The organism is Owenweeksia hongkongensis DSM 17368, assembly GCF_000236705.1.
Classification (GTDB): domain Bacteria; phylum Bacteroidota; class Bacteroidia; order Flavobacteriales; family Schleiferiaceae; genus Owenweeksia; species Owenweeksia hongkongensis.
Genome location: NC_016599.1, coordinates 1,730,144 through 1,845,486, shown reverse-complemented (window position 1 = coordinate 1,845,486; position 115,343 = coordinate 1,730,144). Strand labels below are relative to the sequence as shown.

98 protein-coding genes and 1 pseudogene (2 of these 99 running past the window's edge) are annotated in these 115,343 nt (G+C 40.1%); 54 read left to right on the top strand and 45 right to left on the bottom strand.

Annotated elements, in window-relative coordinates; all coding sequences use genetic code 11:
* From OWEHO_RS08365 to proC, 7 genes are all read right to left on the bottom strand, one after another.
* Positions 1–646, bottom strand: partial view of a TonB-dependent receptor gene (locus OWEHO_RS08365; protein WP_014202043.1) — the 5' end (the start) only. It extends 1,700 nt beyond the left edge of the window; the window shows 646 of its 2,346 coding nt (coding positions 1–646); the start codon lies at positions 644–646; its stop codon lies off the left edge, out of view.
* Between the two features lie 111 nt (positions 647–757).
* Positions 758–1,288: a hypothetical protein gene (locus OWEHO_RS08360; RefSeq protein ID WP_041627512.1), complete on the bottom strand. Its 531-nt coding sequence runs from the start codon at positions 1,286–1,288 to the stop codon at positions 758–760.
* A 127-nt stretch (positions 1,289–1,415) separates the two neighbouring features.
* On the bottom strand, positions 1,416–1,733 hold the full coding sequence (locus tag OWEHO_RS08355; protein ID WP_014202041.1) for a hypothetical protein: 318 nt from the start codon (positions 1,731–1,733) through the stop codon (positions 1,416–1,418).
* A gap of 92 nt (positions 1,734–1,825) precedes the next feature.
* The gene (locus tag OWEHO_RS08350; protein WP_014202040.1) at positions 1,826–3,163 is read right to left on the bottom strand and encodes a hypothetical protein; all 1,338 of its coding nucleotides are present in this window, start codon (positions 3,161–3,163) and stop codon (positions 1,826–1,828) included.
* Positions 3,164–3,345: 182 nt separating this feature from the next.
* Positions 3,346–4,545, bottom strand: coding sequence for a glutamate-5-semialdehyde dehydrogenase (locus OWEHO_RS08345; protein ID WP_014202039.1), 1,200 nt, complete (start codon positions 4,543–4,545; stop codon positions 3,346–3,348).
* A 286-nt stretch (positions 4,546–4,831) separates the two neighbouring features.
* The gene (gene proB / locus OWEHO_RS08340; RefSeq protein WP_014202037.1) at positions 4,832–5,617 is read right to left on the bottom strand and encodes a glutamate 5-kinase; all 786 of its coding nucleotides are present in this window, start codon (positions 5,615–5,617) and stop codon (positions 4,832–4,834) included.
* 3 nt (positions 5,618–5,620) lie between these two features.
* The gene (proC, locus tag OWEHO_RS08335) at positions 5,621–6,430 is read right to left on the bottom strand and encodes a pyrroline-5-carboxylate reductase (protein ID WP_014202036.1); all 810 of its coding nucleotides are present in this window, start codon (positions 6,428–6,430) and stop codon (positions 5,621–5,623) included.
* Positions 6,431–6,842: 412 nt separating this feature from the next.
* Here proC and OWEHO_RS08330 point away from each other — a divergent pair, with 412 nt between their 5' ends.
* Complete coding sequence (locus OWEHO_RS08330) at positions 6,843–10,700, top strand: CARDB domain-containing protein (RefSeq protein WP_014202035.1); 3,858 nt, start codon at positions 6,843–6,845, stop codon at positions 10,698–10,700.
* A gap of 24 nt (positions 10,701–10,724) precedes the next feature.
* Here OWEHO_RS08330 and OWEHO_RS08325 read toward each other — a convergent pair whose 3' ends face one another.
* The 7 genes from OWEHO_RS08325 to OWEHO_RS08290 form a co-directional block, all read right to left on the bottom strand.
* Positions 10,725–11,474 carry an SDR family NAD(P)-dependent oxidoreductase gene (locus OWEHO_RS08325; protein WP_014202034.1) on the bottom strand — a complete coding sequence of 250 codons (750 nt, stop codon included), beginning with the start codon at positions 11,472–11,474 and terminating at the stop codon, positions 10,725–10,727.
* Between the two features lie 142 nt (positions 11,475–11,616).
* A complete protein-coding gene (locus tag OWEHO_RS08315) occupies positions 11,617–12,312 on the bottom strand; it encodes a carboxypeptidase-like regulatory domain-containing protein (RefSeq protein ID WP_014202033.1) in 696 nt (231 codons plus the stop codon).
* A 410-nt stretch (positions 12,313–12,722) separates the two neighbouring features.
* Positions 12,723–13,733, bottom strand: a complete 1,011-nt coding sequence (gene fbp / locus OWEHO_RS08310; RefSeq protein WP_014202032.1) for a class 1 fructose-bisphosphatase — start codon at positions 13,731–13,733, stop codon at positions 12,723–12,725.
* Positions 13,734–13,911: 178 nt separating this feature from the next.
* Positions 13,912–14,553 carry an O-methyltransferase gene (locus OWEHO_RS08305; RefSeq protein ID WP_014202031.1) on the bottom strand — a complete coding sequence of 214 codons (642 nt, stop codon included), beginning with the start codon at positions 14,551–14,553 and terminating at the stop codon, positions 13,912–13,914.
* Between the two features lie 41 nt (positions 14,554–14,594).
* Complete coding sequence (locus OWEHO_RS08300; RefSeq protein WP_014202030.1) at positions 14,595–15,080, bottom strand: SRPBCC family protein; 486 nt, start codon at positions 15,078–15,080, stop codon at positions 14,595–14,597.
* A 30-nt stretch (positions 15,081–15,110) separates the two neighbouring features.
* Entirely contained in the window at positions 15,111–16,343 is a 1,233-nt protein-coding gene (locus OWEHO_RS08295; protein ID WP_014202029.1) for a M16 family metallopeptidase, read from the bottom strand.
* A gap of 65 nt (positions 16,344–16,408) precedes the next feature.
* A complete protein-coding gene (locus OWEHO_RS08290; RefSeq protein WP_014202028.1) occupies positions 16,409–17,965 on the bottom strand; it encodes a hypothetical protein in 1,557 nt (518 codons plus the stop codon).
* Positions 17,966–18,204: 239 nt separating this feature from the next.
* Here OWEHO_RS08290 and katG point away from each other — a divergent pair, with 239 nt between their 5' ends.
* On the top strand, positions 18,205–20,430 hold the full coding sequence (gene katG / locus OWEHO_RS08285) for a catalase/peroxidase HPI (RefSeq protein ID WP_014202027.1): 2,226 nt from the start codon (positions 18,205–18,207) through the stop codon (positions 20,428–20,430).
* 82 nt (positions 20,431–20,512) lie between these two features.
* Here the strand turns inward: katG and OWEHO_RS08280 are convergent, their stop codons facing one another.
* The 3 genes from OWEHO_RS08280 to OWEHO_RS08270 form a co-directional block, all read right to left on the bottom strand.
* Complete coding sequence (locus OWEHO_RS08280; RefSeq protein WP_014202026.1) at positions 20,513–21,172, bottom strand: DUF6702 family protein; 660 nt, start codon at positions 21,170–21,172, stop codon at positions 20,513–20,515.
* Between the two features lie 12 nt (positions 21,173–21,184).
* Positions 21,185–22,156 (bottom strand): YHYH protein, encoded by a 972-nt coding sequence (locus tag OWEHO_RS08275; RefSeq protein ID WP_014202025.1) that lies wholly within the window; start codon positions 22,154–22,156, stop codon positions 21,185–21,187.
* A gap of 100 nt (positions 22,157–22,256) precedes the next feature.
* Positions 22,257–23,243: a phosphotransferase gene (locus OWEHO_RS08270; RefSeq protein ID WP_014202024.1), complete on the bottom strand. Its 987-nt coding sequence runs from the start codon at positions 23,241–23,243 to the stop codon at positions 22,257–22,259.
* Positions 23,244–23,379: 136 nt separating this feature from the next.
* Here OWEHO_RS08270 and OWEHO_RS08265 point away from each other — a divergent pair, with 136 nt between their 5' ends.
* Positions 23,380–23,775, top strand: coding sequence for a DUF1160 domain-containing protein (locus OWEHO_RS08265; protein ID WP_143764549.1), 396 nt, complete (start codon positions 23,380–23,382; stop codon positions 23,773–23,775).
* Positions 23,776–23,811: 36 nt separating this feature from the next.
* Here the strand turns inward: OWEHO_RS08265 and OWEHO_RS17845 are convergent, their stop codons facing one another.
* The 8 genes from OWEHO_RS17845 to OWEHO_RS08230 all read right to left on the bottom strand — a co-directional run bounded on the left by OWEHO_RS17845 (position 23,812) and on the right by OWEHO_RS08230 (position 32,219).
* The gene (locus tag OWEHO_RS17845) at positions 23,812–24,489 is read right to left on the bottom strand and encodes an outer membrane beta-barrel protein (RefSeq protein WP_014202022.1); all 678 of its coding nucleotides are present in this window, start codon (positions 24,487–24,489) and stop codon (positions 23,812–23,814) included.
* Between the two features lie 303 nt (positions 24,490–24,792).
* Positions 24,793–25,554 carry a hypothetical protein gene (locus OWEHO_RS17840; RefSeq protein ID WP_014202021.1) on the bottom strand — a complete coding sequence of 254 codons (762 nt, stop codon included), beginning with the start codon at positions 25,552–25,554 and terminating at the stop codon, positions 24,793–24,795.
* 327 nt (positions 25,555–25,881) lie between these two features.
* Positions 25,882–26,799: a hypothetical protein gene (locus OWEHO_RS08250; RefSeq protein ID WP_014202020.1), complete on the bottom strand. Its 918-nt coding sequence runs from the start codon at positions 26,797–26,799 to the stop codon at positions 25,882–25,884.
* A gap of 523 nt (positions 26,800–27,322) precedes the next feature.
* Positions 27,323–28,603, bottom strand: a complete 1,281-nt coding sequence (locus OWEHO_RS08245; protein ID WP_014202019.1) for a sulfatase-like hydrolase/transferase — start codon at positions 28,601–28,603, stop codon at positions 27,323–27,325.
* Positions 28,604–28,620: 17 nt separating this feature from the next.
* The gene (locus tag OWEHO_RS08240) at positions 28,621–29,622 is read right to left on the bottom strand and encodes an alpha/beta fold hydrolase (RefSeq protein ID WP_014202018.1); all 1,002 of its coding nucleotides are present in this window, start codon (positions 29,620–29,622) and stop codon (positions 28,621–28,623) included.
* A 296-nt stretch (positions 29,623–29,918) separates the two neighbouring features.
* The gene (locus OWEHO_RS18785) at positions 29,919–30,137 is read right to left on the bottom strand and encodes a tyrosine-type recombinase/integrase (RefSeq protein ID WP_083827984.1); all 219 of its coding nucleotides are present in this window, start codon (positions 30,135–30,137) and stop codon (positions 29,919–29,921) included.
* A gap of 82 nt (positions 30,138–30,219) precedes the next feature.
* Positions 30,220–31,521, bottom strand: a complete 1,302-nt coding sequence (locus OWEHO_RS08235) for a 3-deoxy-D-manno-octulosonic acid transferase (RefSeq protein WP_014202017.1) — start codon at positions 31,519–31,521, stop codon at positions 30,220–30,222.
* Positions 31,461–32,219 (bottom strand): hypothetical protein, encoded by a 759-nt coding sequence (locus OWEHO_RS08230; RefSeq protein ID WP_014202016.1) that lies wholly within the window; start codon positions 32,217–32,219, stop codon positions 31,461–31,463. Before OWEHO_RS08230 ends, OWEHO_RS08235 begins: the two co-directional genes overlap by 61 nt.
* Before the next feature lie 165 nt (positions 32,220–32,384).
* On the opposite strand from OWEHO_RS08230, the gene OWEHO_RS08225 reads away from it, so the two are divergent.
* From OWEHO_RS08225 to OWEHO_RS08190, 8 genes are all read left to right on the top strand, one after another.
* Positions 32,385–33,512, top strand: a complete 1,128-nt coding sequence (locus tag OWEHO_RS08225) for a DegT/DnrJ/EryC1/StrS family aminotransferase (protein ID WP_041628077.1) — start codon at positions 32,385–32,387, stop codon at positions 33,510–33,512.
* A 57-nt stretch (positions 33,513–33,569) separates the two neighbouring features.
* Complete coding sequence (locus OWEHO_RS08220) at positions 33,570–34,889, top strand: UDP-glucose dehydrogenase family protein (RefSeq protein WP_014202014.1); 1,320 nt, start codon at positions 33,570–33,572, stop codon at positions 34,887–34,889.
* Position 34,890: 1 nt separating this feature from the next.
* The gene (locus OWEHO_RS08215) at positions 34,891–35,898 is read left to right on the top strand and encodes a UDP-glucuronic acid decarboxylase family protein (RefSeq protein ID WP_014202013.1); all 1,008 of its coding nucleotides are present in this window, start codon (positions 34,891–34,893) and stop codon (positions 35,896–35,898) included.
* Positions 35,891–36,931, top strand: coding sequence for a UDP-glucose 4-epimerase GalE (gene galE, locus OWEHO_RS08210; RefSeq protein ID WP_014202012.1), 1,041 nt, complete (start codon positions 35,891–35,893; stop codon positions 36,929–36,931). Before OWEHO_RS08215 ends, galE begins: the two co-directional genes overlap by 8 nt.
* A gap of 64 nt (positions 36,932–36,995) precedes the next feature.
* On the top strand, positions 36,996–38,054 hold the full coding sequence (rfbB, locus tag OWEHO_RS08205) for a dTDP-glucose 4,6-dehydratase (RefSeq protein WP_014202011.1): 1,059 nt from the start codon (positions 36,996–36,998) through the stop codon (positions 38,052–38,054).
* A gap of 93 nt (positions 38,055–38,147) precedes the next feature.
* Complete coding sequence (gene lysA, locus OWEHO_RS08200; RefSeq protein WP_014202010.1) at positions 38,148–39,380, top strand: diaminopimelate decarboxylase; 1,233 nt, start codon at positions 38,148–38,150, stop codon at positions 39,378–39,380.
* Between the two features lie 52 nt (positions 39,381–39,432).
* A complete protein-coding gene (locus OWEHO_RS08195; RefSeq protein ID WP_014202009.1) occupies positions 39,433–39,885 on the top strand; it encodes a GNAT family N-acetyltransferase in 453 nt (150 codons plus the stop codon).
* A gap of 144 nt (positions 39,886–40,029) precedes the next feature.
* Positions 40,030–40,644: a hypothetical protein gene (locus OWEHO_RS08190; protein WP_014202008.1), complete on the top strand. Its 615-nt coding sequence runs from the start codon at positions 40,030–40,032 to the stop codon at positions 40,642–40,644.
* 97 nt (positions 40,645–40,741) lie between these two features.
* Here the strand turns inward: OWEHO_RS08190 and OWEHO_RS08185 are convergent, their stop codons facing one another.
* A complete protein-coding gene (locus tag OWEHO_RS08185; protein ID WP_014202007.1) occupies positions 40,742–43,831 on the bottom strand; it encodes a WD40/YVTN/BNR-like repeat-containing protein in 3,090 nt (1,029 codons plus the stop codon).
* 37 nt (positions 43,832–43,868) lie between these two features.
* Positions 43,869–44,630 carry a LolA-like protein gene (locus OWEHO_RS08180; protein ID WP_014202006.1) on the bottom strand — a complete coding sequence of 254 codons (762 nt, stop codon included), beginning with the start codon at positions 44,628–44,630 and terminating at the stop codon, positions 43,869–43,871.
* A 243-nt stretch (positions 44,631–44,873) separates the two neighbouring features.
* Between OWEHO_RS08180 and OWEHO_RS18490 the strand changes: the two genes are divergently transcribed.
* On the top strand, positions 44,874–45,041 hold the full coding sequence (locus OWEHO_RS18490; RefSeq protein WP_014202005.1) for a hypothetical protein: 168 nt from the start codon (positions 44,874–44,876) through the stop codon (positions 45,039–45,041).
* A gap of 7 nt (positions 45,042–45,048) precedes the next feature.
* Here the strand turns inward: OWEHO_RS18490 and OWEHO_RS08175 are convergent, their stop codons facing one another.
* Together OWEHO_RS08175 and OWEHO_RS08170 are read right to left on the bottom strand one after the other, a co-directional pair.
* Entirely contained in the window at positions 45,049–45,429 is a 381-nt protein-coding gene (locus tag OWEHO_RS08175; RefSeq protein WP_014202004.1) for a response regulator, read from the bottom strand.
* Positions 45,429–48,092: a PAS domain-containing protein gene (locus tag OWEHO_RS08170; protein ID WP_014202003.1), complete on the bottom strand. Its 2,664-nt coding sequence runs from the start codon at positions 48,090–48,092 to the stop codon at positions 45,429–45,431. The genes OWEHO_RS08175 and OWEHO_RS08170 overlap by 1 nt, the downstream gene beginning before the upstream one ends.
* A gap of 210 nt (positions 48,093–48,302) precedes the next feature.
* Between OWEHO_RS08170 and OWEHO_RS08165 the strand changes: the two genes are divergently transcribed.
* The 3 genes from OWEHO_RS08165 (at position 48,303) to OWEHO_RS08155 (ending at position 52,466) form a co-directional block, all read left to right on the top strand.
* Positions 48,303–49,553 carry an aspartate kinase gene (locus OWEHO_RS08165; RefSeq protein WP_041627508.1) on the top strand — a complete coding sequence of 417 codons (1,251 nt, stop codon included), beginning with the start codon at positions 48,303–48,305 and terminating at the stop codon, positions 49,551–49,553.
* A gap of 31 nt (positions 49,554–49,584) precedes the next feature.
* Positions 49,585–51,318 carry a lysophospholipid acyltransferase family protein gene (locus OWEHO_RS08160; RefSeq protein ID WP_014202001.1) on the top strand — a complete coding sequence of 578 codons (1,734 nt, stop codon included), beginning with the start codon at positions 49,585–49,587 and terminating at the stop codon, positions 51,316–51,318.
* Positions 51,319–51,566: 248 nt separating this feature from the next.
* Positions 51,567–52,466, top strand: a complete 900-nt coding sequence (locus OWEHO_RS08155; protein WP_014202000.1) for a DMT family transporter — start codon at positions 51,567–51,569, stop codon at positions 52,464–52,466.
* Between the two features lie 223 nt (positions 52,467–52,689).
* Here OWEHO_RS08155 and OWEHO_RS08150 read toward each other — a convergent pair whose 3' ends face one another.
* Together OWEHO_RS08150 and OWEHO_RS08145 are read right to left on the bottom strand one after the other, a co-directional pair.
* Complete coding sequence (locus OWEHO_RS08150; protein ID WP_014201999.1) at positions 52,690–54,759, bottom strand: insulinase family protein; 2,070 nt, start codon at positions 54,757–54,759, stop codon at positions 52,690–52,692.
* A gap of 28 nt (positions 54,760–54,787) precedes the next feature.
* Positions 54,788–56,101: a M16 family metallopeptidase gene (locus tag OWEHO_RS08145; RefSeq protein WP_014201998.1), complete on the bottom strand. Its 1,314-nt coding sequence runs from the start codon at positions 56,099–56,101 to the stop codon at positions 54,788–54,790.
* Positions 56,102–56,388: 287 nt separating this feature from the next.
* On the opposite strand from OWEHO_RS08145, the gene rplU reads away from it, so the two are divergent.
* The 8 genes from rplU (at position 56,389) to OWEHO_RS08105 (ending at position 62,396) form a co-directional block, all read left to right on the top strand.
* A complete protein-coding gene (gene rplU / locus OWEHO_RS08140) occupies positions 56,389–56,883 on the top strand; it encodes a 50S ribosomal protein L21 (protein WP_014201997.1) in 495 nt (164 codons plus the stop codon).
* Between the two features lie 27 nt (positions 56,884–56,910).
* Positions 56,911–57,168, top strand: a complete 258-nt coding sequence (gene rpmA, locus OWEHO_RS08135; RefSeq protein WP_014201996.1) for a 50S ribosomal protein L27 — start codon at positions 56,911–56,913, stop codon at positions 57,166–57,168.
* 94 nt (positions 57,169–57,262) lie between these two features.
* Entirely contained in the window at positions 57,263–58,534 is a 1,272-nt protein-coding gene (serS, locus tag OWEHO_RS08130) for a serine--tRNA ligase (protein WP_014201995.1), read from the top strand.
* On the top strand, positions 58,522–59,079 hold the full coding sequence (locus OWEHO_RS08125) for a hypothetical protein (protein ID WP_014201994.1): 558 nt from the start codon (positions 58,522–58,524) through the stop codon (positions 59,077–59,079). Before serS ends, OWEHO_RS08125 begins: the two co-directional genes overlap by 13 nt.
* Positions 59,080–59,141: 62 nt before the next feature.
* Positions 59,142–61,004 (top strand): tetratricopeptide repeat protein, encoded by a 1,863-nt coding sequence (locus OWEHO_RS08120; RefSeq protein ID WP_014201993.1) that lies wholly within the window; start codon positions 59,142–59,144, stop codon positions 61,002–61,004.
* Between the two features lie 80 nt (positions 61,005–61,084).
* A complete protein-coding gene (locus tag OWEHO_RS08115; protein WP_014201992.1) occupies positions 61,085–61,402 on the top strand; it encodes a DUF4286 family protein in 318 nt (105 codons plus the stop codon).
* Between the two features lie 37 nt (positions 61,403–61,439).
* A complete protein-coding gene (locus OWEHO_RS08110) occupies positions 61,440–61,880 on the top strand; it encodes a regulatory protein RecX (RefSeq protein ID WP_014201991.1) in 441 nt (146 codons plus the stop codon).
* Between the two features lie 39 nt (positions 61,881–61,919).
* Entirely contained in the window at positions 61,920–62,396 is a 477-nt protein-coding gene (locus OWEHO_RS08105; protein ID WP_014201990.1) for a hypothetical protein, read from the top strand.
* Here OWEHO_RS08105 and OWEHO_RS08100 read toward each other — a convergent pair.
* From OWEHO_RS08100 to OWEHO_RS08085, 4 genes are read right to left on the bottom strand one after another with little or no spacing between them, the layout of a single operon-like run.
* Positions 62,393–62,764, bottom strand: a complete 372-nt coding sequence (locus OWEHO_RS08100; RefSeq protein WP_014201989.1) for a T9SS C-terminal target domain-containing protein — start codon at positions 62,762–62,764, stop codon at positions 62,393–62,395. The genes OWEHO_RS08105 and OWEHO_RS08100 overlap by 4 nt on opposite strands.
* Before the next feature lie 2 nt (positions 62,765–62,766).
* On the bottom strand, positions 62,767–63,717 hold the full coding sequence (locus tag OWEHO_RS08095) for a type IX secretion system membrane protein PorP/SprF (protein WP_014201988.1): 951 nt from the start codon (positions 63,715–63,717) through the stop codon (positions 62,767–62,769).
* Entirely contained in the window at positions 63,698–64,714 is a 1,017-nt protein-coding gene (locus OWEHO_RS08090) for a threonine aldolase family protein (protein ID WP_014201987.1), read from the bottom strand. Before OWEHO_RS08090 ends, OWEHO_RS08095 begins: the two co-directional genes overlap by 20 nt.
* Positions 64,707–65,084, bottom strand: coding sequence for a hypothetical protein (locus tag OWEHO_RS08085; protein WP_014201986.1), 378 nt, complete (start codon positions 65,082–65,084; stop codon positions 64,707–64,709). The genes OWEHO_RS08090 and OWEHO_RS08085 overlap by 8 nt, the downstream gene beginning before the upstream one ends.
* 162 nt (positions 65,085–65,246) lie before the next feature.
* On the opposite strand from OWEHO_RS08085, the gene OWEHO_RS08080 reads away from it, so the two are divergent.
* From OWEHO_RS08080 to OWEHO_RS08065, 3 genes are all read left to right on the top strand, one after another.
* Positions 65,247–65,822, top strand: a complete 576-nt coding sequence (locus OWEHO_RS08080) for a hypothetical protein (protein WP_014201985.1) — start codon at positions 65,247–65,249, stop codon at positions 65,820–65,822.
* Positions 65,823–66,356: 534 nt separating this feature from the next.
* On the top strand, positions 66,357–72,476 hold the full coding sequence (locus OWEHO_RS08075; protein ID WP_014201984.1) for a T9SS type A sorting domain-containing protein: 6,120 nt from the start codon (positions 66,357–66,359) through the stop codon (positions 72,474–72,476).
* Between the two features lie 115 nt (positions 72,477–72,591).
* Positions 72,592–73,823 (top strand): IS3 family transposase gene (locus OWEHO_RS08065; RefSeq protein WP_143764547.1). Its coding sequence is split into 2 segments (ribosomal slippage): positions 72,592–72,964 and positions 72,964–73,823, totalling 1,233 coding nucleotides; the frame shifts between segments, so codons are not numbered across the junction.
* A gap of 200 nt (positions 73,824–74,023) precedes the next feature.
* Here the strand turns inward: OWEHO_RS08065 and OWEHO_RS08060 are convergent.
* The 3 genes from OWEHO_RS08060 to OWEHO_RS08050 all read right to left on the bottom strand — a co-directional run bounded on the left by OWEHO_RS08060 (position 74,024) and on the right by OWEHO_RS08050 (position 77,435).
* The gene (locus OWEHO_RS08060; RefSeq protein ID WP_014201981.1) at positions 74,024–74,641 is read right to left on the bottom strand and encodes a hypothetical protein; all 618 of its coding nucleotides are present in this window, start codon (positions 74,639–74,641) and stop codon (positions 74,024–74,026) included.
* A 106-nt stretch (positions 74,642–74,747) separates the two neighbouring features.
* Complete coding sequence (lnt, locus tag OWEHO_RS08055) at positions 74,748–76,364, bottom strand: apolipoprotein N-acyltransferase (protein ID WP_014201980.1); 1,617 nt, start codon at positions 76,362–76,364, stop codon at positions 74,748–74,750.
* Positions 76,365–77,435 (bottom strand): putative type IX sorting system protein PorV2, encoded by a 1,071-nt coding sequence (locus OWEHO_RS08050; RefSeq protein WP_014201979.1) that lies wholly within the window; start codon positions 77,433–77,435, stop codon positions 76,365–76,367.
* Positions 77,436–77,538: 103 nt separating this feature from the next.
* Between OWEHO_RS08050 and pssA the strand changes: the two genes are divergently transcribed.
* From pssA to OWEHO_RS08025, 5 genes are all read left to right on the top strand, one after another.
* Positions 77,539–78,243: a CDP-diacylglycerol--serine O-phosphatidyltransferase gene (pssA, locus tag OWEHO_RS08045; RefSeq protein WP_014201978.1), complete on the top strand. Its 705-nt coding sequence runs from the start codon at positions 77,539–77,541 to the stop codon at positions 78,241–78,243.
* Positions 78,244–78,534: 291 nt separating this feature from the next.
* Positions 78,535–79,029, top strand: a complete 495-nt coding sequence (locus OWEHO_RS08040) for a hypothetical protein (protein ID WP_143764546.1) — start codon at positions 78,535–78,537, stop codon at positions 79,027–79,029.
* A 99-nt stretch (positions 79,030–79,128) separates the two neighbouring features.
* Positions 79,129–79,731: an acyl carrier protein phosphodiesterase gene (locus OWEHO_RS18810; RefSeq protein ID WP_014201976.1), complete on the top strand. Its 603-nt coding sequence runs from the start codon at positions 79,129–79,131 to the stop codon at positions 79,729–79,731.
* Between the two features lie 96 nt (positions 79,732–79,827).
* Complete coding sequence (locus OWEHO_RS08030) at positions 79,828–81,369, top strand: bifunctional GNAT family N-acetyltransferase/carbon-nitrogen hydrolase family protein (RefSeq protein WP_014201975.1); 1,542 nt, start codon at positions 79,828–79,830, stop codon at positions 81,367–81,369.
* A 318-nt stretch (positions 81,370–81,687) separates the two neighbouring features.
* Entirely contained in the window at positions 81,688–82,992 is a 1,305-nt protein-coding gene (locus tag OWEHO_RS08025) for a M23 family metallopeptidase (RefSeq protein WP_014201974.1), read from the top strand.
* Positions 82,993–83,256: 264 nt separating this feature from the next.
* Here the strand turns inward: OWEHO_RS08025 and OWEHO_RS18375 are convergent, their stop codons facing one another.
* Positions 83,257–83,436, bottom strand: a complete 180-nt coding sequence (locus OWEHO_RS18375; RefSeq protein ID WP_014201973.1) for a hypothetical protein — start codon at positions 83,434–83,436, stop codon at positions 83,257–83,259.
* Between the two features lie 67 nt (positions 83,437–83,503).
* On the opposite strand from OWEHO_RS18375, the gene OWEHO_RS08020 reads away from it, so the two are divergent.
* The 13 genes and pseudogenes from OWEHO_RS08020 to OWEHO_RS07960 all read left to right on the top strand — a co-directional run bounded on the left by OWEHO_RS08020 (position 83,504) and on the right by OWEHO_RS07960 (position 100,689).
* Positions 83,504–83,851 carry an SdpI family protein gene (locus tag OWEHO_RS08020; protein WP_014201972.1) on the top strand — a complete coding sequence of 116 codons (348 nt, stop codon included), beginning with the start codon at positions 83,504–83,506 and terminating at the stop codon, positions 83,849–83,851.
* A gap of 46 nt (positions 83,852–83,897) precedes the next feature.
* A complete protein-coding gene (gene fumC, locus OWEHO_RS08015; protein ID WP_014201971.1) occupies positions 83,898–85,295 on the top strand; it encodes a class II fumarate hydratase in 1,398 nt (465 codons plus the stop codon).
* A 364-nt stretch (positions 85,296–85,659) separates the two neighbouring features.
* Complete coding sequence (locus OWEHO_RS08010; RefSeq protein ID WP_014201970.1) at positions 85,660–87,309, top strand: amidohydrolase; 1,650 nt, start codon at positions 85,660–85,662, stop codon at positions 87,307–87,309.
* Between the two features lie 40 nt (positions 87,310–87,349).
* A pseudogene (locus tag OWEHO_RS08005) lies at positions 87,350–89,137 on the top strand (AMP-dependent synthetase/ligase).
* Positions 89,138–89,273: 136 nt separating this feature from the next.
* A complete protein-coding gene (locus tag OWEHO_RS08000) occupies positions 89,274–89,720 on the top strand; it encodes a MarR family winged helix-turn-helix transcriptional regulator (RefSeq protein WP_014201969.1) in 447 nt (148 codons plus the stop codon).
* Entirely contained in the window at positions 89,717–92,122 is a 2,406-nt protein-coding gene (locus OWEHO_RS07995) for a 3-hydroxyacyl-CoA dehydrogenase/enoyl-CoA hydratase family protein (RefSeq protein WP_014201968.1), read from the top strand. Before OWEHO_RS08000 ends, OWEHO_RS07995 begins: the two co-directional genes overlap by 4 nt.
* Before the next feature lie 127 nt (positions 92,123–92,249).
* Entirely contained in the window at positions 92,250–93,428 is a 1,179-nt protein-coding gene (locus OWEHO_RS07990; protein ID WP_014201967.1) for an acetyl-CoA C-acyltransferase, read from the top strand.
* Between the two features lie 192 nt (positions 93,429–93,620).
* Positions 93,621–94,898 (top strand): PKD domain-containing protein, encoded by a 1,278-nt coding sequence (locus OWEHO_RS07985; protein ID WP_014201966.1) that lies wholly within the window; start codon positions 93,621–93,623, stop codon positions 94,896–94,898.
* A gap of 93 nt (positions 94,899–94,991) precedes the next feature.
* Positions 94,992–95,561: an RNA polymerase sigma factor gene (locus tag OWEHO_RS07980; protein WP_014201965.1), complete on the top strand. Its 570-nt coding sequence runs from the start codon at positions 94,992–94,994 to the stop codon at positions 95,559–95,561.
* The gene (locus tag OWEHO_RS07975) at positions 95,561–97,219 is read left to right on the top strand and encodes a hypothetical protein (protein WP_014201964.1); all 1,659 of its coding nucleotides are present in this window, start codon (positions 95,561–95,563) and stop codon (positions 97,217–97,219) included. The genes OWEHO_RS07980 and OWEHO_RS07975 overlap by 1 nt, the downstream gene beginning before the upstream one ends.
* Before the next feature lie 145 nt (positions 97,220–97,364).
* The gene (locus OWEHO_RS07970) at positions 97,365–99,173 is read left to right on the top strand and encodes an acyl-CoA dehydrogenase family protein (protein WP_014201963.1); all 1,809 of its coding nucleotides are present in this window, start codon (positions 97,365–97,367) and stop codon (positions 99,171–99,173) included.
* Between the two features lie 153 nt (positions 99,174–99,326).
* The gene (locus OWEHO_RS07965; RefSeq protein WP_014201962.1) at positions 99,327–100,313 is read left to right on the top strand and encodes a c-type cytochrome; all 987 of its coding nucleotides are present in this window, start codon (positions 99,327–99,329) and stop codon (positions 100,311–100,313) included.
* Positions 100,314–100,434: 121 nt separating this feature from the next.
* Positions 100,435–100,689: a DUF6952 family protein gene (locus OWEHO_RS07960; protein ID WP_014201961.1), complete on the top strand. Its 255-nt coding sequence runs from the start codon at positions 100,435–100,437 to the stop codon at positions 100,687–100,689.
* A 26-nt stretch (positions 100,690–100,715) separates the two neighbouring features.
* On the opposite strand, the gene OWEHO_RS07955 is transcribed toward OWEHO_RS07960, so the two are convergent.
* Positions 100,716–101,630 carry an AraC family transcriptional regulator gene (locus tag OWEHO_RS07955; protein WP_014201960.1) on the bottom strand — a complete coding sequence of 305 codons (915 nt, stop codon included), beginning with the start codon at positions 101,628–101,630 and terminating at the stop codon, positions 100,716–100,718.
* A gap of 172 nt (positions 101,631–101,802) precedes the next feature.
* Between OWEHO_RS07955 and OWEHO_RS07950 the strand changes: the two genes are divergently transcribed.
* The 9 genes from OWEHO_RS07950 to OWEHO_RS07910 all read left to right on the top strand — a co-directional run bounded on the left by OWEHO_RS07950 (position 101,803) and on the right by OWEHO_RS07910 (position 110,307).
* Positions 101,803–103,329, top strand: a complete 1,527-nt coding sequence (locus OWEHO_RS07950) for an aldehyde dehydrogenase family protein (RefSeq protein WP_014201959.1) — start codon at positions 101,803–101,805, stop codon at positions 103,327–103,329.
* Positions 103,330–103,432: 103 nt separating this feature from the next.
* Entirely contained in the window at positions 103,433–103,810 is a 378-nt protein-coding gene (locus OWEHO_RS07945; protein ID WP_014201958.1) for a DUF779 domain-containing protein, read from the top strand.
* 95 nt (positions 103,811–103,905) lie between these two features.
* The gene (gene acs, locus OWEHO_RS07940; protein WP_014201957.1) at positions 103,906–105,804 is read left to right on the top strand and encodes an acetate--CoA ligase; all 1,899 of its coding nucleotides are present in this window, start codon (positions 103,906–103,908) and stop codon (positions 105,802–105,804) included.
* An 89-nt stretch (positions 105,805–105,893) separates the two neighbouring features.
* Positions 105,894–107,063, top strand: coding sequence for an alpha/beta hydrolase-fold protein (locus OWEHO_RS07935; protein WP_014201956.1), 1,170 nt, complete (start codon positions 105,894–105,896; stop codon positions 107,061–107,063).
* A 3-nt stretch (positions 107,064–107,066) separates the two neighbouring features.
* Positions 107,067–107,573, top strand: a complete 507-nt coding sequence (locus OWEHO_RS07930; protein WP_014201955.1) for a cupin domain-containing protein — start codon at positions 107,067–107,069, stop codon at positions 107,571–107,573.
* A 52-nt stretch (positions 107,574–107,625) separates the two neighbouring features.
* Positions 107,626–107,958, top strand: coding sequence for a hypothetical protein (locus OWEHO_RS07925; RefSeq protein ID WP_014201954.1), 333 nt, complete (start codon positions 107,626–107,628; stop codon positions 107,956–107,958).
* Positions 107,951–109,081 carry a S41 family peptidase gene (locus OWEHO_RS07920; protein ID WP_014201953.1) on the top strand — a complete coding sequence of 377 codons (1,131 nt, stop codon included), beginning with the start codon at positions 107,951–107,953 and terminating at the stop codon, positions 109,079–109,081. The genes OWEHO_RS07925 and OWEHO_RS07920 overlap by 8 nt, the downstream gene beginning before the upstream one ends.
* A gap of 2 nt (positions 109,082–109,083) precedes the next feature.
* Positions 109,084–109,656, top strand: coding sequence for a GNAT family N-acetyltransferase (locus tag OWEHO_RS07915; protein WP_014201952.1), 573 nt, complete (start codon positions 109,084–109,086; stop codon positions 109,654–109,656).
* A 222-nt stretch (positions 109,657–109,878) separates the two neighbouring features.
* Positions 109,879–110,307, top strand: a complete 429-nt coding sequence (locus OWEHO_RS07910) for a heme-binding domain-containing protein (protein WP_014201951.1) — start codon at positions 109,879–109,881, stop codon at positions 110,305–110,307.
* Here the strand turns inward: OWEHO_RS07910 and OWEHO_RS07905 are convergent, their stop codons facing one another.
* The 5 genes from OWEHO_RS07905 to OWEHO_RS07885 form a co-directional block, all read right to left on the bottom strand.
* Positions 110,308–111,798, bottom strand: coding sequence for a sensor histidine kinase (locus OWEHO_RS07905; RefSeq protein ID WP_014201950.1), 1,491 nt, complete (start codon positions 111,796–111,798; stop codon positions 110,308–110,310).
* Between the two features lie 101 nt (positions 111,799–111,899).
* On the bottom strand, positions 111,900–112,268 hold the full coding sequence (locus OWEHO_RS07900) for a response regulator (protein ID WP_014201949.1): 369 nt from the start codon (positions 112,266–112,268) through the stop codon (positions 111,900–111,902).
* Positions 112,265–113,119, bottom strand: coding sequence for a hypothetical protein (locus OWEHO_RS07895; RefSeq protein ID WP_014201948.1), 855 nt, complete (start codon positions 113,117–113,119; stop codon positions 112,265–112,267). The genes OWEHO_RS07900 and OWEHO_RS07895 overlap by 4 nt, the downstream gene beginning before the upstream one ends.
* Positions 113,120–113,136: 17 nt before the next feature.
* The gene (locus OWEHO_RS07890) at positions 113,137–113,721 is read right to left on the bottom strand and encodes a carboxymuconolactone decarboxylase family protein (RefSeq protein WP_014201947.1); all 585 of its coding nucleotides are present in this window, start codon (positions 113,719–113,721) and stop codon (positions 113,137–113,139) included.
* A 114-nt stretch (positions 113,722–113,835) separates the two neighbouring features.
* A complete protein-coding gene (locus OWEHO_RS07885; RefSeq protein ID WP_014201946.1) occupies positions 113,836–114,246 on the bottom strand; it encodes an acyl-CoA thioesterase in 411 nt (136 codons plus the stop codon).
* A 140-nt stretch (positions 114,247–114,386) separates the two neighbouring features.
* Here OWEHO_RS07885 and OWEHO_RS07880 point away from each other — a divergent pair, with 140 nt between their 5' ends.
* Positions 114,387–115,343, top strand: the 5' portion of a protein-coding gene (locus tag OWEHO_RS07880; protein WP_014201945.1) for a DUF1015 domain-containing protein. It continues 270 nt past the right edge of the window; the window shows 957 of its 1,227 coding nt (coding positions 1–957); the start codon lies at positions 114,387–114,389; its stop codon lies off the right edge, out of view.

Below are 115,343 nucleotides of genomic sequence, written 5' to 3'. Positions count from 1 at the left end.
GGCCCTTGGTAACTTCTACATCACCTATGGATCCAAAATCGATGTCGTCCATCACAGTGATTCCTTCTGCATCTGTAACCGGAATTCCGTTGAGGTAAACTTTAGAACCTTGTGAGTCAAAGTTATTGTTGGCGCCTTTAAATCCCACGCCATTTCCATATCCACGGATGTTGAACTGCTGCCCTGAAGCAACCGCTCTGCGCGACATATACACGCCAGGAACATTGGCATTGATGGCGTCATCCAAGAATATGCCCTGACCACGGTTTATCTCCTTTTTATCAAGCTTTACGATAGAAGCAGGCTGGTTGATCAACTCCTTGTTAGAGTTGGAAGTTGCCGTAATTTCTACTTCGTCCAACTTGTTTTTAGAAGGAGTAAGGTTGATGCGAACCGACTTGCTGCAGTCTGCAATTTGCATTTCGGCAGTTTCGTAACCTATAAAGCTAATGGTGATTTTATCACTACATGCCAAAGAGAATTCTCCATTGGTATTAGTCGCAACCCCTTTATTATTTACGGTAATGATAGAGGCGCCCACAAGAGGATTGTTAGTGTTGGCATCATATACAACACCGCTCAGTTGTTGCTGAGCCATTACTGCAAAAGGCAGCATCAGCACCAGCGAAAATATAATTCGTTTCATTCTGTGTTTTAAATTTTTTTTATTGTGAAATAGGGGAACAGGCATGCTATTCGCGCTTAGGCGAAAGGCCGCAATGTTCTTAAGGACAGACTTATAAAGTCTGATTGATATTTAAGCCAATCCTTGCGGAGGTGGAGAGTCGGGCGAAGAGGCCCAGCATTTTTCAATAAAAAAATAAAACGAAGAGCCCTGTAGATGGGCTTGTGAAACATGGCTTAGTGTGAATTCAGCGTTTGTCGAAAGGTAAAAAGTGCTCAGAGCAGAGACGGCTTGTTGACTTTGTTTTTTGGCAGGAGATTGGTTCCAATGACTATTGGTGAGTTTGCTGAGCTGTGCAAAAAGTGAGGTTTCCTGATCATCTGTAATACACATCAAAAATAGACTGTCAGTAGTGCTTTCCTGGTGTACCACATCATACATGTGATTTTCAAAACGAAACTCATGATCGTTGTGCCAATGTATATTGGGATTGGATTTTGAAAATCGAAAGCGTACCATTTCCTCTTTGGGTACACCCTGTTTTATTTGAGATTTTATCTCCCTGCGTATTTGCGATCGCTGGATATGAAATAGGAGCTGACTACCCGAAAACTGAAAGATCAGGATAAGCGTGAGAAATATGGCTCCTATAATGCTTTTCACAAAAGTGATTTGTCCTTACCGGACATTGCGATTTGATACTTTAAAATTGAAGAAAAAAGAGGGGCTGGCGAAAATGTTAGCAGCAATCCAAATGGCCAGAACCTTACAGAACTAGCTAGGTGAGTGGCTAAGAGTAAACTCTAAGCTGCTGGAAAAGAATGTACAGCTTACTTGTTTCTGCAAGAGAAAGGCTAATTTGTCTATCTGATTTGGAAGTGCCTTCGTAGAAGAGTTTTGATAAATGCTCCTTAAGATTGATTCTTCCAAAGCCAGAAAAGGAAATTTCGAAATCACTGTCTGAAGAAGCTTCTTCAATAAGAATGGTGCTTTCTAACGTTTCAAGGTCAAATACTTTTTTACGCTCATTGGAGCCGCTATTGATAAATAGGGCAGTGCCGATGAGCACAAAAATAGAAATCAGTATTTGTGAAAATCTGCTTTTCAAAGGGCAGTAATTAATTTCCTTGATGAGGGAGCGAATGTAAAATAAAATCAGGCAGAGACTTTTATTTTAACAAAGTTTATCGGCTGCCCACTCTAAATTCCAACTTGTAATTGCATCACCACCATACCTTTTCGGGCAGTGGTTTTAGCATCTCCAAGAGCATCCGTTTCAAATACGGGTCGGCTTTGATATTCTAGAGAAAGCTTTGCATTATTTCCGGCAATCAGCCAATTTGCACCAAGTTCGTACATCAGCATTGGGTCGTCAAGTGCATCAAAAGTAGAATGTTGTAGCGCACCAAATAACTGGATTGTTCCAAGATCTTTTAATAGGTCTTTCCTAAAAAGGTAGCCCGCTTGCGCGTAAATAGTGTTTCCTGTACCATTCATAGGGAAGGCATTTCCGGCTCCGTTTACCACCGTGGAATTACTGTTTCCGGTGGCGGGATTCATCACTCCAGTGTTTCGGAGATAATTTTTTCCATAATCAGAAAACGTGTAAGCGGCATATGTAGTTACCGCGTTTTGCTTGGTTTTGTCAAGTGGCTTTTCAAAGAAGAAATCAGTTGAAAGAATTGACAGATTGCTGCGCAAAGTGTCTTGAAGATCATCTGACAGATTCCACATGGCTTGAGGTTGTTGTACAAATCCTACCCCCAGGTTTACTATAGTTTTTTTGCCATAATAGCTGCCAGCGTTATAGGGTGTAGTGTTGTCTTCCTGATCCATAAATTGGTACATAAAGTAACCATGTATCTGCGCTTTTGGCGGCTCTGAAGAGTACATAGAGCTAGTGCTTATTCCTCCTGGTTGACCCGTAGAAACAGGAATAGCCATAGGGTCACTCAAGGCTAAGCGGTAATCCAATTTGCCAATTTTACCTTTTGCATAAATGCTGAGCTTTCGTACAAACTGATCGGAAATATCGGCAGTGTATTGCTGATAAAGAGGAGCGTCTAAAGTAAGAATGCTACCTATGGCAGGAGAGGAATAGCGGCTGGCACCTGTCCAGGCAGTAAGGCCGGCACCTATCGAAACTGCGTTTTTGTAAACTTTAAACTCTCCTAGTGCATCATGAAAAAAGATGCCTTGCTTTCGCGGTCCGCTTGAGCTTAAATTGTTTTGCCCAAATTGAGTGTAGAAAAATATTCGATCAGTAAGCTGTCCGTACACCTGCATTCTCACTCTTCGCAGTCCCATGTCAAAGCTTGTAGGTTCGTCAAAACCATAAAGCGTGGTACCTGGATTATTGTCTGTGTATCGCCCCCAAATTTGTGCAAGAAAAGTAGCCTTTACATATTGCTCACCATCTTCACTAAAGTTGTACCTGAGTTCTTTGGGAAATTTCTTGGTGTTACTTTTTTCGCCTTGAGCGAAAGCAGCACTACTGATAAATAGAAATGATAAAGCAGTAAGAAAGGTAATTCTCATTTGTTTCTTTTTGGTGAGAGCGTTTCGCAAAAATCCTAAATTCTGAAGGAATAGAAAAGGTAAGTAGGAAGTATATATGCTTTTCAAAATTTGGCGCAAAACATTTCGACTTCGCTCAATGTGACCTTGCGAACTGGTTGTCACTTCGAGCGAAGTCGAGAAGCAAGAAATAGGGTTATATCCTATTCTCTTATCTGTCCATCTCCATGAACATAATATTTGTTAGTCACCAATTGCTTAAGGCCTAATGGTCCACGATGATGAAGTTTATCTGTGCTAATAGCCAACTCGGCACCAACGCCCATTGAGCCACCATCAGTAAAACGTGTGCTGGCATTGTGATACACCGCTGCGCTGTCTACCTGTTCCATAAAAGTTTCTGCGGTGCTGGCATCTTTTGTCATAATAGTGCTGGAGTGGCCACCGCTATTTTCGTTGATCAGATCAATGGCTTCATTGGGATTGCTCACTGAACCAACCACACTTTTAAGTGCTAAAAACTCTTCTTTCCAAATTGCCTTATCGGTGATGGTTTGCTCATCATTCAAGATGCCACTCACTTTATCATCTACCAATATTTCTACCTTATTTTCCTTCAGCACTTTTTGAAGTTCTTTCAGGTGACTTTCAAATTCAGGAAGGTTTTCATCCACCAAAATTTTGTCAAGTGCATTGCAGGCGGAAATCTTAGCTGTCTTTGCATTTACAATCACTTTAAGGGCTTGCTGCCAATCTGCATCCTTATGTACATAAAGGAAGTTGTTTCCTCTACCGCTCACCAGAACTGCGCATTTAGCGTGTTGTTTTACAAATTCTATCAATCGTTCGCCACCACGCGGAACAATCAAATCCAGCTTTTGGCTTGGGTTTCTTAAGAATTCCTGAGTTTCCTCACGATTCATCTGAAGCATCTGGATCCAGTCTTTATCAAGGCCATTTTCAGTAAGAGCTTCATGCCAGCATTCTACCAAAACAACATTGCTATGAAAGGCTTCTTTACCACCTTTTAGTAATATTTTGCTATTCGCCTTAAAGGCTAAAACTGCTGCTTCAATGGTAACATCGGGGCGAGACTCATAAATAATCATGATGGTGCCGAAAGGTGCTGTCTTATTGATGATGTTTAGGCCGTTTTCCAATTTTCTCTGTGAGATAACTTCTCCAACGGGATCATCCTGCTGCATCACTTCTTTTACAGCTGTGATCATACCATCAACCTTGGCTTCGTTTACGATCAGTCTGTCGTAAAGAGCCTGGTCGTTTTTGTCAAATGCGTCCAAATCCTTTTGATTGGCAGCTATAATGTCTTCACGTCTTTTGTCAAGAATATTCATCATAGACTGCAACACTTTGTTCTTAAGTTCAGTCTGTAATAATCTCATTTGTATCTTTTTTGATGTGGTCTTTTATTGCCACTGGTTTTATTTAATTTTTTAATGTTCATTTTGGCATTATGCGCAAAGTGCTTATGCTTTCGGTTGCACCTCAGGTGCCCCAAAACGAACTAAAAAGTCTAGGCTTGCAAGAAATGGATAACCTGCTTGTTACTCAGCTTAAGTTCGGCCGAGTGATCTCCTCAATCCTTAGGAGCTTCTCGGTCTCTCTAAAGATGAATTTAAATCAGAACATTTATTGCTTGAATGCCGATCCATCGGAACTTGCATTTTACTATGCTGTAAATCGGGTTCCCACTTCTTTGCCTTGCACTATATCCACAATTACATTTTCGCGTTTACCGTTGGCTATATAGGTAGGAATGTCTTTGGCAGCGGTACTTTTTGCAACACCTAGTTTGCTCTCCATTCCACCACGGCCTTCGCCTTCGCCTTTTTCACTTTCCTGAATGTATTGTTCTACATCTTGGTCAATTTGTACATGACGGATAATTTTTGAATCATCATGATCGGGATGACCGGTAAAAAGCCCATCTGTGTCCGTCAATAGGATGAGCATATCTGCATCAATCAATTCCGCCACCAGGCTGGCCAACTCGTCATTGTCTGAAAACATAGACATGGTAAGCGAAACGGCATCATCTTCATTTGCAATAGGAATTATCCCTTCGCTTAAAAGTGCTTCATAGCAGTTTATCATATTGTCACGGTGCTTACCTGGCGCAAAGTCACGCTTGGTGGCAAGTACTTGTGCACAGCGCATTCCATAATCATGAAAAATACTGTAGTAATGGCGCATCATTCGCGGTTGACCCACAGCAGAAAATACCTGTCTACGTGTGGTAGGATCTTGAATTTCGCTGTCACCCAACACTTCTTTTCCCGCAATAGCGGAACCTGAGGAAACTAAAACTGTAAGTACATCCTCTTCATAAAGCTTAGCAATTTGATGTACCAAACTTTTCAAAATGGGGCCTACAATGCGATTATCCTTGTTGGTCATTACATTGGTACCAACTTTTACCACTACTCTTTTCTTTTTGTCGCAATGTTCTGCCATGTCTTATACTGTTTCTTTTCCAAGTTCAACAGCGCGATTAAAGGCAGCATAAGCAGCTTCTTTAATCATTTCTTTCACGTTGTTATCTTCCATAGAATCCAAGGCTGCACGTGTAGTTCCTCCTTTAGAGGCCACTCTGTCCATCCATGAATTTGGTGAAAGGTTGTTACTATTAAAAAGCTCCACAGCACCTTCAAATGTTTGGCCCACCAATACTTTAGAGTCATGTTCGGAGAAGCCCATTTTAAGAGCTGCCTCAATCATACTTTGCATAAAGTAAAAGATGTAAGCAGGTCCGCTTCCTGAAATACCGGTAGAGGCATCAATATCATTTTCGGTATCCAGGCGTACCGTTTTACCGGTGGTGTTCAGGAGATTTTCAACTGTAAGAAGCTCCAGTCTGGAAACTTCTTCGGAAGCCGTGTAAGATGTAACTCCTTTTCCTACCTGCGCTGGTAGATTAGGCATGGCACGCACCACTTTGGTTACCCCCATGGATTCCTGCATAAACTTGATAGACACCCCTGCCATTATAGAAATGAAAACCTGCTCGGCATTCACCATGGATTTCATTTCGGCAAATAGGTCTTCACTGTGATATGGTTTTACGGCCACAAAAATGATGTCCGCTTTAGGAACGCAGGATTTTAAACTATCAAAAACTTCAAAATTTTTGCTCTTGCGCAGTTCCTTGATTTTTTCTGAATCGGTGTCCAAAATCATCAATTGGTTATTCTGGAGTAATTCCGACTTTGAAATTGCTTCAGCATAGGTTAAGCCCATGTTTCCGGCTCCTATGACTAATACTTTCATAGTATTGTTTTAAGTGAAATATTAATTTGTTTGGCTTAGCACCCATATAACTAATGGTTAATCAGCTATAAAGTTTGTAAGCTGCCATATAAGTTGCAAGCACCATGCGTCTTTGGCATCTTGTGATTTATTCCACCTTAACACACTGGGAAGCAGTGGTTTGTGGGTTTTGTGGGTAAAGATGTGCTATTTTAACAGAATGGAGAAGTCTGCAGAATATGCAGTAAAAAAGGACAAATAGGCGCAATTCGCGCAAATTCGGCAGAGAAAGTACTTATCGGAATGATTTTGGAATTTTCGCTAAAACTTTCAGTGTATAGTGATTGAGTTTGGTAATGTGATGACGTGAAGTCTGCTATTAAAATTTGTAAAATAATATAGTATTTTGCTACTGACTAATTGCAACTAACTCATGAAGAAATTTTTATCACTAATTATCACAGTATTTACATGCTCGTCCCTGTCTGGTCAGGGATTGCCTAATGTTTATGGAATTAACTCTGACGATACCTTGCGGTTATCTTTAGATTGTACTTCTTTAAGAATTAGTGCAGAAATTGGACACTCTAATCCAAGCACAAGTTATGTCTCAATAAAAACAAAATTTTTTATTTCCACTGATGGAATTCTGGATAGTACTGATCAACTTTTAGGAACTAAGAGTATAAGTACCAATGGTCCTGTAATAAATTGGAACCAAACTTTTACAGTGCCAACATTCACTACCCCAGGTTTCTATTATATCCTCCTACAGCATGATTATACGAATACAATTCAAGAATCTAACGAAACTGATAACCTGGGCCGAATCGTACTAATGCTTGAGCAAGTATTAACTCTTCCGCATTTTTGGGATTTTGAGACTTCAGATTCGTTGTGGTCCCTTGGTCAATCGTCTTCTTCAAATCCTCAAATGTGGGCTAGAGGTAGTGGTTATAGTCATCATCTTGAGGGGACGCACTCAGGCAAAAATGCATGGCACACAAGTAAGACGGTTGTTGCAAACTCTATTGGCGTCCAGTATCTTAATACTCCCTACTTTGATCTTTCAGCGGCTTCGGGAAATCTAATCCTAAACTTTTGGTTTAAAAACCACAGCAACTCAAATACAACTGAAATAGAATATAGTACGGATTGCGGAGTTTGGTGGAATTCATTAGCCAATATTCCAGCTGGACGAGATGATGACTGGGATTTTATGAATACTTCTCTATCTAGCCTTTCTAATGCTAATAATGTAAAATTCAGATTTAAGTTTAGTGCCGGTTATTATGATCCGGAAGGTTTAAATATTGATGATTTATATATTGGGCCGGCTAAAGCAGACCTTACACTTGAGCGAGGAAAAATGGATCGGTTCACAGATGTGGCATCTTCTACCTACACGCTTTCATACTACATAAATAATTGTGGTTCAGTTGCAGCTCCTGCTTCAATTTCGTCATTTTACTGGTCTACTGATACCATTCTGGATATGGGGGATACATATCTTCGAAGTGCAACAGAGGCTTTAGTGCCCGGCCTAACTGGTGTGTGGAGAAATGTAACGTTCACCAAGCCTACTAGCAATGCTGGCAAGTATTATGTCCTTTATAAATTAGATACTTCTAATGTAGTAAGTGAAATGAGGGAGTACAACAATGCCGGTTTTTTTGAGGTATATCAGCAGCCGGTACAAAGTATTCCATACAGCAATGATTTTGAATCGCAGAGCACGGGGTGGCGGCATGATGCTAGTTTGGGGACTGATGATTGGGAGCTAGGTGTGCCAAGCGGAAGTGTGTTAAATCAGGCCTTTTCCGGATCTAAAGCTTGGGTTACTAATAAAAATGGCCAAGTATCTCCAAAGAGTAGAATGCATCTTTATACTCCTGTTTATGACCTGACGACTAGCTCAGAGCCAGTGCTGTCATTTGATATGTTTTTGCATGGAGATGCTAATTGTGCTTGTTCTGAAGCCTCTACTAATTTGAGCTATTCAATTGATAGTGGAAAGACTTGGCAAATATTAGATACCGCTAGTCAATCTTTCAGCCGATGGTATTACAGAATGGATTATCAAGATTATGTTGGTACCGATAGGGTATGGGGTGGCAACTACTCGGAGCTGCTTTTTGATCTTACGGAAAGGGCTTTTGTAACGAAGCTCGAATATAACGGAAGGGATACCTATCGTAACACTCATTACTCTATTGATATAAGCCATTTGGCAAAGCACTCAAATATTCAGTTCCGATTTAACTTGGGAACACTTACCGGTGCAAACTCGCTTTACAATTTGGAGGGCGCTCTAATTGACAACTTTGCAATAGAAGAGGCGGATGTGGATTTGAAGGTAGCGCTCGATAAAAATTTGATGATAAGCAGAACGGCAGATTGGATTAAGTTCAATATGCTGATTTTTAATTCAGGAAACTCAAGAGCTAATCCAACTAAAGTGAGATTTCACCTTTCGGCAGATAGTATTTTGGATACCAACGATTTTATTGTTAATACAAAAGACATTCCAGCTATACGCCCCGATAAAGGGTATTACCTTACTGTAAGGGAGTTATTAAATACAGGTTTAGCGAGCTATGAGTATTTGCTTTATGAGCTTGATTCGAATGACTCTCTTGCTGAATACAATGAAAGTAATAATATAGGTGCATGGGCCTTAGGCAAAGGAGGAATTGATAGTTTTCCATATCAAGAAAATTTTAATGATTCTTTGACTGAAGGCTGGCATGAATATTCACTTGATCGGTATAACGTACTCCTTCAGGATCAGTTTCGATTTCGAAACAAGCTATCTCCTGGTGAGCCAGTTTATCAGTCAAAGCGTAAATCTGGGGAGATGTTTACTGATCAGGTAAACAATGTTGTATACATAAATCAAGTTCCATTCTGGCATTTGGAAACCCCAGGATTTGATTTTAGTCATCAACATAAAATCCATTTGTCATTTGATCTTCTTTGCACTGGCGTTATGCATGGTAATGATGCAGATGGTGGAACTTTGGAATACTCTACAAATGGAGGAGGAAACTTCACCTCTTTAACCGATCAGGCAGGTACCGCTCAGAATTGGTTTAATAATCAAAGCATGGATCAAGTAAATAATCAGCCAGGCTGGTCTGAAATGCCTCCCACCAATGGTTCGGCACCCCTTACCAATCGATGGATCGACATTAGTTTTTTACGTGGTGAGAAGAATGTGGTGTTTCGTTTTAAGTACAGAAGCAAATGGCATAATATGGGTCTGGGATTTGTACAAGGAATGCGTTTTGACAATTTTAGTATTACAGCCACCAGTCCTGATTATGTTGCGCTTGACTCCGCGGTCTCAATAAATGCTACTGTGGCACAAACAAATATTCAGGTAAACTACACCTTGAAAAATGAAGGTGACCTTAATGGTGGAAATACTAAATTGAAGTTTTTCTGGTCAGAGGATAGTCTGCTCGATCCTACAGATCTTCAGGTTCAAAATGTCAATGTGACCGCTATTTCTATGGGAGGTAGCCGAAGTGGTAATGTAATTATAAGCATCCCAAGCCCTTTGATTCAAAATGAGTATTACCTTTTCTATGTCTGCGATGCAGATTCTACTTTGGTGGAAAAAGATGAGTCAAATAACCTAGGTTCTTATAAAATCAATTTCCCACCATTCGCTGATTATTATGCTAAGTCTCCACTGGATTCAATCTCTGCGCAAATGTCCAAGCCGGATATTCAGGCTCCTTACTCGATAATAAATACCGGCTTGTTAGACGGTGAAGTGAGCGAAACTCGGTTTTTTTGGTCTACTGATAGCACTTTCGACTCAGGAGATATTTTTGTTCAATCAGTTCAGGAAAATATTATACTAGCAGGAGATACATTTTTAGGTATGCAGCAGGTTTTTTACCCCACTCCAATTTCTCAAAAGGACTATTACCTGTTTTATTTTACCGATGCTTTGGATAGCATTATCGAAGGGAATGAAGCAGATAATATTTCCCGTGTAATGATAAACTTTGACTATGGAGTGGGTATCGAGGAATCAGTATTGTCAGGGTTAGAGGTTTACGCTTTTGGGCATCAACTATTCATCAATTCTACGGCTCGTCTTTTTGGCTGTACACTCAAGCTGTATAGCTTGAATGGTCAAGTTTTGTGGCAGAAGAATGTGAGTTTAAATAAAGGTAACAACAGGGTCGATCTTCCGGAAAACCTTGCTTCAGCCATGTATGTAGTTGCATTGAGTAATGAAGCTGAATCGGTTAAAACAAAAGTGTTACTTGATTAAATTGTTGGGAAAAGGAAAACTATATCAGTGCTTTTTCACCGTTGTCGCATTAGCCTGAGCTGTAGGTAAAATTAAAACATCAGCAAGGTTAACATGAGCTGGGCGAGTAGCCATAAATAAAATCAGGTCAGCCAAATCTTCAGGTTTTAAAGCATCATAACCTTCATAAACCCCTGCGGATTTATCAGCATCACCTTTAAAACGGATTAGTGAAAACTCAGTTTCTACTAATCCTGGAGCGATTTGAGAAACCCTTATGTTGTATTCGTTGAGGTCAATTCGCATTCCATTATTGATAGCGTCAACGGCATATTTGCTGGCGCAATACACATTGCCATTGGGGTAAACCTCGCGGCCAGCAATGGAGCCAATATTAATAATGTGCCCAGTGTTGCGCTCTATCATATTAGGGATAATAGCCTTTGAGACATACAGCAAACCTTTCACATTAATATCAATCATGGCGTCCCAATCGTCAATTGAGCCATTTTGAATGGAAGCCAAACCATGCGCATTTCCGGCATTGTTTACCAAAAGATCGATGTTTCTCCAATCATTAGGCAAAGAATCGATGGCCTTAAAAACAGCGTCTTTCTCACGAACATCAAAACTAAGCGTATACACTTCTGTGAATGCCGCTAATTCGCCTTTCAATTCGTCCAAACGATCTTGCCTGCGGCCGCAAGCAATAATTCGATATCCACTTTTACCTAATAAAATAGCGGTTGCTTTTCCAATACCTGAAGTGGCGCCTGTGATAAATGCTGTTTTCATAAAGCTCAATTTGGCGATGAAATTACAGCATAATGTGGAGAAATTTGATGATGATGGATTAAGAAAAACAATCGCACCCTACAAGGCGAGGAGTGCGATTGCCACCAACATAAACAAAACACCATATATCTTTAGTTTGAGCTTAGTGCTGAAGTATCCATAGCTGTGATTTCCGACTTATGCCATCCGAAAAGTGAACGATATAGGTTGCAGCGGGTAAATGACTCAAGTTTGCTGAAATGTCATTTGGGTTATCAACGCTTATCTCTGACACAGATTGGCCATTCATATTTGTGATTAACACCTCACTTATTTCAGAGTCTGCCTTCAGGTTTAATTCTCCAGTGCTAGGGTTTGGGAAGATTGAGAAGCTTAATGGTATTATTTCTGAATCACTTAGGCCTGTACTTAAAATATTACCACATGATTTCCACCAGCACACTGTTCGAGTTATATCTATCACGGGTTGCTGGCAGGTAATTACACATTCAATCAACTCATAACTCCCTTCAATGAGAAGTATATTAAGCTTAGTTTTTTCTCCACTTTTAACTTTCACCTGTTTAAATACTTCTGTTTCATACCCGGCAAATGAAGCTTCAATGGTGTAGTGTCCAGGGGCGATAGGGTTGATGTTGAATTCTCCATCCAAATCTGAGACACCACCTGCTATTATGTTGCCTTTGATGTCTTTAATCACAACATTTACAAAGGGCAAAGTTTCCATATTTTCCAAATCAGAAACCACTCCTATTAATGCTCCAGCCTTTTCTTGAGCAAAACCTGGTTTTAGGCATAATACAGCCAGGCCGATAATCAGCAATTTAAGCGTCTTCATAATCTCCAAATTTTACGTTACTGAAATGGGAGTGTACTCCCGAGAACTAGCAGGCCTGCTAACAAAAAGTTGAATTCTATCCTTTAATTAAATAGAGACTAAAAAGTAGAAAGGGTTGCTTCAAAAAATGAAATATTATGCAAGCATAAGGAATTAGGAGTCTCTAATATGGGTGGCTAGTCTGAGTACCACGAAGAATGAGCGGTGTATCGAAGACTGTTTGAAGGTATGATGTCACCCTAGCCCTTCACCCTGCAGGGCAAGCTGATACAACCTTCATTCTGTCGGCCACTTAGGATAACAAAAGGGTATAGAAAACTTTAAATAAAGAAAAGGGCAAAAACAAAACGGGCTTGCAGTATAAAACCACAAGCCCGCAACTCATCATATTTTAAAAAGGGCTATGCCTTTTAGTCTCTGTATTGATCCATAAACTCTTCAGCTTTGGCTACCATAGTTTTGCTTCCACAGAAAAATGGTACACGCTCGTGAAGCTCAGTAGGGTCTAAATCCATAATACGGGTGTAACCATCGCTGGCGGCACCTCCCGCTTGCTCCATCAGGTAAGCCATTGGGTTGCATTCGTACAACAAGCGAAGTTTTCCTTTTGGAGCAGTGGTCCCTTTCGGGTAAATATAGACACCGCCTTTAAGTAGGTTTCGGTGAAAATCAGCTACCAAAGAACCAATGTATCTTGAAGTCAATGGACGATTGGTTGCCGGATCTAATTCCTGACACCATTTGATGTATTTTTTTACACCTTCAGGGAAGTGAACATAGTTTCCTTCGTTGATTGAGTAAATCTTTCCATCTTCCGGAATCTGCATCTTAGGGTGCGAAAGGAAGAACGAGCCAATACCCGGATCATAAGTGAAACCATTCACGCCATTACCAGTGGTAAATACTAACATGGTTGAGGTTCCATATGCCAAGTATCCGGCAGCAACCTGCTTATTGCCTGGCTGAAGAAAATCTTCTAATGTTACAGGGGTTCCTGGCTCTGAAATTCTGCGGTAAATGCTGAAAATTGTACCCACAGTTACGTTTACATCAATGTTTGAAGAACCATCTAGTGGATCAATTAGCACAACGTATTTGGCGTCTTTGTGAATATCTTCGTCAAAAGAAACATAGTCTTCCATCTCTTCAGAGGCAATACCACAAATCTCACCACGTGAGCGAAGTGTACTGATAAAAAGGTCATTGGCCAGTACGTCAAGCTTCATTTGCTCTTCGCCCTGTACATTGTCAGAACCAAATTTTCCAAGTATTTCGGCCAGTCCGGCTTTGTTGATTTCCTGGTTTACCATTTTCCCCGCAAGGCGGATAGAGCTCAAAAGTGCGCTCAGTTCACCTTTCGCGTATGGAAAGTCTTTTTGGTTGCCAATAATAAATTCACCGAGAGTGGTATGTCTTTGCATGATTTCTACGAATTATGAAGTGCGCAAAAGTATAGTTTACAAGGAAAAGGAAGGGGGTATTTCGGTAAAAAACAGGTTGAGACGTTGTTTTTTGATGATAATTGAGATTCCGGCTCTATGGCCGGAATGACTTGTTGAAAACATTCCGGGCGTAGGAACGGAGATCCGGAATCTCAAATCACTTCTTCCGAGCTATCATCAATCCATCACGTATGGGGAGTAATACGTTTTCTACTCTGGGGTCGTCTTGCATCTTTTTGTTAAAAACCAAAAGAGCTTCGGTATCGATATCCTGAGCTTTTAGTGGTTCAGTTACTTTGCCACTCCACAACACATTGTCAGCTATAATAAAGCCTCCCGTGCGAGTGTGCTCAATTACCAGGTCAAAATAGTTAGAATAATTTGCCTTGTCTGCATCTATAAAAACCATGTCCCAGGTTTCGTTTAAGCCTGGAATGATTTCCAATGCATCACCAACGTGCATTTTTATTTTACTCCCGTATTCCGATTTGTCGAAGTAAGATTTTGCAAAATCTTCCAACTCTTCATTGATGTCAATCGTGTGAAGAACTCCATCTTCGGTTAAGCCTTCGGCTAAGCAAAGGGCCGAATAACCAGTGTAGGTACCGATTTCCAACATACGTTTTGGTTTCAGCATGTGGCTAAACATACTCAAGGTTCTTCCTTGCAAATGACCGCTAAGCATCCTTGCTCTTAGTATTTTGGCTTGGGTGTCGCGGTTTAGATTTTCCAATATTTCACTTTCTGGTGAAGTGTGGTTTTCGGAATAGGTGTTTATTTTTTCGGGTAAGAAGTCCATAAAGAGGAGGTGTTTGTGGTTTGTTGTTTAGCAAGAATGAATCAGTCAAATTTAGTGCTTATTACTTTTTTCCATTTGCCTGATTCAGCAAAGTCCTTGATGGTTTGATTTCTCTTTTCTAAAAGTTTTGCCATGTACTTTTTTAAGAAAAGTTTATTGGCAATTTGCTCTAAAAACCCTAATGGTGATTCGAATTCGAAAATATCAATCATTATTGTGATTTTGTCTGAAATCGAGAAATGATGCTCATGGCGGAATTTTTTAAAAATCCCTTGTTTCATTTCATCCACAAAGTAATTAGGGTGATTGAACTCAGTTATATGAGAGGTTAAATTTTGATAAACCCCAAAGTGTTTTGCTCTCCAAGTAACAAACTCGTTTAGTTCAATTAAACCACTTGTTCTGCCAGCGATGGCAGTTTCATCGGTTTGTTCTGTCGATATTTTATGTAAATCAATGCTTCGTGAAAGGTCAAATACTATTTCTTTTCTTGCCTTGATTTCTGTTTTCAGTTCAATTCTAGGCAAGGGAGTTTTTGCGTTCGGTAGAAATGTACTTTAGTTTGCTATCGGCTTATAAACTATCGAGCTCATCTGCTCAGGTGCTAAAATTTCATTGGCTACATCCTGCAAATCCTCAGAAGTTATACCTTCAATTTTGGCTCTAATTTCTTCAAAAGTGTCCACTCTATCAAATACCAAAAGTGATTTGCCCAAGGCTAACATTAGCGAGGCATTGTTTTCTTGCCCCATGGCAATTTGCCCTAAAATTTGGCGCTTGGCCTTGGTGAGCTGCATAGTGCCCAACTTTATTTCTCTAAGTTTTTTAAGCTCCTTATCAATCAGCTTTAGTGTTTTGCCAATAGTTCCGGGGTCGGTGCCGGCATATATCCCAAACACACCTGTGTCAGAATATGGATTGTAAAATGACTCAATATTGTAGGTGAAACCATACTTCTCCCGAATGTTGAGGTTCAGGCGTGAGTTCATCCCTGGGCCACCCAAAATATTATTCAATAAGTGAAGTGTTCTGCTTTTCTCATGATTAGCATAATAGCTTCTAGTGCCCAGCACCGCATGTGTTTGAAAGTTTGACTTTTCGACCGATACATGTTTGGTTTGATAGGCTGGTGGAGCAACTCTGGTATGAGTAGAGATTTTGGCAGGAAGGTGCTCTGTAGCTTTGTCTAGCATACGTTTTAGCTTAGCAGAGCTGATATTTCCCACACTGCTAAACACCATGCGGTTGTTTCCGTATTCGCGAGAAATAAAATTCAAAATATCCTTTCGGCTAAAGCTTTTTACCTTTTCGGGTGTACCCAAAATATTCATCCCTAATGGGTGATTAGGAAAAAGCGTTTCCTCAAAATCATCAAAAATTAGCTCAGAAGGGGAGTCCTTATAGCTATTGATTTCATCAATGATCACCTCTTTTTCCTTTTGTATTTCCTTTTCAGGAAAGATGGAATTGAAGTTAATATCAAAGATTAGGTCAATGGCGCGATTGTAATCACTTTCTAAAAAAGAACTGTAAATAACCGTAGTTTCCTTGTCGGTGTAGGCATTGAGTTCACCTCCGGCATCCTCCATTCTGCTTAAGATGTGGTAGGCTTTTCTTTTGGTAGTTCCTTTAAAAAGTACATGCTCTATAAAGTGTGCCAACCCCTCTTCTTCGAGCGACTCATCTCTGGAACCTGCCATCACCATCAATCCACAATGAGCTACTGGTCTATCCATTTGTTTGTGCACCACACGGATGCCATTGCTCAATTCAAAAATTTCAAATTCCATTCACCATTTTTTCAAGGCCGCAAAGATAGGCTTTGTATTGAGGGAATGAACAGGATCGGATAAGGCTAAATCTTAAACTCAAGATTGAAGCGGGAGAACAATTCCTGTGTGGAAAGATTGTTGTTTTTTATTACAATTTCTTCATCACTGATTATCTCGTGATCGAATGGTTTCAGGAGATTAGAGTCAATTTTAAAACCACTGAGCAAAATTTGCCGTGAAGGCAATGATGATGAATAAAGCCAAGTGCGCCTGTCTCCATACAGATTGACGGAAATTATCTTTTTTTCACCTTTCCGGCTATGGTAAACAATAGGGTTGAAGGCATAGCTATCCAGAATATATTCATAACCATTCATGTTAGCATGAACGATGAGGTCTACATCATTTTTCAGCGCTATTTTATTTAAGTGCAGAGCCCGTGTTACCAAGGTTTCATTTTTTACCGAAGGAAAAATATTGCCATCCAGGATGTGGTCAATTTTTCTATCTAAATGGTTATTTTTCAAAATCATGAAAACCACTGTGAGCGCGAGGAGTGGTAGAGTTAACCTATATGCGTTTTTAGATTTTTTAAAGATTATAAAAAGGCTAATGATGAGCAAAATGGGTAACACGATGAAAAGTCGACTTGGTGTAAAGAAAATGTCTGCCTCATCATGTCGTTCCTGAACTTTAGGTATGGCAAATGTGACCATCAGCATGAGGAATGCAACTGCGCTAAAAAGGGCTTCTTTTATCAAAGATTTTCTATAACCTATCACCGCCAGAAGAATGAAGAGGAGTGGATAAACAATTCCCCAACTGGAAAAGAAGGGAAATAGATTTTCAAAGTGATCATAGGTTTTTAGGCTTTCCCAAAATGTATCAAGGCTAAACCCAACATTTGCATGGGGATGCACAATGCGTTCTGAATGTGAGGTGTAAAATTCCTTTGCCAAATAATCCAAAAACAGAATTGGTAGGACAAGTAGAGCTTTTATGTAAAATAATAGCGACTTATAGTGATAGGAGAAAACAAAAAGAAATACCGGAGCAATGAAGAGTGCCGAGCTTTGATTGGCAATAAAGCAAAGGGCAGAAGTAATGTAGAGTAGGGTGACACTACCTTTTTTTTGAGGATAAAACAAAGGGATATATAAAAGTGGAAGAAATAAAAATGCTTGGACGAATCCTCGGGAAAGACTGGTGAGAAAGTTGAATTCTACTGGTAAAAGTACGGGGAGGGCTAAAGTGAGAAAAGCCCAGAAGGGATTTTTTGTTTTAAAAAACAAAAAGGCCAGAATAATAAAAGGTAGTAGCACTATGCAACTTGTAGTCATAGGCATTGCAATGTAGACGGGGATATTCATCCAATACAATGGCACCGCCACAAGTGACTCAAGCATATAATTATAGGGCTGCCCATAAAAGAAAGGCTCAGGAAATATTCCTTGCGAATAATCTAGCAGACCATTCCAAAGCACCGTTTGATCAATGTCTGTGTAAACAAAGCCAAAATTCACAAGCGCTACGATGCGGTCTATAAGTAGGATAGCTAGAAACAAACCGAACAGAGAGCGCTTGTGGAGGTAGCTTTGAGAGTTTAGCACTTCGGTAAATTGCTTTAGTTTTCTGTTCATAGTTTGAGGTACAGCAAGGCCTAAATGGCTCAGGGGATAAAACTAAATGATTTTGCAATGTCCAAAGAAGTATCCATTCTTTTTCTAATTTCTATCAAGGATTAAGCTCTAATAAAACACATTTCTATAATTTCAGGCATAAATATGAATGATCAACATAATAGTTAATTGTTATTTAAATTTTAAATCAATAGCTAAAAATTATATCAACTTTATCCAGTCAAACAATTCAAATAAATATGGGAAATAATTCAGATTCTAATGGCTCACGTAGTTTTGATGTAAATAGTGGAGGCAAGTGTCCGTTTCACGGTGGAGCACCTAAACAGGCGGCTGGCGGTGGCGCTAGAAATCAAGATTGGTGGCCAAACAGATTAAAAGTAAATATGCTTCGACAGCACTCCTCTTTATCTAACCCTATGGGAGAAGATTTTAATTATGCTGAGGAATTTAAGAAGCTTGACTTACAAGCTGTAAAAAAAGATCTAACCGATTTAATGACCGATTCGCAAGACTGGTGGCCCGCTGACTTTGGTCACTATGGAGGTCTGTTTATTCGCTTGGCTTGGCACAGCGCAGGTACGTATCGTATTGGTGATGGTCGCGGTGGCGCGGGTTCTGGTCAGCAGCGCTACGCTCCACTTAATAGTTGGCCAGACAATGCCAGTTTAGATAAAGCACGCAGGCTACTTTGGCCCATCAAGCAGAAATATGGTAACAAAATTTCATGGGCCGATCTTATAGTTCTTTCTGGCAACGTGGCGTTAGAGTCTATGAACTTCAAAACCTTTGGTTTTGCAGGAGGGCGCGAAGATGTGTGGGAACCTGAAGAAGATGTGTATTGGGGCTCGGAAACAGAGTGGCTTAGTGATAAAAGATATTCCGGTGAACGAGATCTGGAAGATCCACTGGCAGCTGTGGTGATGGGGCTGATTTATGTAGATCCTGAAGGCCCTAATGGAAACTGGGATCCGATTTCTGCGGCAAAGGATATTAGGGAAACCTTCAAGCGAATGGCGATGAATGATGAGGAAACAGTGGCACTCATAGCTGGTGGTCACTCTTTTGGAAAGACACATGGCGCGGCTGATCCTGGTGAGTTTGTAGGTCCAGAGCCGGAAGCTGCACCTATCGAGGATCAAGGTTTTGGTTGGAAAAATAGTTTTGAAACAGGAAGTGGAGCGCATGCCATTACTGGAGGGCCAGAGGTTACCTGGACAGAAACACCTACAAAGTGGAGCAATAATTTCTTCAAAAATCTATTTGAATATGAGTGGGATCCGCATAGAAGCCCTGCTGGAGCTAAGCAATGGATAGCACGTGATGCGGAAGAAATAATTCCTGATGCTTTTGACTCTTCCAAAAAGCGCAAGCCAACTATGCTTACCACCGATTTGTCCCTGAGAATGGATCCTGAATATGAGAAAATATCAAGACGCTTTTACGAAAACCCCGATGAGTTTGCGGATGCTTTTGCGCGTGCATGGTACAAATTAACACATCGTGATATGGGGCCGAAAGAGCGCTATCTGGGGCCGGAAGTTCCGCAGGAAGAATTGCTTTGGCAAGACCCAATCCCGACCGTGGATCATGAGCTGGTAAATGACGAGGATGTGGCTAGTTTGAAATCAAAAGTTTTGAATTCCGGATTGTCAGTTTCTGAATTGGTTTCTACAGCCTGGGCTTCGGCTTCCACATTTAGAGGTTCTGATAAACGTGGTGGTGCCAATGGTGCTCGTATTCGTCTGGCCCCTCAAAAAGATTGGAAGGTGAATAAGCCTGAACAGCTTAAAAAAGTATTGAGCACTTTAGAAGGAATTCAAAAAGAATTCAACTCAGGAAGTAAGAAAATTTCATTGGCAGATCTGATTGTTTTGGCTGGATGCGCTGGTGTAGAAAAAGCGGCTAAAAATGCTGGGCATAATGTTGAGGTGCCATTCACACCCGGTCGAATGGATGCTTCTGCCGAGCAAACTGATGTGGAAGCTTTTGAATATTTGGAGCCTTATGCTGATGGTTTCCGCAATTACCGAGGCACTAAGTTTGACGTTTCCACGGAGGATTTACTAATCGATAAAGCACAATTATTAACCTTATCGGCTCCGGAATTAACCGTTTTGGTAGGAGGAATGCGCGTGTTGAATACCAATTATGATGGTTTCAATCATGGTGTGTTTACCAATCGCCCGGAAACATTGAGTAATGATTTCTTTGTGAATCTCTTGGATATGCGCACGCAATGGAAACCGACTTCTGATGAAGCTGAGGTGTTTGAAGGCAGTGATAGAAAATCGGGAGCACCAAAATGGACAGCCACCCGCGCTGATCTTATTTTTGGTTCCAGCTCAGAACTACGTGCCTTAGCGGAAGTATATGGATCATCAGATGCAAAGGACAAGTTTGTAAATGATTTTGTTGCCGCCTGGGATAAGGTGATGAACTTAGATCGCTTTGATTTGGCCTAGAAATAGGGTGAATTATCATTAAAAAAAAGAGGTGGCTCTATGCGGAGTCACCTCTTTTTACATTTATAAAGTGTAGAGTTTATTATAAACAATTACCCTGACGAGTAGCTTCATCAAGCTTGTTGGATTGATAGAGGTAAAACCCAAATAATAAAATAAAGAGTAAACCTAAACCCCAAGTGACATAATTCATAAAGGAAGTTGGGGCAAACCCTATTCCTGCAGTAGAATTGGCAGTATGTTCCACAAGTTGGTTTCCTTTAGCAAGGAGTTTTATAGAGTGTTGATTTTTGTCGTCTAGCACAAACTGCTGCTTTTCTAGCCCACTCTTTATAATCATCAATGCACTTTGATTATAACCAATATGCTCAAAGCTTTTATTGCTCACATCAATAGACTCAATTTCTTCCGGAATTCCTGTAGCCTGAAAGACCACGTTAGTTTCATGGCCCAACTTCACAAAACCTTTTATGAGCTGAACGGTATTTTCTCCATTTACCTGTATAGTTACATTTTTCAAGATGTGACTAAGGACCAAACTTTTAAACTCTTCAGGTGTGCTGAAAGAAGTCTCACCATTGAGTTGTTTTATTTCATACTCAAATGCAGAAAGGGGTGAGCGTACTTGTAAAACCCAGCTGTTGTCACCCTGTTGGGATAGTATTGTTGATGAAACACTGGGTTGATGTGCCCAAGCGCTTTGCATTCCTATCATCAGCAAAAGACCTATTATCCACTTCATAATTTTATTTCTTTAGTTAACGTAAGCGCCAGCAAGGCAGTTGATAAAGTTGTTGCTACCAGGTGCGTCTACATGGTAATGGTAACCTCTCGTATCGTCATAATGTCCACGACATTCGTCTAAGTCTGTTGGTTCTGTTCCGTCCTCATTTAATTGTGAGTAAATGGCGTGTCCATCCATGGCATAACCTATCATAGTAGCATGTCCGTCATTTTGGGCAACCTCCGTACTTACACCAGTAGCCGCATGATAGTGATATCCTTGATGAACATTGATGTGCCCACCAGCATCATCAAAGGGAGCAAGAGTATAGGCTCCCAATATTGCATCTACGGGTGCCGCACCAGAAAATTCAATACCATTAAAAGCAACTCCAATTACGGTAGGTCCGGTAGATCCCATAGGTCCTCCACCCATAGCGAAGTTGGCTGGAGTACTTTGTTTTACGGGGGTCACGGGAATCAACCACGTTTGTGAAAGATTGGAAATATAGGAGGGTAGGCACTCCACACAGTAATTTTCATAAGCTGCACCTACATTTGGGTTTGCGGCATTAATGCAGTCCTGTTCAGTGTCTGTTATATAAATGTCGCCATTGGCATCGTACATCATCCAGGTATTGTCATTGTAAAAGGTGGCCATGTTTTGGATAAAAGCACCATCCACATCATACACCTGTCCATTTTCTAACCAGATACCTCCGGCTTCTGCTCCGTCAGAAATATTAGTCGGACACCACGGACCCATGTCATGGTCGGACGCCATACTGTTGGTTACAATTTGATAGCAATCTGTATTTGTTCCATCAGAAAGGGTGCACGGTACCGTAGTAACCGTGGTGCCGCTTAAAAAAAGACCTTCATCTACATTTATGACCACTCCATCATCATTAGATGCAGTGCCTTGATCGTCATCATCTTTCGAACAACATGATATGAATATTGCGGTGGCTAGTAGTAAGATGCCAGATTTTAATTGTGTCATAATGTTTCCCATATTTAATGGTTAGACACAAGTTTTAACCTAATCCTTCGGTCAACATACTTTTTTGTGAAAAAAATAAAATTAGCGGACGGGGTTGTGCTTAGAGGTTTTGCCTTTCTAAAAACTGAAACGCCTCCCCGTTTTTGGATAAAGCATGGTTATGCAGTTTTTGATGGTTGGGAAGCCAGCCCAGCAAAAAGCGATTGAAATCAGCCCAAGCTACCGGGTATAGTTCTCGCCATTCTTTTTCCAAAGCTGCCTTTTCGGCTTCATTCAAATCTTTAGCTGATGCCTTTAATGTTTCAAAGTAATACTCCAAGAGTGAACCTTCATAAAGCTGACTTTCTTCATCGCTAAAGCAACTGCCCAGGAAATAAGCTAAATCTTTTACCCCAACACCTTTACCTACATATTGAAAATCAACAGCAGCTACTTCTTCATTATTGCTAAAGCAAAAGTTGGCCACCTTGGCATCTCCATGTATTATGGTTTGAAATTTTGCCTCGTTTAGCACAAAGTCCAACGCCTGGGCTTTTTCTTTAAGGGGTGAATCTTCCATAGCTTTCCATTCATCAGGTCTGGTGTTTAAGTGCCAGTAGCTTCCAATAGGCCAAAGGCCATCAGTTGGTGAATTGATAAAATGAGCATGAAATTGCGCCAACCATCTTATAACCGTTTTGGCTTCTTTGTAAGTACAAGATTGTTTCAGGTTTGGATAAAAATGTGAAAGGTCTTCGAGAACTAAAATTTGTACAGAAGTTTGCTTTTCCCTGTAAAGTAGCTGAGGTACTTTTACCGTAGTGGGAAGCGAAGCAGCATACATTTCATACCAATGGTTTTCCACTTGATAGGATTTAACTTTTCGCTCGTGCGAAAGATTAGAAACCCACCCCTGTGGGTGCTTATCTTTTTCTTCAAGGAGGATACATTTCACTACTACCGAAGGCACTTTTGCTCCTTTCAGGTTTAACCTAAAAATTCCACCATAATCGCTCCACAAGCTTTGCATTTTGGCAATGCTCAAAATGTGGCTTACGCTAAGTTCTTTTTGAATGTTAGGGAGAAAGGGCTTCAGCATACTGTCCATAGCCGCAAAGGTAGCGAAGGCGAATTTTTATTTCCCTCGTAAATGGAGATGGGTAATGAAAATGTTGTCTGAAGGGTATATTGAAATCAACAAATCCAATTATATTCGGAGCCTTAAAACTAAAAATACAGAAACGATGAGCTACTTAAATACCACAGAAAAAGGAATATTACTAACGGATTTGATTGACATGGCAAAGAGCGATGGTATGGTCAATTTTTCTGAAATGACTTATCTGGTATGGGTGGCGCAAAAAATGGGAGTAAGCCAATCTGAGTTGGAGCAACTGATGGAGCGCAAGTCATCCGCTTTTGATCATATTTCTCCTAATCATCGCCTGGAGCAGTTTCATAGATTGCTAAACATGATGTTTGTAGACACACAAGTGGAAGCTGAAGAAATTGAAAAATGCCGTGAACTGGCTTATAAAATGAAGCTGGATCAAAACAAGGTGGATCATCTCTTAACAGAAATCGAAAAGAATCCTAAAGTGATGGTAGACCTGGAAACTTTGAAAGCCAAGTTCAGGTAAGGAGGTAAAGTGATTTATAAGCTCGACTCTATAGACTTAAAGTTTATATCCAACCACCAAGTTTATCGAGTATGTGTGGTCTTTTAAGGTTCCATTGCCATAGCCGTATGTAACGTGTTTGCGTGACCACTCGTAATTAGCAATATGAGTGAAGTTGAAATAATAGTCAAAACGTACACCAAATTGAATTTTTTGTAAGCTATATTTTGCTCCAGCACCCAAATGGCATCCGTACATGAGTTTGTCCAATTCACCAGTGTTTTTGCCCGATAAGTTTTCAATTATTTCTCCTTCGTGAGAAGATAGAAAATCTATTCGTGGCCCAAAGCTTAAGAAAGGGGATATTGATTCGGTAACAGGTAACTTTAAGTCCAATGATGTGTTTAAAGATAAATAGTGCAATTGAGCCTTTTTTACGGAAGTATACAAAACATAATCTACTGTGTATTGGCCTCCTTTTTGGATATATCCAATGTTTGTAGATAAATTATAATACTTGTGGTCGAAATAGTCAACTCCAATAAATGCGGATAGTCCTAGAATTGGCTCTGCATAAGCAGACTCATCAACACCAAATACACTCGGTTGGCCAGGTATATCTTCTACCGTCCAGTCAAGCTTTGAAATAGCTGTGCCTACTTGAATATTAATAACCTGACTAATAACTTGATTTGAAGTAAAGCTTATCAAAGCCAGAAGCAGCGCTTTTTTCATTGTGAGAGGTTTGAGAATAGGGAGCAAATATAGGTTTTGAGGTTGTTCGGCTAAGGCAAAAAAAAAGCCATGGCTAATAACTTTTTGCAGCTTATACCCCTGCGGCTACATGACAGCTAAGCATGAGTTTGTGTAATTCACCAGATTTGATGCCAGAGTTATTGGAGATTTGTTTTATCAAGGCTCCATAATTGTACGGTTGTATGCCTACTTATGACCCTAGAAAGGCTAGGTAATTCAACAGTAAAATGTTTTTAAAGAAATTTATCATACCCACTTGTAGGTGAATAGAACTAGACTGTTTTATGGCAAGTATTTAGTCATGCCATCCCCTCTTAAATATTCCTCTGTTGTATAAATAGCATTAACAACGATGTTTTTATTTTCTTTGATTACAAACTCGCTTAAGCACACATGAGATTGATTTTTAGGGTTCCAGTCGTAAGTGTAGCCTAGTTGGCTCCACGGGTAGTTGTCATATAATTCGCAATTGTAATAACGGCTAATTCTATTTTCATTTATCCAAGCTATGTAAGAAGGGTCTGTTTCCTCAGGAAAGCATAAATCACATTGGCTGTCCGTAATTTCATTGTCAGGGCATGGTCTTATGAGGCCTGAGGGATTTAGCCAAAACTCTACAAAATAACTATATATGGAGTTTGGAGGTAATCCTAATAATTGTTTTAGGCGTAAGTCTACATCCTGAGCATTTTTCTTTTTCATCTTTTGGGCTAGCTCAGGCGCTGTAGTTACCCATATAGGGTGTTCTCCGGTATTAAAGTATCCTGAATCCAAGTAAGGTTGGTAATAGGAAATGTTTTGTTTCCAGGTAGCTGCCAAAATATAATCTTCTCCATTTATATCTTTCCAAATGAGCTCAGTGTTTTCGGGGCTAATGGAGACAAAATCCTTATAAACTTTTTTTTGAGAAGGAGCCATGGAGTTTTCTATGGATGCTTGATATAGTGATTTATTGCTGGTGTCGGTTTGAGTCCCGGTTTTTAATGATTGACATCCTCCCGCGATCAGGACTAAGGGTAATAGGAATAGTTTAAGGTTTTTCATGTTATGAATGTTAATGGTTTGATGCAATTAAGATATTATAAAATTTCGCATGAAACATTAACGTATTTCAAAGGACTAGAGCCTAAATTGACCTGAGGCTAGAGACTAATCTAGTGTAAACCCTAATCTATAACTTTTGTAAACGATGTATCTTAACGAACGCGGCTTTTAAACCGAAGGTTAGAGTCTAAGCTGGTGTGCATTTCATGTCGTGAGGAGTGTGCGAGCGAGTCACTGGTTTACTGGCTGTCTATTTGATTGTACTTGGGCTTTACATTGCAAACTATTTATTACCCAATATCTTGTCAAAGAATAGTTTTGTTAGTTTCAGTGGGTCGAAAAAAGTTTTTCGAAATCGTCTAGATTGGCGTCTTCCCATTTAAAGTATTGTAAAGCTGAATTTGGATTGAATTCATTGCTGTGAAGCATGTTTAACAATTCTAATGGATAGTTACTGGATATATTAAATGGAAAATTACTTGACTGTGTATCGAAATTCCTATCGAAGAAATTTTCAGCCCATTCACTATGATGAAGGCTATCATTATATAGTTGAGCAATCAATAACTCTAACTTTTCGTTTTTGATCACTAATTTTTTAGCTTTGAAAAAGGTTGGTTTTCTTGAGTTTTGTCTATGATAAAATTCTAGATTCTTAGACTGTATGAGTTTTGATGATGCGTCTCCAAAGATATCTGCCAATTCAACATTCTCTGAATCGGTCGCAATTTCCAGTTCCGCTCCTTTAGAGCTAGAGACTGCTAACGTCCAGTTGTCCATGGTTGCACAGTGAGTTACTACGTATAACTCACGAAATGAATAAACAGTCTGTGTTAGCTTAATAATAAGTTGCTGCCAAATGTCTGACCAATTTTTGATTCTAACCGCCAATGGGGCTTCACCTTTAAAAAGGTAACTGCCTTTATCCTTAAAGGCAATAAGTAGTTTGCTGATTTCAAAAGCTCCATTAAAAGGGTTGTCACCCTTTTCTTTACCAATATAAGGTTTTGTTATTCCATCACTGAAGACCCAATTAGCGGGGTCGAGCTTAATGTTATATTCAATCTCTACTGTTTCAGTATCTACAATGGCTTTTCTGAAAATGTTCCCTAAAACAATAATTTCTCCATTCTTAATTAGAAAAAAATCACCAGGGTAAACATTTTGACCTAATGGTATAGAAGGAATAAAACCACGTGTTTGTAAATACATTCCTGTTAGAAATTTTTCATACGGCTCCTGCATCAGTTGTTATTTTATAGTTAATTGCAATTAATTGAGTTTTGCTTTATACTTGCTGTTAATGGTTTACATAAGTGGCATGGCAGCCGATAACGGTCATGAACTTTTTAGCCCCTATGTAAAAGCAGTGTCCTAAGTTCGGGTAAACTTTTAAAATACCTGTACCATGTAAGCTCAAAACACTACCGCATCAAAATATTCATTGTATCGATATCCACAAGAAGAGTTGGCGGATCCATACCACCACTATGTCTGCAGAACCAAAAGCCCTCCAAAAGTAGGGATGCAAAATTCAAGAGGGAAGGGCTGAGAAATGAGGGAACTGCCAAGGCGGACTTTTATCGTAATGACAAACCCAAAATATTTTCGAGATACCCGAGGGTGGTGAAGGTTTTTGTCAACACTCTAAAAGTTTAAAAAGGACAATAAAAATGGAATAGAAAAATCTTAAATAGTATCTTTAATTATCTAATCTAAGGTTGGGAAGACTGCTTTACATGGGATACGTTGTTGGTAATAGTTATTTTTAATTTCTTATCCTTGATAATTCAATTTCCAACTCTTCTTTAGATTTTTTTTCAATAGTACTTATTACCGAATTCAGAATGTTGTTTTTTTCGTATGGATCATTAATTAAGTTGTACATTTCTTCTTTTCCATTAGCAAACACTAATAATTTGTAAGTGCCATCGCTAATGGTCCAAGCATCATTTTTTTCATTCTTCATTTCAGAATACTGATACTTTCTAATTGATTTTTTTTCGGACAAAAGCGACTTAAAACTTTTGCTATCGTTTATTTCATCAATTTCCACCCCAGCTATTTCGGCAATCGTAGCAAAAATATCTGTACTTGTAATTAAATTGTTGTCGATCCCTTTGCGTTCCACACCCTTGCCAGATACAAACAAAGGCATATTAATGCCACCTTGATAAAGACTTCTCTTCACTTGATTTGAAGCATATGGGGCTTGTGTCACAACAGGTTCGTTACCATTGTCACCCATAAAAATGATAAGTGTATTTTCTCTTTCTTCTTTTGATAATGAATTCAATAGTTGTCCTACTTGATGGTCCATTGCTTCGATTGAAGCCATAAAATAAGGTGTTGGGTCTACACCTTCTTTGTAAGGAGGTAAATTTCCTTGTTTATGCATTTCATCTGGAGGAATATGAAAGGGAGTGTGTGGTGCATTATATGCTAACCACATAAACCAAGGTTTGTCTTGTTTTTGAATCCAATGAGAAGCTAAATCGGTAAACTTTTTGGTGGTGTACTCTCTGCTATTGTATTGTTTTCCATTTTTGGACAACGGCCAGTTATAATAATTTTTTACAGAGCCTATAAAAATACCTTCATAATAATCGATACCAAAGGTTTCTGGGTTAATTGTTGCATCATATCCAGATATATGCCATTTGCCAACTACAGCAGTTGCATAACTATTGTTGGTGTTGTCGTTGATGTATTTTTGTAACAGGATTTCACTTTCGCTTAATTTTTGATTTGCCCACCTTACATCGGTTCTGTACCCATATTTACCTGTAATCATTGATGCTCTTGTAGGTGAGCACGTTGGATAAGTCCAGAAGTTGGTAAAATTTAACCCCTTTTTTCTAATAGTATCAATATTCGGAGTGTGTGGTTTTACACTCCCTTCTGTAAAGCCGGCTAAAGCATCTTTCCCCATATCATCTGCAATTATCAGCAATATGTTCGGGGAATTTTCTATCTCTATTTTAGTCTGATTATTATGGCAGGATATTAAGAAAGTTGCTACCGCAATAAGTATTATATATTTCTTCATGAAGTGTTATGCTGAATCTAAAGTTGCAAAAACTTTATCAATGGAGAAATAAAAGCTTCAAATTTTTCGATATGGGGAAGATGTCCAACATTCTGTAACTCTATTAATTCAGCGTTGGGTATTTTCTTTTGAGTTTCTTTTCCTAACTGGTTATATAAGCCCATTGTATTTCTTGTGTCTTCACTTACAAGCGGTTTGCCAAGTGCGGTTCTGTCTCGGGTTCCAATAATAAGCAAAGTTGGGGCAGTGATGTTTTTAAACTCATACACAACGGGTTGTGTAAAAATCATATCATACGTTAGGGCATTATTCCAGGCTATGGTTTTGTAATCAGAATTTAAGGTCCAACCCGCCAATAAATTTACCCATTGGTCGTATTCGGGTTTCCAATTGTTGTCATAGTAATTCACCAATTGATATTTCTTTATCCCTTCATAACTTTTTTTAAGTTCATTTTTATACCACCATTCTACAGGTTTGTAAGGTACTTTTAGTTTCCAGTCTTCCAAGCCAATGGGGTTTTCTAGAATAAACTTTTCTGTCATTTCTGGATACATTAAGGCAAATCGAGTGGCTAACATTCCGCCCATTGAATGTCCTAAAATGGCTGTTTTTTCAATACCCAATGTGTCTAAAAGTGATTTTGTGTTTTGTGCTAAATGCTGAAAGGTATAATGAAAATGTAAAGGTTTAGACGATTTTCCAAAGCCTATTTGGTCTGGGACGATTACACGAAACCCTGCTTTAGCTAATGCTTTAATGGTTGTTTCCCAATAAGCACCATTAAAATTTTTACCGTGAAAAAGTACAATGTTTTTGCCGTTATATGCTTCAGGTTTAACGTCCATATACGCCATTTTTAGGTTTTGTTCTTGGATGTTTAACTCCAAAAATGAAACTTCATACGGATATTGATAATTGGACAATTCAATATCTAACCATTGTAATTTTTCAGCTTGTGCTGATACAAAATGGAAATTCAACAACAAACAAACCCCAGATATTATGTTTCTTATCATTTGGTATAGTTTTCTGAATTATTGCAATATCTGCACCAATAGCTTGATCCAAAATCCATATAGAATGATTTTTTGCTAAAAATAGCTGAACTTGATCGATATCAGCAGGTTCTGTTTTGCAACTTTGCACTCTACCTAATCCAGAAATCTTGACATTGATTAAATTATTGAACGGAGGCAGATTCTTTTTAACTAATGTTAATGAGCGTATAACGGGAATTTACGTTATATAATTATTTACATAAGAAGTTTGAATCAGGCTGATACGGTATATGCTTACATGTGCGTAGATTTATCTACGGTGCTGCTACGCGGTCAGTCGTTTTTGTGATGCTGTGTTCTGACAGGGCCTGTGTATACCGAATATCTGTGCCATCTTCCAACAAGTGAGTCGCAATACTGTGACGTAAATCATGCAGTCGAATCGATTTGCGAATACAACATGTTTCTAAACTTTGTTTTAGTGTTTTCCTTAAACTGCTTTTTGTATAGCGTTTTCCGGTTGGTCCTTCAATGAGCTACTTTTATTGCGTATACGTTTTGTAATACTACCGTAATAAAGACTAAAGTATTTCTAGAAAGTAGCTTTGAGGCTTTTTATTTTGGAAGCAAAGTATTAAAGCTTAGCATTACCTTATCCACACTGCCAGAATTTTGCTCTACAAATGTTCGCGCTTGCTGCTGTAAGATTTTAAGATGAGTCTTATCCTTTAGCATTGGGTTTAGTACTTTTTGTAAATCGTTGGCACCTTTTATCTCTGTGGCAAAACCTTCCTTTAGCATAAGCTGCGGCTCGATAAAAGTTTGGTGATTGGGCCCAAAAAACAGAGGTAGGCCATAAGCTGCCGCTTCCAGCGAGTTGTGAATTCCCTTGCCAAAGGCTCCGCCAATGTAGGCCATGTCGCCATAGCGGTATAGGCGGCTCAGTAGGCCAATGTTATCAATTATACAAACACGGCTTTCTGTGGTTTGGTGCCCTGCTTGGCTGTAGCGAAACGCTCCGTAGGGTTTAAATAAATCCGATACACGTTTTATATTTTCCTCTTTTATATTGTGAGGAGCAATTATCATTTTGAGATCAGGGTTTGCCTTCAAGACTTCTGCCAGTATTTCTTCCCCTTTTTGCCAGGTGCTTCCTCCAATAAGGGTTGTGGCGTTTTGGGTAAAGTCGTGCAAAATTTTATCCTCAAAAGGTGTAGCGGCATTTTGCAATACCCGGTCAAATCGGCTATCTCCGCATATATTAGATTTTACACCATGTTCAGCCAGTAGTTTTTGTGAATTTTCATCCTGCACCAATATTTGATCAGCTCCTTTTAGCAAAGGAATAAAGTGTTTTTTGTGAGGATTCTTAAAGTAAAAAAAATCAGGAAGGAAAACAGCCGGAGCGATAATTAATGGTATTCCACGGTGCTTGACTTCTCTAAAGAAATTGGGCCATATCTCATACTTCACAAAAAAGGCCAGTCCTGGTTTTACAATGTCCAAAAATTTACGTGCGTTAGACTTTGTGTCTAAGGGTAGGTAAAAAACAAAGTCCGCCAAGTCCTTTCTCTTAAAGTGATCCATCCCGGAAGGGGAAAAAAAAGTTAGCAATATTTTGTGCTGATTATATTCTTTGCGTACAGCTTCCAGTATGGGCACAGCTTGCTCAGCTTCACCTAAGGAAGCGGCATGAAACCAAATGATTTTAGTTTCGCCATCAAGGGCTTTTTCCAATCGAGGGAATAGGTTTTTCCGGCCTTCATATCCGGCTTTCAGCTTGTCATTAAATTTTCCTACCAAGCCAAGTGATGCGCCAAAGAGGTGCATAGCCCAATTGTAGAAATTCAGGTACATCAATCGTAGTAATAGTGATTGCCACCAGTGGATTGGGTTCCATATATCGGAAGTATCCATTGCGCTTTGAATCCATAAATGAAATCATTCATGGTGCCGGTTACCGGCTTACCTGTGCTGTAGCTAAACTTGCGATAGTTGGTAGTGAAAGCTTCCATTATTTCAAATGAAATTTTAAAGTTCACCCTTCTGTTACGGCTCAGGTATACGTAGCCGATGGATTGCTTTAGCATAAAGCCGCCACTCATTTCATCATAGCCTTTGTCATACTCACCCATTACCTGTGGGATGTCTTTTCCCGGGGTGTTAAAGTTTATATAATGCCACAAACCGCCAGCTCCAAATAATAGATTTATACCGGAGTTAGGGTTTACACTCAAAAAGTTGAAAGTTTTGGAAACATCTAAAGAGCCAAGCCATCCGCGTTGGTTTACATCAATGTCGCCATAGTTTCCTGTTTCATTAAGTATGTTGCCTTTTTTCGTAAGCATTGTATTCAGCAGCGGTCCTACATTTTTCACATTATTACCAAAAGTAAACTGTGCATCCACACTTACTATCCAATTATTAGCGGTTTTGTAACCTACACCTAGCCCCACACCCATAAAGTCGCCAAAGCGATTTTCCATGTCGCCACCGGAAAATAAGTAGGAGTAGGACGGTTGAATTAGCCAAGCCGAAGCTGCTTTTTGGCTGCGCTGTCCATATACTATGGAGGCCGTTGCCAAAAGTGTAAAAAGTATAATGAATCTTTTCATATTGAAATCTGTTCGGCAAATTTAGGTTTTCATTGCGGGAATAGCGCAACGGGGTCTTTAATATCAATATTGTGTAGGACACCGATAATAAAAATGAGTTTAAAGTATAATAAGCCTGAGTTTTTTGTGTCGATGTATATATTTGCTCAATACAAAAATCACCCAATGAAAAAAATTCAGATGGTTGACCTTGTCAGCCAATATGAAAAGATACAGGAGGATGTTGATCAGTCAGTGCTTGAGGTTATTCGTTCTTCGGCCTACATCAATGGTCCTGAGGTAAAGAATTTCCAGAAAGAACTTGAAGAATATCTGAAAGTAAAACATGTAATACCATGTGCTAACGGTACTGATGCTTTACAAATGGCGATGATGGCGCTAGGGTTAAAGCCCGGTGATGAGGTGATTACGGCTACTTTTACATTTGTGGCTACAGCCGAAGTGATTGCTCTTTTAGGATTGACTCCAGTATTGGTGGATGTTGATCCAGATACATTTATGCTAGATCCGCAAGAGGTGGAAAAAGCAATTACTCCAAAAACTAAAGCGATAGTTCCTGTACACCTTTTTGGGCAATGTGCCGATATGGAGGCGATCATGAAAATCGCCAAGGAGCATAACTTGTTTGTGATAGAAGATACAGCTCAGGCCATTGGTGCAGATTACACATTTGCTGATGGAACCACCGCTAAGGCTGGAACCATGGGTGATATAGGGACTACATCATTTTTCCCAAGTAAAAATTTAGGATGCTTTGGAGATGGAGGAGCCATTTTTACTCAAAATGATGAGTATGCAGAGAAGCTTCGTGTGATTGCCAATCATGGAATGACAGTTCGTTATTATCACGATGAAATTGGCGTGAACTCTAGATTAGATAGTATTCAGGCGGCAATACTAAGAAAGAAACTTCCTCACTTGGATACGTATAACGCTTCACGCAAAAGAGCTGCTGATTTTTACAGTGATGCATTTGCTGCAAGCGATAAAATAAAAACACCAGCGAAGGTAAAAGGTAGTACACATGTTTTTCATCAGTACACTCTTAAGTTAGAAGATGTGGACAGGGCTGAACTTATCGAACACCTTAACAGGAAGGGAATTCCTGCAATGATTTACTATCCGGTGCCCTTGCATATGCAAAAGGCGTATCAGGATGATAGGTATACTGAAGGGCAGTTTCCAGTGGCAGAGATGCTTGCAAGTCAAGTGATTTCGTTACCTATGCATTCCGAATTGGATGATGAGCAATTAACGTTTATCACTGAGTCATTTTTAGAATTTGTCAATTAAACAATGAAACATAAGCCCAAACCTCTTTGGGAATCACACTCTTAATAATCTAAAAGCATGAAAATAGTAGTAGTAGGCACAGGCTATGTAGGCTTGGTAACGGGCACATGTTTGGCCGAAGTAGGTATCGATGTAGTTTGCGTAGACGTAGATACCAAGAAAATCGAAAACCTAAAGCAAGGCATTTTGCCTATATACGAACCAGGGCTGGATAAATTGGTACACCGCAATTATGACAAAGGCCGATTGAAGTTTAGTACTAACTTGACCGAAAGCATCAAAGGAGCCGATGTAGCCTTTATCGCTGTAGGAACGCCTCCCGGAGAAGATGGTAGTGCCGACCTTCAGTATGTGCTTACCGTGGCTCGCCAAATTGGCGAAAACATGAATGATTATGGCGTAATCATCACCAAAAGCACCGTGCCAGTAGGCACAGCGGCCAAGGTGAAAAATGCCATTCAAAACGCTTTGGATGCCCGTGGAGTAAACATTGAATACGATGTAGCTTCCAATCCAGAATTCTTAAAAGAAGGAGCAGCCGTAAACGACTTTATGAAACCAGACCGCATTGTGGTAGGTATAGAAAGTGAGCGCGCTCGTTTGGTTTTAGAAAAATTATATCATCCGTTTGTACTAAACGGTCACCCGGTTATTTTCATGGATATCGCTTCCGCTGAAATGACAAAATATGCCGCCAATGCTATGCTGGCTACCAAGATTAGCTTTATGAACGACATCGCAAACCTATGCGAAGTGATGGGGGCTGATGTGAACTTGGTACGCAAAGGAATCGGTTCAGATCCACGTATTGGCAACAAATTCATCTACCCGGGTATTGGATACGGAGGTAGCTGTTTCCCAAAAGATGTAAAAGCATTGGTACGTACGGCCCGCGAAAATGGTTACGAAATGCGTATCCTGCAATCGGTAGAAGATGTGAACGAAGACCAGAAGCACGTCCTTTTCAATAAGGTGAAGAAGAAATTTGGCAACCTTTCCGGAAAGAAATTCGCCATGTGGGGACTATCCTTTAAGCCCAACACCGATGATATGCGCGAAGCACCATCATTGGTAATTATTGAAAATCTATTGGCCGAAGGAGCAACCGTTTGCGCATACGATCCGGTAGCCAAAGAAGAAGCCAAGCACATGATTGGGGACAAAATAGAATACGCAGTAGACGAATATGACGCCCTACGCGATGCAGATGCCCTCTTGGTAGTAACCGAATGGTCAGAGTTTAAAGCTCCAGACTTTAGCGAAGTAAAAGCCCGCCTAAAGAACAACCTAATCTTTGATGGTAGAAACATCTTTGACAGAGCAGAAATGGAGCGTCAGGGAATTGAATACCACAGCATCGGAATTAAATCACTTTAAGATGAAAAGAATATTAATTACCGGAGCTGCCGGATTTTTAGGTTCACATCTCTGTGATCGTTTTATAAAAGAAGGATACCACGTAATTGGGATGGACAATCTCATTACCGGTGACCTTAAAAATATTGAGCACCTTTTTGCACTTGAAAACTTTGAGTTTTGTCATCATGACGTTTCTAAGTTTATCCACGTTCCTGGTGAGTTGGATTATATCCTGCACTTTGCCTCACCAGCCAGCCCTATTGATTACCTAAAGATTCCTATTCAAACTTTGAAGGTAGGTTCTTTGGGAACGCACAATTGCCTTGGTTTAGCTATGGCTAAAGGAGCGCGTATTTTGGTGGCTTCTACCTCTGAGGTGTACGGTGACCCTGAAGTTCATCCTCAAACAGAAGAATATTGGGGACATGTAAACCCTGTTGGTCCACGCGGTGTGTATGATGAAGCCAAGCGTTTTCAGGAAGCTATGACTATGGCTTACCATACGTATCATGGTTTAGAAACCCGCATCATCCGTATTTTTAACACTTACGGGCCACGTATGCGTCTAAATGATGGTCGTGTATTGCCAGCCTTCATTGGCCAGGCTTTGCGCGGTGAAGATCTTACTGTATTTGGTGATGGTTCGCAAACGCGTTCTTTCTGCTATGTTGATGATTTGGTAGAAGGTATTTACCGTTTGCTTTTGAGTGATTATGCTCAGCCGGTAAACATTGGTAACCCTGATGAAATCACAATTGGCGATTTTGCGGAGGAGATTATCAAATTGACAGGAACCACCCAAAAAGTGATTTACCAAGATCTTCCTAAAGATGATCCTACTCAGCGCCAGCCAAACATTACTAAGGCCCGCGAAATTCTTGGATGGGAGCCAAAAGTAAATCGTGCTGAAGGTTTAAAAATCACTTATGATTATTTTAAGAACCTTCCTGAAGATGAGCTTTACAAAAAAGAGCATAAAGATTTTGAAGGCTATATCCGCAAAGCAAAAGTAGAAGCAAATGGCTAAAATTCTTGTAACCGGTGGTTTGGGATTTATCGGTTCACATACTGTGGTGGAGCTGCAGCAGGCAGGTCACGAAGCGGTGATTATTGATGATTTGAGCAACACAACAAGTGATGTGTTGGAAAGGATCGTAAGTATCACTAATCAAAAGCCGGAGTTTGTGGAGCTGGATCTTAAAGACAAAAGCGCTGTCTATTCCTTTTTTGAAAATCATAAAGATATTGACGGTGTAATTCACTTTGCGGCTTACAAGGCTGTGGGTGAGTCTGTGCATAAGCCACTGGAGTATTACGAGAATAATTTTGGATCGTTGGTTCACATCCTACAAGGGATGCGTGATTATGACTTGGATAACTTGATATTCAGCAGCAGCTGTACGGTATATGGCGAAACGGATGATTTGCCCATTACCGAAAACAGCCCTGTGGTAGAAGCGCTTTCTCCTTATGGAAATACAAAACAAGTAGGGGAGGAGATTTTGAAAGATGCCATTCGTGCGCATAATTTCAACGTTGTTTCTCTAAGATATTTTAACCCGATTGGGGCTCACCCAACAGCTAAGATTGGTGAACTTCCTCTTGGTGTTCCGCTTAATTTGGTACCATACGTTACCCAAACGGCTATTGGTTTGCGTGAGCAACTTGCAGTTTTTGGCAATGATTATGAAACCCGCGATGGCACTTGTGTGCGCGACTATATTCATGTGGTGGACGTAGCCAAGGCACACGTGATAGCTGTTGAGCGTTTGGTTAGCAAAAAGAACGCGGATAACTACGAAGTTTTTAATCTAGGAACAGGGACTGGCAGCACAGTTCTTGAAGTAATTCAATCTTTCGAGAAAGTTTCTGGAGAAAAGCTGAACTACAAAATTGTAGATCGCAGACCCGGTGATGTAACTGCAGCTTATGCAGACACGACTAAAGCCAATGAGGTTTTGGGCTGGACTACCGAAAAAACTTTAGATGATGCCATGGCAGATGCCTGGCGATGGGAAAAGAAAATAAGACAGGAAATGGCTGATAAAGTTAAGTCCTGATTTACAATACAACTAAGCCATACTTAATTAGAGAGTTTTACTTTCTTTGCACAAATTTTAAAGCATGTCAGCTAAAAAAATATTAATCACAGGTGGTGCCGGTTTTATCGGTTCACATGTGGTGCGTCTTTTCGTAAATAAATATCCTGAATACAAGATTTATAACCTTGATGCTCTTACCTATGCGGGTAATCTTGAAAATCTTAAGGATATTGAGGATAAAGAGAATTACGAGTTTATAAAAGCTGACATTGTGGATGGTGATGCCATGGACAAGCTGTTTGCTGATTATAAGTTTGACAGTGTAATTCATTTGGCAGCAGAAAGTCATGTCGATCGCTCTATCACTGATCCTCTTAGTTTTGTAAAGACAAACATCATTGGCACTGTAAACTTGCTAAACTCTTTCAGAGATACCTGGAAAGGTAATTTTGAAGGCAAGCTTTTTTACCACATTAGTACAGATGAGGTGTATGGAACATTAGGAGAAACGGGTCTTTTTGAGGAGACTACTTCTTACGATCCAAACTCTCCATACTCTGCTTCTAAAGCAAGTTCTGATCATTTTGTGAGAGCTTATGGTGAAACCTATGGTTTGCCGCACGTGATTACAAACTGTTCCAATAACTATGGTCCAAATCAGTTTCCTGAGAAGTTGATTCCATTGTTTATTCACAACATAAAACACAACAAATCACTGCCTGTATACGGAGATGGTAAATACACCCGTGACTGGCTTTATGTGATTGATCACGCTCGTGCCATTGATCAGGTTTTCCATGATGGAAAAGAAGGTGAGACCTACAATATTGGTGGTTTTAACGAGTGGCAAAATATTGACTTAATCAAGATTTTGATTAAGCAGATGGACGAAAAATTGGGCCGTGAAGTTGGCGAATCTGAAAAGTTGATTACCTATGTAACCGACCGCCCAGGTCACGATAGACGATATGCTATTGATGCCAATAAAATTAAGAACGAGTTGGGCTGGGAGCCATCGGTTACTTTTGAAGAGGGCCTTTCTGAAACTATAGATTGGTACCTTCAAAATGATGAGTGGCTAAACAATGTTACCTCTGGTGACTACAAGAAGTACTATAAACAGATGTATAACGAGCGCTAAAAGCGACCCGCTATCAATATATTATTGAGGGAGGCTTTTAGGTAAAGTCCTCCCTTTTTTTATTTATAAACACGATTAATAATTAGTTTCAAAATGCAAATTACTGAGGGAAATTATCAGATTTCAGGAGTGAATGCTCTTGACCTTTGTAAGGAGTATGGTACTCCGCTTTATGTTTACGATACCGCCAAAATGGAGGCGCAGTATAAACGGTTGACAAAAGCTTTTAAGGGTACCAAACACAAGATGAACTACGCTTGCAAGGCTCTTAGTAATATCAACGTTTTGCGCTTTTTCAAAGATTTGGGAAGTGGGCTCGATACTGTTTCTATTCAGGAAGTGCAGCTTGGGCTAAAAGCTGGGTTTGCACCCGATGACATCATCTTTACACCAAACGGAGTTTCTTTTGAGGAAATCAAAAAGGCGGTAGATTTTGGTGTTCGAATTAATATCGACAATCTGAGTATTCTTGAGCAATTTGGTAGCTACTATGGTGGAACATATCCTGTGTGTATTCGTTTGAACCCACACATTATGGCTGGTGGAAACATTAAGATTTCCGTTGGACATATCGATTCAAAGTTTGGTATTTCCATTCATCAAACCCGCCACTTGGAGCGTTTGGTAAAAAGCCTGGGTATAAAAGTAGAAGGTGTGCACATGCACACAGGTAGCGACATTTTGGATGTTGATGTTTTCCTCCAAGGAGCGGACTTATTGCTGAATGTAGCTCGCGACTTCCCTGATTTGAAATATATTGACTTTGGTAGTGGCTTTAAGGTGGCTTATAAGCCAAATGATATTTCTACCGATGTGGAAGAGCTTGGTAAAAAGATGACTAAGATTTTCAAGGAATTTTGTGCAGAATATGGCCGCGAGCTTGAAATCGAGTTTGAACCAGGTAAGTTTTTGGTAAGTGAGTCAGGCTACTTTTTCTGTAAAGTAAATGTGATAAAACAAACCACTGCCACTGTTTTTGCAGGAGTAGACACCGGAATGAATCACTTGATTCGTCCTATGTTTTATGATTCGTATCACCACATCGAAAACGTGAGTAATCCTGCTGGTAAAAAGCGTGTTTACACGGTAGTGGGCTACATCTGTGAGACCGACACTTTTGCCAGCGATCGTCAGATCAATGAAATTAAGGAAGATGATATTCTTTGCTTCCGCAATGCCGGTGCTTATTGCTTTACCATGGCGAATAACTACAACAGCCGATACAAGCCGGCTGAAGTTTTGATCCACAAAGGCAAAGCACATCTGATCACCAAAAGACAAACTCTGGATGACCTGTTGGCCAATCAGGTAGAGATTAAGTTGTAAGAAATTCTTAACGGGCCTCGGCATTAGCCGGGGCTTTTTAATAAAATACAAGATGATAGATTTCACCATCCGAAAGGGAGAGGAAAAAGATATTCCTGCATTAATGCAGCACATACACGATTTGGCAGAGTTTGAGAAAATGCCAGAAGAAGTAGATGTTACCACAGAAACCTTACTTGCCGATTGGAAAGATCACAAAGCCTATGATTTTTTGGTTGCTGAGTTGGAAGGAGAGGTTGTTGGAGTTTCTCTTTATTACCCACGCTATTCTACTTGGAAAGGACGCTGTTTTTATCTGGAGGATCTGATTGTTCAGCCGCATTTACGCGGCAATGGAATTGGTTTGGCACTTCTCAATGCCACGGCTGATGAAGCTCGAAAAGCTGGAGCTATCCGTCTCGATTGGCAAGTGCTTGATTGGAACGAAGATGCCGTTCGTTTTTACGAGCGTATTGGTGCCCACATCGAAAAGGAATGGTGGAACTGTAAGTGGAGGATAGGTTAGTTATTTGAAGATTCGATAATTCGAAAATTGTGAGGTTTCGACTTCCCTTCGGCAAGCTCAGGACAGGCTTCTCAACCTGATACGTTCGTAGTAAGTTCGTACGGAGTCGAGAACTTAGGGAGTGGTTTTCTTTTATATTTGATTATGACTCGAGTAAAACAGATTGGACTGCTTCTCCTCGCACTTTTTGTAACCTATGGCTTTGCGGCATTTTTTATTCCAAAGTATTTATCCCGCAGTTATATTGAATCATTTAACTCTAAAAGGAAGGAGTTACATCTACTGGAGATTGGTAATGCCTGGAAGCTTGATAGCATAGTTTTAGAAGAGATAGGGAATTATAGTATTGAGGATCGAAAGAATATTTCAGAATTTCAACTGAGTCTAGAAGATGAACGACTTTACTGTCAATACTGGTCTCCAGTCACCTCAGAAGATGTTCATGCAAACTTTGTAGGAAAACGGATTTACTATTGGGAAAGCTTTTGGTTGTGGAAAAACAAGCGTCTTTTTGAACAAGATACTTATGAGAAAAAGGGTTTGGATAATATTTATAAAGAGCTAATAATCGGTTTCAATTTTAAGAATGATAGCAGCTATGCTCATCAATTCAAATTTATAACAGCAGGCTTCAGAGATAGTGTTAATACATACGCGGAGAATAACAATCTGGAAATATGTGGTAATGGATTGGTGGTTCTTGAGGGGAGTGAGTTTATAAGTGTTTCTGATGCTTTGTCTATTTTGAAAGACTGGTAATACAGAATTTCAGAACTGATACAAACAGGAGTAAAAAAGGGCCAAAGCTTTCGCCATGGCCCAATCTAAAATCGTCAATCAAAGATCCAAAATAGATTTATCCTTTAATAAAGCTTTCGAAGCTTTCAATTTCTGGAGAATCCATTTCACTTTTCTCGAGCTGCTTCTGCATTTTCTTTACAGAACCATCCTTTATTTTCTCAAACTTCTTTTGAGCCTCACCATACTCGTCAACCACCACTTTTAGATTGTCATATTCAGCGGGTGTTGGCTTGTCAAAGCGGGTGGCAATTTTGCTATACAAATCCAGCATGTCTTCACGAAGCTCATTTTCGGCACGGCCTACATAATTGTCACCAGTGGTGGTTACCAAGGTTTTCTTTAATCCGTTGAGGTCGTCAATCACCGCCTGAGCAGTTTTAGCAGCAGCGGGGTCGGCTTTCTTAAGCTTTTCGGCTGTGGCAATGGTTTCATCTATTTCATAAACCATGTAGGCCAATTGCTCTGTCATATTGTAAAGCTCCATGGTAAACTCACGATTCATTTTCCGTTCTTCAGGTGTAATCAATGAGGTGGAATCGTTCAAAACGGTAAATTCAGTTTCATAGGTTTCTTTCCCTTTTTTGAGAACAGCCTTATATGTGCCAGCTTCTACGTTTGGAGAGACAAATCCACCGTAGGCAAACGACTTTCCTTTGGCCACTTTGGGTTGACGAGTGGCATAATTCCAAGTTACTATGTTTATTCCCCGCGATTTATTGGGGCCAATTTCAGAAATGAGATTACCATCCATATCCTGAATTTCCATGGTCATCTTCCCAAACGTGTGGCGCTTTTTGAGGTAGTATGAAATTACGGCTTGGCGAGTAGGGTTGGGGCCCACAAACTGCGTTTCTGTACTGGCTCCACCAAATCCGCTCTCCTCCATCATCATTGCTGGTTTGGTGCTAAAGAAGTGAACATCTTTCTCCAGATTCTCTGGAGTGAGCTCACGTAAAATAGCCACGTCATCAATAATGATAACTCCACGGCCATGGGTACCTGCTACAAGGTCAAGCGTATTTTTTTGCATGGTGAGGTAGTGCACCGCTGTTGCGGGAAAATTGTTGGTGAACTTTTTCCAAGAAGTTCCTCCATCTATACTAATGTAAAGGCCAAGCTCTGTTCCTAAAAACAGAAGATTTGGGTTTTTTAAATCCTCTTGAAAAGCTCTGGCAAAACCTTCAATATTTGGGGTGGCCAATGATTTCCACGTTTTTCCATAATCAGAGGTCTTATACACATAAGTATTCATATCATTTTTGGTGTGCCCGTCAAACACAGCGTAAGCCGTGCCTTTATCATGATGGCTTGCTTCAATATGATATACCCAAGTGTTTTTGGGCAATCCTTCAATGTTCCCTACTAGGTTTTTCCACTTTTTCCCGCCATCAGTAGTCAGTTGCACATTGCCATCATCTGTACCAACCCAAAGAATATTTTCATCCAATGGTGACTCGGCAATAGTAAAAATGGTAGTGTGGTTTTCCGCTCCCGAGTTATCTTTTGAAAGACCTCCTGAATTCTCCTGATTCTGCTTTTTTGGGTCATTGGTTGTCAGGTCTGGAGATACTTTCTCCCATGTATCGCCCATATCGTCTGAGCGATGTACAAACTGGCTACCTATGTAAAGTCTGTCAGGTTTGTGAGCACTGGTTGTCATAGGGGCATTCCAGTTAAAGCGGAGTTTAGGGTCACCCTCAGCTTTTAGCGGTTGCACCGTTTTTTGTTGGTTTTTCTTAATGTCATAGCGCCACACGTTTTCAGCTCCCTGCATTTCAGAATAGATAATGTCTTTGGTAGGGTGCTTTAGTACTCGAAAGCCGTCTCCATAACCAATTCGGTTCCAATCACGTGCCTCCACACCACCGGGTGAAGAAGTGGGGCCGTACCACGAGCCATTATCCTGAAGGCCACCATATACATTGTAGGGGGTTTTATCATCCACATCAATATGATAAAATTGAGAAACAGGCATGTTTTCAACCATTTCCATGGTGGTTCCGGCATCCCATGAGCGGTAAAGTCCACCATCTGTTCCAACGTACATTCGGTCCGAATCTTTGATATCATACGTTATGTCATGGATGTCGGCATGCATATTTCCCAGACTTTTAAAGGTCTTTCCTCCATCGCGACTCAATGAGCCAAACAGTCCTCCTTTTACCAAAATATCTGGATTGCGTGGGTCTACTACAATTCGTGAGAAATAGAATGGGCGCACCACAATCCCGAAATCATTGTTGAGGTGTTTCCAACTAGCGCCTCCATCATCGGAGCGGTAAAGTCCTTTTTCTGAATCTTTCTCGGCCTCTATAGCCGTGTATAAAATTTGTGAATTGGATGGTGCCATGGCAAAGGCAATTCGGCCTAATTTACCAGAGGGGAAGCCCTTATGAATCTTCTTCCAGTTTTTACCACCATCGGTAGATTTATAAAGAGCACTTTTTTCACCACCAGAATTAAACGACCAACCGGTTCTCCTAAATTCCCACATAGATGCATAAAGAATGTTCGGATTAGTAAGGTCCATCACCAAATCACTTACACCAGTTCCCGGGCCTATATAGAAAATTTTATTCCAGGTTTTACCACCATCTGTAGTTTTATATACGCCTCGGTTTTCGCTATCGCCCCATAGAGCACCAAGCACACCAATGTATATTTCATCACTATTGTTGGGGTTTATTTCAATGCTGCTAATGCGTTCACTTTTTTCAAAACCCGGAACTTCATCCCAGTTATTTCCGCCATCGGTAGTTTTGTAAAGCCCGTAACCTATAGAGGTGCTATTTCGTGTCCATATTTCGCCAGTTCCTACCCATACCGTTTGTGGATTATTTGGGTCTACCGCAATATTTCCAATAGATTGTGGATAGTCATCAAAAACGGAGTAAACGGTGGCTCCACCATCACTGCTTTTCCATACACCACCACCAGCGGTGCCTACATAAAGTACGCGTGCATCAGTTGGATGAGGTTCAAGGTCAGTCACCCTGCCGCTCATAAGTGCAGGTCCAATTTGTCTGGCTTTGATGTCTCCAAAAAGTTCTTTGCCGGAAAGGTTTGCGACCGGATTAGAATCTTGTCCTACAGCAGTTGTATATAGGCACAAGGATAAACCCGCAAAAAAAATACGTTTAAACATAATGCTTAAGATTTGGTGTTGAATGATAGAATTGGAATTACTCTTCGCTTGGTGCTTCTTCAGGAAAACTAAAAGAACGCTCCGAAACATCTGGATTCACAGTAACTGTAGTAATTTCAAGAGGTTGTGCACCTTGGCCTTTTACACCCTGAGAAATACTAAACGGAAAATAAAGTCCCTCAACTTCCTGGTAGTCACTATACAATATCTGGGCGATAGAACCTTTGATGGGGCCACTAGTGATTTCACTTTCTACAGCAATTAGCACATTGTTTTCGTTGTCAAAAAAGTAGTACTCAATATTATCTACTTCCTGTCCATCAACGATTTGTGGTTTTTTGGTGAGTTTCACTTTGTGGCATTCCGTTCCTTCTATGGTTTCTTTACCCACATACTCAGCTTCGTAGCCTTTCTTTTTATAGTCAATAAGTGGGTCAGGGAAATCATCGTCTTCTTTTTTTTTGTTTATCAGGGCTTCTTCATCTGCTTTTTCGGGCTTCATGGTTTGAAAGTTTGTGCTCCACAGTGATTTGCCATCGTAAGCGGTTAATACAATTTCTTGCCCTTGCAAATTGTATGAAACCATTTCACGGCCATCCTGCATATATATTATCGTTACCGGAATTTCCATCCCCCCTTGATTTGTTTTGGCATCCATTTGTACGCCTTTAATTTTTTTCCAATTATCAGCTCCACCAGTTACTTGGTGATATTCATTAATTATTTCATCAGCAGTTTGCGCTGTTAACCCGAGTGAGGTGAAGGCCAAAGCAAAAAGGAATAATCCAAGTTTTTTCATAATGTAAGTTTGTGTTTGTAGGTATTATTTTGAGTTAATCAAGGTAAGTATTTTACCCATTCCTGCACAAAAGTCAATCAAGGTGCCATCCTCTAGACTTTTGATAGTCAAGATAGTGGTGTTTTGATGAGGATGCGAAGAGTTCAATAGTGGACAGGGACTGTTCGATACTGGACAGTTGTTGTGCTTTGGCCACCATATATTTTTCAATCTTTGTGGAATAATTGAAATACCAAAGTCCAAATGGATAATAAGATTCTAACCTATGTAATATTGGGTATTATGCTAAACACTACTGGCGTAATCATAATGATGACCATGCAGAATATGATGATTGCTTTGCCAATATTGGGAATCGGATTGATATTCACTCTTTTGGCTGTGGTAGGAGCGTTAAGGGCTAAGAAGTGAACGTTGCTTAAAGCGTTTGCTTGAGCTTCTTACAAAGCTCAAGTGTTAACGGTTTTTCCAAATATTCTTTGACAAGAGAATAATTTCGAGCCCTCTCTTTATCACTGGATTCAATAGAAGAGCTAAGCATTATTATATCAATTTGAGAGGTGTAAGGTTTCTGTTGGATTGAATCTAAGAAATCCCAACCATTCATGATGGGCATATTAATGTCAAGCAAAATTATATATTGGGAGCTTGGGGTAAGATTATTATCTATAAAATTTAAGGCATCTTTTGCATTAAGAAAACAATGAGGTGCCGCATGCAATTCGCTTTTTTTCACAAGTTTTTCTTGGAGCCAAACAAACACCTTATCATCGTCTATTATGATTATTTCGAATGCCATTAAGCGGGTTGATTTTTCATAAGTTCAATTTTACTTACCACACCTCTTACAATTTGGTCAAGTTCTTTCGATGAATCAGAAAGATAACGCAAAACTTCATCATTTTCAAAGTCATTTTTGTTAGTTGCCTCCATTACATTTAGCAAACCCATAATTCGAGCCAAAGGGGCTCTTACTTTGTGAGACTGATCCCATGAAATTTGTTTCAGTAGAAGATTTTGTTTTTCTATCTCACGTAAGTATTTTTCTTTATCAGTAATATCTTCCATGGCACCAATTATTCTAATTGGCATTTGATTGTCATTTTTGATCACATATAAGCGCTCAAGAATGTAACGATAATCGCCACGGGTTGTTTTAAATCTATATTTGTGACTAAGTTGAGGATTATCGTTTCGAAGATGTTTTAAGATTGTTTGAGTGACATTTTCTTTATCCGCGGGATGTATTTTGCTAAGCCACCACTTGTAATGTAAATGATCCTCTTCTTTGTTATATCCAAATTTTTGGAATAACCCTTCGGTGGATGTCATTTCCTCTGTAGCAAGATTATACTCCCAAATAATATCATTGGTAGCACGAGCTACTATGTCGTATCGTTCATTTGACTGTTTGAGGTCTTCGCGGGCCTGCCAGTTTTCCATTATAATACCAAGAACGTTTGCTGCCCTTTGAATGAGTTCTAGCTCAAAACTGTCAGGTTTCCGAATCGCATTATAATAAGTAGCGAAACTTCCGATAACTTTACCATTTTGATGTTTAATAGGTACTGACCAGCAAGATTTTAAACCGAATTTTAGTGCAATTTCTTTATAGTCTTCCCACAAAGGATTAGTAGCGATATCTTCAACTATGATTATTGAACCCTCATACATAGCTGTTCCACAAGAACCCACTTTTGGACCTATGGAAACCCCATCAATGACTTGTGAATAGGCGGGTGGAATTGAGGGAGCGCTAAGGTGTCGGGCGCAATTACCTTTTGTTAATTTTAGTATGCTGCACATCGCTCCATCTATAAGTGTTTCAATTGCTAGTAATGCTTTCTCTAAAACAACCTTTATTTCATTATTATCTTTTGCATAAAGCGTTAGCATATTGTTTTCGAACTCCTGGATCGATTCATGTGTTTTACGCAAACTAATATCTTGTAAAGCTCCTTGTATTTGCCCATGACCATCGTTTTTATTTAGAACAAAAAAGCGATCTTGGAAATGGGCGTATTTGCCATTTTTCTTTCGAAGACGATATTCGATTAGTCCTTGGTTTATTTCATTATTGGCAAGAACCTTACTCATGTATTGAATAACATTATTTCTATCCTCTGGATGAAGTAGTAATTCCCAGTCAGCCCTTGTAAGACTTTGATTATTTTGATAATCGAATAGTGAGTCAGAGTGATTGCTGACAAATTTCATTTCACGCGTTTCTAGATGAAACTCATAAATAATATCGCTTGCAACGTCAACAATGTTTTTATAACGAATAATGCTAGCTTCAAGTTTTTGTTGATTTTGAATTTGGTTAGTAATGTCTCTTGAAGAGGCAACTATGCCATTTATGGCAGAATCATTTAGCTTATTTAAAAAAGTAGTCTCCAGCCATCTCCAATCACCATCGGTATTTTTTACCCTATACGGTCCAACTTTTATTTGATGAGTGGCATTTGGCAAATCTGCATGTGTCTTTTGCATCAATGGAACGTCATCTGGATGAAGGAAGTCAAAAAGGGATGTGTCCATAACACCTTCTTGCTTTAAACCTAAAACACGTTCTATACTTGGGCTTATGTATAATAATTTTGCGTTCGCAGAAAGTAGAGCGATTATGTCTGATCCATTTTGAACCAATGCTTTAAATCGCCTTTCACTTTCTATTAATCGGTCTCTGGATTGCATTTGGTCACTAACATCCTCGATTAATACCATTCTCACCCGCCTGTCTTTAATTGAAATAGGCATACCCTTTAATTCTACATAGATAATCTGTCCATCTTTTGTTAAGTGTCTAAAAGTATTTGGATATTCAGTTTGAGCCTCATCATTAATTCCAGAAATAGTTTTTTCAAATATTTCTATGTCTTCCGGTGGTCTTATATCTCGTATCGAAATATGCTGAAGTTCATCTTTAGAATAGCCATATAGGTCAACTGCTGCTTGGTTTGCCTTTAATATTTCTTGTGTAGTTAGATCAACAATTAATACAGGGAGGGTATTATTCTCTATAAATTGATGGTAATCTTCAATTTTATTATAAAGCTTTTGATTTACATCATTCAGTTTTATTGTGTATTCAATACTTTTTGATAAAAGTGCAGGGGATAAATCGTCTATGAAAAGATAATCTGACACTTTTTGGATGGGGTTTTTCTTGTAGATAGGATCATCTTCGGATGAGGTGAGTAAAATGCAAGGAGGTAAATCACCCAAACCACCCTCATAAATATTAAGAGTTGTAGTGTCAAAAATTATTAGATCCGAATGCTCATTTTGCCATAATTGATGAGGTTCTATATGCTTAAAATCTATGTGAGTCAACATGCGGTGGCTCCACATTTTTTCCAATCTTTCCTGAATGTTGCGGTCTAATACGCACACAGTAACTTGAGATTTTGACTGTAACCTGAGCAGGGAGGGACTTGAATATTTTTTGGATGCTATCATTGTTATATACTTGAGGAGAAAGAATAACAAATGCTGGGGTAAGTAGCTTTGGTTATTTTTTGGGTTTATAAATGTCTTATAAGTTAAGGTATAGAAGATACGAATAGTTCAAATTTATTATGCATGAATAGTATTACTGATTTCTTTGGCGTCCTAAGGTGGTGTTTAAACCTTTCCTAATTACCTTCGCGAGCTTATATTTTAATGAGAATGAAAGTTTTTAAGTTTGGAGGAGCCTCAGTAAAAGATGCTGAGAGTGTGAAAAATGTAGCCAATGTACTTGGCCATTTTCCAGGAGAAGAGATTTTAATAGTAGTTTCTGCTATGGGTAAAACTACCAATGCTTTGGAGGAGTTGGTGCAGAAGTTTTACAATGGAAAGGAGGGCTGCTCCGATATTATCACTAAAATTAAACAGGATCATTTTTCCATTATCGATGAGCTGTTTCCATCAGATGAACATCGTGTTCATAATGATATCGAGATTCTTATCACTCAACTTCAAATCATTACTCAAGGTACACCAGAAGGTAACTTCAATCAGGTGTATGATCAGATTGTTTCTTTTGGTGAATTGATTTCTACCAAAATTGTAAGCAGCTACCTTAATAGTTCGGGCTATCAAAACAAGTGGCTCGATGCACGCAGGCTTATTCGCACTGATCAAAATTTCCGTTTTGCAAGAGTAGATTGGTCATTTACCGAAAGGATGGTAAAGGATACTATAAAGCCAGGCAACCGTTATGTTATTCAAGGTTTCATCGGTTCTGATGACGATTTAAACCCTACAACTTTAGGTAGAGAAGGCTCGGATTACACGGCATCGGTTTTGGGTTATGTGCTTGGCGCAGAAGAAGTGGTTATTTGGAAAGATGTACCGGGAGTTTTGAATGGGGATCCAAAGGTGTTTGATAATGTAGAATTACTGAATGAAATAAGCTACCGTGAGGCAATTGAGCTTGCCTACTATGGAGCTTCGGTAATTCACCCAAAAACCATTCAGCCACTACAGAAGAAGTTGATTCCACTTCGCGTAAAGTCTTTTGTGAACCCTTCTGAGGTGGGCACACTTATTCGTGAAGGTTCTGATTTGAGTCCATTCCTTCCTTGTTTTATCAAAAAGGATAATCAAACTTTAATAACCATTTCTACCCGTGACTTGGCTTTTATTGTAGAAGACCACCTTAGTATGATTTATAAAACGCTACATCAGTTTGGTGTTCGCGTAAATATGACTCAGAACACAGCAATTAGCTCGTCCTTTTGTATTAATAATGACCCTATTACCGTTCCTAAATTGATCGAAGAATTAGGGAAGGATTTTGATATAACTTACAATGAAGGCGTAAATTTATATAGTGTGCGCCACTATGATGATAATGCGGTTTCCAGAGTTAAAAAGTCAGGTGAAATACTTCTGGAGCAAATAAGCAGAAATACTTATCAGGTGGTTACTATCTAGCATTTTATTTAAGTTTATTCAAATTTTTGGGATGGGTCTCGTAGACAAGAAAGACATAGCGCGCGTAGTTCAGTTGGATAAAATAGGCATGAGTATGCTGGCAAAGCCAATCATGGATATACTGCGCATTTCTGATGTAAACGAGGTGTATGAGAAATTTGAGGAACTAAAAGGTGTAGAATTTATCGATGCTCTTTTGGATGAGTTTAAAGTGGAGTTTGATTACTATGAGGAAGAGTTAAAGCGCATTCCAAAAGAAGGTCCATTCATTACAGTAAGCAATCATCCGCTTGGTGGTATTGATGGTATTATTTTGATAAAACTCATCGAACAAGTGCGCCCGGATTATAAGGTAATGGCCAACTTTTTATTGCAAAAAGTAGAGCCGCTTCAGGATTATTTTATTGGAGTAAACCCTTTTGAGAACAAAGATTTAAAATCCAGCTACAGCGGTGTAAAGGCGTCACTGGATCACTTAAAGGAAGGCAAAGGCTTGGGGATTTTCCCTGCCGGTGAAGTAAGCACCTATAAACTAGATGAAAGAAAAATAAGAGACAAACCTTGGGAAGAATCCATAATGAAGATGATTCAGAGGGTTAAAGTTCCTGTTGTACCTATTTATTTTAAAGCTAGAAATAGTGCATTTTTCTACCTTTTGTCCTTGTTGCACCCAACACTTCGTACGGCCAAATTACCTTCGGAGCTGAGGAAACAAAAAAATAAGGCTATTGGTATTCGCATAGGTCGTCAAATTTCTGTAAAAGAGCAGGCTGGTTACCCTGATATTGAACATTACACAGAATTCTTACGACAGCGTACTTATCTTTTAAGTCAGGCTTTGTCACCTTCTAAAAAGTTGTTTCCTATAAGAAGGCCGGATGAAGCACAGCCGATAATTGATGAGGTTGATCCTTCATTAATACAGAGGGAAATAGAGGGCTTGAGAAATACTTCTACCTACTTGTTTACTCAAAAAAATTATGACGTTTTTATAAGTGCATCCAAGAATATTCCATCTATTTTGAAAGAGATTGGTCGCCTGCGCGAAATCACTTTTAGGGATGTAGGTGAGGGTAGCAATCTTCCTTTGGATTTGGATGAGTACGACTATCACTATGAGCATCTTATCCTTTGGGATAATGAAGAAAAACAAATTGCCGGAGCGTATCGTTTGGGTATCGGAAGTGAAATTTTTAAGCGATTTGGTATCAAAGGCTTTTATGTAACTACCCTCTTCAAGGTTGATGAGTACGCTTATGATATGTTTTCGCAAAGTTTGGAAATGGGCCGTGCCTTTGTGGTGAAAAATCAGCAACAAAAACCATTGCCACTTTTCCTCCTATGGAAAGGAATAGTGCAGGTTATTTTACGTCACCCTGAGCTGAAGTACATCACTGGCTGTGCGAGTATTAGTAATAGCTTTTCACGTTTTAGTAAATCTTTGATGGTGGAATATTTATTTCAACATTATGGCGATGAAGAACTGGCCCACCACATTCGTCCACGAAAACCATTTAAGCCTAAGCTGGATGAAAAATATCGCCAGCTCGTATTTGAAAGCAGTCATGATGACCTCAATAAATTTGACCGCATTATTGAAGAAATAGAGCCAGGGAACAAACGCTTTCCAATTCTCATCAAAAAATACCTCAAGCAAAATTCACGTATGGTTTGCTTTAATGTAGACCCTCTTTTTAATGATTCTCTGGATGGATTTATGTACATCAAAATAGAGGATTTGCCGGAAGGAACTTTGGAGGGATAGGAGTTTACAATTAGCAGATTGCAAAAAGCAAACCCTAAGCCCGAAACTCTAAATCTTAAACAAAACTTGAAAGAGGAAATATCAAAAGGTAAAAGCCTTGATAGATGTCTGATACATTATGGTTTAAAATTTTACTTTTAATACTTTCTGCTTTGTTTAGAGTTTAGTTTTTAGCATTTAGAGTTTACAAATTGCGAATTGAAAAACTGCTAACCGCAAATTGCCAACTGTAACCTACCTTCGTCCCCATGAACGAAAGCACTAAAAACTGGCAGGCGTGGGCGTTGTTCGCGCTGCTTGCACTTATTTGGGGGAGCTCCTTTATTTTAATGAAATACGGCTTGCAATCCTTTTCCTATAGCCAAATTGGGATGATTCGGGTGTCGCTTGCTTTTTGGTTCACCTTCGTTATTGCCTTTAGGCGATTGCGATTTCTTCGTAAAAAAGATATTCTTCCATTACTCGTGGTTGGACTTTTAGGAAATGCAATTCCATACCTTTTATTTCCATTGGCTGTTACCAAATTGGACAGTGGTTTGGTAGGGATTCTCAATTCCTTGGTTCCGCTTTTTACTTTAATAATAGGCGTGCTTTTCTATAAAGCCAAAGTTGGTATTCCTTCTGTCGTTGGAATTTTAATAGGATTGGCCGGGGCTGTTTGGCTGCTGATACCAGGTATTGAAATTGACCCAACAAAACTACAGTATGGGGCGCTACCGATTTTAGCAACCTTGTGTTATGCTATTTCCATCAATACTCTCAGCTCATGGCTTAAGCATTTAGACTCTTTAACCATCACATTGTTGAGTTTGCTATTTGTGGGTATCCCTGCCACTATTTATGTTTTCACCACAGACTTTCTCCATATTATGCAAACGGATGATCAGGCGTGGATTAGTCTTTCTTATGTGGCTATTTTAGGAATAGTAGGTTCAAGTTTAGCGGTTATTATTTTCAATTATTTGATTAAAAATACCGACTCGCTTTTTGCTTCATCCGTTACTTATTTGATTCCCTTGGTGGCACTTATTTGGGGCTTGGTAGATGGTGAAAATATTGGAATTGACCACGTTTTTGGAATGGGAGCTATTTTGCTAGGAGTTTATGTGGTGAATGCAAGGAGGAAATACAGGGAGAAGAAAAATTAAATTCTAAGCACGAAGCTCTAAAATCTAAACAAGCTCTCAAACAAGGAAATTCAAAGCTCCAAAAGACAAGTCTGCTAAATGTTTTGATTTTTTAGGCTTTAGATTTTTTGAATTTGTTTAGAGTTTTAATTTTCAAAATTTAGATCAAGACCGCTGCCGGAGCTAAAAAAAAAGCGGCACTCCCTTTCGGTAATGCCGCTCTTCGATTATAATAAAGCTAAGTCTATTTAGTAAATTCTGAATCTTTTAATCCTGAGTTTACTTTAAGATCAGTTACGGTCAGTTTGATTTGCTGGCCTTGGTCCATCACCATTGTGTGAGGAAACATTACACCTTTTACTGCCTTGTAATCACCATAAGTTTGAGAAACAGTCATAGGGCCTTGTGGGCCTTCTTCAGTGCTCTCTTCTTTTAGTTTAAGTCCGGTTTTTGCCGAATAGTACTCCACAGAAGTGTTTTCTTCTTTGTCGGTTACTTCCATTACATAAACTTCCTCTTCACCTACCTTATCCATGTGGGTAAGCTTCAGTGTGTACTGGTCAGAAAGGTAGTTTAGCTCGGGATAAAACTCACCTTGCTTTTTAATTTCTTCCAATTCTTCACCTTCTATGTCTTGAGCCCCTTGCATTCCAGACATACTGGCTTTTTTACCATCAAAAATGGTTTTGTTCAAGGTACCCATTCCTTCAGCGCTAAGCTCCATCTTAAATTTGTTTGGACGCTTCTTCATGCTTACAGCAGAAATCTTCATTGGTGCGCCAGAAACCGCGGCATCATAATAGATAGCCACATCTTTCACCTTATTTAAGTTTTCTTTTCCACCCAAAGCTTTGATGTACATATTTACTACACTATCAGCGGTAAGTCCGGCAGGGATAGGAGTAGAAGGAGGGCCGGTTTCATTACCTTCTTCATCATAAAAAGTAACCGTACCAAATTGCTCAAGGTTTTCAGCTACCTCAGTACCTTTTCCTACCACTACTATGTGCATAGCGTTAGTTTTGATGTACTTGTTTGCAGCATCCATTACATCCTGTGCTGTAAGGGCTTGTAATTTGGTAAGGTAATCTTTGTAGTAATCCTCATCAAGGTTGTAACGCTGTACATTAAGTGCAAATCTTGCTACAGTCTGAGGGCTTTCCAAAGAACGACCAAAGCTACCAATGATGTAGTTTTTAGCACCTTCAAGTTCTTCTTCACTTACTGGTTCAGTTTGTAGTTTTTTGAATTCAGCTAAAAACTCAACAATAGCGCTGTCGGTTACTTCATTACGTACGCTGGCTTGTGCGCCAAATTCTCCGATAAGCTCATCATCATCGTAGCTAGAGTAAGCTCCGTAGGTGTATCCTTTATCTTCACGGATGTTTTGGAAAAGACGACCAAGACTTCCTCCACCCAAAATTTGGTTGGCCAATTGAAGTTTGATTACATCCTCTGCACCAGGCTTAAGCTCAATAACGTTTCCAAGAGCCACAACTGACTGTACAGAAGAAGATTTGTTTACAAAACTCACTTCGGTAGCGGCTGGCTCAGCTGGCTTTTCGAATACATTTTCAGCAACGTTGCCCATTTCCCACTCTCCAAAATATTTTTGGATAAGTTTTTTAGCGTCTTTTGCTTTGATGTCACCAACTACGGCTATGTAGGTGTTATTTGGCACCCAGTAGTTGTTGTAGTAAGTTTTACAATCTTCAAGGCTCACTTTCTCTACAGTAGACACGGTGGTCATTTCCCCATAAGGGTGATCTTTACCATAAAGTACAGCGTTAAAAGCATTTGTAGAAACTGCAGAAGGATCATCCTTTGCAGACTCTAAACCAGAAATAGTTTGCTTTTTTAACTTTTCAAATTCTTCTTCAGGAAATGAAGGGTTAAGAGCTACATCAGCCGTAAGGCTAAATAGCTTTTCGGCATACTTGCTAAGTCCACTAGTGTAGATAGAGGCTGAACCCGTGTTTAGATTAGCACCGATAAAGTCGATTTCTTCATCCAGTTGACTTTTAGTAAGATTGGTAGTTCCTTGGCGTAGCATCTCACCGGCCAATGATACATATCCTGCTTTGTCACCTTCTTGAATCGGATCACGATCTACTATAAGGTTCATGCTAAGGCGAGGTAGCTTATGGTCTTCAACTACAATAATTTTAAGACCATTTTTAAGCTCATAGAGCTTGTATTTTCCAAAGTCCAATTTTGGAGCTGGACCTGGTTCCGGGCGTTTGCTTCGATCAAGCTGAGCGTTAGCTCCAAGAGCCAACATCAGTGCAAATGCTATTGAAAGTATCTTTTTCATTACTATACGTATTCTTATGTATTAATGATTATTGCTGTTTTGGTAGGTAGTAAAGTATCACTCGATTTTGATCGGTAAGGTACTTTTGTGCAGCAGCCTGAAGATCTTCGCGAGTTACTTCTCTATATTTTTCTATCTCAGTGTTGATGAGGTTTGCATCGCTAAAGTACACATGGTAGTTTGCTAAGCTTTCAGCAATACCGGCCATGGTAGAGTTTTGTGATACAAAATCATTCTCCAATTGATTAAGTACTTTTTGGTACTCATTTTCAGAGATTAGATCATTGCGAACTTTTGAAAATTCACCATCAATACCTGCTTTAAGATCTTTAAGATCAACGCCCATATTGGCAATTCCTAAGGTGATAAAAATACCACCGTTTTCAAGTCCGTATGGGAAAGCTTGAACGGCAAGACCTAGCTGATCCTGATCAACAAGTTTTTTATAAAGTCTTGAGCTTTGACCACCTGAAAGTAGAGTGGTAAGCATATCCATAGCATAAGCATCTTTAGTGCCTTGCTGAGGGATTTTGTATCCTAAGAAAAGTGCAGGCAACTGGATGTTGTCATACACAGTATCAACTATAGCATTATTAAGAAGTTTTAGTTCAGGCTTAGGACGTGGAATTTCATTAGTTCCTTTAGCGATTGGGCCAAAGTACTTTTCAATCATTTCCTTCGCTTCTTTTGGGTCAATGTCTCCAGCGATGCTTAGTGTTGCATTGTTTGGAACATAAAAGGTTTCGTAAAAATCTTTGAAGTCTGCGATTTGCGCAGCATTCAAATCTTCCATTGTACCTATAGGCGTAATGGCGTAAGGGCTTCCTTCAAATGCTTTTCCAAACATTTCAGCTTGAAATGACATGTAAGGTTGGTTGTCAATACGCAATCTCTTTTCTTCTTTTACTACCTCACGCTGAGTTTCTACTCCGGTAATATCTACTGTAGCTTGAAGCATACGCTCACTTTCTAGCCAAAGACCAAGCTCAAGTTGGTTGGCAGGAAGGATTTCGTAATAAAAAGTACGATCAAAAGAAGTGTTGGCATTTAATGCACCACCATTGTTTTGAACAATTTTCATGAAATCACCACGCTCAATGTTTGGCGATCCTTCAAACATAAGGTGCTCAAAAAAGTGAGCGAAGCCTGAGCGGCCCGGCTTTTCGTTTTTAGAACCTACATGATAAAGTACAGATACGGCCACAATAGGGGTAGTGTGATCCTCGTGCAAAATTACGTGAAGGCCATTTTCCAGGTCATACTCCTGAAATTCAATATTGGTTTGGCCATGTGCGCCAATAGCTGATCCAAGACCGAAGACCAGCGCAAACAGTTTTCTCATAATGAGTTTGATTTTATTATTTGATTTGTGTCAAAATACAAGTAGCGAGGCCAAAAGTAATAAAAAGAGCGCGCTAAGCACCGCGTTGATTAAGCATGTACCTTATTGAGGGTATAATAAGAGATGATTTAATAAGTCTGAATGTGGAATTTTATATTTGCCATTAAGGAGGATAGAGGTCTGGAATAGCGGAGGTTGAAAATAAACTTTCTTCAATATTTTAATTGAATAGTAGTGAGGCAAGAATTCTTTTTATACATTTGCAGCCCTTAAAAAATTAAGTAAAAATGTACGCAATTGTAGAAATAGCAGGGCACCAGTACAAAGTACGTCAAGACCAGCAGATCTATGTGAACCGTGTTGAAGGTAATGAAGGTGATGCTTTATCATTTGATAAAGTTCTTCTTACTGATAACGATGGAGCAATAGAAGTTGGCGCCCCGGTTATAGAAGGTATTGAAGTAGGCGCTAAGATCGTGTCTCACCTTAAAGCTGATAAAGTAATCGTTTTCAAAAAGAAAAGAAGAAAAGGCTACCGTAAGAAAAACGGTCACAGACAAGCAATTTCTTTAATTGAAATTACTTCTATCGGTAAAGGCGGAGCTAAAAAAGCAGCCCCTAAAAAGAAAGAAGAAGCTCCTGCAGCACCAAAAGCTGAAGCTAAATCAAATGATGATTTGAGCTCGCACACTGTAGCTGAGCTAAGGGAGATGGCTAAGGACAAAGGTGTTACTGGTTACTCTTCTATGAAAAAGGATGAATTAATTGCAGCTTTAAGCTAAAAGCAAAAACCTTAAAATTAAAAGAACATGGCTCACAAGAAAGGAGTAGGTAGTTCGAAGAACGGTAGAGAATCAGAAAGTAAACGCCTAGGCGTGAAAATTTTTGGTGGCCAAGAGGCTATTGCCGGAAACATCATCGTACGCCAACGTGGTACTAAGCACAATCCAGGCCAAAATGTAGGTATTGGTAAAGACCATACTTTGTTTGCATTGGTTGACGGTACCGTGGTTTTTCGTAAGAAAAAAGACAACAAATCGTACGTTTCTGTAGATCCAGCGAACTAAGAATCCTACGATTTTATAATTTTCATAAAAGCCCCGAGGATTTATTCTCGCGGGCTTTTTTTGTTTTTACATTTGCCCAAATTCAATAAAAAATATGCTTGAGCTTTCTTACCTCCGCAATAATACAGATGCGGCTATCAAAGGGTTGGCCAAACGAAAAATAGATGCTGCCCAAACTATTGCTGATATTTTAAAACTAGATGAACAACGCAGGGAAAACCAGGTGCAACTGGATTCGGTGTTGGCAGATAGTAATGCAATCAGCAAAGAGATTGGTTCTCTTTTTAAAGCAGGGAAAGCAGCCGAGGCCAATGAGATGAAGGCTAAAACAGCCGAACTTAAAGACAAGAGTAAAGAGCTTGGGCAAGAGCAGGAGCAGTTGAAGCATTCGCTTGAGCAACTTTTGGTGAGTTTGCCAAACGTGCCGCACGAGTCTGTGGTAGAAGGTTCTCACGCTGATGATAATGTGGAAGTAGGAAGTGTAGGCGAAATACCAACTTTGCATGAAGGTGCAGTTCCTCATTGGGAGCTTACCGAAAAGTATAAGCTTATCAGCTTTGATCTAGGTGTTAAAATCACCGGAGCAGGATTTCCTGTATATATGGGTAAAGGTGCTCGCTTGCAACGTGCCTTGATCAATTTCTTTTTGGAAGAAAACCAAAAGGCAGGCTATGAAGAATATATTCCTCCACATTTTATAAACGCTGCAAGTGGTTTTGGTACTGGCCAACTTCCCGATAAGGAAGGACAGATGTATCACATGACAGAGGATGACCTTTACGCCATCCCAACGGCTGAAGTTCCAATCACCAACTTGTTTCGTGATGAAATTCTAGATCTTGAAAAACTGCCAATAAAATGTACTGCCTACACACCTTGCTTCCGTAGAGAAGCAGGTAGTTATGGTAAAGATGTTCGTGGCTTGAACCGTTTACACCAGTTTGATAAAGTAGAGGTGGTGAATGTGGTTCACCCTGATGAGTCTTACAAAGTGCTTGACGAAATGGTAGAGCATGTTGGTGGACTTTTGCAAAAGCTGGGTTTGCCCTATCGTATCCTTCGCCTTTGTGGTGGAGATATGGGCTTTACTTCTGCACTTACTTATGATTTTGAAGTATGGAGTGCTGCCCAAGAACGATGGTTGGAAGTTAGTTCTGTTTCAAATTTTGAAACCTTCCAGACTAACCGAATGAAGGTGCGCTATAGAGGCGAAGATAAGAAGACGCACTTATGTCACACTTTAAACGGAAGTGCATTGGCATTGCCACGTGTGTTGGCTGCATTGTTAGAAAATAACCAAACCGAAGACGGAATAAAAATTCCAGAAGTATTAATTCCTTATACATCATTTGAATGGATAAAGTAAAAGTATTGGGGGGCCTCGTGCTCGCTGTTATGGTAATTGGTTGCAGTAATCCTGCAAAAGAGTTTAAAGCTGAATTAGAAGCAATAGATTCACTTCAGACTATTGTAGAAATAAATAAGGCAGGCATTGATTCTATTGATGTGGAGGAGATGAATGCTTTGGCGGAAGAAGTAGATCGTCAGTACACTTTTGTGACTGAAAACTTTAAAGACACTACTGCTCGTGACTTTTGGGTAAGAGATGTGAGCTACTACAAGGGTGTTATGAAAACGTTCACACATTTTGCAAGTGGTCAGGAAAAAGTGAAGAAAGAACTTGCCGAAAATGAAAAGCAGCTTTCTACTTTAAGAAACAGTATTGAAGATGGAAAGCTTGAGCGCCCCGAGGTGGAGAAATATTTGAAGGAAGAGGTGCACGCAGTGCAGCAAACGCAGATGCACTACAATAAGATTGTTCCAAATCTGGCAGATCAGCGTAAACTTTATAAGGAGTTTAAACCCAAGATGGATTCAGTGGAAGCTCTAATTAGAGCGACTGCAGAATAAGGAATAGGCCTTTCTCTCGTTAGCCTAATTAGCATTAGCTTTAAAAGCTTAATTTAATCTCAATGAAAGGTTTTCTAGTTACTATATTTTTTGTCATTCAGCTATTGGCGGTACCAACCGCTTATGGGCAGGGTGTGAATATAGGTGGGCCGGCAAAAGCTCCTCAGGAAAACACAGACTTTGAGCTAGCACAGGAGTATTATGTGAATGAAGAGTATGAAAAGGTTCTGAATTATCTTGATAAGCTTCCTGCTAATTTTCGTATAAATCAAGTTTATGAACTAAAGCTTGGCTGCTACCTTGAGCTTTTGGAGTACGATAAAGCTGAGAAACTTATAAAGTCAGAGGTAAAGAATTCCAGAAATAAAAAGGCTGAATACCAAGCAGATTTGTTGATGGTTTACCAAAAGCAGCAAAAGCAATCCAAAGCTGATAAGTTGGTGGACGAAGTGCTGCAGGAGGTAGAAGAGCGACCAGCAATGGCTTATAGTTACGCTAATGCTTTCCAAAAGAAAGGATATCCACAAATAGCTTTGGCAGTATATGAGGCTGGCGAGCGTCAAATGCCAAATGCTAATTATGATTATCAGAAAGCATTGCTTTATGGAGAGCTTGGTGACATCAAAAAAATGTACAGTATGTACGTAGAAATGGTGGAGCGAACGCCAAATTATCTGTCAACAGTAAAGCAATTGCTTGGCCGAGCGCTTCGAGAAGAAACGAGCATAGAAAATTCAGAATACCTCAAAACTGTACTTATTCAGAAGATTCAGGATGGTGGGGCTGAAACTATGAATGAGTTGCTGATTTTTGTTTTCATTCAGGAAAAAAACTTTAGTGGTGCATTCTTGCAATTAAAGGCTTTGGATAGAAGGACGCCCACAACCAAGGCGGGAATTTATAACCTTGGAAATGTGGCTCTCAACAATGAAGAGTACTCATTGGCCATCCGCATATTTGACTATGTAATAAAAGCTGGAGATAGGTATCCCTTTTATGAGCAAGCCCTCATTGGAAAATTGAAAGCCCAAAGTTTGAAGCTTGAAGAAGATGGTGTTACTGAGATTGCTGGTTGGAAGGAGCTTCAAAAGGAATATTTTAAAACCATTGAAACCCTAAAAGGACTTCCGGATGTGGGACCTCTAACGATTGATATGGCACACCTCACAGCTTTTAAGCTAAATGAAACAGACACGGCAGCAGGTATGTTGCGGAAGCTGATTTCTACAGGCTTTATTAGTAAAGAAGATGTGGCTAGAGCAAAAATTGAACTAGGTGATATTTTGCTTTATAATGGTGATAGATATGAGGCTATACTTCTGTATGGTCAAGCCGAAAAGGCTTTTGAGCAATCTCCTATCGGGCAAGAGGCTAAGTTTAAAAGAGCAAAGGCCGCTTATTATGTGGGCGATTTTTTATGGGCTCAGGGAATTTTTGATGCTTTGAAAGCTTCCACTTCTAAGCTTATTGCAAATGATGCCATGCGTTACTCTTTACTCATTAATGACAACATTGCTCTAGATACCAATATGGAAGCCATGGAAATGTATGCCAAGGCTGACTTGATGAATTACCAGGGAAAACGCGACTCGGCACTGCGCTTGTTGGATATGATGGAAATTGCTTTTCCCGGACACGGTATACAGGATGAAGTACTATTTTTAAAAGCGCAGATTTTGACAGATCAAAAGAAATATGATGAAGCTGCAAGTGCTTATCAGCAGTTGATAGATTTATATACTAAGGATATTTTGGCTGATGATGCCATGTATGCCTTGGCCGATCTTTATCTTGAAAAATTAAACAAGCGCACAGAGGCCATGGATCTCTATCAAAAAATATTCACAGACCATCCGGATAGCTTTTTTGCGCCTGACGCAAGGAAAAAATACCGCGAGATGCGCGGTGATGCGGTTATCAATTAGTGGGGAGTAAGGAGTAAGTAGTAAGGAATAGGAAGTGTTCTACATACAACCTTTCACGTTCAACTTATAACACATAAAGAATGTACATATACAACGTAACTGTAAACATTGAAAAATCAGTGCATGATGAATGGCTGGCTTGGATGAAAGAAACGCATATACCTGATGTGATGAGCACGGGGATGTTTGTAAGCAATCGCATTTTGCATGTGATGGTAGAAGAAGAAGCTGGAATTACGTATTCCATTCAGTATGAAGTGAAGGACATGGAAACACTCAAGCTTTACCATGAAATGTATGCGCCAAAACTACAGGCGGAGCACACCGAAAAGTTTAAAGATAAGTTTGTGGCCTTTAGAACCATTTTACGCGTAGAGCATAATCATAAACCTGAGTAAAAATTAGGTGAACGAGCAGCCAAAAAAACAATATTCAATGCAAGAAGCCCGGGAGAAAATCCGGGCTTTTTGCGCTTATCGCGAACGTAGCCAGTACGAAGTGCGAGAGCGATTGTATGAATATGGGCTTTATACGGATGCTGTAAATCAGGAAATTTCATCACTCATTCAAGAGAATTTTCTCAACGAGGAGCGATTTGCACGAGCGTTTGTGCGGGGTAAATTTTCTATCAAAAAATGGGGGAGGGTAAAAATCAAACAAGCGCTTTACCCACATCAACTTTCAGATTATGTTTTGAAAAAGGCCTTCACGGAAATTGAGGAAGACGATTATCTGAAAACTTTACAGGATGTAATCGAGAAAAAAGCCCGTACTGTAAAGCTTAAAAACGAATTTGAGCGCAATGGAAAAATTGCTCAATATGCTATTAGTAGAGGTTTTGAGCCTAGCTTGGTATGGGAGATTATTAAAAGTTAAGTTTTTTTACTTCCTTGTAGGCGCTAAAACTGAGCTCAATTGAATCTTACACTTTTCACCCCAAACATTAAGCTTGCTATAATACTTGTTGGTTTTCTCTACGCTTGCGGAACACATGCTCAATATGGACACAATGAAATAACCTTAAATGCAGGAATTAAGCAGGTAAGTCTTGATTATGCTTATTGTATTGGTAAGAATAAGAGGCATATAATAGAGACTGGTTTTTTAATCAATCAGGCAGCTTACGGGGTAGGAATAGATCATTTGGACGGTGAAAGTAGTGGTGCTTCTGGCGAAATGATTTACCACTTTGTTTTAAACAAGAGTGAAAAAATGAATCTCAGTATTGGTTTGGGATATAGGATTGGTACTTATGAGTTGATTTGTTTGCCCCTTACTTTTAGACGTAAGTTTGGAGGTTTTTACGTCTTTCGTGCAAGACTTACTGGGGCAATTCCAAAATCAGGTGAATTTGGTGTAATGCCTTCATTAGGATTTGGAGTAGTGTTTTAAGGTCTCATTAAAGCAATGCCTCCAGAAACTTCATACTTTTCTCCAGTTACGTATTCGCCATTCAAATTGAAATAATAGGTCGCTTCAGGCAAGGTTTTGCCATTACTACTTTTGCCGTCCCATGCTTTTGATGTATCGGTGGTATTAAAAACCTGAATCAAATCGCCATCATAAATTTCAAAGTTATAGCTCTGTAAAGGTGGTGTACTGGGTGGAAACACCGGCTTTAGGATATCATTAACTCCATCGCCATTAGGTGAAAAAGCATTTGGAATAAAGATTCCATACGGAGCTACAGTTGAATCTTTGGCCTCAATACAGCTAACCAATGCGGTGACTAAAAAAAGGAAGCTTAGAATACGAGTCATACTTATAGCTGAGTGAAAATTGAAAAATGATAAAAGATACGGTCCGTGTATCCTGTAATTTTATTGTCACTATAAATGGAAGCACCGGCAGTGAGGCTTAGTTTATCTTTTATTCTGCCGCCTGCCATAAATTTCACCATACCATTGGAGGAGTAGCTGTAATTTGCCATCACTATGCTGCGCCATTGAAAGTTTACCAAAGCGCTCGAAACAGGATTGGGTTTTGAAAAATCAGAATTTATTTGAAAACCAGGGCTAAGAAAGAAATCATTAGCAAAAGTAAATTGGTAAACAGCATTTACTCTTAAAGTGGCGGGGAGGTAATCATAAGAGCGGGAACTGAAGAATTCTGCTTTTTGATCATCTTCACCAGAGAGCAAAATCGGGGCAATATTTTCACCATGAATATTTACCATCAGTTTATGGTACTGGAGCGAGGCCCCAAACTCTGCGGTTACAAATGATGATGGAGAGTTGTTACTCAAACCTTCGCTGGATTCAAGAACAAATCCATAATAAGGATCAATTTGATCTGGGAAAAGTAACGACTCATAATCGTTTTTTATATGAGCATACTTTATCGCTCCACCAGCCCTCCATTTTAAGCTTTTGCTTACAGTGCCACTTCGCGAATAACCAAGTTTGAAATTGGATTGTGTGCTGTATCCTTGAGCCTTTCGGCTGAATTCAGCACCAAAGCCGTTTGTTTCGTTTCCTTGATTATAAAATAGTGTGGTTTGATTGTTTGGAAATTGATGCTTCTCAAGACCGCCATTATAGATTATTCCAAAAGAAGGCGTTTGCCAGTATCCAAATAAAGCAGGGTTTGTAGAAAAATCTTCTAAAACGGGAAAATTGGAAATTGCCATCTCGTCCTGCTGAGCATGACCATAAAAGGAAATCAAGATGGCGCTAATCAATAAAACGGGAGCCTTAAATATTTTCCAAAACATTGGCTACTTGAGAGATTTGAGTTGAACTTATGTCAAGGTGGGTAACAAATCGCAATTTGCCTTGACCCATCCCTACTGCCAAAATACCATTTTCTTTGAGCATTCCCATAAATGCATCTTGCTCTAAGCCCTCCTTCAAATAAAAAATCACAATGTTGGTTTCTACCGGCTCAATGCGATCTACCCAAGAGCATTTTTCTAAAGCTGACTTTAGTACCTGTGCTTTCTCGTGATCTTCTGCCAAGCGGTCAATATGATTTTTTAAAGCATAGATTCCGGCCGCAGCCAAATACCCAGCTTGGCGCATTCCCCCACCAAATCGCTTACGTATTCTCCGTGCTTGCATGATGTGTTCTTTTGAACCTAAAAGCAAAGAACCTACCGGGCAACCCAATCCTTTAGAAAGGCAAATTGAAATGGTGTCAAACAGTTTTCCGTAATCTTTCGCATTTTGATTTTTGGCAACTAAAGCATTGAAAATTCGTGCTCCGTCAATGTGATAGGCCAAATTGTTGGCGCGGGCAACTTTGCCAATAGCTTCCAAAGTGGAAAGCTCATAGCAGCTTCCACCACCTTTGTTGACGGTGTTTTCTACAGAAACCATTGAAGTACGTGCAGCATGTACATCATGAGGATTGCCAATGTTGGCGGCCACCTCTTCTGCGGAAATAAAACCCCGGTCACCCTTCAGTAATCTGGTTTGGCAACCAGAATTTGCTGCCAAGCCACCTCCTTCATAATTGTAGATATGTGAATACTCATGACAAATAATTTCATCGCCTGGCTGAGTGTGCAGCTTTATCGCAATCTGATTCGTCATGGTTCCGCTTGGGCAAAATAGGCCAGCTTCCATTCCAAACATTTCTGCGGCCATAGCCTCCAACTTATTGATGGTAGGGTCTTCACCAAAAACATCATCACCAACGGGAGCGTGTATCATAGTATTTAGCATTTCTTTCGTTGGACGGGTTACAGTATCGGAGCGTAAATCAATCATGGGTGTTTTCGATTATGTTTAGACAATACACTTCTAGTTCGAAATCGGCAGATAACATTCGTATTCTATGTGCTTGCTCAAAATTAAATTTAGCCAACGCAGGAGAGCCTTCCGGCCAAAGTGTTAGGTGTTTTTTTGCGAGATTCTCGACTATATCGAAATCATATTCAATATCGATAATTAACAAAGTACCAGGGTCTGTGAAGTCAGGCAAATAATTTAATCGAAGAATACTATCAAATGTAATTGAGTGGCTTTCATGTTCAGAACTTTGGGTGCTAATCTGAATCAGATTTCGATTGATGTCAATGTGAATATTGTTAATTTCAGTTCCTTCAAGGGAATGGATCAATATTTTTAGAGAGTCCATGTAAAAGCGCTTTCAAATTGTTTGAGGCAAGTTGGGGAAAATTCAGGATTTGAAGATCTAAAGATTTGAAAAGTTATTCGCGTTATGCCAACCTGTGGTTAAAGTTTATCGTTTGATTATTTGTGGTAGAATTGCTACCCGCATAACTAAACTGCATAAACAATGAAACGCCTACTTTTTACTTTAAAACTACTTGCTGTTCTCTTAGTGGTGGATGCCTGCTTTAAGTGTAAAGGAGATCCACTTCCTTATTCTGACTTCAAAGAACTACAAATTAACTATTGGGGGAGTTGGAATAACGAGATTCCCATTGGGGAGGAGTTTAATTTCGTAGTGTATCCAGCTGAGATTATCTACATGGTTTCAAATAACACGGGATTAAATTTGATATCTAGCGCTTGGGCTAGGGAAGAATGTCCTCAGGATGGCCACAGAGGATTTAAATATGGTATTGATTCAGTAAGAGTTATTAGTTCCGCAAATTGGGATGTGGATCATTTTGCCGGAAGTTCTCTAAATGAATTTGTTTACTTGGAACAATGGTGGGATAAGGCTCTCGATGATACGGTGTTATTGTCAGAAGTATCGGAAATACCAATTTTACAACATGCTGGAATGGCTTTCCAAATAAGAACCTTCCCCACCGAAGACCTAAAACATGTTTTCCATCTTACCTATTATAAATCTAATGGCGAAACGGTGGAAGGCTTTACCGATACAATTACTTGGGTGCCGTAGGTTTTAAGAAGCACAATAATTTTAAGACCCTGACTTGTGTGAATAGATGAGTCGGGGTTTTTTTGTAAAAAAGAATTGCTAACAGAAAAGTATGCCTATGACTTTTCCTTGTGCAAATCAGAGTACGCTCATGGAGGTTTATAAAATATATTTAAGTCTCAATATGCCTTAAGTAAAATAGGTTTACCAGGAAAGTAATATAAAGTAGTAGAGCATTTTGTGTTCAGATATTCTCAATTGAAAAAATAGATAGTGAAACAATTGCAATGATTCATCAATTTACGTTAAAGTGGAGTAAGAAAACTTTTACAAGATAAATGTGTAGGGTTGTCAAGCTCCATTTCTGTAAAATAATTGTGTTTTAAAAGCAAAAATTCATACTGTACCTTTAAAGGGTTAATACTTAGTAATGTCGGTAGAGTAGGGAAGGAAAAATCCTACTGTAAAATCTTGGTTATGAGGAAGGTGTTTTGGCATTGGGTTTTAGAATTGCTATAATTGTGGTACTATTTCTAATTATTTTAATCCTTATTTATGAAAAGAATATTACTATTATTCAGCATAATATCATGCTGGATTACGGGTTATGCCCAACAGGCATACACATTTGGCACGGGAGGGGCTACAGGGCAGTTTGGTCCTAGTCAATCCGATATCACAACAGCTTATACAGGAACATCGTTGGCAGGGCAAGTTACCTCCAATGCAGGTGTTCAGTATTGGGTAGTGCCCCAAAGCGGATACTATAGTATTCAAGCTTTAGGAGCTCAAGGAGGAGGAGTTTCTGGAGGAAAGGGAGCTTCTGTGACAGGCGAGTTTTCGCTATTAGGAGGGGATACCCTTTTTATTATAGTTGGTCAAGAAGGTATTGATGGGATGGATGGATCTGCCTCAGGAGGAGGAGGTTCTTTCGTAACTATCAAAGATCCTACTTCAACAACAATTACATCAACGGGAAAAAAAGTAACACCACTAGTGATAGCTGGTGGTGGTGGTGGAAACCCAGGAACAGCCCACGCTGACAGTGACGGTAGTGCTGGTACTGCTGGTAAAGATGGAGTTGGTGCCAATGGTGGCGGTACTGGCGGAATGAATGGAAATGGCGGTGGAATAGCTGTGCCAAATGGTAATAACCGTGGTGGTGCCGGTGGAGGTTTTCTCACCGATGGAGATATGACAGGAACCTGTGGTACAGGTGGGGCAGAGTCTGGTTTGAGCTTTTTGAACGGAGGAGTTGGTGGACTATCAGTTAATTGTAGTACGCCTTATGCCGGTGGTTTCGGAGGTGGCGGTGGCGCCATATCTTCAGGCTGGCGTGGATCCGGAGGTGGCGGTGGCTACTCTGGTGGTGCTGGTGGTCAAACCAATACAGTAGCTACAACTCACCGCGGTGGTGGTGGTGGTTCCTATAGTTCTGGAAACAATCCAGTAACTGTATCAGGATTTCAAACTGGTGATGGTATGGTCGTGATTTCACCATTAAGTACGGGGTCTGCTAATGATGTTGGTGTGACTTCAATAGATGCGCCAACTAACTTTTGTGCTGGCACAAGTAATGTTCTTGTAACGATTCAAAACTATGGTGTTAATCAAGTGACATCTGCTACCGTAAACTGGAGTGTGAATGGTGTGGCTCAAACTCCATATTCTTTCACAGGCACGTTGGATACCACAGGAGGTTCGGGTTCTGTTTCAGCTCAAATAATATTAGGTAGTTACGCTTTTGCATCTGCTACGCCTTATAACTTTGTAGTTTGGACGGATTCACCTAATGGCCAAACAGATACTGTTAATGGTAATGATACCATTAACAAAGTTCTTCAGACAGGCTTGATTCAGCCAAATAATTTTGCTGCTGGTAATATTCAGGCTACCAGTGCCGATCTGACCTGGAATACTGTAGGAGCTTCTAATTTTAGAGTTACTTATGGCACCGCAGGTTTTAATCCACTAACAGGAGGTACTACTAATCCCGCTACAACCGGGGCTTTAACTATTACGGGCTTGTCAGCGAATACAGCTTATGAAGCTTATATAGTATCAGCTTGCCCCACAGGAAGTGTATACAGCGACACCACGGGTCCAATAAGTTTTAGAACCCCTTGTGTTGTTGCTACAGCCCCTTTCAATGAAAATTTTGATAGCACTTCAAGCTGGTTTGCCAGCGGAAGTAATACAAATAATACTATAGACCCATGCTGGTCATCCTTACCAGATGTAAGTCAAGGAGCAGAGCCCTTTAAGTGGATACCAAGAGGAACAGGTCCTACCAGTGGTAATGGTCCATTGCAGGATCTTACCGGAGGAAACTTTATGTATGCAGAAGCATCAGGTAGTTCTGCAAATGATGAAGCTTTCCTTACCACGCCACCAATTGATGTGAGTGGATTGACAACACCAGGACTTTACTTTTTTCAGCACAGATATAGTGGTGCTACGATTGCCGATATGGAAGTTTTGGTATCTAACGACTTTGGAACAACCTGGACAAGTGAGTATTCTGTAACGGGAGATATCCAAACTTCAAGCAGTGACCCTTGGTCATTGGAGTTTGTGAATTTGGCCAATTACACCGGAGATACTGTAATGATCCAGTTTAAGCAAACGGGTAACGGATGTTGTGGAGATGCAGCGATAGATAGTGTAGTAGTAGATGAGGCCCCAACATGCCCATGGCCAACAGGTTTTGCTATGACGGGTCGTTCAGATTCATCAGTAGTAATGAGTTGGAATGACCCAACGGGAAGCACTTGGGATTTACAATGGGGACCTCCCGGATTTACTCAGGCTTCACCAGGAGCAGGTACACAGTCAACCACTACTAATCCTGATACCATTCACGGCTTACAATCCAATACGGACTATGAAGTATACGTTCGTACAGACTGCGGCCCTAATGGAACCAGTATATGGATAGGGCCAATTTTGGTTAGAACGGCATGCTCACCTTATACAGCACCTTATTCGGACAACTTTGATAATTATCCATCAAACATAACCCCATATTGCTGGAATTTGGCCCAAACGGGTGGTAGAACCACTGTTGGACAGGCTTATACCTATACTTTTGGCACCCCCAACAGTGCTCCTAATCATATCTATTTTTATAATGGAAACCCTGCAGGTCCTAATGACACCACGCTATTTATTAGTCCTAGGTTTAGCGATATGGTAGCCTCGGATAAGCGCATACAGTTTAATGCTAAGGCCTCTTTTGGGACAAATACTATTGTTGTAGGATCCATGGGTGACCCTATGGATATGACATCATTTAACCCAATTGACACGTTAAGCCTTACAGCTACCTATTCCCTATTTGTTGTGGCTTTTGATGCGGCAAGCGGCTATAATGGCACAGATCAGTATGTAGCTTTCCGCCATGGCAATGGAGGTACTTTTACATTAATCTATATTGATGATTTTGTGTATGAGCAAATTCCAGCCTGTAACCCACCATTGGTAAATACCTTAGGCCTTGCGGGAGCTTCAACTACCACAGCTAATATTTATTGGGGATCAGGTAGTGATGGTAATGAAACCCATTGGGAAGTAGGTCCAGTAGGTTTTACACCAGGAACCACTAGTTTCATTTCTACAGACTCAGTAGCAGGCAATGTAGATACTACCATGATAACAGGTCTTTCTGCTCAAACATGCTATGAATTCTATATTAGGGACAGCTGTGCTTCCAATGGGTTTAGTCCTTGGATAGGGCCTTATCAATTTTGCACACCGTGCGTAGCTCAGTCAATGCCTTATTATGAGAGTTTTGATGCGGTTACCCCAACATGTTGGGATTCAGTTGGCGGACAGTGGTTCTGGAACTTATTTGTAACGGGTACTACTGATAATTATGCCGAAGCTAACTTTTGGGGTCAATCCTCAGGTCAGGCAGTGCTTACATCACCTCCGATTAGCATTACTCAAGATGCGCAAGTAAGGTTTGATTGGTCACACTTATATAGCACAAGCTACCCGGATGATGAGCTAATGGTACGCGCTTCAGTAGTTGGATCTGGTGTATGGGATACCATTTTGTCTCTGAAGGGACCAAATAATTTTAATGACCCTAGCGCAGGAAATAGTAATACCCCTGGTACTTTTATTACAGAAGAGGTGTTGCTTAATCCATTGGTATACACTGGAAATGATGTGATTGTTGAAATGCGTGCCATCACTGACTTTGGTCCAGATCTATTCATCAATGACTTTTATGTGGAGGATGCACCGTCATGTCCTAAGCTAATAGGCTTGAATGCAGTAGGAGTAACAGATACTTCAGCAATGTTTGATTGGGTACAGGCTCCATCAGCTCAGTCTTATGAAGTATGGTATGGCCCTCAAGGATTTTATCAGGGTACAGCCACAATAGGTGGGTCTAAGGTAGCTACCACAGGTGATAGTCTTACTGTAGATACATTAAGTAGCAATACGTGCTATGAATTTGTAGTACGCTCAGTATGTACCCCTGGTGATACTAGTCAGTGGACAGGCCCTTATGTGTTCTGTACCGACTGTAGTCCATTTACAGCATCTTATTACACAGGCTTTGATAACATGACCACTACAGAGACTCCGGAATGCTGGACTCCATACTTTGTAGGAGGAACAGGAAACTTTGCAGTGTTTGAGGTGTATAGTCCGGGTACGCCCCAAACTAGTCCTAACCATGTGCGTTTTTACAACTACAATCAGGATACTACGATGGGTATAAGCCCTCAGTTTATAGATCTAACTGCAGGCGATAAGCGTATCCGATTTGATGCAATGGTGACCACTACCTTGTCACCAAACTCAATTATAGTAGGTACCGTTAGTGATCCATCAGCGGGTAACACCTTTAGTCCAATAGATACGATCGCTATTACCAATACCTATACAGAATATATTTCTGATATAACTGTAGCTAATGGCTATAATGGTACAGATAATTATATCGCTTTGATGCATGGAAATAATGCCACGTTCAGAACGTACTACATTGATGAGTTTAACTATGAGGTGATCCCAACATGCTTGAGGCCAAATAGCCTTACTGCAAGTGGTATAACAGTAAATAGTGCAACTCTTGGCTGGAGCCCCCATGCAGCAAGTACAGGTAATACCTTCGAAGTATCGTATGGTGTTAACTTATCCTCTCCAGGAGCAGGGACCAAGCAAACCGTTACCGGTACAAGCGTAGCCTTGACCACGTTGATGAGCAGTTCTAAGTATTGCTTCTACGTACGAGAAATGTGTAGCGCTACCGATAGCAGCTTCTGGGAAGGACCTTATTGTTTCAACACTCCATGTGTTACCGTAATGGCACCGATATCCGAAGACTTTGAGAATCATACCCTCGGTTTCTATGAAGGCGAAGACAACTGCTGGACCCTTCAGAATACTGTGGTGAAAACTTCAGCCACAAGTGGTTTTGGATGGGATTTGAGAAATGTGGTTCAAGCGACCTCAGGAACCTCTACAGGAGCCAGTGGAGATAATACACTTTATCCGGCCATAGGAGGTCAGTTTTTCAATGCGGACGTTTCTTATGGAACAAGCGGAGACTCATCGATGCTGATTTCTCCGGTAGTAGATATTTCACAGCTGAACGCTCCGGAGCTTGAGTACCACCTGCATAGAATGGGAACCCAGATGGGAGATTTTTATGTAGATGTGTATGACGGTACCAACTGGATAAACGGAGTACATGCCTATACCAGTTCATCAGGTATTCAGACCTCACAATCAGCAGCGTACTTAGATACGGTGATAGATCTAGCACCTTATATTGGAACCACAAACTTCCGTGCAAGATTTAGAGTAGTGAGCAATGGCTGCTGTGCAGGAGATAATAGTTTGGATGACATCAGTATTTATGATGCGATGCCATCAGCCTGTACCCCTGTAACGAATGTAGCAGCCAATGTGATTGCTTGCGATAGCATAGAAATCACCTGGAATGGTTCAAATGACTCAACTGTAGTAGGCTATGGCCCAACAGGAGCCATGCCTACCATGGGTACATTGATACTAAATGATAGCACCCACTACATTACAGGCACCATGCCCAATACATCTTATGATGTGTATGTGGCCAATGTTTGTGATGGTGATACGAGCGCTGTTACCGGTCCGATTACCTTTAATACAGGAACGACAGGAGCACCAGTGGCAGCATTTACCGGAGTACCAGCGGGAGCAGGAAGTCTGATGTATGACTTTGATGCGAGCGCATCTACCGGAAACGGTAATGTGTACACCTGGAACTTTGGAGATGGAAGCTTAGATACCGGAATGATAGTATCCAATATCTATACTACCGGAGGTTCCTACACCGTAACCTTGGTGGTGACGAATGCTTGTGGAAGCGATACCTTGGAGATTACTTATGCCGATGTAAGCTTAGGTGAGAATGTACTTTCTCAAAACCTTAAGCTGTATCCAAATCCGGCAACAGATGTACTGAATGTGGAGCTTAACCTGGAAGGGAATAGCGAAGTGTCTGTACGTATACTGGATATGTCAGGCAAGCAAGTGCTAGCTGTAAGCAAAGAGAAGAAGGATAAGTTGATGACTGAGTCAATTGATATTTCTAGCTTGGCTAAAGGCGTGTATATGATAGAAGTGTCTACGGAACAAGTAAAAACCGTAAGACGTTTGGTGAAGGAGTAATCCTTTAGATAAATAAATACTATTTAAAATAGTAGAGCCCGCTCCGGAGTAATTTGGAGCGGGCTTTTTATTGCCGTGTCTCGTCCTAGAAAAAGTTGACTCCAAATAAGTATTTATGTCAACAAGAAAAGGAAATGGGAATTTCAGGTCATCCCCATCAGTATACAGCGAAGCGTTCAAGCGGCAGGTTGTACAGGAGTTTGAATCCGGGCTTTACACCAAAGCCAGTCTCAAGCGCAAGTATGGTATAGCAGGCAACTCCTGTATAGACAGGTGGTTAAAGAAGTATGGTAAATTGTCTCATGCAAACTACCTTAGTATAGGAAGACCGATGAAAGACAAGGACAAACAGTATATCAAAGAGCTGGAAGCAAAGCTTCGAAAACGCGAGAAAGGGCTGGAGGCGGAGTTGCGCAAGAAAAATGCGGAGTTGTCAGCCTATAAACAGTTTATATCTATAGCTGAGCGAGAGCTAAATATCAGTATTACAAAAAAGTCTGGCATCAAGCCGTCCAGGAAATAAAGACCCATTTCCCCTTGAGCACCATGGAACTGTGTCGACTGTTTGGTTACAGTAAGCAAGCGTATTATAAGCGAAAAATGCGTTCTACCCCTTTTGCACAACATCAAAATGTTTTACAGAGCGTGCAGCGGATCCGTCAACAACTGCCCCGTTGTGGAGCTCGTAAACTTCAGTATATGCTGAATACCGCTGAAGCGTCAAAAGGCAAAAAGGTGGGACGGGATTACCTGTTCAGCCTTTTACGAAACCATGGCTTGTTGATAGGGAAGCGCAAAAAATATCACAAGACCACCAACTCCAAACATTGGATGCGTAAGTATCCCAATATCATAAAAGAGCTGGAGATTGTAAGACCAGAACAGGTATGGGTTGCCGATATAACTTATCTAGAACTTGAAGATGAACATCAGTACCTACACCTAATTACAGATGCCTACTCTAAGCGTATAGTGGGCTATGAACTTGCTGATAATATGCGTGCTACCACCACCATTAAAGCTCTACAAAGGGCTTTGAACCAAAGAGAGTATCAGGAAAAGTTGATCCATAATTCCGATCGGGGCCTCCAGTACAGTAGCGCTATGTACACGAAACTACTGCTGGATAACAAAATTGGAATCAGCATGACGGAAGAATCCGATCCTTATGAAAATGCAGTGGCAGAAAGGGTAAATGTAATTTTGAAAGACGAGTTCGGCCTGGATAAAGTATTTACCCATAGCGCCCAAATGAAAAGACAAGTCGATCAGTCCATTGCTTTGTACAACCAACTTCGGCCTCACCTATCTATAGATATGCTTGCACCCAACCAGGCACATAAGTAGCGACAAATAACCCTCAAAAGGTGGAAAACAAAACAGCCAACAAAAAATATTCTGTTGGCTGCTTCATATAAATGTAATTTAGAAGTTTAACTAGTCAACCTTTTTTAGGACGGGGCAAAATTTTTAGATTGAAGATTTTGAATTAGCAAGTTGGGGAAAATGAGGGATTTGAAAATTCGGCATTCGAAAATTTTACTCGATTAAAGCTTTTCAAGCTGATCCATACAGCACTCCACTTCATCCTTCAAAAGTTGGTAATGGGTTTTGTTTTCTTCTTTTAGAAGTTTGTAATTGAAGAAAGCTTTTCTGGCTTTAGGGTAAATTTTTGCATTATATCGAACAGGTTCGGCATAGGCACCCCACCTGGTTTTAAATACGGCATAAAAATGAAGGCATTCGTAAATTTCTGAAGAATCATTTTGTTGTAAAACAAAGGCATAAGTGAAGGGTTCTTCAAAGCTATACTTTGCATTTTCGTGAGTCCAGACTCTGACTTTAATATTCTTTTCAAGTTCTCCTTTAGTGAATTGTTTCTTGACATAAAGTTCCACTAAATATGGACTTCGCATAAAAATCGACTTGGAAGGGCCTGTAGTAATGATTGAACCATTTGAAGCCGTATCAAACACTGCTTCGTGTTCTTTTTTCCACTGCTCAATTCTCAAGCTATCCTCAATTTCGCGTTTTTCAAAAGCTGCACGGTCAAATACAATAGATTGCACCTCACCAACTATCAATTCAAGTGGAGATTCATTTTGACCAATAAGAAATAATGGTAAAAAACAGAAGGCAAGTATAAGTGAGCGTGTTCTCTTCATAAGGTGAATTTAATCAAATGCACAACTTTGCCAACTGCCAACTGCCAACTGCCAACTGCCAACTGCCAACTGCCAACTGCCAACTCAGAAAATTCCCGACTAAGCCTTAACGCTGCGCCAAACTATTCACCTTTTTCAAATACCCCTTTACAAAAGCAAATAGAAGCATAAAGCCACTGATGAATAAACTCACTCGGCCAAGTACATCACCGGCTTTTGAGTAGTAGGTCAGTTCTGTGTTAGCTTTGATTACTCCTTTTATGGCAACAGGCTTTTTATAAGGCTGTGGCTGAATGATATCTCCACGCTGGTTGATAAAACAACTGACGCCTGTATTTGCCGAACGGGCAATACTTCTGCGATTTTCAATAGCGCGAAGACGAGCGTAATGCAAATGCTGAATGTAACCGGGAGACTCGTCCCACCAGTCATCATTAGTGATAATGAAAAGAAGATTGGCACCCTTGCGTATATATTCAGTCACATATTCGCCAAAGTCTGATTCCCAGCAAATAAGCGGAGCTACCTTAAATTGGCCATCAGCAGAAGTGAAAACTTCACGGCTTTTTTGGTATCCAAGACCATTGCTTGTTCCGCCCATACTGCTTATTAGGTTGCCCAAAACAGGTTTTAGAACGCTGCTAAACGGCATCATTTCTACACCCGGCACTAGTTTTGATTTGTGATAATAAGGAATGGAATCATAACGATTAATCATGATTGCAGAATTGTACACATCATACCAAGCTTCAGTATTGTTGTATTCGCGAGCGGTGGGGCTGGTAGGAGTGGTGGAGTAATGCTGCAACAGAGTGGCGCCACTTACAATATTCAAATTGGGATATTGACCGACCACCGCTTTATACAATTTTAATGGGGAGGTTTCCTCGAGTTTGTCAATATAAGTGCCTTCGGTCAAAAGGTCTTCCGGGCCAACCAAAAAGTCAACAGTGCTGTCCATCTCAAAATTACCAAGGCGCAAAAACTTAACGGCTTGCTCTTCATTGGACATTATATTTTTTTCGGTGTAGGTGTCAATGCTTGGCTGCACTACCACTATGTTGGCTTCTTCACCCTGTTCTTCATAATTAGAATATCTGAGGTGCGAAAGCTGAATAGGAACTAAAACTGCGGGAATTATAGTGAGCACCAACCTTAGTGCAAGGCTGCTCCAGTTTTTAGATTTTTGAAATGCTGTCAGGGCAGAAAAAAGAAGTAGGTTTACGAGCCAAATCCAAAAGGTGCCGCCAAAGGCTCCGGTATATTCATACCATTGAATCCATTCTACATTTTCGGTAAAACCGTTGCCGAGATTGAGCCAAGGAAAGCTGAGGTCCCAATTTTTATGAAGTATTTCCAGGCAAATCCAAAGGAAAGGAAGAGCGATGTAGCCGCGCTGGTTTCCAAGTTTTCGCTTGATAAAGTGAAAGATGGTAATAACCAAAGCCATCAAAGCTCCGTTTACCAAAGTGGTCATTAAGAGCCCGCTCCAATGTGCGTTGATGAGCCACCAGGTGGTGAAAATATTCCAAAGACCAAAGGCTAGCCATGAATAGAGAAATATTTTTTTGCCGGTGCCACCTTCCCCCGAAAGGGAAAGATTGCGCTCCAAAAGGAGGATGGGGATAAAGGCAATAAAAAGTAGTGGAGTAATATTATTGGGCGGCCAAGCTACCCACAGTAATAGTGAGGTGAGGATGGCATACAGTATTCTTTGAAACATTTAGCTGCTTTTGAAGTCAGCAAAGTTAAATTTAACCGAGAATATATTACTGTAAAGTGTGCCGGATGCGCTGCCGATGTTGGATAAAGCATAATCTATAGAGATGCCTCGATATTTGAAACCGATGCCCATGTTGGGCTGAACGTTGTAATACGTAGCGCCAGTAAACTCTTTGGCACGAACCACATTGCCCACACCACCTCGTAAGAATACAAAGTTTCTATAGCCAACTTCTACTCCAAAATTGGGGTTGATGTTTCCGAAATCAGCAGAAACTAAAGTGTTTTCACGCCCTCCAAAAGTGAAGGCTGCACTAACTTCAGTCCTAAGGCTGTAGTTTTCGTTGAGCTGAAACTGACGGCCAACTCCAATCAAAAGACTAGGGATGGTAAGCTCCAGGTTTTCGGTGGGTAGTTCATTTCCGGTTTGTTGAAAAACATCTTCAAGTTCTTCGGTATTTATATTCCACGCATTGAAGGTAGAGGTAACATCACGCAGGTTGGCACCAAATTCCCATTTGTTGATTTTATATTGAGCTCCAAGATCAAAACCAAAACCGATAGCGCTGGCAAATTTTCCGATGTGTCGGTAAATGATTTTCACATTACCACCATAACTTAGGTTTTCAATTTTTTCGGATTTGCGGGCGTAAGAGCCAATCAGAGCGTAATCGGCAGTTGAGAATTTGCTGATGCGGTCATAATCCACATCGCCATTATTGTCAATCAGTTCGGTGGTATTGAGGATGTCATCTACCCCAAAACGGATGAAAGAAATACCGATAGTGCTTTTGTCATCAATAGGAGCTGCAAAGCCGATATAATCGTACTGAGCAATGCTTGCAAAATATTCGGCATGCATCGCTGCACCTTGCCAGGAGTCGGTGATATTGGCAAGCCCGGCAGGGTTCCAGTAGGCAGCCGTTACATCGTTTACGCTGGCAATTACCGCGTTGCTAGTAGCAAAAGCTTTGGCATCTACACCAATATTTAAAAATTCGTTACTGTATTTACGAGCCTGACCGAAGGCCAAGGCGGGCAAGAGAAATAATAGGGGCGCTAGGTGTTTCAAATGGTATTGAATTTTCGCAAATATACTCAACAGTCCTTACAGACAATTTCCGCATTAAAAACTTCATATTTGCACTAATATTGCCTAAAAGCCATTTACAATTTTGAAAAGCTTCATTCCTAACTTACTTACACTTGCTAACCTTGCCTGCGGCTTGTTGGCCATCGTGTCCATTTTTTCTAGTGATTATAAACAGGCGGCCATCCTTATGGCTATGTCTCAGGTTTTTGACTTTTTTGACGGCTTTGCCGCTCGTCTTCTAAAAGTGCATTCCGAACTTGGAAAGCAGTTGGATTCATTGGCTGATTTGGTGAGTTTTGGGGTGGCTCCTGGTTTTTTGGTTTTCAAAATGTTTCAAATGTCTTACCTGAGCGGTGAGCCAAGCCCTGATTTTTTGCCCTACATAGCTTTGTTGATTCCCTTGCTTTCAGCTTTGCGATTGGCAAAATTTAATATTGATACTCGCCAGGCGGATTACTTTATTGGAATGCCTACTCCTGCAAACGCGCTGTTTTTGTACTCTATCGGCTTGATGGGAATTTATACAGACAATGAAACGGTTCAGAATATTATCCTTCACCCGTTTTTATTAACGGCCATTACCATCATCACATCATTTCTTTTGGTGGCTGAGCTTCCGCTGATGTCGCTAAAAGTGAAAAACACGAAGTGGAAAGAAAACAAAGGCCGGATTATACTCTTACTGGGAATAGTTTTGCTGCTGGTGATTTTCCGTTTTCGTGCATTGGCTTTTATCATTCCATTTTACTTGTTGCTGTCTTTGGTTTTTAAACCAAATAAGAAATAGAAGGGGATATATTTCTACGCACAGTATTCCCCTTCAATGTTTGAAGAGCTTGCTCCTATAGCTATCGGAGGGTGCCCGTAGGGCGGGGTGGTTAGATAAGTTCTGATGGGGTATTGAACTTTGAGTGATGTTTGTTAGTTATTTAGAGAGATGAGAAATATTACGTTGACTTTTAGTTTTTTATTAGGTCTTTCAGCATTTGGTCAAGCAAATCTAAACGAATTCACTAAAGCTCTTTTTTCTCAAAGATGTTTTAATTGTATACATTCCATTGAAGCCGAGACTCCAGATATGAAAATGGAACCTTTGCTAGGTGAAGTTTTAATTACGGATGATAGCCTAATCTATTTCTTTGAAGATCATGGGGTGATTATTGAGTCTATGACCTCAAATAAAATGAGTATCGTGGTAAATCATACCATTGGATTTGTTGAGTATAGACAATTTCAAGATGATGAGTTTTACTTCTGGGCACCACCAAACTTCATTATGATGATAAGGTACGCTACCGAGCATGGTGATACTATTTGGCAAAGTGATATAAATGAGGTGACGGTTGGCTTTTCTGAAAATGACAAACATATTTCAAAAATGATATTTCAGTATAATGAGAGTTTAGGAATTGAAGTATATGAAGATTATGTAAAAGGATCAACTTATCGATTTTTACTTAAACCAGGAGAATGTGAAAATTTAAACTTTCCTTCAATTCAGTTCTTAGAATCAGATTCTTTAGTTCTTCCTGAGGAAATTTCACATTATTCTTATCGCATTAATAAGCATTAATGAACTATTAGCAGTATTGGAAGGACCGAAACTTTCCGCATAGTATTTGTTAATGTACTGGTAGATTGAAATACACTTTACTCACCGTACATTTACTCCATGAATTTTTTAGCACACCTTTTACTTTCCAATAATGACGATGATATTATGGTCGGCAATTTTATTGCTGATTCCGTAAGGAGTGCAGAGTATGGGCAGTTTAAGCCAGAGGTAGTAGAAGGCATTAAGCTGCATCACAAAATTGACTTTTTTACCGATAATCACTCGATAGTAGAAGAGAGTAAGGAGCGATTAAGACCAACACAAAGCAAGTATAGCCCTGTGGTAGTAGACATTTTGTACGATCATTTTTTGGCAAAAAACTTCGACCAATATTCTGATGTTCCTTTAGAGGAATTTGCGGCCAACGCTTATGACCTTTTTAATAGGCGTTGGGATGAATTGCCTAAAGGTGTCCAGCGCATTTTGCCCTATATGGAAAATGGAAATTGGCTGGTGAACTATGGCAACCGTTATGGGTTGGAAAGAGTATTCATGGGGATGAGTAAAAGAGCGTCTTTTCAAAATGATATGAAAGCTGCCGTTGCCCAAATGTTTGATGACTACGATTTATTTGCAGACGAATTTGCTCGCTTTTTTCCCGAACTTAAAAACTATGTTGACGGTGAAATCGCCCGAATACCATGGGGAATTGGTAGATGATTTTCTATTTGAAGATTCGAGAATCTGAAAATTCACAAACCATAAACCAATAACATTTAACCTTCAACTTATAACATAATAACCTTCACACAAAGAATGGAATCACAAGAAATGAAAATCGAATTGCGCAATCTTCAAGTTGAAGATTATCGTGATTTGAAGGCTGCGATGGAAAAAGCATACACTGATTATGATGATGATCCGTGGCGCTTAAAGGATATTCAGCTGCTTTTGGAAAAATTTCCGGAAGGGCAGATTTGCGTTTGTGTGAATGATAAGGTGGTGGGCTGCGCGCTTTCCATAGTTGTGGATTATGATAAATATGGAGACAATCATACCTACGAGCAGATTGTGGGCAATTACACTTTTAATACTCACGACTCTGATGGCGATGTGCTTTATGGAATAGAGGTATTTGTGCACCCAGAGTATCGCGGTATGCGCTTGGCGCGAAGACTATACGATGCACGTAAGGAAATCTGCGAAAGCTTCAATTTACGCAGTATCATTTTTGGCGGACGAATGAGCCGTTATTCAAAGCATAAAGAAGAATATACGCCAAAGCAGTATATCGAAAATGTGAAGAGTAATAGCGTTCACGACCCTGTTCTGAACTTCCAGTTTTCAAATGGCTTTCACGTGAAAAAGCTAATCAGAAATTACCTGCCGGATGATGAGGCTAGCCATGATTATGCGGCTTTGATGGAGTGGAACAACATTTATTACGAGGCCAAAGAAAAGGTGATTAATCAGACCAAATCTGTGGTGAGGATTGGTTTGGTACAATGGCAAATGCGTGAGATGCGCTCCTTTGAGCAGTTGGTAGAATACATGGATTACTTTATAGATGCGGTAAGCGAGTATCAAAGTGATTTTATCCTTTTTCCTGAATTGTTCAATGCTCCGCTGATGCAGGCGTATAATCATATGGGGGTTTCACAGGCCATCAGAGAGTTGGCATCTTACACGGAACCTTTGCGTGATATGCTGCTGGAAAAAGCAGTGAGCTACAATATCAATATCATTTCGGGAAGTATGCCGCACTTGCGTGATGATAAATTGTACAACATTACATACCTCTGCAGGCGTGATGGTACCTGGGATTCGTATGATAAAATTCACATTACACCTTCTGAAAAAGAAGCTTGGGGAATGCAGGGAGGAAGTCGTATAAAAACCTTTGACACCGATGCCGGAAAGATTGGGATCCTGGTTTGCTATGATGTGGAGTTCCCTGAACTAAGCCGAATATATGCCAATGAAGGGATGCAAATTCTGTTTGTTCCTTTCCTTACCGATACCCAAAATGGCTACATGCGTGTAAGAAATTGCAGTATGGCGCGTGCTATTGAAAATGAGTGCTATGTGGCTATTGCTGGTTCGGTTGGAAACCTACCAAAAGTGAGTAACATGGATATGCAGTATGCTCAGTCAGCTGTGTTTACACCAAGCGATTTTGCTTTTCCTACCAACTGTATAAAAGCAGAAACTACTCCCAACACTGAAATGACCATTGTGGCTGATGTAGATATGGATTTGCTAAAAGAGCTGCATAATCACGGTAGCGTGCGTACGCTTACTGATAGGAGAGGTGATCTGTATGAAGTAGTTTGGAAAGGAGAGGGGAGCAATGGTTAGTTATTAATTGGTTGAATGGTTAATTTGTGATGTCACCCTAAGTGATTTTGGGGAAGAAGGGACTGTGTTAGCTTGCTCTGCGAAATGGCGGGGAAGTGTGGTTCAACTCCGAAATTAGGCTTCGATACTTTAAAAGCTGTGCTCGCGCCAGCTTTTAAAACTCAGCCTGACGGATGTCGCCCTGAGTGACCGACCAGCGGGAGGTTGTATCGAAGGGTGAGAGATTTGTTGGGTTTTTTGAAAGGAAGTAATCCGCTTTGTGATTTTAGGTTAGTGGTCAAAGAACCTTCTCCCCACATTTCTCGTTGATATAGGAGTATGAAAACGAGAGTCTTCCAGAAATTTACTTTTATAGTTACCATTATTTTTTTAGCTCAATCATGTGGGCGAAATTCCTTGAGTTTCCTTGCGGGAAAACAGTCAGCCTATGAAGAATACAGTGGCAAGCTAGATAGAGCTGGACTTTATAAAACTAGTGTAGGTTTAGCATGGCAGGCCTCAGGCAGTCAGTCTTTGGTAGAAGCACTGGAAAGTGATGTGCCTTTTGCCTTTTCAACTTTATTCAGGGCCAAAGAAGTAAAAGCAGTTGCCTGGAAATTCAATTTACCTCGCGGTCAAAGTATCAAGTTGTCAATGGATTTTAATGCTAAAGATTCCAGCTTGGTGTTTGCTGATATTTTTGAGGAATCAGGTTTGAATAATGTTGGTTGGTTTACCTCGGAAGATGGTTCCTATTCTTTTGAATCTAAAAAAAGCCAAACCTACATTTTGAGAATTCAGCCCGAGCTTTTTGCTGAAGGTAACCTTACCCTTACGGTGGAGAAAGCGCCAACCTATGCGGTATTTCCTATTTATGGTAAAGATGCCAGCTCAGTTCAAAGTTTTTGGGGAGCACCTCGCGGTGGAGGAGCAAGAAAACATGAAGGCATCGACATTTTTGCCGCCCGTGGAACTCCGGTATTAGCTCCCGTAGATGGTGTTGTAAGCTCGGTTCGGGATAGAGGCTTGGGCGGTAAGCAAGTTTGGCTTCGTGATGCCGAGCGTGGATTCAATCTTTATTTTGCGCACTTAGATTCGCAGTTGGTAAGTTTTGGGCAAAGGCTAAAAGCAGGAGATACTTTGGGCCTGGTAGGGAATACAGGTAATGCACGCTTCACCCCGCCCCATCTTCATTTTGGGATTTATTCTGGTGGTGCCTTCGACCCTTTTCCTATGGTGGATAATCGAAATCAAAAAGCGGAAATTTCTGATTTGAATGTTGATGATTTTGTGTTGAACATAAAAGGAGCTAAAGCTAATTTTAGAAATAAGCCAACTACCAAGTCTGACATATTAAACACATTGGAAAATGGAAATCCTGTAAAAGTGATTGGTGCCCAAGGAAGCTGGTATCGGGTGGAAACGCCTAACCTGCAGGAAGGTTATATTCACGCATCTTTGGTTGGAGCCATTAAAAGTGAAGCTCTGGAAGCGAAAGATTTATGGGTTTGGAGCAATCCTTTTCAAAACCCAAGCGACTCCCTTTTGATAAATGGCGAATTGGCCAAGGTTGGGGAGTTTGAAGGTTTTGCCATGCTCACCGATGATTATAAGAATGTGTATTACTCAAGAGTGGAGAGGTAGTAGAGATCGATTATCAGCATTTCGAACTCATCTTTAGGGATGAGGGTAAGTAATGGGAATCATTCCAGACGAAGCTTAGCGGAGATCTGGAATCTCCGAGTTAGATTAAAAGATTCCGGCTCTTCGGCCGGAATGATCCTCTGATTCTAGTCTGGGTAAATCTAATATCTCAAGTCTAGCGTCTAATTCTCTCCCAGGTACAAACAAAAAATCCTGGCTAAGCCAAAGCTTGCCAGGACGAATATTATAAATGAGGATTGATTCTTAACGAATCTCTTTTCCTTCTTTGTAGCCAATCATTTTGTGAGCCAACTTCGGATTTATCGCTTCTACTGCGATAAGCGTAAGCCAGTATCCTACAAACCCACCAAGAAATAACAACATGCTGAAGCCCATCAAGAAGATGAACAAGAAAATGAAAAATCCTAAAGTCTTAGTAAACATTCTTTCTAATTTTGGGCTGCTAATTTACAGCAAAAATACTTTTGTAAAAGCCTAAACCAACCTTTCTATGCGAACAGGTCCAAAAAACTTTATTTTTTTCAGCTCCATCATCTGCAGTTTGATATTTGTTGGCATTTCTATTCCATTGGTAAATAGAAACATTGGCCCCAATAAATTTTACGGAATCCGCATTGATAAAGCTTTTGAGAGCGATGCCATATGGTATGATGTAAATGAATATGGCGGTTGGGCAATGATTGTTGCTGCGGCTATTATCCTTTTAGGAAACATCTTGCTTTTTTTCTTTGGTAAAAACTTGAAGGTAGGAGCTTACACTGGTATTTTTGTGGCCATTTTGCTGAGCAGCCTTTTTGCCGCCTCAGGCATCACATCGTATTACGCATCACAGTTGTAGGTGCTTTTTTTAGAATTTTAAAAACAATAGATAAATCAATCGACTGATGGATTACAGAATTGAGAAGGATACCATGGGCGAGGTAAAAGTACCTGCCGATAAACTTTGGGGAGCACAAACCGAAAGATCTAGAAACAACTTTAAAATTGGACCTTCGGCTTCTATGCCGCTTGAAGTTGTATATGGCTTTGCTTATTTGAAAAAAGCTGCAGCACATGCCAACTGTGAGCTGGGTGTGTTGGAAACCGAAAAAAGAGATTTGATTTCTCAGGCTTGTGATGAAATCCTGGCAGGAAAACATGATGATCAGTTTCCTTTGGTAATCTGGCAAACGGGTTCGGGTACTCAAAGCAATATGAATGCTAACGAGGTGATTGCAAACCGTGCTCATCAATTGGCCGGAAAGGTAATTGGCGAAGGAGAAAAAACCATCGCTCCTAATGATGATGTGAACAAATCTCAGTCGAGCAATGATACTTTCCCAACAGGGATGCACATTGCCTGCTACAAGATGGTGGTTGAGAAAACCATCCCAGGAGTAGAAAAACTAAGAGACACACTTCAAGCGAAAGCGGAGAAGTATAAAGATGTGGTGAAAATTGGCCGTACCCACTTGATGGACGCTACACCACTAACTGTTGGACAAGAATTTTCGGGTTACGTTTCTCAGCTAAACCACGGACTTAAAGCACTTAGAAATACTTTGGAGCACCTTGCTGAGTTGGCTTTGGGCGGTACTGCTGTAGGTACAGGTTTGAATACGCCTGCTGGTTATGATGTGTTGGTAGCTAAAAAGATTGCTGAGTTTACCGGCCTTCCTTTTATTACTGCAGAAAATAAATTTGAAGCACTAGCTGCACACGATGCTATTGTGGAAACACATGGTGCATTGAAACAGCTAGCTGTGTCTCTAAACAAAATTGCTAATGACATTCGAATGATGGCTTCTGGTCCTCGCTCGGGAATTGGTGAGTTGATCATTCCAGCAAATGAGCCGGGAAGTAGCATTATGCCAGGAAAAGTAAACCCAACTCAAGCTGAGGCGATCACAATGGTGTGTGCGCAGGTTATGGGTAATGATGTTGCTATTACTGTAGGTGGTACACAAGGACATTATGAGCTGAATGTATTTAAGCCAATGATGGCCTACAATCTTTTACAAAGTGCTGAGCTGATTGGCGATGCTTGTGTGTCTTTCAATGATCATTGTGCCGTAGGTATTGAGCCGAATTACAAAACCATTGAGACATTGCTTAACAATAGCCTTATGTTGGTGACAGCATTAAACACCAAAATCGGTTATTACAAAGCTGCTGAAATTGCCAACACCGCTCATCAAAATGGAACTACTCTTAAGGAGGAAGCTATTAATCTAGGTTACGTTACCGCTGAGCAGTATGACGAGTGGGTACGTCCTGAAAATATGGTTGGGTCGCTGAAGTAGACTTTTAGTCCATAGTCCGCAGTCGGTAGACCAGAGACTGTAGATATTAGAACCACAAATGGCAAATCGAAAGGTTTGTTGTTTGTGGTTTTTTATTTCCCTTCAATGTTTGAAGGGCTGCCCGAAGGGCGGGGTAGGTAGAAACTTTATGTGTTACGAGCTAAAATTAGTTTTACGCATGGCTTCAAACTACCCCGTCTTTTGTTTCCGATGATCGCAAAAACCACCTCTTTTAACTTTGAAGGGGAATTCTTTCCTGAAAACTTTGCTTCTCCGCCTCTTTGCGTGAATCTCTTCCTTAAATTTTACAATCTTCAAATCGCTCTTAGCTTCCTCTTCACTAAATTGCCCAAAATTGCAATTCATGCTAAGACATATATTCAAGCTCCTTTTTGTTTTAACCATCTTTGGGTCCTGTGATGATCACCCTCAGGTAGACCTTATTATTTACAATGGAAAAATCTACACGGTAGATTCTGGTTTTACTGTAGTTAATGCCATGGCAGTAAAAGATGGGAAAGTCTTTGAAACAGGAACTCTAGATCATATTCGTAGAACGTACAGAGCACTAAAAAATATTGACCTTGAAGGAAAAGCAGTGTACCCGGGTTTTAATGATGCACATTCGCATTTTATGGGTTATGCAAATACGCTTCGCTGGGTAAATCTTGTTGGTGCAAAATCATACGATGAAGCCATAAAGCGATGCAAAGATTTTCAAAAGAAACATGGACTCACCTTTGTCATTGGTCGTGGCTGGGATCAAAATGATTGGGGAATGGAAGGTTTTCCAGATAAAGCCAAACTGGATAAAATGTTTCCATTTCTACCTGTCTATTTATATAGAATTGACGGCCATGCCGCTTTGGTAAATCAAGCCACACTCAATTTTGCAGGGATTGATACTTCAACCATTATCAATGGTGGAATTATTGAAAAAGATACTGATGGTCGGCTTACGGGAATATTGGTAGATAATGCCATGGGATTGGTAGATCTGCCAAGTTTGCCAAATGAGGATATGTTGGAAGCTTTGAAAGAGGCGGAGAAAAATATTTTTAAGGCGGGCCTTACCACAGTAACAGATGCTGGGCTTGAGCGTAGCCAAATTGAACTTATTGATAGCTTGCAACAAGCAGGGAAAATGAAACTTCGCGTTTACGCTATGGTTTCTGATAAGCCCTATTTGCAAGAGTATTATCTAAATCATGGACCTATTAAAACGGATCATCTCAACGTAAGTAGTTTCAAGTTTTATTTGGATGGAGCTTTGGGTTCACGTGGTGCACTTATGCTGAAACCGTATAGCGATGATTCTTCAAAGGTGGGATTGCAGTTAAGTCCTTATAGTCATTATGTAGAGTCTGCCAAAAAGCTGAAAGAAAACGGCTGGCAAATGTGTGTGCATGCCATTGGCGATTCGGCCAATAGGCTTGTGCTTAATGTGTATGAAGAAGTGCTTGAAGGCAAAAAAGATCACCGCTGGAGGATTGAACATGCTCAGATTGTGGCACCGGAAGATGTGACGCGGTTTGGTGAGCTTGGCGCAATTCCATCTGTGCAGCCTACCCATGCAACTTCTGACATGTATTGGGCCGAAGATCGATTGGGTTGGGAAAGAATGATGGAAGCATATCCTTATCAAAGTCTTTTAAATTCGGCAGGGATTTTGCCTCTTGGAACTGATTTTCCGGTGGAAGATATTGACCCACTTCGCACATTTTACTCTTCGGTTTTTAGGCAAGACACGGCTGGTTTCCCACAAGGTGGTTTTACCCCAAAGGAAGTGCTTTCGCGCGAGGATGCCCTGCGTGGAATGACCATTTGGCCTGCTTATGCAGCTTTTGAAGAAAATGAAAAAGGCTCTTTGGAAGTAGGGAAGTGGGCAGATTTTGTAATTTTAGATCAGGATATACTTACAGCGCCAAAACCTAAGATTCCTGATACTAAGGTGCTAATGACTTTTGTGGGTGGAGAAAAGGTTTTCGAAGTAAAGAAACCATCCCACAATTAGCCGAATTATTTATATTTAGGCAGCAAATTGAAATAAGATTATGACCCTCAAGCAACCCACTCGTCTTTTTGACTTTCCTCGATATCAATTACAAAATACTCCCGTTCCCGATGCCCTTACTACCAAGTTTGATGGTACGTGGAAGAAAGTTTCTACACAAGAATATGTAGAATGGTCGGAGCAAATAAGCCGTGCTTTGATAGAAATGGGAGTGCAGCCAGATGAGAAGATTGCTCTAATTTCTTCTACCAACAGGTATGAATGAAATATTATGGACATGGGGATTTTGCAGGCTGGTGCTGTGAATGTACCTGTTTACCCCACTATTTCCAGTGATGATTACAATTACATTTTCAATGATGCGGAGGTAACGTACTGCTTTGTTTCCGATCGTGAACTTTACGATAAAGTAATTGCCATAAAAGATAAAGTTCCGACCCTAAAGGAGATTTTCATTTTTAATGAAGAAGATGGAATTCGCAACTGGAAGGAAGTACTTGAAATTGGTAAGAATAGAAAGCATCAGGACGAATTACAGCGTAGGATGGATGCTGTAAAAAGCGAAGATCTTGCCACCTTGATTTATACTTCGGGTACTACCGGAAAACCAAAGGGAGTAATGCTCTCACATAATAATTTGGTTTCTAATGTGATTGATAGTGGGCCGCGTGTTCCGGTGTTTAAGGGAGCCAAGGCTTTAAGTTTTTTACCGGTTTGTCATGTATTCGAAAGGATGCTTACCTACCTATATATTTATAATGGTATTCCAATTTATTTTGCGGAGTCCATTGAAAAAATAGGTGATAATATTAAAGAAGTACAGCCTGAGATATTTGCGGCTGTACCACGCTTGCTTGAAAAGGTATACGATAAAATTATAGCTAAAGGAAACGAGCTGAGTGGAATCAAAAAGGGACTTTTCTTTTGGGCAGTTTCTCTTGGTGAGAAATATGATCCTCAAACCAATTCAGGTTTTTATAATTGGAAATTAGGAATTGCACGCAAGCTTATTTTTAGCAAATGGCAAGAAGCGCTTGGAGGAAAAGTGGAAGCTATCGTTTCGGGCGGAGCAGCGCTAAACCCAAAGCTTAACGCTGTGTTTTCTGCGGCAGGATTTAATGTTCAGGAAGGTTATGGTCTTACCGAAACTTCACCGGTGATTGCAGTGAATGGTCCAAATTGGGATTTGAAGCGAATCGGTACGGTAGGGGAGCCCATCCGAAATGTAGAAGTAAAAATAGCCGAAGATGGCGAGGTGCTTTGTAAAGGTCCGAATGTGATGATGGGCTATTATAAACAGCCCGAAAAAACTTCTGAGGTAATTGATAGTGATGGCTGGTTTCATACGGGTGATATTGGTGAAATGGTAGATGGCCGTTTGCTAAAAATCACCGACCGCAAAAAAGAGATGTTTAAAACCTCGGGTGGAAAATATGTTGCTCCTCAAATTATTGAGAATAAGCTGAAAGAATCTCGCTTTATTGAGCAGGTTATGGTAATCGGGGAAGGTGAGAAACATCCTGCGGCCATTGTTCAGCCGGACTTTGAGTTTCTTAAAGGTTGGGCAAAAAGGAAAGGAATTAGCTTTAACGATAATAAAGACTTAGTGTCCAACGAAAAGGTGCGCGAGCGCATCATGGGCGAGGTAAGTGAAAAGAATCAAAGCTTTGGTCATTCAGAGCAAGTGAAAAAAATTGAGTTGACTTCTGATATATGGAGTGTGGATGCAGGACATCTTACACCTAAGCTTAGCCTTAAGCGTAGAAACATCATGAGTATGTATAAGGATTTATACGTCAATATATATGACCACGAGCCAAGTCGATAGGACTTGGTTATTCGGTATAAAAGGGCTTTTAGATTTTAAGTTTCAGCACATAGTGATTGTAGGAAAATAATCACTATTTTACTATGCGCGCATAGTAAAAATTTGCTATATTTGAGTTTCACTAATCCTTATACCATTGAAACAAGAAGATACCATAGATTTTCATATTAAGAGAACCTGGCAAAGCATCGCGAAGATGTATAATGAGGAGGCCTCTAAATATGATGCTACCATGGCTACAGGATATGTTCTTCTTAATATTGATAAAGAAGAAGGTACACCCTCAACTTCTCTTGGCCCAAAGATGGGAATGGAAGCCACTAGTCTTTCGCGTATTCTAAAGAATATGGAAGAGCGCGGGCTAATAGAGAGAAGGAAAAATCCGATTGATGGACGTAGTGTTTTAGTCCACCTCACAGACTTGGGACTGGAAAAGCGGGCGGATGCCAAGCAGGCAGTCGTTAGGTTTAACGAGGCTATTTTTTCAGCTGTCCCCGAACAAAAGCTCGAAATCTTTTTTGAAGTAATTAGTAAAGTCAACGAGCTTATTACAAACCGAAAAATTTATTTAAAAGAAGTATGAATCAAACAATTCAAAAAGTGGCGGTGCTGGGCTCAGGCGTAATGGGTTCGCGCATTGCTTGCCACTTTGCCAATATTGGCGTACAAGTATTGTTGCTGGATATTGTGCCACGAGAACTGAATGACAAGGAAAAAGCTAAGGGCTTAACCTTGGAGGATAAGGCCGTTAGGAATAGAATTGTGAATGACGCCTTGCAGAGCACCCTTAAGAGTAATCCATCACCTATTTATGATAAGGCTTTCGTTAGCCGGATTACTACCGGAAACTTTGACGATGACCTTGATAAAATTAAAGATGTCGACTGGACCATTGAGGTGGTTGTAGAGCGTTTGGATATCAAACAGCAAGTTTTTGAAAAAGTAGAGAAACACCGTAAGCCAGGAACTTTTATTTCATCAAATACGAGCGGTATTCCAATTCATTTGATGACGGAAGGCAGAAGTGAGGACTTTAAAAAATTCTTCTGCGGAACACACTTTTTCAACCCGCCACGTTATCTGGAACTTTTAGAAATAATTCCTACCAAGCACACCGATCCTCAAGTGATTGATTTCTTGATGAAATATAGTGATGTGAATCTTGGGAAGACCACAGTTTTGGCAAAAGATACCCCTGCGTTTATTGCAAACCGAGTGGGTATTTTTGGAATTATGGACCTTTTTAATAGCGTTCAGGAATTAGGACTGAGCGTGGAAGATGTGGATAAATTGACGGGTCCGGTTATCGGCCGTCCAAAGTCGGCAACCTTCCGTACTGCGGATGTTGTGGGGCTTGATACACTTATCCATGTGGCCAATGGTCTTTATGAAAATGTAAAGCAAGACGAACGAAATACTACGTTTAAGCTCCCTGAGTTTTTAAATAAAATGCAGGAAAACAATTGGCTGGGTTCTAAGTCTGGTCAAGGGTTTTATAAAAAAGTAAAAGACAAGGATGGCAAATCTGAAATCTTGTCTTTGGATCTTGACACATTAGAATATACGTCTCAAAGCAAAACTAAATTTCCAGTTTTAGATCAAACTAAAGGAATTGACAAAGTGGTCGATCGCTTTAAGGTTTTAGCTGGAGCTAAAGACAAAGCCGGAGAGTTTTACCGTAAATCTTTCGCAGGGCTTTTTGCTTATGTGTCCAATCGTATTCCTGAAATTTCAGATGAACTTTTTAGAATAGATGAAGCCATGCGTGCCGGTTTTGGTTGGCAGCACGGGCCATTTGAAATTTGGGATGCAATAGGTGTTGAAAAAGGTTTGCAGTTTGCCAAAGATGAAGGTCATGAAGTAGCAGGCTGGGTTCGGGAAATGCTTGATGCTGGTTTCAAATCCTTCTATGAAGTGAAAGATGGCATTCAGCATTATTACTCCATCCCTGATAAAAAGATGGTAGAAGTTCCCGGAGTACGTGAACTCATCATTCTCGACCATATTCGTGAAAGCAAAACCGTTTGGAAAAACGAAGACTGCTCGGTAATTGATTTGGGTGATGGAATCCTTAATGTAGAATTCCATTCTAAAATGAACTCTCTAGGGGGAGGTGTTTTAGCAGGAATCAACAAAGGAATTGAGCTGGCCGAAAAAGAATATCGCGGAGTGGTGATTGCCAATCAAGGGCAAAACTTTACTGTAGGTGCCAATCTTGGGATGATCTTTATGATGGCCGTAGAGCAGGAATATGACGAGTTGAATTTTGCTGTAAAGCACTTTCAGGATACTATGATGCGTATTCGCTATTCATCAGTACCCGTGGTGGTAGCACCTCATAATATGACCCTTGGAGGTGGCTGCGAAGCCACACTTCATGCGGATGCTGTTCAGGCTTCAGCCGAAAGTTACATTGGACTTGTAGAGTTTGGTGTAGGTGTGATTCCTGGTGGAGGTGGTTCTAAAGAGCTTACCAAACGTGCTGGAGATCGCTATGTAAAAGATGATATAGAGCTAAACGCTTATCGCGAAAATCTGATCAAAATAGCTCAGGCTAAAGTTTCCACTTCTGCTGTTGAAGCTTTCAATCTTGGCTATTTGGTAGAAGGCCGTGATGGCATTACCATGAATAAGCGCAGGCTGATTGCTGACGCAAAGGAGAAATGTATTGCTTTAGCAGAAACAGGGTATTCCAAGCCTATCAAAGAAAAGAATGTAAAAGTTCTTGGAAAGCAGGCTTTGGGAGCCTTTATAGTTGGAGCTCACCAAATGATGGAAGGTGGATACGCTTCAGAATATGAAAAGAAAATGGTGGAATCTCTTGGAAATGTAATGTCGGGAGGGCCGCTTAGTGAAGCTACTGAAGTTTCTGAACAATACCTTTTGGATTTGGAGCGTGAAGCTTTTGTGAAACTTTGTGCAAACAAGAAAACCATGGAGCGCATACAGCACATGTTGCAAACGGGAAAACCACTTAGAAACTAGTATAAAGTACTCAGTACAGAATATTCAGTACAAATTGGTAAATGAAAAAGTAAGATAATTAGCATGGTATAAAGTGGTTGGGTTATTTTCTCAGTACTTCATACTATGTACTTAATACTTAAAAAAAATGCAAGAAGCATATATAGTAGCCGCAAAAAGGACAGCCGTAGGAAAGGCTTCGAGAGGAGTATTTCGCTTTACGCGTCCTGATGATTTGGCGGCATCAGTAATAAAAGACTTGATGAAAAGTCTGCCTGCTCTTGAAAAAGAAAGAGTGGATGATGTAATAGTGGGTAATGCCATGCCCGAGGCCGAGCAAGGCCTGAATATGGGAAGGTTGGTGTCGCTCATGGGATTGGATACGGATAGCGTTCCTGGAGTTACAGTAAACCGCTACTGCGCATCCGGTATAGAAACTATAGCTATGGCTACGGCCAAAATTAAAGCTGGAATGGCGGATTGTATAATTGCCGGTGGTGCCGAAAGCATGAGCTATATCCCGATGGGAGGCTATAAGGTTACCCCAAATTATAACACGGCCAAAACCAATCCTGATTGGTACAATAATATGGGTCTTACGGCAGAAGCTGTAGCTGAAAAGTATAAGGTGAGCCGTGAAGACCAGGATGAGTTTGCCTACAATTCTCATATGAAAGCTTTGAAGGCAATCAAGGAAGGTCGCTTTAAGGATGAAATTCTACCGATTGAGGTTGAGGAAACTTATCTTGATAAAAACGAAAAACAGCAAACCAGAAAATACATTGTAGATACGGATGAAGGCCCGCGTGCAGATACTTCAAAAGAGGTGCTAGCAAAGCTAAGACCTGTATTTGCGCAAGGTGGAGTGGTTACTGCTGGTAATTCTTCTCAAACTTCTGACGGTGCTGCATTTGTTGTGGTGATGAGCGAAAAGATGGTGAGAGAATTAAACCTTGAGCCAATAGCTCGTTTGGTTTCTTACGCTGCAATGGGCGTGGAGCCGCGTATCATGGGTATAGGTCCGGTAGAGGCAATTCCAAAAGCACTGAAGCAAGCAGGAATGACATTAGATCAAATCGAATTGATTGAACTGAATGAGGCATTTGCTTCTCAATCTTTGGCGGTAGTGCGTGAGTTAGGAATCAATCAAGATATACTTAACGTAAATGGGGGCGCCATTTCTATGGGACACCCACTAGGCTGTACAGGAGCTAAATTGAGCGTTCAGATTTTTAATGAACTGAAAAAACGCGACAAAAAATACGGAATGGTAACGATGTGTGTAGGTACAGGGCAGGGTGCAGCCGGAATTTATGAGATGATGTGACCCCGGTTTACCGGGGAAAAGGTAGTGGGTATTGAGTAACGGGTATTCTCAATACTCTATACCCATTACCCAATACCCACTAAGCGGCTTCAGCCGCTTTTTTTATGTCCTAATGTCACTTTTTATAGAAAGCCTGCGTAGTATGTAGTGAAGGTCTTTTAATCAAAACATAAAAATGAAAAAACTTTAATTATGAAAAAGATATTATTCAGCTTTTTAAGCATTATGCTTTGCGGATTTATGGCGCAAGGGCAACTTTCTGGTACAATTCAGGGAATAATTACAGATGCATCCTCGCAGCCAATACCAGGAGTGGCCGTTTTCTATTATGGGTCACATATGGTAAACAACCCTTCCAGCCCATCTTTTGATGAGACAAGTTTTCTATATTATACTTATACAGATGCAGTAGGGCACTATTCCATTGGTTATGGTAATTTGAATAGCACAGACTCCGTAGTAGTTGGGGTATTTGATTGCCAAATGAACCCTGCGTTTCTACTCAGGCAAGCCTTTAACGGAGCTATTACAACAGGCTCTGTGCAAGTCCAATGTGTACCTTCGGCTTGTGACGCATTAGTTAGCGTGGATTCGATGATTTATTTGCCCTCACTTCCACCACTGTTTCAATATACAGCAGCTTCTTTACGGGATTCTAATTTTGCTGCAATTAATACCCCTGTCACTCATACTTGGTCCTATAATGGGATTACTAGGACAACCACCCGTCTTTCTTGGGAAGGGCCTAATGAGGATACCCTATGGATTTTTTCAAATACTAATCCAGGACCGGTTTGCTATCAGCGAATGACTGCATGTGCTCCGATCTGTGTTGGAGGTTCTACTCCACCACCTCCAGCAAGTCATTCTTGCCAAGCAGATTTCTTTGTAGATTCTGTAAACTCCATCAATTTTAACGGTCAGGTGGTAGTTTGGGAAAATAGCAGCACAGATAGTATGGCCAATATTATCGGTTACCGCTGGGATTTTGGTGATGGTTCGCCAACCGTAAATCAGCAATACCCAAGTCATACTTATAGTGATACTGGTGTGTATCAGGTATGCTTAACCATAGTTTCTGTTGCCCAAACTGCTACTGGAACAGATACCTGTACAAGCACTTACTGTGATTCCATTGGCTTTGATAGCAATGGTAATTTGATTTACAAATCATCAGGGCAAGGTTTTACTATTAATGTAGTAGATCCTGCAACGGTTGGTCAAAAAGAAATAGGTCTTGAATCTAAATTTAACTTATTCCCTAACCCAACACATGGTGAAGCAACTCTTGCTTGGGAAGCTAGTATTGGTGTGGAACAAATAGATGTAATTAGCATCAACGGACAGTTGATAAAAAGCATCACACCAAATACTTCTTCCATCAAATTGAACGGATTGGAAACCGGTGTGTATATCCTTCGCGTAAAAAGCGAACAGGGAGAAACAGCGGTGCGCATGATGGTTCAATAGTTTTGGATTAATTTAAGAGTTTAATTGAGTCTCTTACCCCTAGCAAATCCTGCCTCTCTTTTATAGGGAGGCGGGGATTTGTTTAAAAAACCGATGGAAAGGCAACTGCAAAAAACCATAACGAAATGCCTCAAAAATGATCGTCAAGCCCAGTTTGATTTATATCAGCTGAGTTTTGAGCATCTTATGAGAACCTGTAGGCGCTACAAGCGCAACAGGGAAGATGCGGTATATCTTGCAAATGATGGTTTTTTGAAAGTTTTGCTAAATCTGGAGAGCTACGATAATTCACGTGATTTTTTTGCTTGGGCATCTACCATTATGGTGCGGACGGCAATTGATGATTATCGAAAAAACAAAACGTATACTGAAGAAACAGATTTAAAAGATAGTGATGCCGACTTGGAATTTGCCAGCCTAAAGAAAGGTCATGAGCAAATCATTGAGCAACTCACTGCCGAAGAAATTCAGGATATGATTTTTAACCTTCCAGAGAATGAAAGGTTGGTTTTTAACCTTTATGAATCAGAAGGGTATCAGCATCGCGAAATAGCCGAAAAGCTAAACGTGACCGAGCGCACTACAAAGCGCTATTTGAAAGCTGCAAAGCTTAAGCTAAAGAAGATGATAGAAGCACACAGCGATTTGAAAAAAGTAATTTGATGGCCAATAGCTGGAAAAAAATAACAGACAAAGTTGATAGCGCTCCGCTGAGTGGTCCCCAGGCAAGTGATTGGGAGGCCATGAATGCGAAGATACAGGCACATCCTTCTATAGCCAACCCTAAGGGGGGCATTGGTCTATGGTTTAAAACTGGTTTGGGTGTTCTTCTTTTGGCGGTGCTCGGCTTTGGATATTTAATGTATTCGTCAAGCGAAGATGGGCAGAATAATTCTAGTGATAATTCTGTTCAAGTGGAAAGCCCAATTATTGAACCTGTTAGCAATAGTGGGGATGCTGCTAAAGGAAGTAGCATTTCGGAAAAACCAGAATCTCAGGATGAAGTAGTGGAAGTTTCTAATATTGAGCCAAAAAAACAGACAGCTGATATCAGCGCAAACAATCAAGAATCTGTCGAAGTGATAAGTGCAATCCAAAGTGAAAATGGTGATGAAGCTAAAATTATTAGCACCCGACTAGAGACGGAGGGAAGTGATAACAACATTGAAAAGGCAGAAGAAATTTCTACAAAAGAGGTAGTTGCATCAGATGCAAAAACTCTTGACGAATCTCTGGTAGTTGAAAATCCTGCTGATGAGGCAAAGGAAGTAGCAGCAGCAGAGGGCCAGTCAATTTTGTCAGTTGAGGAGGAAGTAAAAGTAAAAACAGAAACTGAGAATACAGAGGTGTCGAGTTCAAGTGAGTCTGAGGCTGATGAAAATGAATTTCAAAATGAAGAGTTGGTACTGACTTCTCAAAATGAGGTAAATGAAAATGAGCCTGACAAATTCATAGTTGATGATAACCTTGAAGAGGCAACTATTGATGAAGAGCCTGCTGAAAAAATAGAAAAATCACTTGAAGAGGTTTCTGAAGAACTTGATGATGAAGAAGAGCTAAGTGAAGACAATTCACAGGATTTGGTTCAAAGTGATTATGAGGAATCTTCCACTCCAGCTGAGTCCATAAATCTTAGAAGTGCAGGGTTTAGCCTCAATGGGCTGAATGTTGGTGCTGGTTATAGCACAGACTTTAGTGGCAATTTATATGGCACTGGAGTTGGCGTTGATGTGGATATTCAGCGCGGAGGTTTGTTGTTGAATACGGGTATACATTATTATCAAATGAATACGCTATCCGAGTTTATTAATTATTCTTCGCAGACAAACTATAATACCACACACAATACAGTTTGGGATACTACAATTACTACGGTAAAAGATTCTGCATGGGTAATTGATTCGGCTTACTCGGGGCACTGGGCAGATAAGAGTTATACCACTACAACGGTAAGTTCTTCTACAGATACTATCCTGGATAGTACCGTCACTAAAATTGAAACAACAGAAAACAGACGCGTAAAATTATCTTACATCGAAATGCCGATTATGGCTGGACATCGTTTTAGGTTCAACCGATTGGCTGTAGATATTTTTGGAGGAGTAGTGCTAAATCAGCTCACTACCGGAACGGTGGAGGGAGCGGATATTCAAAAGAAATTTGGAATGGATGCCGTAATACAGCCAGCCATACGTTTTTACCTAAAGCCCGAGTGGTCAGTATTTGGACGAGCAGGTTTGAGGTATGGTTTAGTAGCCAATGAGTATCGACCCCAACAGCTGTATTGCAATTTTCAAATAGGACTCACCTATCATTGGTAGAGGTTTAAATAGAGAATGTGCCCTTGAGAAATCCGGGGCATTTTTTTAAGCTTTTATTATGCATGCATAGTTTATTTTTTTATCTTTGGAAAGCTCAATTCTAAAGTTTAGAAAAAGAAGTGCAATCATAAAATTTAAATAAGTCATGTCAACCACAACTGCAGAAGAACAAAAGTTTCTTAGAGGCGGAGAGTTTATCATCCGTGAATCCAAATCTGAAGATATTTTCATTCCTGAAGATTTTAATGAAGAACAGAATATGATGGCTCAGGCCACTACCGAGTTTATGGAAAAGGAGGTGGTTCCATATCGTGAGCGCTTTGAGAAAAAGGACTATACCTTTACTGAAGAGCTAATGAAAAAGGTGGGTGAGCTTGGACTTTTAGGAATTACGGTTTCTGAAGAATATGGCGGATTGGGTATGGATTTCAATACTTCTATGTTGGTGACAGATAAGATATCTGGGGTTACAGGTTCGCTTTCTACGGCTTATGGAGCGCACACGGGTATTGGTGTCTTGCCTATAGCCTTATATGGAAATGAAGAGCAAAAGAAAAAGTATTTGCCTAAGCTGGTAACTGGGGAATATATGGGAGCATACTGCCTTACAGAGCCAGGTGCTGGTAGTGATGCAAATAGCGGAAAGACCAAAGCTGAGCTAACCGCTGACGGTAAACATTATAAAATCAATGGACAGAAAATTTGGATTTCAAATGCTGGATTTGCGGACATCTTTACTGTGTTTGCCCGTATTGAAGATGACAAGTATTTGACTGGTTTTATTGTAGAAAGAGGTACCGAAGGTTTAAGCTTTGGAGAAGAAGAAAATAAACTTGGTATCCGTTCAAGTTCTACGCGGCAGGTATTTTTTAATGATATGCTGGTACCTGTAGAAAACCTACTGGGTGAAAGAAATGGTGGTTTTAAAATTGCTATGAATGCTTTGAACTATGGGCGTATAAAATTAGCTGTGGCTACTTTGGATGCTAATAAGCGCGTGATTACTCATTCAGTAGAATATGGTAACGAGCGCAAGCAGTTTGGTCAAAGTATCACAAATTTTGGAGCCATTCAGCAAAAACTGGCTGATATGGCAACTCTTACTTGGGCAGCAGAAAGTGCTTCTTATCGTGCAGGTCAGGATGTAGAGAATCACATAATCCGATTACAAGAAGGAGGCATGAGTGCCCCTGAAGCGAAGCTTAAAGGAGTAGAGGAATACGCAATCGAGTGCGCTATTTTGAAAGTATTTGGATCTGAAGTAAACAGCTTTGTTGTAGATGAGGGTGTACAGATATATGGAGGTATGGGTTACAGTGCTGATGCGCCCATGGAAGCTGCTTATCGCGATGCTCGTATCACCCGTATTTACGAAGGAACCAACGAGATTAATCGCATGCACAGCGTAGGGATGCTTCTTAAAAAAGCTATGAAAGGTGAAGTAGACTTGATGACTCCGGCCATGAAAATTGGTAGTGAGTTGATGTCTATCCCTTCTTTTGATACACCTGACTATTCTGTTCTTTTTACAGAAGAGAAAGAAATGGTGGAGAAGCTTAAAAAGGCATTTTTGATGGTAGCTGGAAAAGCTGTGGAGAAGTTTACAATAGAAATAGAAAATGAGCAGCAATTACTTATGAATGCGGCTGATATGTTGCTTCAGGTGTACGCTGCTGAAAGTGCAATATTAAGAGCCGAGAAATTAGCCAATAAAAATGGGGAGGATGCTGCTGCTAATCAAATCGATATGGCTCGTTTAAATCTTCATTTCGCCATAGAAAAAGTGGGCCAAGCCGGACGAGAAGCTATTTACAGTTTTACTGAAGGTGATGAGCAGCGTATGTTGCTAATGGGTTTGAAGCGTTTTACGAAAGTGCAAAACCCTGTTAATGTAAAAGAAACAAGGAAGCGTATTGCAGGCAAGGTGATTGCTGAAAATAAGTATCCATTTTAGATTGAAATTTGAGTTTTTAATGCGGTTGAACAGATGTTGATACATCAACTAGGAGCCTGAGAGCCATTGGTTTTCAGGCTTTTCTTTTTTTGGTTTAAACTATTTATTCTTAGTTTTTGGTAAATTTATAGACCAAACCAAAACTTAACCGAAATGCGAATCCTTAAAATTATAGGGGTACTCTGTGTACTCATTACTCTTGTCTTACTGGGCGGTTTTATTTATGTAAAAACAGCCCTTCCCAATGTTGGTGATGCCCCAGACCTTGTAATTGAGTCAACCCCTGAGAGGTTGGAGCATGGCAGGTATTTGGCTAATTCAGTGATGGGCTGTATGGATTGTCATGCTCAGCGAGATTTTTCTTTATTTGCCGGCCCAGTCGTAGAAGGAACCAGAGGTGCCGGAGGCGAACATTGGGGGCACCATAATGGTTTTGATGGTGAGCTGGTGGCACCCAATATCACCCCTTATGCCCTAAAAGATTGGACTGATGGTGAGATTTACCGAGCGATTACCATGGGTGTGGATAGAGACGGAAATGCCCTCTTTCCCATTATGCCATATTTGAGATATGGGCAATTAGCTGACGAGGACATCTATTCTGTAATTGCTTACTTAAGAAGCACCCCTCCAGTAGTTTCGGTAATACCTAAACGAGAACTGGATTTTCCACTTAATCTGATAGTGAATACCATCCCAATGAAGCAAGAGCAGAAAATGGAAAAGACCACCGTAGCCAATAGAATAGCCCATGGTAAGTATATGTTGACTGCTGCCGCTTGCGCGGAATGTCATACTCCACAAGAAAAAGGGGAATTTATCACCGAGCTAGAACTGGCTGGAGGCTTTGAATTTGTAATGCCAAATGGTGTGGTGTGTCGGTCAGCCAACCTTACTCCATGTAAAGAAACAGGAATTGGCATGTGGAGCTCTCAGGAATTTGTGGATCGCTTCAATGCTTATGGAGAAAACTTTGTTCCACATAAAGTGGGAAAAGGAGAGTATAACACCATTATGCCTTGGGGCTATTACGCATACATGAAAGATGAAGACCTGGAGGCTATTTATGCCTATTTACAAACTCTAGAGTCTAACAGACATTCAGTTGCGAAATATAGTGTGGTTACCTTGGAAGAGTAAAGTGTTTCTCGTTAAGGACTTAGTAAATACCAAAAATCAATACATAGTAATTTGCTATTAGAATATCGTTTCCAATAAAAGTTAGCTATATATGTTTGCGGTATAATCAAAGCGAACAAAAATGAGGTTACCGGTAATAAAGCATATAGTAGATTTTGTTGATCAAAATGACGAGGATTGGGTAGTAGAAACTATCGAGTTACTTGAGCATTTAGCGGAAGCGAAAGGAATAAAGGATGAAGAGCTGGACGTAATCGGAGAAATTCTATCGAATCTTTATGGATCACTGGAAGTAGTGAAACAAGTAAAAGAGGGAGCTTCGCGCAAAGACGCTATGAATGACTTTATGAAAAGGGTGACCGGGTCGATAAACTAACGTTTCAAGTTTTAGTTTTTGAATAGCTATAATCTCTCCCTGAACTCACTCGGGGTGCCACCTTCCATTTTTCTAAAAACTCTTGTGAAATAGTTGGGGTCGTTGAAGCCAGCGGCATAGGCTACTTCTTTGATGCTTATTTCTTGATGGTTACTAAGAAGACTTTTGGCAAACTTTAGCCTTTCTTCAAGAATTAGCTGAACAGGGGTAACTCCATACTCATCCGTAAAGGCTCGATAAAATGTGGATTTGCTCATGCATGCAATTTTGCACAATTCTTCAATCTTGATATCTGAGCTAAGGTGAGTAACGATAAAGTTAAGTACTGCATCAAATGGTGAGCGATTGCTATTTGAGCGGTAATCACGCTGCAGGGTACCAAGATTCTGAAGTTTCAGCATGTGAAGCACTAATTCTCTCAGCATCAAGTCAGCCTGGTATTCTTTAAAGGGGTCATTGCTGGTGAGTACCTCAAGTAGCCGTGAGCTTGTGTTTGCCAGGGCTCTATTATTTTTAATAATCAGTTCATCTGGATTTACTTTCCATTCCGGCTGACTAATGCGGGTGCCTTTCCACGAAGCATTGATAGTATTTACTTGTTGACTAAGGTAGCTGTTGTCAATCACCAAGGCAGTGCATTGTGTAGGTGCGCGCATTTCTGCTTCAGGAAAATCAATTCGCATAAGCGTGTCGGCTGGTGCTACCACGGTTTCTCCAGGCACATATTCAAAATCATCAAAGCCGTCCAGGTGCATTATTTTTTTTCCCCTAAGCATTGAGGTGATGGTAAATCCATCAAACTTCAGATTGAAATCTGAGGCCTTTTGGCGAGTTTCAAACACGTTAAGTTCACAAAAATCAAGACTGAATTTAGAACGGTGCTCCACTAATGAGTGAAGTTGATCGATGTCAGTCAATTTATAAGGAACTATATATTCCACGATGGTGCTTTTCTATTTTACAGATGATGGCTATTTAGCTAATATATTGAATTCTGACCTGCATTATTGATGTGAATAAACCTTTGGGAAGATTGTGCTATGGATTGATAAGATACTCCACTTCATCTGGGAAATAAATTCAGAAAATTGGGTAAATCAAAAAGAAGAAATTATGGAAGCAGCAACAGCATCATTTCCCTTTGTTGGGAAATCAGTTGAGTTTAAACCAAAATATGAGCACTTCATTGGAGGTGAATGGGTAAAACCAAGCAATGGTGAATATTTTGAAAATATATCCCCAATAAATGGACAACCTTTTACTCAAGCAGCCCGGGGTACCAAAGCAGATATTGAGTTAGCATTGGATGCAGCTCATAAAGCTTTTCCTTCATGGAGTAAGACTTCAGCGGCAAGCCGATCTAATATGCTCAATAAAATAGCACAAGTAATAGAGGATAACTTAGAATATCTGGCCACTATAGAAACTATAGATAATGGAAAGGCTATTCGTGAATGTATGGCGGCAGATTTGCCTCTAGTGATAGATCACTTCCGCTACTTTGCCGGAGTTATTCGTGCTGATGAAAGCACTATTTCTGAGCATGATGAAAATACGGTGAGCATCGCTTTGCACGAACCATTGGGCGTTGTTGGTCAAATTATTCCATGGAACTTCCCTCTATTAATGGCCACATGGAAAGTAGCTCCGGCATTAGCCGCAGGAAATTGCATAGTGGTAAAACCAGCCGAGCAAACGCCTACCAGCATTATGTGCCTTATGGAGTTGATCGATGGCATTCTTCCTCCGGGAGTTTTAAATGTAGTTACAGGTTTTGGTCCAGAGGCAGGAAAACCTTTAGCCACTTCACCAAGAGTTGCCAAAGTTTCTTTTACAGGAGAAACAACAACAGGTCGTTTGATTATGCAGTATGCATCGGAAAACTTAGTACCTGTGACAATGGAGTTGGGAGGTAAGTCTCCAAATGTTTTTATGAAATCAGTAGGTGATGCGGATGATGAGTTTTTTGACAAAGCAGTAGAGGGAGCCGTGATGTTTGCCTTAAATCAAGGTGAGGTGTGCACCTGTCCGTCTCGAATGTTGGTGCATGAGGATATTTACGACAAGTTTATGGAGCGCGTAATAGCACGTACCAAAGCCATCAAAATGGGGAATCCTCTTGATCCTTCTACAATGATGGGAGCTCAGGCTTCAAATGATCAGTATGAAAAGATTATGAGCTACCTAAATATTGGTAAAGAAGAAGGCGCTCAGGTACTTTGTGGAGGCGCTAAGTTTTCACAAAATAGTGGACTTGAAGAAGGCTATTATGTGCAGCCAACCATCTTCAAAGGGCATAATAAGATGCGCGTATTCCAAGAGGAAATTTTTGGCCCTGTAGTGGCCGTTACCACTTTCAAAACTACAGAAGAAGCAATAGAAATTGCAAATGACACCATGTATGGATTAGGGGCAGGTCTCTGGACACGCGATGCTCATGAAATCTATCAAGTACCAAGAGCCATTCAGGCGGGCCGTGTTTGGATAAATAATTACCATGCTTATCCTGCTCATGCTCCGTTTGGTGGGTACAAAAAATCTGGGTTTGGCCGTGAAAATCACAAAATGATGCTCGATCATTATCGTCAAACCAAAAACATGCTGATTTCTTATGACAAGAAGAAATTAGGCTTCTTTTAGACTTCAAAATATTTTGTTGTTAAGTTAGGTGAGACATCGACCTCGGTAGCAGTTTGCTACCTGAGGTCGTCTTGCTTTTATTGTATAATCAAAAACAAAAATTATGGTTACGCCCAGAGTTTTAATTACAAAGGAAGCCGAAAAGGTAATGGATGAGTTGAGGGAAAAATATGGTGAATTGATGTTTCACCAAAGCGGAGGATGTTGCGATGGTTCTCAACCCATGTGTTTCGAAAAAGGAGACTTCAAAATAGGAAGTAGTGATGTGTGCTTGGGCACCATTGCGGGTTGTGAATTCTGGATGAGCAAAGATCAATTTGAATATTGGAAACACACCCAGCTTGAAGTTGATGTTACGAATGGGAGAGGTTCTAGCTTTTCATTAGAAATCCCAATGGGTAAAAGGTTTTTCGTTAAATCACATCTTTTTTCTGAAGGGGAAGCAGCCAACCTTTCTCCTTTGACTTATCTTGAAGATTAATAAAAAATGAGCATTTGTTTTGTAGGATAAATCCGCACAAGCGCTCATTTTTTTAGCTTTAAGCAAAATATTGAAATAATTATAAAACATATTATATGTCCTATCGGATCAATTCATTTGAGGAATATAAATCTGAATATCAAAAAAGTATAGATGACCCAGCCGAGTTTTGGGCTGGTATAGCTGAGAATTTTCTTTGGCAAAAGAAATGGGATACCACCTTAGAGTGGGAGTTTGAAACTCCAAAAGTGGAGTGGTTTAAAGGTGGTAAGCTAAATATCACGGAAAACTGTCTGGATCGCCATTTAGAAAAACGTGGCAACAAACTGGCTCTTATCTGGGAGCCAAATGACCCTAAAGAAAGATTTGTTCGCCTTACTTACCGGGAGCTTCATGAAGAAGTATGCAAATACGCCAATGTGCTGAAAAAGCATGGTGCAAAAAAGGGTGATCGAATTGCGCTCTATATGCCCATGATTCCTGATTTGGCTATAGCCGTAATGGCTTGCGCCAGAATAGGGGCTGTGCATACGGTGGTGTTTGCAGGTTTTTCGGCTAGTGCTTTGGCTGATCGCATCAATGATTGTCAATGCAAAATGGTGCTTACTGCAGATGGATTGTATCGTGGCACGAAAGAAATTCCCGTAAAGGCTGTGGTGAATGAGGCGCTAAAAGAATGTACTTCTGTAGAAACGGTGATCGTTTCTGAACGCACCCAGTGGAATGTGAAAATGGAAGAAGGCAGGGATTTTTGGCTTCACCAGGAAGTTGAAACTGTAGATAAAAATTGCCCTGCCGAGCCTATGGATGCTGAGGATATGTTATTTATTTTATACACTTCCGGAAGCACAGGAAAGCCAAAGGGAGTGGTGCATACCTGTGGTGGCTATATGGTATATGCCGGATATAGCTTTGCTAATGTTTTTCAATATGATGAAAGCGATATTTATTGGTGTACGGCTGATATCGGCTGGATTACCGGGCACACATATATTCTTTATGGCCCACTTTTGAATGGCGCAACTACTTTAATGTTTGAAGGTGTTCCTACTTATCCTGGCCCAGGTCGTTTTTGGCAGGTAATAGACAAGCATGGTGTGAATCAGTTTTACACAGCACCTACAGCAATCAGGGCGCTTATGGCCTGTGGTGAAGATCATGTTTTGAGCTATGGCCTATATTCACTCAAAGTGCTGGGAAGCGTGGGTGAGCCTATCAATCAGGAAGCATGGGAATGGTACCACATTCATGTGGGTAAAGAAAAGTCTCCCATTGTAGACACATGGTGGCAAACCGAAACAGGTGGAATTATGATTTCAGGATTAGGCGGTCTTTCACCAATGAATCCTACTCATGCGGGCTACCCCTTGCCGGGAATACAGCCGGTGCTTTTAGATCAGGAAGGGAAAGAGATTACAGAAAATGGAGTGGAAGGTTATTTGGCTATAAAGCATCCGTGGCCCAGTATTTTGCGCACCACCTATGGTGATCATGAGCGTTGCAAAAACACATATTTTAATACCTATAAAGGATACTACTTTACGGGTGATGGAGCCAAGCGCGATGAAAATGGAATGTATAGAATAATTGGTCGTGTGGATGATGTAATCAACGTAAGTGGCCACCGATTTGGCACTGCTGAAATTGAAAATGCCATTAATTCATTAGATGAAATAGTCTCGGAAAGTGCGGTTGTGGGTTATCCACATGATATAAAAGGCCAAGCCATTTATGCTTATGTAATTACCAATAAACCTGTAGAAACCCCTGATAAAATAAGGGCTGAAATAATTGAAGCTGTGGTAGGTGAAATTGGAAAAATAGCTAAGCCTGAAAAAATTCAGTTTGTGAGTGGTTTGCCCAAAACCCGTTCGGGTAAAATTATGCGAAGAATTTTAAGAAAAATTGCAGAAGGTGATACTTCAAGCCTTGGTGATACTTCTACATTGCTCGACCCTGATGTGGTGGATGAGATAAAAGAGGGTGCGTTGTAAAGCTCCGAATATTTAATACGAGAGAAGGGCCATGACTGAATGGCCTTTTCTTTTTGTTCCATTACTTTTGACTGCTCAATACAATCATCATGAAGTACTTATTTTCATTTGCATTTTTCATTAGCGCTATTGCGTCCTACGCTTGCTCCTGCGCCAATCCTGGTAAAATGGATAATAAGCAATATGAGCATTATGACTTTATTGCCACAGGTGTAATTGATGGTATTGAGGAAGATGATGAAGTCAAAATGGTTTTCTTCAATGCGAGTCATTTTTATAAATCAGGAGCGGAACTTAATGACATTGTTTTTACGACAGCTTTGTCTTCTGCTGCTTGTGGTATTTCGCCAAACGTGGGCGAAGAGTGGCTGATTTATGCAACTAGGCACGCTGATGGGCTTCATGTTTCACTATGCAGTCGCTCTATTGTAATGAAGGCCGAGGGTATGTCTGGAATGCCCGATCGTGCGCAGGAAGATTTACTTTTTTTAGAAAATAAAGAGCAGGAAAATGAAAAGTATGTAATTGGTAATATCGAAACCATTCAATCAGAAGCGCTAGGTGAAAGCCGAACTCTAAATATTTATTTGCCGGAAGGCTATAGCGCAGACAGTACTTATCCAGTAATTTATCTTTTGGATGGCTCCGCTCATGAAGACTTTTTGCATGTAGCTGGTCTTCTTCAGTTTTGCAACTATCCATGGCACAAGTTTATGCCAAAGTGCATTTTGGTAGAAATAGAAAACGTAGATAGAAAGCGTGATTTTACCTATCCTTCCAGCGATGAAGATTACAAGAAAAAATACCCAACTACGGGAAGTTCTGCGGCTTTTATGCAATTTATTGAAACAGAGTTGCAGCCATACATTGCAGCCAATTATCCTGCAAATGGAACCGATATGTTAATTGGTCAATCATTAGGTGGACTTTTCGCTACGGAGGTTTTATATAAAAAACCTGAGCTGTTCAATCACTATTTTATTGTGAGCCCTAGCTTGTGGTATGACAATTTTTCTTTACTTGAACAAGAGCCGGCTTTTGCAGCTGATAATTTTGATAAAGAAATTTCAGTTTATGTAGCTGTGGGTAATGAAGGCCGCGTGATGAAGGCTGTGGCTAAAAAACTGTATAAAGAAGTGAAAAGTGCGAATAAAGTAAAAAGTCAGTTTCAATTTTTTAAAGATGAAGATCATGCGTCTATTTTGCATGAGGGACTTTATAGAGGCTTCAAAGGATTTAATGCAAGAATAGCCGAATAGGAGATGATCGAAAAAGCAAAAATATTAGGAGAAAAACTAGGTCTTGAAGCGCACCCTGAAGGAGGATTTTACAAAGAAACTTATCGAAGTAAGGAGGTAATTATACAAGGTAGCCTTGCAGCAAATTTTGAGGGTGAGCGCAATTGCTGTACTGGAATTTATTTTCTACTAACTTCAGAAACCTTCTCGGCTTTTCATCGCATTAAGCAAGATGAAATGTGGCATTTCTATCAGGGTTCGCCATTGTTGCTTCATACATTAGGCCCGGCAGGAGATTACAGGTGTACTGAAATAGGCGCTGATGTCATTAATGGTCAGCACCCACAGTTTGTGGTAGAAGCTGGAACTTGGTTTGGAGCCACGGTTAAAAATCCAGATGATTATTCTTTGGTTGGCTGCACGGTTTCCCCGGGCTTTGATTTTCGTGATTTTGAGTTGGCAAAAAGGGAGAGTTTAATTGATTTGTTTCCCAATCATTCTAAGATAATTTCTTCTCTGACGCGCGAATAATACTTTTTTAATTCGGCTATCTTTCTGCTTCCAAACCGAAATAAATTTGGGTATGAATGGAAAGCAGCATTTTATTCGTTACGATTTTAAACAAATAATGTCAGCCTTTAGAGTGGTCATGATACACGCATTTCTATTTTGCTGCCTTTTTCCTTTGTTTAGCTACTCCCAGTTGTTTAGCAAAAATGCCACGTTAGAAGACCTTAGTTTTCTAAAGGAGTCTATCATTACGTACAACCCCGGGGTTTATCGCTTCAATCCTGACTTTGATAAAAGGGCGGATAGTCTTATTGCAGCTGTAGACAGCGATTTAGATATTCACCAATATTTCACCAATATTTCACCAATATTTCACCAAGATTTCGCAATTATGCGCTTTGAGTAATGAAGGGCATTTTAATGTGGGCGACTGGGAGGATACCGTGCATTATGGTTTTTTGAAAAATAACTACCGCTACTTTCCTTTTTCAATAAAGATGGTGGACGGGAGAGTTTTTATTTGGGACAACTATTCGAATGATTCAAGCCTGAAAAGAGGTGATGAAATAATCTCAATAAATGGAAATTCAATTCAGAGCATTATTGGACGCATGTACAAATGCATTTCTTCTGATGGAAATATTGAGAATAACCTGAGAGTGAGGTTGCAGTCTGGTTTTGCATGGATGTATTATTTGTTTGAGGCCCAGCCAGAATTTTTCGACTTGGCAGTGATAAAATTTTCAAGTCAAACGAAAACCAAAGTAAATGTTGAAGCTTTGACAAGGTCTCAAATGGGTAGTAATTTTTCTTCCCGAAATGAAACTAAAAAAGGAAGTGAGCCGGAAAAAAAAGGAGAACTGTACGATTTAAGTTTTCAGGACAGTGTGGCTTTTCTTGTTCTAAAAACTTTTGACTGGAAAGTGGTGGAGGATGGAAAATATGATGCTAAAAAGTTGTACAAAAAATTGTTTACCCAGATTAAAGAGAATGGAGCTGAGGTTTTAGTAATTGATTTGCGTGACAATACCGGTGGTCGAAACGAATTTGCAATGGAGATGATTCCCTACATCATAAAAGGGAATGACCAAGGTGAGGTTTATAAAACCAGCATTTCATGGAAAGTGAAGAGTAAGACGTATAAGATGCCGAAGAGGAGTAGGTTGGCCTTTGATGGAAAAATATTTACTCTTACTAATGCCTGGACCTATTCTGCAGGAGCTTCCTTAGCTCGCTATTTAGCAGAGTATGGTGGTGCATTCTCTGTTGGCTCAGAAACAGGCAGTAGATACGAAGGATTTGCAGCAGGATCCAAGCAAGCTGTTAATTTGCCCAGCTCAGGTATTAAGGTTGGAATTCCAAGATATGTATATGTCTTTCCAAATTCTAAAAAAGAGATACCTTCCAACCGTGGGTTGATTCCCGATTTCCCTACCTATCCTACATTGGGGACTTATATGGATGAGATAGATTTGGAAATGCAAAAGGTGATTAACCTAATAAAGGATTGTGCAACCTGTCATTTGTGATAATGAATTATGAAGTTAACAAGAAAGGTATAACCAGTCCTTCAATCTTATACAGCGAACGATTGATTTTAAAGCCGGTTTCGGAAGGCCTTCGGGATTATGTGTTTCAGGGTTTGTCAGATCATGAAGTGAGGCACAATATGCAGTTGCCTACTTTGAATACTAAGGAGAAGCAGGACGCGTGGTGGCAAAAATTCTCTGAATGGAGAAACACAGGAAAAGCTGTGCAGTGGTGTGTTTTTGATAAAAAGACAGATAGGTATATAGGCCTTCTGACCATTAAAGAAATTGAAATTTCGGTGTGTAGAGGTGAAATTGGCTATTCAATTTTAAAAGAACATTGGCGCAAAGGCTATGGAAAAGAAGCTGCAGCGCGGGTGCTTCAATATGCTTTTGAAGATATAAACCTTCATACCGTTTTTGCAATGATCTCTCCACAAAATGAGGGCTCACAAAGAATTGTAAGAGGAATGGGCATGATGCAAGAGGCGCATTTTAAGGATATTCACTTTTTTGAAGGTAAGTTTTATGACCTTCTTCAGTTCTCCATTATCAATCCTTCACACCTTAAATAGTAAAGGTCACTACAGTGTGATGTAGCGACCTTTTTGGTTGACCCAAGGGTCAGAAAAATGCAGCATTCACTAGGTTAAAGTTCTGAGCTTTTTTCTATTCACTAAAATGAAATTTTACTTTGTTGAAATCAATACGCATAATGCCGTACATTCTTTCTTTGATCTTTCAGATGTGGGGTAAATATGTAATTTCACAGGGTTTTTAAGTTAACAATTTATATCATGAAAAAGATAATATTGGCTTTAGTTCTAATTTTGGTGGTCATTCAATTTATTCCAGCCTTGCCTGAAAACAGCCCCGAGCCACAATCGAGTCTTTTGATACGAGAAGATATTCCAAAAGATGTGCAATCAATATTGAAATCGGCTTGTAATGATTGCCACTCTAGTTCTGCAATTTGGCCTTGGTATGCGCATGTAGCCCCACTTTCATTTTGGATCGGTGATCATGTGGAAGAAGGGCGTGAGCATTTTAACTTATCAGAATGGGAAAATTATGAGCCAAAGAAAAAAGCACATAAAATAGAAGAGCTTGTAGAAATGGTTGAAGAAAAGGAAATGCCTCTGGAAAAATATGTTTGGCTGCACAGCGAGGCTGAACTTTCTGCAGATCAGCGAGCTACTTTGATAAGCTACTTTAAGTCTCTGTAATTAGAAAAGTATGGTGAAAGTAGTGCCTTCATGCTCTACGCTTTCTACAGAAATTTGCCCGCCCATAGCTTCTACTTGAGCTCGTGTCATAAAAAGTCCCACCCCCTTTGCTTCTTTATGGCGATGAAAAGTTTTATGAAGACCGAAAACCTTATGGCCATGTCTTTTTAGGTTTATACCTATACCGTTGTCAGATATTTTTAAATAGGTTACACCTTTTCCTAATTTCCCTGTAGAAATCCTGATGATGGGGTTACGGTCGGGAGAGCGATATTTGATAGCGTTAGAAAGCAGATTTAGAAAAATACTTTCCAAATAGGGACGGTGGTAAATTATACTGTGAACTTCACTAAAGTCAGTTTCAATTACCGTGTCTGTCTCCAAAATTTGAGCAACTAGAATTTCTTTAGTCTTGCCTAAAACTTCTTCAAAAGAAATCGACTCACGAGTCTGATCTAGGTTCTCCTGAATTTTTAAAGAATCGATGAGGTCATTTAAAGTAGAAGAAAGATGATTCACAACCCGCTGAAAATTCTTGTACACTTCTTCGCGATCTTCCAGTTCATCCACTTGATTGTACATATTTATCAATGTGGTAAGATTGCTCACAGGAGCCCTTAAGTTATGCGAAGCTATGTGGGCAAAATCTCCAAGTTTTTTATTTCGAGCAGTTAGTTTTTCAGTGAGGGCAATTAAGTTGGCTTCTGTTTGTTTTCTTTTGGTGATATCTTGTATTTGAGAAACAAAGTGAAGCGGGTCGCCTGCATCATTAGTGATAATGGAAACGTTCAGTTGCACCCATATTATCTCTCCATTTTTATGAAAATAGCGCTTCTCTATTTGATAATGATTCCGCTTTCGATCAATCACTTCCTGAAGTAAATCCAAGTCGAGACGTAAGTCTTCAGGGTGTGTTATGTCTTGAAAAGTGGTGGCAAGCAGTTCGTCATTGCTGTAGCCTAGTATATCGCAAATCTTATTATTAACCCTGATCCATTTACCCTCCAGCGATACTAGTGCCATTCCGATAGATGAATATTGAAAAGCCCCTTTAAACTGTTGTTCACTTATTTTTAGGTCATCCTCAATTTTCTTTTGCTTGCTAATATCTATATGACAACCTATCATTCGAACAGGATTGAAATCTTCGTCCCATTCTACTACTCGGCCTATAGCTTGCACCCAAACTGTTGATCCATCTTTGTGTTTATACCTTACTTCTATCCGGTGAGGTATTTCTCCTCGGCTTTTTACGTGCTGTTCAAAGTTTTTGTACAGTTTATCCAGATCTTCAGGAAAAATGATTTGTTCCCAGCTTTCAATGGAGGTGAGCATTTCCTCGTCTTGGTAGCCAAACATTTTCTTGAATGCAGGACTGAGGTACCCAGTGTTATCCTTAAAATTCCTAACCCAATAACCGGCTAAGGTATCGTCCAGTAGTAGTTTGTAGTAATTGTTTTCGGCAAGCTGCCAGTCTGGTTTTTTTTCCATAAAAAGCTCAACGTGGGTTGAAGCGTTTAAAGGTAATTTAATTAGGAAAGAGCTACAATGTGATTATCTTTAAGGAGTGGGTTTGCCATCTCGCTTCAGGGCTATGACTGTGTGTTTAAATCAGCAAATACTCGTGCCAATTCATCGGGAGTAAGAGGCTTCACATAAAAGTTTACAACGTTACCATAGCTTTTGCTTTTCTCCATATCCTCATTACTGGTAGAAGAGGTAAGAATGGCCACTTTTTGAGATAATTTATCGGTCAGCATTTTGTCCAAAAATTGCCACCCATTCATTATAGGCATATTAAGGTCTAAAAAGATGATGTCAGGATTGAAGTCATTAATACCATTAAAGGCTTCCGCGGGGTCGGTAAATTCCTTTACTGTAGCATCCGGCTTCCTTATTTCTATGAACTTTCTCATTATGAAGTTTGAGATGTCCTTATCATCTACGAGCATTATTTTCATGATGGTATTTGTTTGGTATTAGTAGGTTTTTCAGCTGTTAATATTACTTCCTTTAAGGCAATGTCTAGTTCGTCTGAAGACTGAACGAGTTTTGGCAGTATTTCCTCTTTTAAAGCATCAGCACTATAGTAAGGTGATATTTCCATCAGTCCCAATATTCGCGATAGGGGCTCGCGCACTTGATGGGCATTTAGTACAGCAATTTTTCGAAGCTGCTTATTTTGCTGCTCTAAGTCATTGGTTTGCCGCGAAATTATTTCGTCCTGATGCTCAATGATTGTTTGAATTTCAGAATTTCTTTCTTGAATTGTAACCAACGCATTATTGAGCTCATCATTTTTAGAGGCTATTTGATCAAACAATAAAATCTGCATGAGCTTAGACTCTAGTATCTCAATAAAAAGTTTGATGTAAGGCACCTCTCTTTCTAAAAAAGATTGGCTGGCGTTAGCGACCAAAGTGAGGGTTATACCACTTTGATCAGAGTTATTAAACTGCCATCCCCAAGCTTTTAAATCCTTTGCTGGAATTTGTAAAGCTGTCGCATATGTTTCAAGTTCTGATAAATCCCAAACCCGAGGAATTCCTTTTCTCTGAAGCTCTACCTCATGTGGGTAAAGCTCCGGAGAATCGGATATAATAGCTGTGCTTTCCTGAGAACTAACATTTATGTGAATCCATTTTTCGCCAAGAAAAGAACTTATCCGCAAATATTTATAGTCAAAAAGGTACTTGGCCTTTATTTGTAGGCATTCACGAAGTTCATCGAGAGTGCTAGTTCGTGCCAGGCTACTCGAAAATTGCGAAAAGGCTTCGTAAGTTACCCTATATATTTGCTGGTGCTGATTCACAGGAGCTCATTTGGAAATTACATTTCAGCTTCAAGTAATTCGTTGTCTACCTTTATGCCTGAAACATCGGCAATGGTGTTGAGCATATTTACCAAATCCGCTTGAGCCATAAGCTCTTGAATTTCATTGTTAGAGAAACCTGCCTCTTGCAACTTTGCAAAATCTTTTTCATCTACATCCTGAGGATTTAGTGCAGCTTTGGTAACCACACTAATTGCCGTTTTGTAGCTGGCTGGTATATGTGGTGAGTCCATATCTTGACTAGGTTTGAATCCTGGCTCCTCAGAAAGCATAGAGGCCATACTGTCGGCAAATATGCCATGTGCGTGAGCGCAGTATTGGCAACCTCTAAGTTTTGAAACGTTGTAAATAATAAGTTGCTTAAGTACATTAGGCACATCTCCCTCCATAAGGGTAGACTTTAGCTTTGCCCAGTTTCCTTTTAATAGGGTAGCATTATTCCCTTGACATTTAAACCAGTTTAGTACAAAAGGTAATTGCAGCGTTTGCATCGTGTCGTCATAAATAGCCTGAATGGTTTCGGGAGCATTTTGATATTCAACAATGCCATAGCGACTTGCGCCAAGAGTAGTAGTGTTCATGATAATTTGGAGTATTTGAGTTTTTAAATTATTTCAAAAATATAATTACGGAAGGCACTTGCAACTAAATCAGCATTTTTATTGCTTCTTTTTTCGATAAACGGTTTTTACTTTTTATCGGTCAAATTTCTCACTTCCTAAAGTAATGCCTGTTTTTCCATGTGGAGCAGGGTTCCCATCTTTTCCTAAGTTTACAAATACGAGACGTTCAATAGTAAGGATTTGTGCACGTGTTAATTTATTTCTCACTTCACATTTGAGGGTGATGGATGTTTTTCCAAAATGAGTGGCTGTAAAGCCCATTTCAATAATGTCGCCTTGTACTGGGGCATTGATAAATTCCACTTCAGAAATAAGTTTGGTCACTACATGGGGGTTATCAAGCTGCACAATGGCATAAATTACTGCTTCCTCATCAATCCACTTTAACAGGCTTCCGCCAAAAAGTGTGTTGTTTGGGTTCAAATCTTCTGGTTTTACCCATTTGCGGGTATGAAATCTTAATGGGGCTTGATCTTTATTCATAATTGTAATTATTTGTTTGTACAAAGTAACCACGTTTTGTAGGTCAATGTTGGTTGGTATAAATATTATGAATCAACACAGTTGTATCACTTATAAAAATCGGTTTGCTAATTGGTTCAAAGCTTTAGTATTTTCGCAGCATGATAAGTATAAAACCCTTCAAGGCCATTCGTCCTCCACGCGATAAAGCATACTTAGTTGCTACGCGCTCATACCTTAGTTATTCAGAAGATGAGCTTGACGAAAAGTTGCAAAACAACCCTTTTACCTTTCTTCATGTTATCAATCCTTCAAAAGGAAGAAGTTTGCCTTTTGGAAAGGAGAAATATCAAGAGGTAAAAAAGTGTTTTAAGAAGTTTGCTAACCAAGGGGTTTTTATTCAAGATTCAACTGAAAACTATTACCTGTATCGTCAGGTAAAAGAAGGGAATGAATACATCGGACTTATCGCTGCTGTTTCTGTAGAAGATTACTTTGAAGGTAAAATAAAGAAGCATGAAAACACTTTGACCAACAGGGAAAAGATGTTCACTGATTACCTTGAAAGTACAGGGTTTAATGCCGAGCCGGTTTTACTTACTTATCGTGACGACTTTCGTCTAAATAAAATTTTTGCTGAATACATTGAGCAGCGTTCAGAGTACGAATTTACCAGTACCGACAAGGTTTTGCATCAGCTTTGGCTTATTGAAGACCAAAAACATATAAAGCAAATTACTGAGGCATTTAAAGATCAGGAGGCTTTATACATTGCAGATGGGCACCATCGTTGCTCAAGCTCATCGCTTTTGGCCGAGCGACTTGCCGATAAGCCTGGGCAAGATCATCGTCATTTTATGGCTTTCCTTATAGGTGAAGAGCAAATGAAGGTGTACGACTTTAATAGGCTGATAAAGGGAACTAATGGTAAAAGTGAAGAGCAGCTGGTAGAAGAGCTTCATCATGAATTTTTGGTAGAGCCTATTGAGGCTGATGTGTACAAGCCTGAAAAGTTTCATGAGATTGGAATGTACATCAATGGAAATTGGTACAAGCTAGTTCCAAAAACCGGTAGCTTCAATCCGCAAAGCCCCGTAGGACGATTGGATGCTGAAATC

Excerpts from the sequence above, each read along its gene's own strand:
- OWEHO_RS08125 (WP_014201994.1), top strand. The coding sequence starts at position 58,522 with ATGGATAAAGTAAAAGTATTGGGGGGCCTCGTGCTCGCTGTTATGGTA.
- acs (WP_014201957.1), top strand. The coding sequence starts at position 103,906 with ATGTCCTATCGGATCAATTCATTTGAGGAATATAAATCTGAATATCAA.
- OWEHO_RS08265 (WP_143764549.1), top strand. The coding sequence starts at position 23,380 with ATGAGCTACTTAAATACCACAGAAAAAGGAATATTACTAACGGATTTG.
- OWEHO_RS17845 (WP_014202022.1), bottom strand. The coding sequence starts at position 24,489 with ATGAAAAAAGCGCTGCTTCTGGCTTTGATAAGCTTTACTTCAAATCAA.
- rplU (WP_014201997.1), top strand. The coding sequence starts at position 56,389 with ATGTACGCAATTGTAGAAATAGCAGGGCACCAGTACAAAGTACGTCAA.
- OWEHO_RS07945 (WP_014201958.1), top strand. The coding sequence starts at position 103,433 with ATGGTTACGCCCAGAGTTTTAATTACAAAGGAAGCCGAAAAGGTAATG.
- OWEHO_RS08120 (WP_014201993.1), top strand. The coding sequence starts at position 59,142 with ATGAAAGGTTTTCTAGTTACTATATTTTTTGTCATTCAGCTATTGGCG.
- OWEHO_RS08165 (WP_041627508.1), top strand. The coding sequence starts at position 48,303 with ATGAAAGTTTTTAAGTTTGGAGGAGCCTCAGTAAAAGATGCTGAGAGT.
- OWEHO_RS08175 (WP_014202004.1), bottom strand. The coding sequence starts at position 45,429 with ATGGCATTCGAAATAATCATAATAGACGATGATAAGGTGTTTGTTTGG.
- OWEHO_RS08080 (WP_014201985.1), top strand. The coding sequence starts at position 65,247 with ATGAAACGCCTACTTTTTACTTTAAAACTACTTGCTGTTCTCTTAGTG.
- OWEHO_RS07890 (WP_014201947.1), bottom strand. The coding sequence starts at position 113,721 with ATGAACACTACTACTCTTGGCGCAAGTCGCTATGGCATTGTTGAATAT.
- OWEHO_RS08145 (WP_014201998.1), bottom strand. The coding sequence starts at position 56,101 with ATGAGAAAACTGTTTGCGCTGGTCTTCGGTCTTGGATCAGCTATTGGC.
- OWEHO_RS07915 (WP_014201952.1), top strand. The coding sequence starts at position 109,084 with ATGAATTATGAAGTTAACAAGAAAGGTATAACCAGTCCTTCAATCTTA.
- OWEHO_RS07950 (WP_014201959.1), top strand. The coding sequence starts at position 101,803 with ATGGAAGCAGCAACAGCATCATTTCCCTTTGTTGGGAAATCAGTTGAG.
- OWEHO_RS08215 (WP_014202013.1), top strand. The coding sequence starts at position 34,891 with ATGAAAAGAATATTAATTACCGGAGCTGCCGGATTTTTAGGTTCACAT.
- OWEHO_RS07995 (WP_014201968.1), top strand. The coding sequence starts at position 89,717 with ATGAATCAAACAATTCAAAAAGTGGCGGTGCTGGGCTCAGGCGTAATG.
- OWEHO_RS08345 (WP_014202039.1), bottom strand. The coding sequence starts at position 4,545 with ATGAGATTATTACAGACTGAACTTAAGAACAAAGTGTTGCAGTCTATG.
- OWEHO_RS08290 (WP_014202028.1), bottom strand. The coding sequence starts at position 17,965 with ATGAACAGAAAACTAAAGCAATTTACCGAAGTGCTAAACTCTCAAAGC.
- OWEHO_RS07960 (WP_014201961.1), top strand. The coding sequence starts at position 100,435 with ATGAGGTTACCGGTAATAAAGCATATAGTAGATTTTGTTGATCAAAAT.
- OWEHO_RS07935 (WP_014201956.1), top strand. The coding sequence starts at position 105,894 with ATGAAGTACTTATTTTCATTTGCATTTTTCATTAGCGCTATTGCGTCC.
- OWEHO_RS17840 (WP_014202021.1), bottom strand. The coding sequence starts at position 25,554 with ATGAAAAACCTTAAACTATTCCTATTACCCTTAGTCCTGATCGCGGGA.
- OWEHO_RS08325 (WP_014202034.1), bottom strand. The coding sequence starts at position 11,474 with ATGAAAACAGCATTTATCACAGGCGCCACTTCAGGTATTGGAAAAGCA.
- OWEHO_RS07990 (WP_014201967.1), top strand. The coding sequence starts at position 92,250 with ATGCAAGAAGCATATATAGTAGCCGCAAAAAGGACAGCCGTAGGAAAG.
- OWEHO_RS07980 (WP_014201965.1), top strand. The coding sequence starts at position 94,992 with ATGGAAAGGCAACTGCAAAAAACCATAACGAAATGCCTCAAAAATGAT.
- OWEHO_RS08185 (WP_014202007.1), bottom strand. The coding sequence starts at position 43,831 with ATGTTTAAACGTATTTTTTTTGCGGGTTTATCCTTGTGCCTATATACA.
- OWEHO_RS18375 (WP_014201973.1), bottom strand. The coding sequence starts at position 83,436 with ATGTTTACTAAGACTTTAGGATTTTTCATTTTCTTGTTCATCTTCTTG.
- OWEHO_RS08230 (WP_014202016.1), bottom strand. The coding sequence starts at position 32,219 with ATGAAAAGATTCATTATACTTTTTACACTTTTGGCAACGGCCTCCATA.
- OWEHO_RS08040 (WP_143764546.1), top strand. The coding sequence starts at position 78,535 with ATGAAAATGGAACCTTTGCTAGGTGAAGTTTTAATTACGGATGATAGC.
- OWEHO_RS08115 (WP_014201992.1), top strand. The coding sequence starts at position 61,085 with ATGTACATATACAACGTAACTGTAAACATTGAAAAATCAGTGCATGAT.
- fbp (WP_014202032.1), bottom strand. The coding sequence starts at position 13,733 with ATGCAAAGACATACCACTCTCGGTGAATTTATTATTGGCAACCAAAAA.
- OWEHO_RS08315 (WP_014202033.1), bottom strand. The coding sequence starts at position 12,312 with ATGAAGACGCTTAAATTGCTGATTATCGGCCTGGCTGTATTATGCCTA.
- OWEHO_RS18490 (WP_014202005.1), top strand. The coding sequence starts at position 44,874 with ATGGATAATAAGATTCTAACCTATGTAATATTGGGTATTATGCTAAAC.
- OWEHO_RS07970 (WP_014201963.1), top strand. The coding sequence starts at position 97,365 with ATGTCAACCACAACTGCAGAAGAACAAAAGTTTCTTAGAGGCGGAGAG.
- OWEHO_RS08030 (WP_014201975.1), top strand. The coding sequence starts at position 79,828 with ATGGAATCACAAGAAATGAAAATCGAATTGCGCAATCTTCAAGTTGAA.
- OWEHO_RS08235 (WP_014202017.1), bottom strand. The coding sequence starts at position 31,521 with ATGGATACTTCCGATATATGGAACCCAATCCACTGGTGGCAATCACTA.
- OWEHO_RS18810 (WP_014201976.1), top strand. The coding sequence starts at position 79,129 with ATGAATTTTTTAGCACACCTTTTACTTTCCAATAATGACGATGATATT.
- OWEHO_RS08010 (WP_014201970.1), top strand. The coding sequence starts at position 85,660 with ATGCTAAGACATATATTCAAGCTCCTTTTTGTTTTAACCATCTTTGGG.
- OWEHO_RS07885 (WP_014201946.1), bottom strand. The coding sequence starts at position 114,246 with ATGAATAAAGATCAAGCCCCATTAAGATTTCATACCCGCAAATGGGTA.
- OWEHO_RS08020 (WP_014201972.1), top strand. The coding sequence starts at position 83,504 with ATGCGAACAGGTCCAAAAAACTTTATTTTTTTCAGCTCCATCATCTGC.
- OWEHO_RS08275 (WP_014202025.1), bottom strand. The coding sequence starts at position 22,156 with ATGACACAATTAAAATCTGGCATCTTACTACTAGCCACCGCAATATTC.
- OWEHO_RS07900 (WP_014201949.1), bottom strand. The coding sequence starts at position 112,268 with ATGAAAATAATGCTCGTAGATGATAAGGACATCTCAAACTTCATAATG.
- OWEHO_RS08240 (WP_014202018.1), bottom strand. The coding sequence starts at position 29,622 with ATGATAAGAAACATAATATCTGGGGTTTGTTTGTTGTTGAATTTCCAT.
- OWEHO_RS07965 (WP_014201962.1), top strand. The coding sequence starts at position 99,327 with ATGCGAATCCTTAAAATTATAGGGGTACTCTGTGTACTCATTACTCTT.
- OWEHO_RS08305 (WP_014202031.1), bottom strand. The coding sequence starts at position 14,553 with ATGGACTTCTTACCCGAAAAAATAAACACCTATTCCGAAAACCACACT.
- OWEHO_RS08280 (WP_014202026.1), bottom strand. The coding sequence starts at position 21,172 with ATGAAGTGGATAATAGGTCTTTTGCTGATGATAGGAATGCAAAGCGCT.
- lysA (WP_014202010.1), top strand. The coding sequence starts at position 38,148 with ATGCAAATTACTGAGGGAAATTATCAGATTTCAGGAGTGAATGCTCTT.
- serS (WP_014201995.1), top strand. The coding sequence starts at position 57,263 with ATGCTTGAGCTTTCTTACCTCCGCAATAATACAGATGCGGCTATCAAA.
- OWEHO_RS07930 (WP_014201955.1), top strand. The coding sequence starts at position 107,067 with ATGATCGAAAAAGCAAAAATATTAGGAGAAAAACTAGGTCTTGAAGCG.
- OWEHO_RS08250 (WP_014202020.1), bottom strand. The coding sequence starts at position 26,799 with ATGCAGGAGCCGTATGAAAAATTTCTAACAGGAATGTATTTACAAACA.
- OWEHO_RS08090 (WP_014201987.1), bottom strand. The coding sequence starts at position 64,714 with ATGATTGATTTACGCTCCGATACTGTAACCCGTCCAACGAAAGAAATG.
- OWEHO_RS08190 (WP_014202008.1), top strand. The coding sequence starts at position 40,030 with ATGACTCGAGTAAAACAGATTGGACTGCTTCTCCTCGCACTTTTTGTA.
- OWEHO_RS08295 (WP_014202029.1), bottom strand. The coding sequence starts at position 16,343 with ATGGAATTTGAAATTTTTGAATTGAGCAATGGCATCCGTGTGGTGCAC.
- galE (WP_014202012.1), top strand. The coding sequence starts at position 35,891 with ATGGCTAAAATTCTTGTAACCGGTGGTTTGGGATTTATCGGTTCACAT.
- OWEHO_RS08095 (WP_014201988.1), bottom strand. The coding sequence starts at position 63,717 with ATGTTTTGGAAAATATTTAAGGCTCCCGTTTTATTGATTAGCGCCATC.
- proC (WP_014202036.1), bottom strand. The coding sequence starts at position 6,430 with ATGAAAGTATTAGTCATAGGAGCCGGAAACATGGGCTTAACCTATGCT.
- OWEHO_RS08350 (WP_014202040.1), bottom strand. The coding sequence starts at position 3,163 with ATGAGAATTACCTTTCTTACTGCTTTATCATTTCTATTTATCAGTAGT.
- OWEHO_RS08330 (WP_014202035.1), top strand. The coding sequence starts at position 6,843 with ATGAAGAAATTTTTATCACTAATTATCACAGTATTTACATGCTCGTCC.
- OWEHO_RS07910 (WP_014201951.1), top strand. The coding sequence starts at position 109,879 with ATGAAAAAGATAATATTGGCTTTAGTTCTAATTTTGGTGGTCATTCAA.
- OWEHO_RS08155 (WP_014202000.1), top strand. The coding sequence starts at position 51,567 with ATGAACGAAAGCACTAAAAACTGGCAGGCGTGGGCGTTGTTCGCGCTG.
- OWEHO_RS08195 (WP_014202009.1), top strand. The coding sequence starts at position 39,433 with ATGATAGATTTCACCATCCGAAAGGGAGAGGAAAAAGATATTCCTGCA.
- OWEHO_RS08100 (WP_014201989.1), bottom strand. The coding sequence starts at position 62,764 with ATGACTCGTATTCTAAGCTTCCTTTTTTTAGTCACCGCATTGGTTAGC.
- rpmA (WP_014201996.1), top strand. The coding sequence starts at position 56,911 with ATGGCTCACAAGAAAGGAGTAGGTAGTTCGAAGAACGGTAGAGAATCA.
- OWEHO_RS08170 (WP_014202003.1), bottom strand. The coding sequence starts at position 48,092 with ATGATAGCATCCAAAAAATATTCAAGTCCCTCCCTGCTCAGGTTACAG.
- OWEHO_RS08220 (WP_014202014.1), top strand. The coding sequence starts at position 33,570 with ATGAAAATAGTAGTAGTAGGCACAGGCTATGTAGGCTTGGTAACGGGC.
- OWEHO_RS08025 (WP_014201974.1), top strand. The coding sequence starts at position 81,688 with ATGAAAACGAGAGTCTTCCAGAAATTTACTTTTATAGTTACCATTATT.
- OWEHO_RS08180 (WP_014202006.1), bottom strand. The coding sequence starts at position 44,630 with ATGAAAAAACTTGGATTATTCCTTTTTGCTTTGGCCTTCACCTCACTC.
- OWEHO_RS08245 (WP_014202019.1), bottom strand. The coding sequence starts at position 28,603 with ATGAAGAAATATATAATACTTATTGCGGTAGCAACTTTCTTAATATCC.
- OWEHO_RS08270 (WP_014202024.1), bottom strand. The coding sequence starts at position 23,243 with ATGGACAGTATGCTGAAGCCCTTTCTCCCTAACATTCAAAAAGAACTT.
- proB (WP_014202037.1), bottom strand. The coding sequence starts at position 5,617 with ATGGCAGAACATTGCGACAAAAAGAAAAGAGTAGTGGTAAAAGTTGGT.
- katG (WP_014202027.1), top strand. The coding sequence starts at position 18,205 with ATGGGAAATAATTCAGATTCTAATGGCTCACGTAGTTTTGATGTAAAT.
- OWEHO_RS08225 (WP_041628077.1), top strand. The coding sequence starts at position 32,385 with ATGAAAAAAATTCAGATGGTTGACCTTGTCAGCCAATATGAAAAGATA.
- lnt (WP_014201980.1), bottom strand. The coding sequence starts at position 76,364 with ATGTTTCAAAGAATACTGTATGCCATCCTCACCTCACTATTACTGTGG.
- fumC (WP_014201971.1), top strand. The coding sequence starts at position 83,898 with ATGGATTACAGAATTGAGAAGGATACCATGGGCGAGGTAAAAGTACCT.
- OWEHO_RS07985 (WP_014201966.1), top strand. The coding sequence starts at position 93,621 with ATGAAAAAGATATTATTCAGCTTTTTAAGCATTATGCTTTGCGGATTT.
- OWEHO_RS07925 (WP_014201954.1), top strand. The coding sequence starts at position 107,626 with ATGAATGGAAAGCAGCATTTTATTCGTTACGATTTTAAACAAATAATG.
- OWEHO_RS08075 (WP_014201984.1), top strand. The coding sequence starts at position 66,357 with ATGAAAAGAATATTACTATTATTCAGCATAATATCATGCTGGATTACG.
- OWEHO_RS08110 (WP_014201991.1), top strand. The coding sequence starts at position 61,440 with ATGCAAGAAGCCCGGGAGAAAATCCGGGCTTTTTGCGCTTATCGCGAA.
- OWEHO_RS08085 (WP_014201986.1), bottom strand. The coding sequence starts at position 65,084 with ATGGACTCTCTAAAAATATTGATCCATTCCCTTGAAGGAACTGAAATT.
- OWEHO_RS08160 (WP_014202001.1), top strand. The coding sequence starts at position 49,585 with ATGGGTCTCGTAGACAAGAAAGACATAGCGCGCGTAGTTCAGTTGGAT.
- rfbB (WP_014202011.1), top strand. The coding sequence starts at position 36,996 with ATGTCAGCTAAAAAAATATTAATCACAGGTGGTGCCGGTTTTATCGGT.
- OWEHO_RS08060 (WP_014201981.1), bottom strand. The coding sequence starts at position 74,641 with ATGAAGAGAACACGCTCACTTATACTTGCCTTCTGTTTTTTACCATTA.
- OWEHO_RS07905 (WP_014201950.1), bottom strand. The coding sequence starts at position 111,798 with ATGGAAAAAAAACCAGACTGGCAGCTTGCCGAAAACAATTACTACAAA.
- OWEHO_RS08150 (WP_014201999.1), bottom strand. The coding sequence starts at position 54,759 with ATGAAAAAGATACTTTCAATAGCATTTGCACTGATGTTGGCTCTTGGA.
- OWEHO_RS07975 (WP_014201964.1), top strand. The coding sequence starts at position 95,561 with ATGGCCAATAGCTGGAAAAAAATAACAGACAAAGTTGATAGCGCTCCG.